The 109,726-nt window shown below is 73.4% G+C and carries 104 protein-coding genes, 2 tRNA genes and 1 pseudogene (1 of these 107 cut by a window edge); 58 read left to right on the plus strand and 49 right to left on the minus strand.

Features of this window, described 5'->3' with window-relative positions; translation table 11 throughout:
- A pseudogene (locus tag BLW78_RS23605) lies at positions 1-451 on the plus strand (ferredoxin--NADP reductase); the annotation flags it as partial.
- Between the two features lie 25 nt (positions 452-476).
- Here the strand turns inward: BLW78_RS23605 and BLW78_RS23610 are convergent.
- On the minus strand, positions 477-770 hold the full coding sequence (locus BLW78_RS23610) for a helix-turn-helix domain-containing protein (RefSeq protein ID WP_056524084.1): 294 nt from the start codon (positions 768-770) through the stop codon (positions 477-479).
- A gap of 603 nt (positions 771-1,373) precedes the next feature.
- Here BLW78_RS23610 and BLW78_RS31495 point away from each other — a divergent pair.
- The 3 genes from BLW78_RS31495 (at position 1,374) to BLW78_RS23615 (ending at position 3,401) form a co-directional block, all read left to right on the plus strand.
- Positions 1,374-1,440 (plus strand) — tRNA-OTHER (locus BLW78_RS31495).
- Positions 1,441-1,572 (plus strand) — tRNA-OTHER (locus tag BLW78_RS31500).
- Between the two features lie 224 nt (positions 1,573-1,796).
- Positions 1,797-3,401: a TROVE domain-containing protein gene (locus BLW78_RS23615; RefSeq protein WP_091682452.1), complete on the plus strand. Its 1,605-nt coding sequence runs from the start codon at positions 1,797-1,799 to the stop codon at positions 3,399-3,401.
- 34 nt (positions 3,402-3,435) lie between these two features.
- Here BLW78_RS23615 and BLW78_RS23620 read toward each other — a convergent pair whose 3' ends face one another.
- Entirely contained in the window at positions 3,436-6,816 is a 3,381-nt protein-coding gene (locus BLW78_RS23620) for a DUF3971 domain-containing protein (protein ID WP_091682454.1), read from the minus strand.
- Between the two features lie 252 nt (positions 6,817-7,068).
- Here BLW78_RS23620 and BLW78_RS23625 point away from each other — a divergent pair, with 252 nt between their 5' ends.
- From BLW78_RS23625 to BLW78_RS23650, 6 genes are all read left to right on the plus strand, one after another.
- Positions 7,069-7,536 (plus strand): peroxiredoxin, encoded by a 468-nt coding sequence (locus BLW78_RS23625; protein ID WP_091682455.1) that lies wholly within the window; start codon positions 7,069-7,071, stop codon positions 7,534-7,536.
- A gap of 90 nt (positions 7,537-7,626) precedes the next feature.
- On the plus strand, positions 7,627-8,856 hold the full coding sequence (locus BLW78_RS23630; protein ID WP_091682457.1) for a M23 family metallopeptidase: 1,230 nt from the start codon (positions 7,627-7,629) through the stop codon (positions 8,854-8,856).
- A gap of 172 nt (positions 8,857-9,028) precedes the next feature.
- Entirely contained in the window at positions 9,029-9,592 is a 564-nt protein-coding gene (locus BLW78_RS23635; RefSeq protein ID WP_091682459.1) for a Uma2 family endonuclease, read from the plus strand.
- 47 nt (positions 9,593-9,639) lie between these two features.
- Positions 9,640-9,981, plus strand: a complete 342-nt coding sequence (locus BLW78_RS23640; protein WP_020096438.1) for a hypothetical protein — start codon at positions 9,640-9,642, stop codon at positions 9,979-9,981.
- Between the two features lie 120 nt (positions 9,982-10,101).
- Positions 10,102-10,953 (plus strand): DUF1206 domain-containing protein, encoded by an 852-nt coding sequence (locus tag BLW78_RS23645; protein ID WP_091682461.1) that lies wholly within the window; start codon positions 10,102-10,104, stop codon positions 10,951-10,953.
- Positions 10,954-11,051: 98 nt separating this feature from the next.
- Positions 11,052-13,049, plus strand: a complete 1,998-nt coding sequence (locus BLW78_RS23650; protein ID WP_091682462.1) for an SDR family NAD(P)-dependent oxidoreductase — start codon at positions 11,052-11,054, stop codon at positions 13,047-13,049.
- A gap of 42 nt (positions 13,050-13,091) precedes the next feature.
- On the opposite strand, the gene BLW78_RS23655 is transcribed toward BLW78_RS23650, so the two are convergent.
- The gene (locus BLW78_RS23655; protein WP_091682464.1) at positions 13,092-14,117 is read right to left on the minus strand and encodes a cyclase family protein; all 1,026 of its coding nucleotides are present in this window, start codon (positions 14,115-14,117) and stop codon (positions 13,092-13,094) included.
- 325 nt (positions 14,118-14,442) lie between these two features.
- Here BLW78_RS23655 and BLW78_RS23660 point away from each other — a divergent pair, with 325 nt between their 5' ends.
- The 9 genes from BLW78_RS23660 to BLW78_RS23700 all read left to right on the plus strand — a co-directional run bounded on the left by BLW78_RS23660 (position 14,443) and on the right by BLW78_RS23700 (position 25,183).
- Complete coding sequence (locus BLW78_RS23660; RefSeq protein WP_091682466.1) at positions 14,443-15,702, plus strand: ABC transporter substrate-binding protein; 1,260 nt, start codon at positions 14,443-14,445, stop codon at positions 15,700-15,702.
- Between the two features lie 18 nt (positions 15,703-15,720).
- The gene (locus tag BLW78_RS23665; RefSeq protein ID WP_020095281.1) at positions 15,721-16,596 is read left to right on the plus strand and encodes a branched-chain amino acid ABC transporter permease; all 876 of its coding nucleotides are present in this window, start codon (positions 15,721-15,723) and stop codon (positions 16,594-16,596) included.
- A gap of 205 nt (positions 16,597-16,801) precedes the next feature.
- Positions 16,802-17,722, plus strand: coding sequence for a branched-chain amino acid ABC transporter permease (locus BLW78_RS23670; RefSeq protein ID WP_020095280.1), 921 nt, complete (start codon positions 16,802-16,804; stop codon positions 17,720-17,722).
- On the plus strand, positions 17,719-19,224 hold the full coding sequence (locus BLW78_RS23675; protein ID WP_056524052.1) for an ATP-binding cassette domain-containing protein: 1,506 nt from the start codon (positions 17,719-17,721) through the stop codon (positions 19,222-19,224). The genes BLW78_RS23670 and BLW78_RS23675 overlap by 4 nt, the downstream gene beginning before the upstream one ends.
- A 297-nt stretch (positions 19,225-19,521) precedes the next feature.
- A complete protein-coding gene (locus BLW78_RS23680) occupies positions 19,522-20,763 on the plus strand; it encodes an acyl-CoA dehydrogenase family protein (protein WP_091682468.1) in 1,242 nt (413 codons plus the stop codon).
- Positions 20,760-21,818: a phosphotransferase family protein gene (locus BLW78_RS23685; RefSeq protein ID WP_091682470.1), complete on the plus strand. Its 1,059-nt coding sequence runs from the start codon at positions 20,760-20,762 to the stop codon at positions 21,816-21,818. Before BLW78_RS23680 ends, BLW78_RS23685 begins: the two co-directional genes overlap by 4 nt.
- 2 nt (positions 21,819-21,820) lie before the next feature.
- Positions 21,821-22,603, plus strand: a complete 783-nt coding sequence (locus BLW78_RS23690) for an SDR family NAD(P)-dependent oxidoreductase (protein ID WP_091682471.1) — start codon at positions 21,821-21,823, stop codon at positions 22,601-22,603.
- Positions 22,604-22,643: 40 nt separating this feature from the next.
- Complete coding sequence (locus tag BLW78_RS23695; protein ID WP_091682473.1) at positions 22,644-23,414, plus strand: SDR family NAD(P)-dependent oxidoreductase; 771 nt, start codon at positions 22,644-22,646, stop codon at positions 23,412-23,414.
- Positions 23,411-25,183 carry a class I adenylate-forming enzyme family protein gene (locus BLW78_RS23700; RefSeq protein WP_091682474.1) on the plus strand — a complete coding sequence of 591 codons (1,773 nt, stop codon included), beginning with the start codon at positions 23,411-23,413 and terminating at the stop codon, positions 25,181-25,183. The genes BLW78_RS23695 and BLW78_RS23700 overlap by 4 nt, the downstream gene beginning before the upstream one ends.
- Here BLW78_RS23700 and BLW78_RS23705 read toward each other — a convergent pair.
- Positions 25,150-25,764 (minus strand): hypothetical protein, encoded by a 615-nt coding sequence (locus BLW78_RS23705; RefSeq protein WP_091682476.1) that lies wholly within the window; start codon positions 25,762-25,764, stop codon positions 25,150-25,152. The two genes, BLW78_RS23700 and BLW78_RS23705, sit on opposite strands and share 34 nt — an antisense overlap.
- A 294-nt stretch (positions 25,765-26,058) precedes the next feature.
- Here BLW78_RS23705 and BLW78_RS23710 point away from each other — a divergent pair, with 294 nt between their 5' ends.
- The 4 genes from BLW78_RS23710 to BLW78_RS23725 all read left to right on the plus strand — a co-directional run bounded on the left by BLW78_RS23710 (position 26,059) and on the right by BLW78_RS23725 (position 30,173).
- Positions 26,059-26,304, plus strand: coding sequence for a ferredoxin (locus BLW78_RS23710; protein ID WP_020095273.1), 246 nt, complete (start codon positions 26,059-26,061; stop codon positions 26,302-26,304).
- Positions 26,304-27,575 carry an NAD(P)/FAD-dependent oxidoreductase gene (locus BLW78_RS23715; RefSeq protein WP_091682477.1) on the plus strand — a complete coding sequence of 424 codons (1,272 nt, stop codon included), beginning with the start codon at positions 26,304-26,306 and terminating at the stop codon, positions 27,573-27,575. The genes BLW78_RS23710 and BLW78_RS23715 overlap by 1 nt, the downstream gene beginning before the upstream one ends.
- Positions 27,576-27,680: 105 nt before the next feature.
- Positions 27,681-28,934 carry a cytochrome P450 gene (locus BLW78_RS23720; RefSeq protein ID WP_091682479.1) on the plus strand — a complete coding sequence of 418 codons (1,254 nt, stop codon included), beginning with the start codon at positions 27,681-27,683 and terminating at the stop codon, positions 28,932-28,934.
- 150 nt (positions 28,935-29,084) lie between these two features.
- Complete coding sequence (locus BLW78_RS23725) at positions 29,085-30,173, plus strand: phytanoyl-CoA dioxygenase family protein (RefSeq protein ID WP_043713080.1); 1,089 nt, start codon at positions 29,085-29,087, stop codon at positions 30,171-30,173.
- 35 nt (positions 30,174-30,208) lie between these two features.
- On the opposite strand, the gene BLW78_RS23730 is transcribed toward BLW78_RS23725, so the two are convergent.
- The 5 genes from BLW78_RS23730 to bchO form a co-directional block, all read right to left on the minus strand.
- Positions 30,209-31,948 carry a methyl-accepting chemotaxis protein gene (locus BLW78_RS23730; protein ID WP_091682480.1) on the minus strand — a complete coding sequence of 580 codons (1,740 nt, stop codon included), beginning with the start codon at positions 31,946-31,948 and terminating at the stop codon, positions 30,209-30,211.
- A 218-nt stretch (positions 31,949-32,166) separates the two neighbouring features.
- Positions 32,167-32,778 carry a DUF1989 domain-containing protein gene (locus BLW78_RS23735; RefSeq protein WP_020095268.1) on the minus strand — a complete coding sequence of 204 codons (612 nt, stop codon included), beginning with the start codon at positions 32,776-32,778 and terminating at the stop codon, positions 32,167-32,169.
- A 41-nt stretch (positions 32,779-32,819) separates the two neighbouring features.
- The gene (gene gntA / locus BLW78_RS23740) at positions 32,820-33,572 is read right to left on the minus strand and encodes a guanitoxin biosynthesis heme-dependent pre-guanitoxin N-hydroxylase GntA (protein WP_020095267.1); all 753 of its coding nucleotides are present in this window, start codon (positions 33,570-33,572) and stop codon (positions 32,820-32,822) included.
- Between the two features lie 295 nt (positions 33,573-33,867).
- Complete coding sequence (locus tag BLW78_RS23745; RefSeq protein ID WP_091682482.1) at positions 33,868-34,653, minus strand: gamma-glutamyl-gamma-aminobutyrate hydrolase family protein; 786 nt, start codon at positions 34,651-34,653, stop codon at positions 33,868-33,870.
- Positions 34,654-34,736: 83 nt separating this feature from the next.
- The gene (bchO, locus tag BLW78_RS23750) at positions 34,737-35,645 is read right to left on the minus strand and encodes an alpha/beta fold hydrolase BchO (protein WP_091682484.1); all 909 of its coding nucleotides are present in this window, start codon (positions 35,643-35,645) and stop codon (positions 34,737-34,739) included.
- Positions 35,646-35,855: 210 nt separating this feature from the next.
- Between bchO and BLW78_RS31505 the strand changes: the two genes are divergently transcribed.
- On the plus strand, positions 35,856-36,002 hold the full coding sequence (locus tag BLW78_RS31505) for a hypothetical protein (protein WP_020095264.1): 147 nt from the start codon (positions 35,856-35,858) through the stop codon (positions 36,000-36,002).
- Positions 36,003-36,033: 31 nt separating this feature from the next.
- On the opposite strand, the gene BLW78_RS23755 is transcribed toward BLW78_RS31505, so the two are convergent.
- The 16 genes from BLW78_RS23755 to bchF all read right to left on the minus strand — a co-directional run bounded on the left by BLW78_RS23755 (position 36,034) and on the right by bchF (position 54,832).
- The gene (locus BLW78_RS23755; RefSeq protein ID WP_091682485.1) at positions 36,034-37,722 is read right to left on the minus strand and encodes a magnesium chelatase subunit D; all 1,689 of its coding nucleotides are present in this window, start codon (positions 37,720-37,722) and stop codon (positions 36,034-36,036) included.
- Positions 37,723-38,040: 318 nt separating this feature from the next.
- On the minus strand, positions 38,041-39,057 hold the full coding sequence (gene bchI / locus BLW78_RS23760; protein WP_042673186.1) for a magnesium chelatase ATPase subunit I: 1,017 nt from the start codon (positions 39,055-39,057) through the stop codon (positions 38,041-38,043).
- Positions 39,058-39,240: 183 nt separating this feature from the next.
- On the minus strand, positions 39,241-40,458 hold the full coding sequence (gene hemA, locus BLW78_RS23765; protein WP_020095261.1) for a 5-aminolevulinate synthase: 1,218 nt from the start codon (positions 40,456-40,458) through the stop codon (positions 39,241-39,243).
- Positions 40,459-40,570: 112 nt separating this feature from the next.
- Complete coding sequence (puhE, locus tag BLW78_RS23770; protein WP_091682487.1) at positions 40,571-41,365, minus strand: putative photosynthetic complex assembly protein PuhE; 795 nt, start codon at positions 41,363-41,365, stop codon at positions 40,571-40,573.
- 1 nt (position 41,366) lies between these two features.
- Positions 41,367-42,455, minus strand: a complete 1,089-nt coding sequence (gene acsF / locus BLW78_RS23775) for a magnesium-protoporphyrin IX monomethyl ester (oxidative) cyclase (RefSeq protein ID WP_091682489.1) — start codon at positions 42,453-42,455, stop codon at positions 41,367-41,369.
- Positions 42,452-42,748: a hypothetical protein gene (locus BLW78_RS23780; RefSeq protein ID WP_020095258.1), complete on the minus strand. Its 297-nt coding sequence runs from the start codon at positions 42,746-42,748 to the stop codon at positions 42,452-42,454. The genes acsF and BLW78_RS23780 overlap by 4 nt, the downstream gene beginning before the upstream one ends.
- Positions 42,748-43,242, minus strand: coding sequence for a photosynthetic complex assembly protein PuhC (gene puhC, locus BLW78_RS23785; protein ID WP_091682490.1), 495 nt, complete (start codon positions 43,240-43,242; stop codon positions 42,748-42,750). The genes BLW78_RS23780 and puhC overlap by 1 nt, the downstream gene beginning before the upstream one ends.
- 11 nt (positions 43,243-43,253) lie before the next feature.
- Positions 43,254-43,904 (minus strand): photosynthetic complex putative assembly protein PuhB, encoded by a 651-nt coding sequence (gene puhB, locus BLW78_RS23790; RefSeq protein WP_020095256.1) that lies wholly within the window; start codon positions 43,902-43,904, stop codon positions 43,254-43,256.
- Entirely contained in the window at positions 43,901-44,680 is a 780-nt protein-coding gene (puhA, locus tag BLW78_RS23795; RefSeq protein ID WP_020095255.1) for a photosynthetic reaction center subunit H, read from the minus strand. Before puhA ends, puhB begins: the two co-directional genes overlap by 4 nt.
- Positions 44,681-44,698: 18 nt before the next feature.
- Positions 44,699-46,126 carry a BCD family MFS transporter gene (locus BLW78_RS23800; protein ID WP_020095254.1) on the minus strand — a complete coding sequence of 476 codons (1,428 nt, stop codon included), beginning with the start codon at positions 46,124-46,126 and terminating at the stop codon, positions 44,699-44,701.
- Positions 46,123-46,872, minus strand: coding sequence for a magnesium protoporphyrin IX methyltransferase (gene bchM / locus BLW78_RS23805; RefSeq protein WP_020095253.1), 750 nt, complete (start codon positions 46,870-46,872; stop codon positions 46,123-46,125). Before bchM ends, BLW78_RS23800 begins: the two co-directional genes overlap by 4 nt.
- Positions 46,873-46,888: 16 nt before the next feature.
- Entirely contained in the window at positions 46,889-47,782 is an 894-nt protein-coding gene (bchL, locus tag BLW78_RS23810) for a ferredoxin:protochlorophyllide reductase (ATP-dependent) iron-sulfur ATP-binding protein (protein ID WP_020095252.1), read from the minus strand.
- On the minus strand, positions 47,779-51,483 hold the full coding sequence (locus tag BLW78_RS23815) for a magnesium chelatase subunit H (protein WP_091682492.1): 3,705 nt from the start codon (positions 51,481-51,483) through the stop codon (positions 47,779-47,781). Before BLW78_RS23815 ends, bchL begins: the two co-directional genes overlap by 4 nt.
- The gene (gene bchB, locus BLW78_RS23820; protein WP_091682493.1) at positions 51,458-53,050 is read right to left on the minus strand and encodes a ferredoxin:protochlorophyllide reductase (ATP-dependent) subunit B; all 1,593 of its coding nucleotides are present in this window, start codon (positions 53,048-53,050) and stop codon (positions 51,458-51,460) included. Before bchB ends, BLW78_RS23815 begins: the two co-directional genes overlap by 26 nt.
- A 4-nt stretch (positions 53,051-53,054) precedes the next feature.
- Positions 53,055-54,329 carry a ferredoxin:protochlorophyllide reductase (ATP-dependent) subunit N gene (locus BLW78_RS23825; protein WP_020095249.1) on the minus strand — a complete coding sequence of 425 codons (1,275 nt, stop codon included), beginning with the start codon at positions 54,327-54,329 and terminating at the stop codon, positions 53,055-53,057.
- Positions 54,326-54,832, minus strand: a complete 507-nt coding sequence (gene bchF / locus BLW78_RS23830) for a 2-vinyl bacteriochlorophyllide hydratase (protein ID WP_020095248.1) — start codon at positions 54,830-54,832, stop codon at positions 54,326-54,328. Before bchF ends, BLW78_RS23825 begins: the two co-directional genes overlap by 4 nt.
- 317 nt (positions 54,833-55,149) lie before the next feature.
- Between bchF and BLW78_RS23835 the strand changes: the two genes are divergently transcribed.
- The 9 genes from BLW78_RS23835 to BLW78_RS23875 all read left to right on the plus strand — a co-directional run bounded on the left by BLW78_RS23835 (position 55,150) and on the right by BLW78_RS23875 (position 64,117).
- Positions 55,150-56,040, plus strand: a complete 891-nt coding sequence (locus BLW78_RS23835) for a cobalamin B12-binding domain-containing protein (RefSeq protein WP_056523988.1) — start codon at positions 55,150-55,152, stop codon at positions 56,038-56,040.
- 29 nt (positions 56,041-56,069) lie between these two features.
- A complete protein-coding gene (gene ppsR / locus BLW78_RS23840; RefSeq protein ID WP_020095246.1) occupies positions 56,070-57,515 on the plus strand; it encodes a transcriptional regulator PpsR in 1,446 nt (481 codons plus the stop codon).
- A gap of 354 nt (positions 57,516-57,869) precedes the next feature.
- Entirely contained in the window at positions 57,870-58,754 is an 885-nt protein-coding gene (gene chlG / locus BLW78_RS23845; RefSeq protein WP_091682495.1) for a chlorophyll synthase ChlG, read from the plus strand.
- The gene (locus tag BLW78_RS23850) at positions 58,754-60,085 is read left to right on the plus strand and encodes a BCD family MFS transporter (RefSeq protein ID WP_091682497.1); all 1,332 of its coding nucleotides are present in this window, start codon (positions 58,754-58,756) and stop codon (positions 60,083-60,085) included. Before chlG ends, BLW78_RS23850 begins: the two co-directional genes overlap by 1 nt.
- 4 nt (positions 60,086-60,089) lie before the next feature.
- Positions 60,090-61,316, plus strand: a complete 1,227-nt coding sequence (locus BLW78_RS23855) for a geranylgeranyl diphosphate reductase (protein WP_020095243.1) — start codon at positions 60,090-60,092, stop codon at positions 61,314-61,316.
- Positions 61,313-61,810 carry a TspO/MBR family protein gene (locus BLW78_RS23860; RefSeq protein ID WP_020095242.1) on the plus strand — a complete coding sequence of 166 codons (498 nt, stop codon included), beginning with the start codon at positions 61,313-61,315 and terminating at the stop codon, positions 61,808-61,810. The genes BLW78_RS23855 and BLW78_RS23860 overlap by 4 nt, the downstream gene beginning before the upstream one ends.
- Positions 61,810-62,181 carry a hypothetical protein gene (locus tag BLW78_RS23865; protein ID WP_091682498.1) on the plus strand — a complete coding sequence of 124 codons (372 nt, stop codon included), beginning with the start codon at positions 61,810-61,812 and terminating at the stop codon, positions 62,179-62,181. The genes BLW78_RS23860 and BLW78_RS23865 overlap by 1 nt, the downstream gene beginning before the upstream one ends.
- A 78-nt stretch (positions 62,182-62,259) precedes the next feature.
- Entirely contained in the window at positions 62,260-63,819 is a 1,560-nt protein-coding gene (locus BLW78_RS23870) for a cytochrome c (protein ID WP_051123779.1), read from the plus strand.
- A 124-nt stretch (positions 63,820-63,943) separates the two neighbouring features.
- Positions 63,944-64,117: a YqaE/Pmp3 family membrane protein gene (locus BLW78_RS23875; protein ID WP_012318839.1), complete on the plus strand. Its 174-nt coding sequence runs from the start codon at positions 63,944-63,946 to the stop codon at positions 64,115-64,117.
- A 4-nt stretch (positions 64,118-64,121) separates the two neighbouring features.
- Here BLW78_RS23875 and BLW78_RS23880 read toward each other — a convergent pair whose 3' ends face one another.
- Positions 64,122-65,639, minus strand: a complete 1,518-nt coding sequence (locus tag BLW78_RS23880; RefSeq protein ID WP_091682501.1) for a L,D-transpeptidase family protein — start codon at positions 65,637-65,639, stop codon at positions 64,122-64,124.
- Positions 65,640-66,080: 441 nt separating this feature from the next.
- On the opposite strand from BLW78_RS23880, the gene BLW78_RS23885 reads away from it, so the two are divergent.
- The gene (locus tag BLW78_RS23885; protein ID WP_020095238.1) at positions 66,081-66,332 is read left to right on the plus strand and encodes a CCDC90 family protein; all 252 of its coding nucleotides are present in this window, start codon (positions 66,081-66,083) and stop codon (positions 66,330-66,332) included.
- Between the two features lie 57 nt (positions 66,333-66,389).
- Here the strand turns inward: BLW78_RS23885 and BLW78_RS23890 are convergent, their stop codons facing one another.
- The 5 genes from BLW78_RS23890 to BLW78_RS23910 all read right to left on the minus strand — a co-directional run bounded on the left by BLW78_RS23890 (position 66,390) and on the right by BLW78_RS23910 (position 71,486).
- Positions 66,390-67,121 carry a DUF1796 family putative cysteine peptidase gene (locus BLW78_RS23890; protein WP_091682503.1) on the minus strand — a complete coding sequence of 244 codons (732 nt, stop codon included), beginning with the start codon at positions 67,119-67,121 and terminating at the stop codon, positions 66,390-66,392.
- Complete coding sequence (locus BLW78_RS23895) at positions 67,118-68,080, minus strand: acetyl-CoA carboxylase carboxyltransferase subunit alpha (RefSeq protein ID WP_020095236.1); 963 nt, start codon at positions 68,078-68,080, stop codon at positions 67,118-67,120. Before BLW78_RS23895 ends, BLW78_RS23890 begins: the two co-directional genes overlap by 4 nt.
- Positions 68,081-68,207: 127 nt before the next feature.
- Positions 68,208-69,416, minus strand: coding sequence for a DUF2252 family protein (locus BLW78_RS23900; RefSeq protein WP_091682504.1), 1,209 nt, complete (start codon positions 69,414-69,416; stop codon positions 68,208-68,210).
- A gap of 154 nt (positions 69,417-69,570) precedes the next feature.
- A complete protein-coding gene (locus BLW78_RS23905; RefSeq protein ID WP_091682506.1) occupies positions 69,571-70,944 on the minus strand; it encodes a PleD family two-component system response regulator in 1,374 nt (457 codons plus the stop codon).
- Positions 70,945-71,114: 170 nt separating this feature from the next.
- Entirely contained in the window at positions 71,115-71,486 is a 372-nt protein-coding gene (locus tag BLW78_RS23910) for a response regulator (protein ID WP_007560977.1), read from the minus strand.
- A gap of 80 nt (positions 71,487-71,566) precedes the next feature.
- Here BLW78_RS23910 and BLW78_RS23915 point away from each other — a divergent pair, with 80 nt between their 5' ends.
- Positions 71,567-71,863, plus strand: coding sequence for a DUF3572 domain-containing protein (locus tag BLW78_RS23915; RefSeq protein ID WP_026605257.1), 297 nt, complete (start codon positions 71,567-71,569; stop codon positions 71,861-71,863).
- 9 nt (positions 71,864-71,872) lie between these two features.
- Here BLW78_RS23915 and BLW78_RS23920 read toward each other — a convergent pair whose 3' ends face one another.
- Complete coding sequence (locus tag BLW78_RS23920; RefSeq protein ID WP_091682508.1) at positions 71,873-72,772, minus strand: cell envelope integrity EipB family protein; 900 nt, start codon at positions 72,770-72,772, stop codon at positions 71,873-71,875.
- Between the two features lie 85 nt (positions 72,773-72,857).
- The gene (locus tag BLW78_RS23925; protein WP_091682510.1) at positions 72,858-74,762 is read right to left on the minus strand and encodes an ABC transporter ATP-binding protein; all 1,905 of its coding nucleotides are present in this window, start codon (positions 74,760-74,762) and stop codon (positions 72,858-72,860) included.
- A gap of 389 nt (positions 74,763-75,151) precedes the next feature.
- On the opposite strand from BLW78_RS23925, the gene BLW78_RS32175 reads away from it, so the two are divergent.
- From BLW78_RS32175 to BLW78_RS23940, 3 genes are all read left to right on the plus strand, one after another.
- Positions 75,152-75,463, plus strand: coding sequence for a helix-hairpin-helix domain-containing protein (locus BLW78_RS32175; RefSeq protein ID WP_348272464.1), 312 nt, complete (start codon positions 75,152-75,154; stop codon positions 75,461-75,463).
- A gap of 95 nt (positions 75,464-75,558) precedes the next feature.
- Positions 75,559-75,801, plus strand: coding sequence for a type II toxin-antitoxin system VapB family antitoxin (locus BLW78_RS23935; RefSeq protein ID WP_091682513.1), 243 nt, complete (start codon positions 75,559-75,561; stop codon positions 75,799-75,801).
- A gap of 11 nt (positions 75,802-75,812) precedes the next feature.
- Positions 75,813-76,208 carry a type II toxin-antitoxin system VapC family toxin gene (locus BLW78_RS23940; RefSeq protein ID WP_091682515.1) on the plus strand — a complete coding sequence of 132 codons (396 nt, stop codon included), beginning with the start codon at positions 75,813-75,815 and terminating at the stop codon, positions 76,206-76,208.
- A gap of 63 nt (positions 76,209-76,271) precedes the next feature.
- On the opposite strand, the gene trpB is transcribed toward BLW78_RS23940, so the two are convergent.
- Positions 76,272-77,513: a tryptophan synthase subunit beta gene (gene trpB / locus BLW78_RS23945; protein WP_020095227.1), complete on the minus strand. Its 1,242-nt coding sequence runs from the start codon at positions 77,511-77,513 to the stop codon at positions 76,272-76,274.
- Between the two features lie 142 nt (positions 77,514-77,655).
- Here trpB and msrA point away from each other — a divergent pair, with 142 nt between their 5' ends.
- A complete protein-coding gene (gene msrA, locus BLW78_RS23950) occupies positions 77,656-78,384 on the plus strand; it encodes a peptide-methionine (S)-S-oxide reductase MsrA (protein ID WP_091682517.1) in 729 nt (242 codons plus the stop codon).
- A gap of 147 nt (positions 78,385-78,531) precedes the next feature.
- On the opposite strand, the gene BLW78_RS23955 is transcribed toward msrA, so the two are convergent.
- Both BLW78_RS23955 and BLW78_RS23960 read right to left on the minus strand, forming a co-directional pair.
- Positions 78,532-79,476, minus strand: coding sequence for a prephenate/arogenate dehydrogenase family protein (locus BLW78_RS23955; protein WP_091682518.1), 945 nt, complete (start codon positions 79,474-79,476; stop codon positions 78,532-78,534).
- Positions 79,469-80,584, minus strand: coding sequence for a pyridoxal phosphate-dependent aminotransferase (locus BLW78_RS23960; RefSeq protein WP_091682520.1), 1,116 nt, complete (start codon positions 80,582-80,584; stop codon positions 79,469-79,471). The genes BLW78_RS23955 and BLW78_RS23960 overlap by 8 nt, the downstream gene beginning before the upstream one ends.
- Positions 80,585-80,775: 191 nt before the next feature.
- Here BLW78_RS23960 and BLW78_RS23965 point away from each other — a divergent pair, with 191 nt between their 5' ends.
- From BLW78_RS23965 to cysC, 7 genes are all read left to right on the plus strand, one after another.
- Positions 80,776-81,069 (plus strand): hypothetical protein, encoded by a 294-nt coding sequence (locus tag BLW78_RS23965; protein WP_056523934.1) that lies wholly within the window; start codon positions 80,776-80,778, stop codon positions 81,067-81,069.
- Between the two features lie 171 nt (positions 81,070-81,240).
- Entirely contained in the window at positions 81,241-81,408 is a 168-nt protein-coding gene (locus BLW78_RS31510) for a hypothetical protein (protein WP_170855227.1), read from the plus strand.
- Positions 81,409-81,529: 121 nt separating this feature from the next.
- Complete coding sequence (locus BLW78_RS23970) at positions 81,530-81,709, plus strand: hypothetical protein (RefSeq protein WP_091682522.1); 180 nt, start codon at positions 81,530-81,532, stop codon at positions 81,707-81,709.
- Positions 81,710-81,871: 162 nt separating this feature from the next.
- A complete protein-coding gene (locus BLW78_RS23975; RefSeq protein ID WP_091682523.1) occupies positions 81,872-83,077 on the plus strand; it encodes a homoserine O-acetyltransferase MetX in 1,206 nt (401 codons plus the stop codon).
- Positions 83,078-83,082: 5 nt separating this feature from the next.
- Positions 83,083-83,841 (plus strand): methionine biosynthesis protein MetW, encoded by a 759-nt coding sequence (gene metW / locus BLW78_RS23980; protein ID WP_244527037.1) that lies wholly within the window; start codon positions 83,083-83,085, stop codon positions 83,839-83,841.
- Between the two features lie 578 nt (positions 83,842-84,419).
- Positions 84,420-85,514 (plus strand): hypothetical protein, encoded by a 1,095-nt coding sequence (locus tag BLW78_RS23985; protein WP_091682568.1) that lies wholly within the window; start codon positions 84,420-84,422, stop codon positions 85,512-85,514.
- Positions 85,515-85,593: 79 nt separating this feature from the next.
- Positions 85,594-86,253, plus strand: coding sequence for an adenylyl-sulfate kinase (cysC, locus tag BLW78_RS23990; RefSeq protein ID WP_020095217.1), 660 nt, complete (start codon positions 85,594-85,596; stop codon positions 86,251-86,253).
- Positions 86,254-86,449: 196 nt separating this feature from the next.
- Here cysC and BLW78_RS23995 read toward each other — a convergent pair whose 3' ends face one another.
- Genes BLW78_RS23995 through BLW78_RS24005 form a run of 3 tightly spaced genes read right to left on the minus strand, consistent with a single transcriptional unit; the run spans position 86,450 to position 88,800 of the window.
- Positions 86,450-87,805 carry a sensor histidine kinase gene (locus BLW78_RS23995; protein ID WP_091682525.1) on the minus strand — a complete coding sequence of 452 codons (1,356 nt, stop codon included), beginning with the start codon at positions 87,803-87,805 and terminating at the stop codon, positions 86,450-86,452.
- Positions 87,802-88,470: a response regulator transcription factor gene (locus BLW78_RS24000; RefSeq protein WP_091682527.1), complete on the minus strand. Its 669-nt coding sequence runs from the start codon at positions 88,468-88,470 to the stop codon at positions 87,802-87,804. The genes BLW78_RS23995 and BLW78_RS24000 overlap by 4 nt, the downstream gene beginning before the upstream one ends.
- A gap of 12 nt (positions 88,471-88,482) precedes the next feature.
- Entirely contained in the window at positions 88,483-88,800 is a 318-nt protein-coding gene (locus BLW78_RS24005; protein ID WP_091682528.1) for a PepSY domain-containing protein, read from the minus strand.
- A 112-nt stretch (positions 88,801-88,912) separates the two neighbouring features.
- On the opposite strand from BLW78_RS24005, the gene BLW78_RS24010 reads away from it, so the two are divergent.
- On the plus strand, positions 88,913-89,491 hold the full coding sequence (locus BLW78_RS24010) for a thermonuclease family protein (RefSeq protein WP_091682530.1): 579 nt from the start codon (positions 88,913-88,915) through the stop codon (positions 89,489-89,491).
- An 85-nt stretch (positions 89,492-89,576) separates the two neighbouring features.
- Positions 89,577-89,831: a hypothetical protein gene (locus BLW78_RS24015; protein ID WP_091682539.1), complete on the plus strand. Its 255-nt coding sequence runs from the start codon at positions 89,577-89,579 to the stop codon at positions 89,829-89,831.
- Between the two features lie 59 nt (positions 89,832-89,890).
- On the opposite strand, the gene BLW78_RS24020 is transcribed toward BLW78_RS24015, so the two are convergent.
- Both BLW78_RS24020 and BLW78_RS24025 read right to left on the minus strand, forming a co-directional pair.
- Complete coding sequence (locus tag BLW78_RS24020) at positions 89,891-90,877, minus strand: catalase family peroxidase (protein ID WP_091682541.1); 987 nt, start codon at positions 90,875-90,877, stop codon at positions 89,891-89,893.
- A 197-nt stretch (positions 90,878-91,074) separates the two neighbouring features.
- Positions 91,075-93,423 (minus strand): transglycosylase SLT domain-containing protein, encoded by a 2,349-nt coding sequence (locus BLW78_RS24025; RefSeq protein WP_091682542.1) that lies wholly within the window; start codon positions 93,421-93,423, stop codon positions 91,075-91,077.
- Between the two features lie 200 nt (positions 93,424-93,623).
- On the opposite strand from BLW78_RS24025, the gene dapA reads away from it, so the two are divergent.
- The 3 genes from dapA (at position 93,624) to BLW78_RS24040 (ending at position 95,801) form a co-directional block, all read left to right on the plus strand.
- Positions 93,624-94,523 carry a 4-hydroxy-tetrahydrodipicolinate synthase gene (dapA, locus tag BLW78_RS24030; protein ID WP_091682544.1) on the plus strand — a complete coding sequence of 300 codons (900 nt, stop codon included), beginning with the start codon at positions 93,624-93,626 and terminating at the stop codon, positions 94,521-94,523.
- 15 nt (positions 94,524-94,538) lie between these two features.
- Complete coding sequence (gene smpB / locus BLW78_RS24035; RefSeq protein WP_020095208.1) at positions 94,539-95,012, plus strand: SsrA-binding protein SmpB; 474 nt, start codon at positions 94,539-94,541, stop codon at positions 95,010-95,012.
- 219 nt (positions 95,013-95,231) lie between these two features.
- Entirely contained in the window at positions 95,232-95,801 is a 570-nt protein-coding gene (locus BLW78_RS24040; protein ID WP_091682546.1) for a peroxiredoxin, read from the plus strand.
- 4 nt (positions 95,802-95,805) lie between these two features.
- Here the strand turns inward: BLW78_RS24040 and BLW78_RS24045 are convergent, their stop codons facing one another.
- From BLW78_RS24045 to rpoZ, 3 genes are all read right to left on the minus strand, one after another.
- Positions 95,806-96,447 carry a LabA-like NYN domain-containing protein gene (locus tag BLW78_RS24045; protein WP_020095206.1) on the minus strand — a complete coding sequence of 214 codons (642 nt, stop codon included), beginning with the start codon at positions 96,445-96,447 and terminating at the stop codon, positions 95,806-95,808.
- Positions 96,448-96,808: 361 nt separating this feature from the next.
- Positions 96,809-99,082 (minus strand): RelA/SpoT family protein, encoded by a 2,274-nt coding sequence (locus BLW78_RS24050; protein ID WP_091682570.1) that lies wholly within the window; start codon positions 99,080-99,082, stop codon positions 96,809-96,811.
- Between the two features lie 205 nt (positions 99,083-99,287).
- A complete protein-coding gene (gene rpoZ / locus BLW78_RS24055) occupies positions 99,288-99,698 on the minus strand; it encodes a DNA-directed RNA polymerase subunit omega (RefSeq protein ID WP_010685409.1) in 411 nt (136 codons plus the stop codon).
- Positions 99,699-100,027: 329 nt separating this feature from the next.
- Here rpoZ and fabD point away from each other — a divergent pair, with 329 nt between their 5' ends.
- The 4 genes from fabD to fabF all read left to right on the plus strand — a co-directional run bounded on the left by fabD (position 100,028) and on the right by fabF (position 103,758).
- A complete protein-coding gene (fabD, locus tag BLW78_RS24060; RefSeq protein WP_091682547.1) occupies positions 100,028-100,972 on the plus strand; it encodes an ACP S-malonyltransferase in 945 nt (314 codons plus the stop codon).
- Positions 100,973-101,002: 30 nt separating this feature from the next.
- Entirely contained in the window at positions 101,003-101,740 is a 738-nt protein-coding gene (gene fabG, locus BLW78_RS24065; RefSeq protein ID WP_056523896.1) for a 3-oxoacyl-[acyl-carrier-protein] reductase, read from the plus strand.
- Positions 101,741-102,072: 332 nt separating this feature from the next.
- Entirely contained in the window at positions 102,073-102,312 is a 240-nt protein-coding gene (locus BLW78_RS24070; protein ID WP_007559070.1) for an acyl carrier protein, read from the plus strand.
- Between the two features lie 183 nt (positions 102,313-102,495).
- A complete protein-coding gene (fabF, locus tag BLW78_RS24075; protein ID WP_091682549.1) occupies positions 102,496-103,758 on the plus strand; it encodes a beta-ketoacyl-ACP synthase II in 1,263 nt (420 codons plus the stop codon).
- 308 nt (positions 103,759-104,066) lie between these two features.
- On the opposite strand, the gene BLW78_RS24080 is transcribed toward fabF, so the two are convergent.
- From BLW78_RS24080 to BLW78_RS24095, 4 genes are all read right to left on the minus strand, one after another.
- Positions 104,067-104,780, minus strand: coding sequence for a YidB family protein (locus tag BLW78_RS24080; protein ID WP_091682551.1), 714 nt, complete (start codon positions 104,778-104,780; stop codon positions 104,067-104,069).
- Positions 104,781-104,855: 75 nt separating this feature from the next.
- Positions 104,856-105,056 carry a hypothetical protein gene (locus tag BLW78_RS24085; protein WP_020095200.1) on the minus strand — a complete coding sequence of 67 codons (201 nt, stop codon included), beginning with the start codon at positions 105,054-105,056 and terminating at the stop codon, positions 104,856-104,858.
- 84 nt (positions 105,057-105,140) lie between these two features.
- Positions 105,141-105,410: a hypothetical protein gene (locus BLW78_RS24090; RefSeq protein WP_091682552.1), complete on the minus strand. Its 270-nt coding sequence runs from the start codon at positions 105,408-105,410 to the stop codon at positions 105,141-105,143.
- Between the two features lie 97 nt (positions 105,411-105,507).
- On the minus strand, positions 105,508-107,523 hold the full coding sequence (locus BLW78_RS24095; protein ID WP_244527039.1) for an OmpA family protein: 2,016 nt from the start codon (positions 107,521-107,523) through the stop codon (positions 105,508-105,510).
- A 199-nt stretch (positions 107,524-107,722) separates the two neighbouring features.
- Between BLW78_RS24095 and BLW78_RS32090 the strand changes: the two genes are divergently transcribed.
- The 3 genes from BLW78_RS32090 to BLW78_RS24110 all read left to right on the plus strand — a co-directional run bounded on the left by BLW78_RS32090 (position 107,723) and on the right by BLW78_RS24110 (position 109,580).
- Positions 107,723-108,733, plus strand: a complete 1,011-nt coding sequence (locus BLW78_RS32090; protein WP_091682556.1) for a hypothetical protein — start codon at positions 107,723-107,725, stop codon at positions 108,731-108,733.
- A 79-nt stretch (positions 108,734-108,812) separates the two neighbouring features.
- On the plus strand, positions 108,813-109,061 hold the full coding sequence (locus BLW78_RS24105; protein ID WP_020095196.1) for a hypothetical protein: 249 nt from the start codon (positions 108,813-108,815) through the stop codon (positions 109,059-109,061).
- Between the two features lie 162 nt (positions 109,062-109,223).
- Positions 109,224-109,580 (plus strand): hypothetical protein, encoded by a 357-nt coding sequence (locus BLW78_RS24110; protein ID WP_091682558.1) that lies wholly within the window; start codon positions 109,224-109,226, stop codon positions 109,578-109,580.
- On the opposite strand, the gene BLW78_RS24115 is transcribed toward BLW78_RS24110, so the two are convergent.
- Positions 109,541-109,726, minus strand: partial view of a hypothetical protein gene (locus tag BLW78_RS24115; RefSeq protein WP_244527038.1) — the 3' portion only. The gene runs 108 nt beyond the window's last position; 186 of the gene's 294 nt are visible here — the last part of the coding sequence; its start codon lies beyond the right edge, outside the window; its stop codon occupies positions 109,541-109,543. The two genes, BLW78_RS24110 and BLW78_RS24115, sit on opposite strands and share 40 nt — an antisense overlap.

Consider the following 109,726-nt stretch of genomic DNA (forward strand, 5'->3'; position numbering starts at 1 on the left):
CAACCTGTACCTGCTGGGCACCGGCACCGGGCTGGCGCCGTTCCTGTCGATCATCAAGGATCCCGAGGCCTACGACCGGTTCGAGAAGGTCGTGCTGGTCCACGGCTGCCGGCAGGTGCAGGAACTCGCCTACGGCGAGACCATCACCGAGACGCTGCCGCGCCACGAGTTCCTGGGCGAGATGATCTCGAACCAGCTGGTCTACTACCCGACCGTGACCCGCGAGCCGTTCCGCAACCGCGGCCGGATCACCGACCTGATGGTCTCGGGCAAGCTGTTCGAGGATATCGGCCTGCCTCCGATGGCGATCGAGAACGACCGCTTCATGCTCTGCGGCAGCCCCGACATGATCCGCGACACCCGCGAGCTCCTGACGTCGCGCGGCTACGAGGAGGGCAACCACGGCGAGGCCGCCCACTACGTCATCGAGAAGGCCTTCGTCGAGAAATAGCGCACCCGCGCAGGCCGGTTCGGCTTCAGCCCGGTGCGGTCGTCCGCGCCGGGCTTTTCTGTGCCGGTGCGTCCCCGGACCCGGTCGCGGGGGCGGGGCGCAGGATCGCCCCGTATCCGTCCTGCGCGTCGCCGACGAAGCGGATGCCCGCCCCTTCGAGGACCGTGCGGATCGCCGCGAGGGTCCGGCTGCGGGGCTGGACCTGCTCGCTCTCGATCATGTTCAGGGTGACGACGGAGACCGCGGCGCGGCTCGCGAGAACCCCTTGCGTCCACTTGAGAAGTCCGCGGCCGGCGCGGATCTGGGCGGCAGTGATCATGGGCCGGAGATCGCCCGAACTGAAATAATTTTCAAGTTTCCGGTTGACGCAGGCCGAGCGCGACCGTATCCACCGCGCCATCGGCCTGCCGGGCCGGTGATCTGAAGTGACCGCACGCTCCTCGTATCCGCGGCCCGCGCGCCGCGGCGGACGAGTCCGGTTCCCTTCGCAACGGTCGCCGCTGGCATCCGATCGCAGTTCACCGGCGCGGGCCGGAGACGCTCGGTTATCCCTGTCACGGATCCCCCCGAGCCTCATCGACACGCCCGCGTCACCCGAAGCCCCGTTCGGACGGAGCATGGCATGAAACAGCACGACGGCATCGACGTCGCGGCGTTCGCCCGTCCCGGGCTGATGCGACCGTTACGGTCGTATCGCGGGGCTCTCGGCCCGAGAGGCTGAGCGCGTCTCGAGGACCCTGCGGGCCGGCAGGGGACGGTTATCATCGGTAGAGCGCCGCGGGCTTGTCCCGCGGAGGTTGCGGGTTCGATCCCCGCCGGGGGCCGCGAGGTCGCCGGAGCTCATGCCCGTCCCCGACACCACGACCGCAGGGCCCGGCCAGACGACCGGGGCGCCGACCGTGCGCGGATCCCGGCCGACGATGCGGGCCGGAGAGGAACGGTTATCTTCACCGAAGGGAGGTCGCGGGTTCGAATCCCGCCGGGCCGCGAGGCCCGTAGCTCAGCCCGGATAGAGCGCCCGGACACCGTTCCTCACGCCACGCCCGCATCGCCCGGACGCGGGCCGGAAGACGAAGGTTATCGGGATCCGAGGGGTGCGGGTGCGAGTCCCGCCGGGTCGTCAGGCCCGTAGCTCAAGCAGAGCATCGGATAGGCCCCTCGTCGCCGCCACGCCCGCGCCCGGCCGGACGGAACCCCGCCACCGACCACACGAGATACCGGCCGCGCGCGAGCGGCGGTGGACGACGCGCCGCGGCCGCGTCCCCGCCCGACCGCGCGCGCCGGGACGCGCCACCGGCCGGCGATCGGCCGCGATGGAGAGAGGAGAGACCGAGAGGAGCCCGCCATGACGAAGCTCGCACAGATGTTCCGGCTCCGCGCCACCCCGCAGACGGAGCCGATCCCCGGCACGGTGCCGAACGCCGCCGGAGGCCACGCCTTCGCGGTCGGCGATTGGGCGCGGCTCGACCGCTTCCTGGTGCTCGGCTCCGAGGGCGGCTCGTACTACGCGAGCCCGCGCGCCCTGACCGCCGAGAACGCGGCGGCGGTGCAGCGGTGCATCGCGCAGGACGGCGCCCGCGCGGTCGCCGCCATCGTGGCGGTGAGCGAGGGCGGCCGGGCTCCGAAGCCGGATCCGGCGATCTTCGCCCTGGCGCTGGCCGCCGCGTCGGCGGACCTCGCGACCCGGCGCGCGGCGCTCGCGGCCCTGCCGCGGGTCTGCCGCACCGGCACGCACCTGTTCCAGTTCGCCGCCTCCGTCGAGGCGATGCGCGGCTGGGGCCGGGGCCTGCGCCGGGCGGTCGGTGACTGGTACTGCGCCAAGCCCGTGGAGGCCCTGGCCTTCCAGGCGGTGAAGTACCGGACCCGGCAGGGCTGGTCGCACCGCGACCTGCTGCGGCTGGCCCATCCGGAGACGGAGGAGCCCGCCCGGAAGGCGCTGTTCGACTGGATCTGCCGCGGCACCGTGACCGAGGCCGTCCCCGGGATCGTCCACGCCTTCGCGCGGGTGCAGGCGGAGGGCCTCGACGGGGCGGTGGCCGCCGCGCTGGTGCGCTCGCACGGCCTGCCCTGGGAGGCGCTGCCGACCGGGCTGATGGGCAGCCGCGCGGTGAACGAGGCCCTGATCGAGCGGATGCCGGTCGGAGCCCTCGTGCGCCAGCTCGGCCGCCTGACGGCCGCGGGGGTGCTCGCGCCCTTCTCGGAGGGCACCGAGCACGTCCGGGCGGTCCTGTCGGACCGGGAGCGGATCCTCCGGGCGCGCCTGCACTCGATGGCGCTGCTGCTGGCCCTCAAGACCTACGCCTCCGGGCACGGTCAGCGGGGCAAGCTCGCCTGGGAGCCGGTGGCGGCGATCGTCGAGGCGCTGAACGCCGCGTTCTACACGGCGTTCGGCGCGGTCGAGCCCACGGGCCGGCGCCTCGTGCTGGCGCTGGACGTCTCGGGCTCGATGGGCGCCAGCACGGTCGCGGGCTCGACGCTCACGGCCCGGGAGGCGGCCGCCGCGATGGCGCTCGTCACCGCGGCGACCGAGGAGCACTGGCAGGTGCTGGGCTTCACCGCCGAGGCCGGCCGGGCCTGGAGCCAGGGGGCCGCGCTGACGCCGCTGCCGATCGGGCCGTCGACGCGGCTCGATCAGGCGGTGCGGGCGACCGCCGACCTGCCGTTCGGCGCCACCGACTGCGGCCTGCCGATGCGCTGGGCGCTGGAGCGGGGCGTGAAGGCCGACGCGTTCGTGGTCTACACGGACTCGGAGACCTGGGCGGGGCCGGTCCACCCGGTCCAGGCGCTGCGGGCGTACCGGGAGAAGACCGGGATCCCGGCGAAGCTGGTGGTCGTGGGGCTGGTCTCCAACGGCTTCAGCATCGCCGACCCGGAGGATCCCGGCATGCTCGACGTGGTCGGCTTCGACACCGCGGCTCCGGCCGTGATCGCGGATTTCATCCGCGCGTGAGACAGGGGCGGGCGGCTCTTCCGGGCTGCCCGCCCTATTGCTGCGGGACGCCCGGCATCCCGTCCGCGAAGGGGCCGCCGCCGGCGCTGAACAGCTTGCGCAGGAAGCCCGGGGCGATCGCCGAGAGCGGGTTCACGCTCACGTCCGGCGAGGCGAGCTTGCCGGAGACGCGGAAATTGACCGCGAACAGGCCCTCGTTGTGGCCGCCGCCCAGCAGCGGCCCGAGCAGCGGCAACTGCGAGGCCACGTTGTTCAGGCCGTAGAGCGGCACGAAGGTGCCAGTCATGTCGGTGCGCTCGCGGCCGGTATCGAGCCAGCCCGACAGGGTGAAGCCCATGGCGGCGTTCGAGATCGCCGCGTCGGTGAAGTCGACGCGGGTGCCGGTGCGCACGAAGTTGGCGCGCATGCGGTCGAAGGTGACGTCGCCCGCGCCCCGGCCCGGGGCGACCCGTCGGCCGCGGGCCGTCTCCGCGTCGGACGGCTCCGGGCCCTGCGCCATGATGCTCGACAGCGCGGGCTCGTTGCGCAGGATGAAGTCGCGGATCTGCACGACGCCGGATTGCGGGCCGTCGTTGAGGCCGATCCCGGCCGTGAGCCGGCCGCCATACATCCGCCGGTACACGTCGACGAACCGCAGCGTCGCGCCGGCATCGGCCGATTCCACCGACAGGGTCGGCACGCCGCGCTCGCCGCGGGTCACCGTGGCGGCGAAGGGAGCCGCGCGGAAGCGCCCGGTGATGTTGGCGGCCCGCAGGGTCTTCCCGTGCAGGGAGAGCTTCAGGTTGGCGCCGGTCAGCGCCTCCTCGTTGAAGCCGGTGACGATGGGCACCTGGATGTCGGCGTCGATATCCTTGGGATTCGCGTCCCGCGCCTCACGGCCGCCCTTGGGATCGGGGGCGCCCAGGGATTTCAGGAACGGCCGGGCGTCGGCCACCGCGCCCCGGACCACGACCTTGTAGCCGCCGCCGGTCCGGTCGAGGCTCACGCGCAGGTCGTCGCCGGGGGACAGCTTGACGCTGCTCAGGTCCGCCCGCTCCAGGCCGCCCTCCTGGGTGATCGAGACGGTGCCGCGGGCGCTCGCCGGGGCCGCGTCGAGGGCGAAGTCGCGCAGGTCGAAGGTCTGGCCGCTGTCGACCAGGGTGAAGGTGAGCCGTCCCGGCTTGCCCGGGGGCTTGGTCAGCCCCGGGACCAGCCCGTCGATCCCGGCCTTCGCCAGATCCGCCTCGACCCGGATCGGCGGCTTGCCGGATCCCGGCCGGCCGATCTGCACCACCGCGCGGACCGGGATGGTGCCGGTGAGCTGCGGCGCGGTCGGCAAGCCCTTGCGGCCGCGGACCGCCTCGTCGAGCGACACGTTGACCACCGCCTCGCCGGGCTGCCCGACCTTCGGCTGGCGCAGGTCGACCGACATGGGCGCGCCCGCGACCCGGCCATCGCCCTTCAGCGTGAAGGCGCCCCGGTCGTAGACGAGGTTGAACCGGCCCGACTCGAGCCGGTCCCGGCCCATCACCTTGTCGACCGCGAGGTCGGCCAGCGAGCCGGTCAGCGTCACCGGCAGGTCCGGCAGGTCGGGGATGTGCTTGAGGTCGAGGGGGAAGTCGACGCGCAGGTCGGCGCTGCCCTTGATCGTGGCGGGGTCGAGGTCGACGCTCATCACGCTCTTGAACAGCTTGGCCTGGAGCACGGAGGCCATGCCGTCGGCGCCGCCGGAGAGCCGCATCCCGATCTGGGCCACGACCCGGTCCGGGGTGATCTGCGGGATGACGAAGCTGCCGTCCGAGATGGCGAGCCCGCGCCCGTCCGGCCCGTGGACCTCGGCGGTCACGTTGCGCACCGTGGTCGAGCGCCCGGTGATCACGCCGACGACGTTGCCCTTGGTCACCGGCGGGGAATCGGCGGTGACGTCGATGGCCGCGTCCGAGACGTGGAAGTCGATGTGGACCGCGTCGTCCGGGGCGGGGTCGCCCCGGGTGGCGGCCGCCAGGACCGCCCCGGACATCTTCACCTTGATGTCGACGGAATCGACCCGGCCGCGCCGGAGCTGGTCCACCAGGTAGGTGCGGGCCGGCGGCGCGATGTGCTCCGGCCAGAGCCGCAGCCCGGTACGGACCTCGCCGTCGTGGCCGGCGAGGTGCAGGGTCAGGCCGCCGTCGTCGGCGCTCGTGCCGATCGTCCCGGTGATGGCGCCCTTCACGCCGGGCCCCGACAGGGTCAGCGCGTCGATGGAGATCCCGCCGTCGCGGCCGGAGAGCTGCGCGTCCAGGGCGTCGATCTTCACCGGCGCGTCCTGCGGGGTCGCCCCGCGTAAGGTGGCGTCGCGGCTCGCCAGCGTCGCGGTCCAGGTCGTGCTCGCGCCCGCGGGGCTGCCCGTCCACGTCCCCGCGAGGTGCACGGCGTTGCCGGCCCCGCGATAGTCCAGGCCAGTGAGCGACATCACGCGGTTGGCCTCGTCCCAGTCCAGGGAGGCGTCGAGGCTCTCGACCGTGACCGGGTTGAAGTCCTTCTCCTCGATCAGGAACGTGCCGTCGCCGGTGTGGAGCTTGGCGTTCATGGTCCGGATGCGGCCGGCCGTCAGGCTCACGTCGGCGCGGGCCGAGACCTTCAGGTCCGTGGTCAGCGGCAGGCCGGACTGGCCCGAGAGCAGCAGGAGATCCGTGACCGGCAGGTCGTCGAGGGTGATGACGCCCGAGCGCTCCTGCCCGTCCGCGCCGTCGCGCAGCGTGCCGCCGAAGCGCCACTCGCCGTGCGGCCCGTCGAGCCGCAATTCGAAGTTCCGGGTGCCGTTGACCGGGTCGCGCCCGAACAGGCCGTTGACCCGCGCGAAGACCGCGCGCTCGCGGCCGTCCTCGTCGATCAGCCGCAGCCGCGCGTCGGTGACGCGCGCGCGGTCGAGGGCGCCGACCACGCCGCCCGGATCGAGGACGACCCCGAAGATCGACGCGATCGCGGCCGAGAGCGGCGAGACGGTGCCGCGCACCCCGTCCACGCTCGGCGGCGTGTGCGGCGCGACGTCGACCGGGTGGTTGGCCTCCGAGGCCGCGAAGGCGATGGAGCCGTCCCGGTGCAGCAGCGCGGTGGTCTGCGTCTCGCGGAACTCGATCGAGCGCGGCTGCAGGTTGAGCCGCAGGAGCCCCCAGGGGTCGAGGCTGACGAGCGCCAGGGGCGCGCGCACCACGAGGTCGCCCTGCGGGTTGCGGATGTCGAGGCCGGAGAAGCGCAGGCTGAGCGCGTTCTCGCGGTCGAGCTCGAGGCTGCTGCCGCGCAGCCCGATGCTCCAGCCGGGCCCGATCCGCTCGGCCACGGCGGCGGCGACGCGGCGCGACAGGCCGTCGATCTGGAGCGGCCCGTTCGACAGGCGCAGGGCCACGAGGCCGACACCGGCGCCGACGAGCAGCACCAGCGCGAGGGCGCTCACGAGGCAGACGCCGCCGACGCGTCGCGCCTTCCCCCGAGGCCTGCATGCCGGCGTTGTCTCGTCCGCCATCGGGACCTTTGTTCCGGGGTCTCTGCGCGCGGCGCCCTCGGGCTCCGCGGCCGGTGGATCGAAGCGCGCCCGCGCTTTACAGCGGCCGCGACTCCGGGCTTGGCTCGGACGTGCGCGGTGCCATCGCTCGAGCCCGCGCACGAGATCGGTTGCACATCATCAATCGGCCGAAAGGAAGGCACGATGCCGCTGTCAGAGGGGGATCCCGCCCCCGATTTCGACCTTCCCGCCTCGGGCGGAGGGCGCGTCGGACTGTCCGCGCTCCGCGGTCACAAAGTCGTGCTCTACTTCTACCCGAAGGACGACACGAGCGGATGCACGCTGGAGGCGCAGGACTTCAACGGCCTGCTGCCGGCCTTCGCGGAGGCGGACGCCAAGGTCGTCGGCCTGTCGCCGGACCCGGTGAAGAGCCACGACAAGTTCTGCAGCAAGTACGGGCTGACCTTCCCGCTCGCCGCCGACGAGGACAAGACCGTGCTCGAGGCCTACGGCGTCTGGGTCGAGAAGAGCATGTACGGGCGCAAGTACATGGGCGTGGAGCGCACCACCGTCCTGATCGACCGGGAGGGGCGCGTCGCCAGGATCTGGCCGAAGGTGAAGGTGCCCGGCCACGCCGAGGCCGTCCTGGCGGCCGCGCGCGCCCTGCCCTGACGTCCCCTTGACGTCCCCCCTGACGCCCGGCGCGCGACGGATCCTTAACCCTACTAAGGCCTGAATGGCGGCTCCTCCGGTGCCGTTCCGATGCAGCTTCCGAAGTTCCCCGCGCGTCTCAGGCCGCACCGGCCAGCCCCCTGGCTCGCCGCCGGCCTCGCCCTGGCGGTGGCCTGGGCGCTCGGGGCCTCTTGCCTGATCGTGTTCCACGACGACGTGCTCGCCGGGTTCGTGGCCCGGCAGGCCGCCCTGCGCGACGCCTACGAGGCGCGCATCGGCGAGCTCCAGGACCGCCTCGACCGCGACCGGAGCGACCGGGCGGGGAGCGAGGCGGGTCTGGCCGACCGGGTCGCGGCCGCCCTGGAGCGCCAGGCCGAGCTGGAGCGGCGCACGGCCGCCCTCGCCGACCTGGAGCGGCAGGCCCTGCCCGACCCGTCCACGACCGGCGCCCTACCCGGGCAGCCCGGCGCTGCGCCCGGTGGGAGCTACGACGATCTCTTCCTGCGTCCGACTGAGGGTGCGGCTCCGGCGCCGCGCTCCGCCCGCGATCCCCTGCCCCGCCGCGGCGCGCGCGAGGCCGAGACCGGCCTGATCCGGCTGGAGGCCCGGCTCGACGGCCTGCAGGCGGCCCAGGGCGAGCGCCTCGCCGGGCTGGCCGCCCGGGCCGGGGACGCGGTGCGGCGGCTGCGCGGCCTGATCGGCCGCACCGGTCTCGACCCCGACCGCCTCGATCCCGACCGCACCGGCGCGGCCGCGCCGGCCGCCGGGCTGGGCGGACCGTTCGTGCCCCTCGACGGCCGCGCCCTGGACGGCACCGGCTTCGCGGAGGGCCTCGCCCTGGCCCGGCGCGCGCTCGACGACGGCGAGCGCCTGCGCCGGCTCGCCGCCACCCTGCCCCTGGCACGCCCGATCCGGGGAGGCGCGACCGTGTCGAGCCCGTTCGGCACGCGCCTCGACCCCTTCACCCGCGGCCTCGCCCTGCATACCGGGCTGGACCTGAAGGCGGAGTACGGCGAGCCCGCCCGCGCCACCGCGCCGGGCCGGGTGATCGCCGCCGAGGCCGCGGGCGGCTACGGCAACATGGTCGAGATCGACCACGGCCACGGCGTCACCACGCGGTTCGGCCACCTCGCCCGCATCGCGGTCCGCCCCGGGCAGCGCGTGGCCGCGGGCGATGCGGTCGGCGCCGTCGGCTCAACGGGGCGCTCTACCGGGGCGCATCTCCACTACGAGACCCGCATCGACGGCGAGCCGGTGGATCCGCAGCGCTTCCTGGAGGCCGGCGCCACCGTCGCGGCGGCCGGACCCGGCGCCGACTGAGTCCGTCGCTGCGCCGGTCGCCCTGTGCCGGTCGCCCTGTGCCGGCCTCCGAGTCCCCGAGGCAGGCCGGCCTGGCATCGGCCGTGACGCCCGCGCGGGGATGGCCTTCCGGGCCGGACCTGTTGCGGGCGGCCGGCCCGGTGCTACGATCCGGCCGAGGTGGGGATCGGCGATGGCTCTGGCCGCGAAGCGCGACGCGCGGATGGATGTGTCCGAGTTCAGGCTCTGGGTGGAGGGCCGGCCCGCGCACGAGCGCTGGGAGCTGCTCGATGGCGAGCCCGTGCTCATGGCGCCGCCGCGGGAGCGGCATCAGGCAATCGTCGCGAACCTGATCCGCCGAATTGGCGACTTCGCGGATGCCAAGGGCTGCCGCGCCATGCCGGGGCTGGCGATCCTCAGCGCCGCGATGGACGATTTCGCCCCGATCCCCGACGTGGTGGTGCGGTGCGGGCCGCCGCTGCCGGAGGGCTACGCCGCCGACCCGCTCCTCGTCGCCGAGGTGCTCTCGCCCTCGACCATGAGTCTCGACCGCGGTCGGAAGATCGACTTCTACCGGACCGTGCCGAGCCTCGCGGTCCTGCTGATCGTCTATTCCGACGAGGCGCGGGTCGAGGTCTGGCGACGCGCGGGCGACGACTGGAGCGTCGCGGCCCTCGGGCTCGACGGCACCGTGTCGCTGCCGGAGCTCGACGGCGCCGTGCCGGTGCGCGACCTCTACCGCGGTCTCGCCTTCTGAGCGGCCGCACCCCACCTGATCGAACGGCGAAGCATCAAGGCACCGACTTGCCCCATTTCGAAGATTTCTACGCGGCCAAGCTGCGCGGCTCCCTCGGCGTGACCGACGCCGAGTCGGTGCTCGACCTGCGCGGCACCAATCGGGCGACCGCCGAGGCCTCGCTCAAGGACATGCTGGAGCGCAGCCGCTTCGCCAAGGGCAAGACCGTGGCGATCCGGCTCGATCCGCCCCCGGAGGGCGGCGGCGAGACCCTGTTCCAGCCGGCCGGGCGCCTGCTCCTCGACGCGAAGCGCCGCGGCCTGATCGAGCGCCTGCAGACCCTGCCGGCCCAGGACGGGCTCGGCTTCTACGTGGCGCTCACCGGCCGCGCCGACCGGACGCCCATGTAGGGCGGCCACGGAGGTTGTGCCGGCAACGGATCGGGTGCGCGCCGCCGGGCGTTGAACGCTCCCGCTCCACAGGATGCCGCCCGTGCCCGACACCCGATTCCCCGAAGCCGGGTCCCGCCGATGAGGACCCTTCCCGGCGGCCGCAACGCGATCGAGCGCATCGCCCGCTTCGGCTACGGCGCCCGCGGCGTGGTCTACATCGTGGTCGGCGCCCTGGCCCTGCTGGCGGCCCTGGGGCATGGCGGCCGGGCCGGCGACAGCAAGGACGCGCTCCGCGCCGTCATGGCCGGGCCGTTCGGCGCGGCCGTCGTCGGCCTGATCGCCCTCGGCCTCGCCGGCTTCGCCCTCTGGCGCCTCGTCGAGGGCATCACCGATGCCGACCGGCGGGGCACCTCCGCCAAGGGCCTCGCGGTGCGCGGTGCCCACCTGATCAGCGCCGGGCTCTACCTCGGTCTCGCCGCCAGCGCGGCCTCGCTCAGCCTCGGCCTGGGCATGAGCGGCGGCGACGGCGTGCATGACGGTACCGCGTGGCTCCTGAGCAAGCCCTTCGGCCGCTGGCTCGTGGCCCTCGTCGGCCTCGCGGTCGTCGGCGGCGGGTTCGGCTTCCTCGGCAAGGCGTGGCGCGGGGACGTCACCGACCGGCTCGCCCTCGACGCCCGGGCCCGGGACCGCTGGGCCGGCCCGATCGGCCGGTTCGGCTACGCGGCGCGGGGCCTCGCCTTCCTGATCATCGGCGGGTTCCTCGTGGCCGCCGCGTGGCACCAGCGCTCCTCGGATGCCAAGGGTCTGGCCGAGGCCTTCGCGCTGCTGCGCGCACAACCCTACGGCTGGATCCTGCTCGGGCTCGTGGCGGCCGGCCACGCCGCCTTCGGGGCCTTCGGGCTGATCCAGGCCCGCTACCGGCACATCGACGCCCCCGACATCGACCGGGTGGACGACGCGGCCGGTGCGGCGGCCCGGGCGCTGGGCTGAGGCCGGCGCCGCCTCCGGCCCCGGCTCCGGCCCTGGGCGGGCCGCGTTGACAGGGCCGGTGCCGCGGCGGATACCCCCGGCATCCCATCCGGCTCCCGATGCAGCAGCGCCTCTACAAGACCGCGGTGATGGTGACCCACGACCTCGCGGCGACCGCTGCCGCCGTGGTGCTCACCTTCCTGTTCCGCTTCCAGGGCGGCATGCTGGCCGAGCGTCTGCACGCCCTGCCCCTGCTGCTGCCGCCGTTCCTCGTCCTCGCCGGCCTCGTCTACGGCCGCTTCCGGCTCTACCGGACCAAGTGGCGCTTCGCCTCGTTGCAGGACCTCGCCGGCATCGTCCGGGCGGCCAGCGTCCTGGCCCTCGCGCTCCTGGTGATCGACTGGGTGCTGGTCTCGTCCGACCTCTACGGCTTCTACTTCTTCGGCAAGATCGCGATCCTGCTCTACTGGGTGCTGCAGATCTTCTTCCTGGGCGGTACGCGCCTGGCGTTCCGCTACCTGAAAGACACCCGCTCCCGGCAGTCGAGCGCGCGGGCCGCCACCGTCCCGACCCTGCTCCTCGGGCGCGGCGCCGACATGGACGTGCTGATCCGCGCCATCGAGGCGGGCTCGGTGCGGAAGCTCGCGCCGCGGGGCATCCTGTCGCCCCGGGCGGACGAGCGCGGCCAGTTCATGCGCGGCGTGCCGGTGCTCGGCGGCTTCCCGGATCTCGAGCGGGTGGTCGCCGACCTCGCCGCGCGCGGCGAGCCGGTGCGGCGGCTCGTGGCCGCCCCGAGCGCCCTGGTGCCGGAGGCGGCGCCCGACGACCTGATCGCCCGCGCCCGGCGCCTCGGCCTGCCCCTCGCCCGGGTCGTCGGCCTCGGCGAGGGCGTGCAGGGTCCGGAACTGGCGCCGCTGGAGATCGAGGACCTGCTGCTGCGGCCGACCGTCGCCATCGACCGGCCGCGCCTGGAGGCGTTCCTCGCCGGCCGCCGGGTCGTGGTGACCGGCGGCGGCGGGTCGATCGGCTCGGAGATCTGCCTGCGGGCCGTGGCCTTCGGGTCCGCCGCCGTGCTGGTGCTCGAATCCTCCGAGCCGGCGCTCCACGGCATCCTCAGCCACCCCGCGATCCTGGCCGCCGAGACCGCCGTGACGGGGGTGCTGGCCGATATCCGCGACCGTGAGCGGACCCACGCGGTGATCGCGGCGTTCCGGCCCGACTACGTGCTCCACGCCGCCGCGCTGAAGCAGGTGCCCTACCTGGAGCGGGACTGGCAGGAGGGCATCAAGACCAACGTGTTCGGCTCGATCAACGTCGCCGAGGCGGCGGTGGCGGCGGGCGCGCGGGCGCTCGTGATGATCTCCACCGACAAGGCGATCGAGCCGGTCTCGCAGCTCGGCGTCACCAAGCGCTTCGCCGAGATGGTCGCCCAGGCCCTCGACGCCGCGCAGTCGGCGCGGCCGGACCAGCCGACCCGGCTGATCGCCGTGCGGTTCGGCAACGTGCTGGGCTCCGTGGGCTCGGTCGTGCCGGTCTTCAAGGCGCAGATCGCCCGGGGCGGCCCGGTCACCGTCACCCACCCGGACATGGTCCGCTACTTCATGACGGTGCGCGAGGCCTGCGACCTCGTGCTGACGGCCGCCTCGCACGCCGACGGCGAGGCCCGGACGGGCGCGGAGCGCGCCGCGGTCTACGTGCTCAAGATGGGGCAGCCGGTGCGGATCGCCGACCTCGCCGAGCGGATGATCCGGCTGGCCGGCTTCGAGCCTGGCACCGAGATCGAGATCGCCTATACCGGCGCCCGGCCCGGCGAGCGGCTCAACGAGATCCTGTTCGCCCGCGAGGAGCCCCGGATCGCCCTGCCGGGCATCGACGGGGTGATGGCGGCGCGGCCGGTCTTCGCCGATCGGGACCGGCTCGACGCCTGGGTGGCGCGGCTGCGCGACGCCGTGGCGGCCGGCGACCGGGCGGCCGCCGAGGCCGTGTTCGAGGCGGCCATCCCGCATTTCCGCGAGCGCGCCGTCCTCCGCCCCGGGCCGCCCCAGGAAGCCGCGGAGCCGGCCGCGGAGCCGGTCGGCGACCCGCCGCGCGCCGCCGCACCCGCCGCCCTCGGCTGATCCGGGCGACCTCGGAAACGCGTCCCGGGACCGCTCCGATCCTCACACCGTGGCGATCGGCGTCGTCGGCGAGCCGACGGCGCCGGGCAGACGCAGCGGCGGGGCGGTGAGCAGGAAGCGGCTGCGGCCGCGGGCCCGCAGCCAGTCGGCCAGCGGCGTCAGGTGCCACAGCTCGCCGAGATTGACCCCGAGCTTGAACAGGCAGTGCTCGTGGAGCGGCAGCGTCGCGCAGCAGGCGGGGCCGGGGCCGGCCGGGTAGGCCTCCACCGCGTAGTTGTCGGCGATCAGCGCGCAGAGCCCGGTGCGGGTGATCCAGTCGAGGAGGCGCGGGTCGCGCCCGTCGAGGCCGGCGCAGAGGGTGTGGACGAGCTTCGGGTCCGGCGCGCCGCCCATGGCGATCAGCCGCTCGGCGAAGCCCGTGTGCAGGCAGACCATGTCGCCCGGCTCCACCACGACGCCGTCGGCCTCCAGGATCCGGGCGAGCTCGTCGTAGCCGACGCGTGTCCTGGCGTCGCCGAGATGGGCGCGCAGGTCGATCATCACGGCGCGGCCCTGCATGCCGGTCTCGGCGAGGCGCTCGATCCCGAGGCGCTTCGCCCGGGACGGCTCATCCGCCGCCTCCGGCGCGCTCGGCCCGACGATGTCGCGGCCGCCGCGGAACCCGTTGTAGAAGGTCGGTGCGGCGCCCGCCCCGTCCGCGTCGAACAGCGAGCCGACATGGGCGAGCGAGTCCCATTGCGTCGAGTATTGCAGGTGGATCAGCGCGCGGTCGTCGCAGATCACGTCGGTGGCGCCGTCGACCTCCTCGCAGACCGGGAAGTTCATGTTCGGCCGGCCGTTGGCGCGGCGCGTCGGGGTGATCTGCGGCGGGTGGCGGCGCGGGTTCAGGACGTTGCCGCCCGGCAGGTCCAGCGGCAGGCTGAGGCAGAAGGTGACCCCTTCGCGCACCTCGGCAACGCCCTGCAGCACCTTCTCGGGGGTGAGCAGGTTCAGGCGCCCCAGCTCGTCGTCGGGGCCGAAATCCCCCCAGGTCGAGCACTCGGGCCGCCGCGTCCAGCGCAGGGTCATGCCTGTGGTTCCCCTGCCCGTGCCGGCCGCGGAGCGGGCCGCTTCCCGAGGCTCCGGGGCCGCGGTCCGGGGCGAACCCCGGCCGCGGCCGAGCGTGCGTTCCTCACCGGACCGTGCCCTTCTTCGAGGCCGCCGGGCCCGCGCTTCGCAGGGCCGCGGCGAGCCTAGGATGCGGCGGCGCGCGGCGATACCCCGGGCGGAAAACGACTCGGTGCAAACGTCACCGGCCGGTCCCGACCGGCCCCTTGTGATCCGTCGGAGCGCGGGTACAGTCCGGGCCAAGCCCGCGAATATAAAATTCGGGCACTGGGATGAGGGAACGCCGATGTCCGAGACCGTGCGCGCCGCCGCCCGGGTTGCCCCGATTCGGCGCACGCTGCCCGCGCTGATCGCCGCGGGGCTGGTCGCCGCCGGGCCCGTCCGGGCCGCGGACCCGATCAAGATCGGGGTGATCGCCGAGGCGCAGTCGGTGGCCGGGGCCTCGATCCCGCAGGCGGTCCAGCTCGCCGCCGACGAGATCAACGCCAAGGGCGGCATCGACGGGCGCCAGATCCAGGTCGTCACCTACGACGACAAGTCCTCCGCCTCCGACGCGGTCCGCGCCTTCCAGCGGGCGGTCTCCGAGGACAAGGTCAACCTCGTCATCGCCAGCTACATCTCCGAGGTCGTGCTGGCGCTGATGCCCTGGGCGGCCCGGCTCAAGACGCCGATGATCACGCCCGGCGCGGCCTCGAACGAGATCAGCGTCGCGGTCCACAAGGACTACGCGCGCAACAAGTACACCTTCCACGGCTACCTGACCTCGCACGCCCTGGCGCAGGCGGTCTGCGATTCCGCCAAGGAGGTGCTGGTCGAGAAGCTCAAGGCCAAGACCGCCGCGATCATGAGCGAGGACGCGGCCTGGACCCGGCCGCTGGACGCCGCCTACCAGGAATGCCTGCCGAAATCCGGGCTCAAGGTGGTCGAGCACGTCCGCTTCTCGCCGGACACGGGCGACTTCACGCCGATCTACAACAAGATCGAGGCGGCCAAGCCCGACCTGATCGTCACCGGCATCGCCCATGTCGGCGTGCAGCCGACCGTGCAGTGGCAGAACCAGCAGGTGCCGATCGCCATGACGGGGATCAGCGGCCAGGCGACCTCCTCGACCTTCTGGGCCAACACCAACGGCGGCACGCAGGGCGTGCTGTTCGACAGCGTGGCGGTGCCGGGCGTGGCGCTCACCGAGAAGACGATCCCGTTCGCCGAGGCCTTCACCAAGCGCTTCGGCGGCGCGCCGTCCTACGCGGGCTACATGGCGTACGACGCCACGCACTACGCGGCGGAGGCGGTCAAGCGGGCGGGCTCCACGGAGGCCGACAAGCTCGTCGACGCCCTGGAGAAGACCGACTACGTCGGCACCGTCGGGCGCCTGAAATTCTACGGCAAGGACGAGCCGTTCACGCACTCGATCCAGTACGGGCCCGGCCTCATGACCAGCGTCCTCGGGCAGTGGCAGAACGGCAAGCAGGTGGCGATCTGGCCGGCCACCACCGCCAACGGGACCATGATCCTGCCCCCTGCGGTGAAGGCGGCGGGACGGTAACCGGGCGGGGAGAGCGCGATGATCGGCCTCCAGATCCTCGTCGACGGTTTCGCGATCTCGTCCCTCTACGCGCTCGGCGCGATGGGCTTCACTCTGATCTTCGGGGTCTCGGGCGTCCTCAACCTGACCCACGGCGCCCTGATGGTCATGGCCGCGGTGGCGGCCTGGGCGGCCTCGGCGCTGTTCGGGCTCGGCTCCTACGCGGGCGCGGTGATCGGCATCCTGTGCGGGCTCGCGGGCGCGCTGGTCACCTACTTCGCGGTGGTCGCGCCGATCGAGCGCAGCCGCGCCATCCCGCGAGAGGAGAAGGAGATCTTCGTGCTCACGGGGACGCTGCTCTGGGGGATCATGATCCAGGAGCTGGTAGCCTACTTCTTCACCGATAACCCGAAGACCGTGCTGCCGATCGTCGAGGGCGTCTTCGAGATCGCCGGGGTGCGGACGCCGAGGAACCAGGTCTTCACCGCGGTGATCTGCTGGGTGGTGATCGGCCTGCTCTGGCTGTTCGTGAATCGGGCGCGGGCCGGCAAGGTCCTGCTCGCCGCCTCCATGAATCCGCGGGGCGTCACGCTGCTCGGCCACGACATGGGCAAGATCTACGTGGCGGTCTGGGCGATCTACGGCCTGCTCGCCGGCACCGCCGGGGTGCTGCTCGGGATGTTCCTCGGGGTATCGTCGTACTCGGTGGGGCCGCTCACCGCGAGCGCCTTCTCGATCGTGGTGCTGGGGGGCCTCGGGAGCGTCACCGGCTCGCTGATCGCCGCCTACGTGGTGGGCTACCTCGAGACCGCCACCGCCTACCTGATCTCGCCGGCCTACCGGGTGATCCCGGCGCTGCTCCTGCTGGTCGCCGTCATGTACCTGCGCCCGCAAGGTCTGCTGGGGCGGCGGTGATGGTTCTTTTTGCACCCCGGGTGTCCAGCCCGCGCACTCATCCTGAGGTGCGGCGAAGCCGCCTCGAAGGAGCCCTCCAGCCGGCCGCGCGATCCCTGGAGGCCTCCTTCGAGGCCGCTGGCGCGGCACCTCAGGATGAGGGGCGTGGGTGGGAAAGGCCTCTGCGCCGAACGAGCCGGATCGCTGCCGTGTGCGAGGCCACCCCATGAAGCTCCTCACCACCCCCGGCTTCTGGATCGCGATCCTCGCCGTCCTGGCCGCCGCCACCCTGCCCTGGTGGGTCTCCGGCTACATCCTCGGCCTCCTGACCATCGCCTACTATTTCGGCGTGTTCTCCATGGCCTGGGACCTGCTCTTCGGCTTCGCCGGCGAGGTGAATTTCGGACCGACCTTCCTGATCGGCCTCGGGGCCTACGGCGCCGGCATCCTCAACAACCGCTACGAACTGCCGATCCCCTACTGCCTCGCGGCCGGGACCGTGCTCGCCGTGGTCGGCGGCCTCGCCCTGGCGCTGCCGGCGCTGAAGGTCCGCGGTCCCTATTTCGGGCTGATCACCCTGGTGGCGGTCCTGCTCCTGCAGAACATGATCGTGGTCTTCTCCGGCCTCACCGGCGGCGAGATCGGCCTGACCGTGCCGGATGTCATCTCGATCGACGCCGACACCAATTACTGGTTGGCGCTGGGCTTCATGGCGGTCTCGGGCCTGATCCTCACCGCCATCGCCCGCTCGCCCGCCGGGCTGATCCTTCAGGCCGCCGGCCAGGACCCGGTGGTGACCGGGGCGCTCGGCTTCAACGTCGCCAAGCACAAGCTCGCGGCCTTCGCGGTCAGCGCCGCCTTCTCGGGCCTCGCGGGCGGGCTGGTGGTCTTCTACATGGGCACCGCCTCGGTCGGCACGCTGATCAACACGTCGGTGGGCGTGCAGGTGATCATCGCGGCGGTGCTCGGCGGCCGGCGCACCATCGTGGGCGCGGCGCTCGGCGCCGTGTTCCTGATCGCGGCGGGCGAGCTGCTGCGGCCGCTCGGCGGCCTCTCGACCTTCGTGGTCTCGGCGGTGGCGCTCCTCGTGATCCTGTTCGTGCCCTCGGGGCTGCTCGGCCTCGGATCGCTCCGGAGAGCCCGATGACCGTCGCCGTCGCGCCCCCGCCGGCCGTGTCGCCCGTCATGGCCGAGCCCTGCCTCACCGTGCGCGGCCTGACCAAGCGCTACGGCGGCCTCGTCGCCGTCAAGAACATCGACCTCGACCTGCGCCCGGGCGAGATCCTCGGGCTGATCGGCCCCAACGGCTCGGGCAAGTCCACCGTGATGAAGCTGATCATGGGGCTGGAGCGGCCGAGCGCCGGCTCGATCCGCCTCGACGGCACGGAGATCGGCGGCATGCCGGCCCACCGGGTGGCGCGCTCCGGGATCGGCCTCGTGTTCCAGCACGCGCGGCCGCTCCAGCGGCAGACCGTGCTGGAGAACATCAGCCTCGCGCTCCTGCCCGACAGCCTGATCCGGCTGGCGGCCGACCCCCACGTGGCGCGGCGCGCGAGGGAGATCGCCGAGCGCGTCGGCCTCGGCGCGGTCGTCGACCGGCGCCCCGGCACCCTGCCCTTCGCGGATCTCCGCCGGCTGGAGCTCGCCAAGGCCATCGCCCGCGACCCCCGGGTGGTGCTGGTCGACGAGCCCTTCGCGGGCCTGACCGGCGGCGAGGTCGCGGCCTTCTCCGAGCTGATCCGCGGCTTCCGCGACGAGGGCAAGGCCGTGCTCCTCGTCGACCACAACGTGAAGAGCGTCGCGGCCATCGTCGACCGGGTCTTCGCGATGTATCTCGGCGAGCGCATCGCCGAGGGCTCGGCCGAGTCGGTGATGGCCGACCCGACCGTGCGCCGGGTCTATCTCGGCGGCAGCATCGAGACGGCGGCCCGGCCCGAGGCGGCGTTCAAGCCCGACTCGCTGCTCACCGTCGAGGGCGTCGACGTGCTCTACGGCAAGGCGCAGGCCCTGCGCGCCGCCTCGATCCACGTCCACGAGGGTGAGTTCGTCTCGGTGGTCGGCCTGAACGGCGCCGGCAAGACCACGCTGTTCAACGCCATCTCGGGCCTCGTGCCGCACACGGGCACGATCCGGTTCGACGGCCGGGACCTCTCCCGGATGAAGCCCGCCGCCATCGCCCGGGCCGGCATCGTCCAGGTGCCCGAGACCCGGGAGCTGTTCGGCGACCTCAGCGTGCGCGAGAATCTCGACCTCGGCGGCCAGCATTTCCCGAAGGCCGAGAGCGCCAGGCAGCGCGACTGGCTCTACGAGCTGTTCCCGATCCTCAAGGACCGCGAGTCGCAGAGCGCCCGCACCCTGTCGGGCGGCGAGCAGCAGATGCTGACCATCGCCCGGGCGCTGATGATGCGCCCCCGCCTCCTGATCCTCGACGAGCCGACGCTCGGCCTCGCCCCGGTGATCCTGGAGCTGCTGTCGAAGGCGCTGGAGAAGCTGCGGCAGACCACGCCGATCACGGTCCTGCTCGGCGAGCAGAACGTCACCTTCGCGCTCCCGCACGCCGACCGGGTCTACGTGCTAGAGCAGGCGCGGATCGTCTGGGAGGGACCGCCGCAGCGTTTCGCCAGCGAGATGGGATCGGCCTATCTGTGAGCGGCGGCGTGATGTGGGTCGATCGAGCGCCACGTTCGATTCGGGTCGGAGCGCGGGTCCCCTCTCCCGTGCGGGAGAGGGACAGGGTGAGGGATCAGGTCTGTCCAGAGAGGGCTCGACCTGACTGCGCGACAAGGGCGGGCTCGATCCTGTGGCTTCTCGTCCCTCACCCCAACCCTCTCCCGCACGGGAGAGGGGGCGCGTCGCGCCGTGGGTGAAGGCAATGGGAAGGCGGGCAGCCCGCGCACGCAAGCTCGGTGCGCTCGCCCGGCAGAGAAACCCTAGGGAGCGGACACCGTGGACTTCACCCTCTCCCAGTCCCAGACGCACTGGCTGACCCGCGTCCGCGCCTTCATCGCCGACGCGATCCTTCCGGCCGCCGCCGCGGTGTCGGCCGAGCGCGCGCAGAGCCGCGAACCCTCCCCCACGATGGAGCGGCTGAAGGAGAAGGCCCGTGCCGAGGGCCTGTGGAACCTGTTCCTGCCGCCCTCCCCCGAGCACGACACCGACGACTATCGCGGCGCCGGCCTGACCAACCTCGACTACGCGCTGTGCGCCGAAGAGATGGGCCGGGTCGGGATCGCCTCGGAGGTGTTCAACTGCGCGGCGCCCGACACCGGCAACATGGAGGTGCTGCACCGCTACGGCACCGCGGCCCAGAAGGACCGGTGGCTGAAGCCCCTGATGGCGGGTGAGATCCGCTCGGCCTTCCTGATGACCGAGCCGGAGGTCGCCTCCTCGGACGCCACCAACATCAGCACGGCGATCCGCCGCGACGGCGACCACTACGTCGTCGACGGCCGCAAATGGTGGTCGACCGGCGTCGGCGACCCGCGCTGCAAGATCGCGATCCTGATGGGCAAGACCGACCCGGAGGCCCCCCGCCACCGGCAGCAATCGCAGATCCTCGTGCCCATGGACACGCCCGGGGTTCGCGTCGAGCGCCTGCTCCCGGTCTTCGGCTACGAGGACGCCCCCAAGGGCCACGGCGAGGTGGTGCTGGAGGATGTCCGGGTCCCGGCCGGGAACCTGATCCTCGGCGAGGGGCGCGGCTTCGAGATCGCGCAGGGGCGCCTGGGTCCGGGCCGCATCCACCACTGCATGCGCACCATCGGGGCCGCCGAGGTCGCGCTGGAGGCCATGGCGCGCCGTCTCGTCTCCCGGGTCGCCTTCGGCAAGCGGATCAGCGAGCAGTCGGTCTGGGAGCAGCGGGTCGCGGAGGCGCGGATCGACATCGAGATGACCCGCCTCCTCTGTCTGAAGGCGGCCGACATGATGGACAAGGTCGGCAACAAGGGCGCCAAGCTCGAGATCGCCATGATCAAGGTGGCGGCGCCCCGGGTGGCGCTGAAGGTGATCGACGACGCCATCCAGGCCCATGGCGGGGCCGGCGTCTCGGAGGATTTCGGGCTCGCCAGGATGTACGCCCATATCCGCACCCTGCGGCTCGCCGACGGGCCGGACGAGGTCCACAATCGCTCGATCGCCCGGCTCGAATTCGGGCGCTACACCAACAGAAGCGAGGCGGAGCGCGCATGAGCGACGCCGACATCTTCTCCGGCGTGAAGCCGATCGAGCCGCGCCACCGGATCGACGAGGCGCGGCTCGCCGCCTGGATGGACGGGCACGTCCGCGGCTACGCCGGGCCGCTCACCGTGCAGCAGTTCCGCGGTGGCCAGTCGAACCCGACCTACCGGCTCGACACGCCGGGCCAGGCCTACGTGCTGCGGCGCAAGCCCTTCGGCCCGCTCCTGCCCTCGGCCCACGCGGTGGAGCGCGAGTTCCGGGTGATCGGCGCCCTCTACGGCGAGGGGTTCCCGGTGCCGCGCCCCTTCGCCCTTTGCGAGGATCCCAACATCATCGGCGCGGCCTTCTACGTGATGGAGGCGGTGGACGGCGCCGTGCACTGGGACGGGGCGTTGCCCGGCCTCGATCCCCACGCCCGCCACCGGCACTATGCCGGCATGATCGCGACGCTCGCCCGGCTCCACGCCATCGACCCGGAGGCTGCGGGGCTCTCCGATTACGGCCGGCCCGGCAACTACTTCGCCCGGCAGGTCGACCGCTGGACCCGCCAGTACCGCGCCGCCGAGGACGGGCGCCTGGAGGATGTCGAGCGACTGATCGCGTGGCTGCCCCGGACGGTGCCGGAGCAGCAGGGCGCCTGCGTGGTCCACGGCGATTACCGTCTCGACAACCTGATTTTTTCCCGCGACGGCGGCGTCAGCGCGGTGCTCGACTGGGAACTGTCGACCCTCGGCGATCCGCTGGCGGATTTCAGCTACCTGCTGATGCAGTGGGAATTGCCCGCCGACGGGCGCAGCGGGCTCGGCGGTCTCGACTTGACGGCTCTGGGCATCCCCACCCGTGACGAGGCGGTGGCGCTCTACTGCCGGGCTGCGAACCGGAAAAACCTGCCCGACCTCGACTGGTACTTCGCCTACAACCTGTTCCGGCTGGTCGGCATCCTCCAGGGCGTGGCGGCCCGCGCCAAGGCCGGCAACGCCGCGAGCGAGCACGCCTCGGCCATGGCGGCCCGCGTGCCGAAGCTCGCCGCCGCGGCCTGGGGCTTCGCCGAGCGGGCGGGGGCCTGAGCATGGACCTCTCCGGCCGCGTCGTCGCCGTCACGGGGGCCGCCCGGGGCATCGGCCGGGCGCTCGCGGTCGCCGCCGAGGCCCGGGGCGCGATGGTCGTGGCCCTCGACCGGGACGGGGCCGGCGCGGAAGCCGTGGCGGCGGAACTCGGCGGACGGGCCTTCGCGCTCGACGTCGGCGATGCCGAGGCGGTCACTGCGATCCTGACGCGCGTCGAAGCCGAGTTTGGCCCGATCGCGCTCTACTGTTCCAATGCCGGCATTCTTGAGCGCGATCCCGACCCGGATCTCGCCACTTCCGCCGGCCCGGAGAGCTGGGCGCGGTCCTTCGCGGTGAACGTGATGGGCCATGTCCACGCGGCGCGAGTTCTGGTCCCGCTCTGGCGCGCCCGGGGCGGGGGCGCGTTCCTTGGCACCGTCTCGGCGGCGGGGCTGCTCAGTCAGATCGGCAGCGCCACCTACGGGGCGACCAAGCACGCGGCGCTCGCCTTCCTGGAGCATCTCGCCATCGCCCATGCCGAGGAGGGGATCCGGGTCGCGGCCCTGTGTCCGCAGGGCGTCGACACCGCCATGCTGGGGGAAGCCAGCGCCGCGTCACGCGACGGCGTGCTGGCGCCGGAGGCGGTGGCCGAAGCCGCGTTCGACGGGCTGGCTTCGGAGCGTTTCCTGATCCTGCCGCATCCGCAGGTGGCGGAATACGCCCGCCGCCGGGCCGAGGATCCCGAGCGCTGGCTCGCCGGCATGGCGCGCCTGCGCCGGTCGATGCGGGCGGGGTCGAAGGCATGAGGAGGGGCGCGTGTCATCGCAACCTGAGCAGCATAACGCCATGTCCCTGTTCGACCTGACCGGTAAAATCGCCCTCATCACCGGCTCGTCCCGGGGCATCGGCCGGGCGATCGCCCTGCGGATGGCCGAGCACGGCGCCCGGGTGGTGATCTCGTCGCGCAAGCGCGAGGCCTGCGAGGCGGTCGTGGCCGAGATCGAGGCCGCCCATGGGGCCGGCCGCGCCGTGGCGATTCCGGCCAGCATCTCGGTGAAGGAGGAGCTGGAAACCCTGGTCGCCGAGACCGAGAGCCGGCTCGGCCCGGTCGACGTGCTGGTCTGCAACGCCGCCAGCAATCCCTATTACGGGCCACTCGCCGGCATCTCCGACGCGCAGTTCCGAAAAATCCTCGAGAACAACGTCCTGTCGAACCACTGGCTGATCCAGATGGTCGCCCCCGGCATGGTGGCGCGGCGGGACGGCGCGATCGTGATCGTCTCCTCGATCGGGGCGCTCAAGGGCTCGCCGGTGATCGGCGCCTACAACGTCTCGAAAGCCGCCGACCTCCAGCTCGCCCGCAACTACGCGGTGGAGTACGGGCCCGCCAACGTGCGGGTGAACTGCCTGTGCCCGGGGCTGATCCGCACCGACTTCGCCCGGGCGCTGTGGGAGGATCCCGAGATGCTGGCCGCCACCACGGACGCCGCCCCCTTGCGCCGAATCGGCGAGCCCGACGAGATCGCCGGCGCGGCCGTGTTCCTGGCCTCGGCGGCCGGCCGGTTCGTGACCGGCCAGGCGCTCGTGATCGACGGCGGCGTGACGATCGCGCGATGAGCCCCGATCCCCGCATCCCTGCCGGCTGGCCGGCCCTGACGTTCCGCGAGGCCGAGGCGCGGCTCACCGCCTCAGGTGGGCCCTTCGCCATCGCCACGGTGCCGATCCGGGGCGTGCCGACCCGGATCTGGGAGAAGGCACCGCCGACGCTGGGCGATCTGTTCCGGATCGCGCGCGGCCACGGGGACAAGACCTTCGTGGTCTACCAGGACGAGCGCGTGACCTTCACGGGCTTCGCCCGCGCCGCCTCCGCCCTGGCGCGGGCTCTGGTCGAGGTCGGCGTGCGCAAGGGCGACCGGGTCGCCATCGCGCAGCGCAACCTGCCCGAATGGCCGGTGAGCTATTTCGGCGCGCTGCTCGCCGGCGCCATCGCCACGCCGCTCAACGCGTGGTGGACCGGGCCCGAACTCGCCTACGGCCTGCAGCATTCGGGCGCGCGGGTGCTGATCGCCGACGGCGAGCGCTTCGACCGGATCGCCCCGCACCTGCCCGAATGCCCGGCCCTGGAGCGGGTCCTCACCACCCGGACCGCGCCGGACCCCCGGGCGACGCCGCTCACCGACATCGTCGGCCGGGTCCACGACTGGGGCGCCCTGCCCGACCTGCCTCCGCCGGACATCGCCCTCGACCCGGAGGACGACGCGACCCTGTTCTACACCTCCGGCACCACCGGCAAGCCGAAGGGCGCGGTCGGCACCCACCGGGCGGCCGCCACCACGGTGATGGCCTACCCCTACTCGGCGGCGCGCAGCGCCCTGCGCCGGGGCGAGGCGCCGCCGAAGCCCGACCCGGCCGCGCCGCAGCGGGCGGCGCTGCTGGTGATCCCGCTGTTCCACGTCACCGGCTGCCACGCGAGCCTTGGGGCGGCCCTCTACGGCGGCCACCGGCTGGTGATGATGCACCGCTGGGACGCCGCCGCGGCCCTCGACCTGATCGAGCGGGAGGGCTGCACCAGCGCGGGCGGCGTGCCGACCATCGCGTGGCAGCTCGCCAACGCGGCCCGGGAGGCCGGCCGGCCGCTGCCGACCCTCGAGGGCGTCACCTACGGCGGCGCCCCGGCCGCCGGCGACCTCGTGCGGGCGCTGGGCGAGGCCCTGCCGCGGGTCGTCCCGGGCACCGGCTGGGGCATGACCGAGACCTCGGCGACCTTCACCCACCACCAGGGCGAGGATTACCTCGCCCACCCGGAATCCTGCGGACCGCCCCTGCCGGTCTGCGAGGTGCGGATCCTCGATCCCCTCGGGCAGGATCTGCCGCCGGGCAGCGTCGGCGAGCTGTGCGTGAAGGGCCCGAACGTGGTCCGCGGCTACTGGGACGACCCGGCCGCCACCGCGGAGGTCCTCTCCGAGGGCTGGCTGCGCACCGGCGACCTCGCCCGCGCCGACGAGGAGGGCTTCCTGACCATCGTCGACCGGATCAAGGACATGCTGATCCGCGGCGGCGAGAACATCTACTGCTGCGAGGTCGAGAACGCCCTCTACGCGCACCCGGACGTGATCGACGCCGTGGTGCTGCCGGTGCCCCACCCGACGCTGGGCGAGGAGCCGGGCGCCATCGTGGTGCTGGCCGAGGGCGCCGAGACCGACCCGGAGGCGATCCGCGCCTTCGCCGCCGAGCGGCTCGCGGCGTTCAAGGTGCCGGTGCGGATCGAGATCTGGGACGGGCTCCTGCCCCGCAATCCCGCCGGGAAGATCCTGCGGGCGCCCCTGCGGGCGGTGTTCGCGGCGGGCTCAGCTCAGAACGGCTCGCCCTCGTCGTCCGGGCGATAGACCCGCAGGGTTCGGCCATCGGGGAACTGCACCGTCCGGCGGTGGACCACGACGTAGCCGGCGGCCTGGGCGCTGCTCAGGCGGTCGAGGCGGTCGTCGGTGTAGCCCTGGGTGTAGCCCTGGGCGTAACCCGGCTCGTAGGCGTAGCCCGGCCCGTAATTGTAGGCCCGGTAGCGGGCGTAGCCCTCCGGGGGCGGCGGCGCGGCGGCGAAGGCCTGCGGGGCGGCCCGGACGGACCGGACCGGTGTCGCGGCGACGCGGGCCCGGCGCGGCGCGGCGGCGATCCGCTTGGGCGCCACCGCCGCGCGGGCGGCCTTCCGCTCCGGCGCGCGCCGCACCGCCACGGCCTTCCGCCGGGCGGGGGCCGGCCGAGTCTCGGTCGCGGCGGCGGGGGTCGCGGTGGGGGCCGACGCGGACGGCGCCGGTGCGGCGGCCTTCGTGTCCGTGGCCGGCGCCTTCGGGGACCCGGCCTTGTGGGCCGGCGGATCCGTCCATGTCGTGGCGACGGATTCGGCGGAGGCGCCGCCGATCCCGAGGACCAGCATGAGGGCGGCGAGGCTCGTTCGCGCACCGTGCGGCATGGCGCCCTCCTGTCATCGCGGGGTTTCGGACAGATCCGCGGAGCAGCGCGACAATAGATCGAACCGCTGCGCAGGGGAATCGCGTCGCTGCATTTCCACCAGGATCGCCGAAACACGTTTAATACGGATGACGCTCGGCGCCGGACGCGGCCGAGCCGTCCGACGACCGGTCGCGGGGTACGGCGCGCGACGTGCCCCGCGCCGTCCCCCGCGCCGTCCCCCGCGACGTCCCCCGCGACGTCCCCCGCGACGAGAGCCCGCGGAACCCGCGGCGCCGCGCGCGGTTGCCCCGCCATGTCCGCCCCTGCCGATGCGTCCTCCGGCCCCCCGCCCGGCCTGCGGGTGAGCGTCGATCTCAACCTGTGCCAGGCCTATGCCCAGTGCTGCTACGCGGCGCCGCGGCACTTCCGCATCGAGGGGCACGAGGCCCTGTTCTACGATCCCGCCCCCGCCGCGCGGGACCGGGACGACATCGAGCGGGCGCGCGTCGCCTGCCCGGTCCAGGCGATCCGGGTCGAGGATCCGGAGCGGGGCGCCTGATGGCGCGCGATTCCGAGCGCGTCCTGATCGTCGGCGCCGGCCTCGCGGCCCTGCGCGGGGCCGAGGCCCTGCGCGAAGCGGGCTTCTCCGGCCCGCTGACGATCGTCGGCGACGAGCCGCACCGGCCCTACGACCGGCCGCCGCTCTCGAAGCACGTCCTCACCGGCGCGATCCCCGCGGAGGCCACGACCCTGCCGGGGGTCGGCGCCCTCGCGGCGGAGTGGCAGCTCGGCAGCGCGGCGCGGCGCCTCGACCGGCAGGCGCGCACGGTCGGCCTCGCGGACGGGCGGATCCTCCCCTACGACCGCCTGCTCATCGCCACCGGCACCCGCGCCCGGCCCTGGGCGAACCCGCACGAGGGCCGCCTCGCCGGCGTCTTCACCCTGCGCGGGCGGGACGACGCCGCCGCCCTGCGGCGGGCGCTGGCCGCCGGCCCCAACCACGTGCTGGTGATCGGCGCCGGCTTCATCGGCTGCGAGGTCGCGAGCCTGTGCCGGCAGCTCGACTTGCCGGTCACCCTGGTCGAGCCCGGCCCGACGCCGCTGGCCCGCATCCTCGGCAGCACCGTCGGGGCGTTCATCGGCGCGATCCACGAGGGCCACGGGGTCGCGCTGCGCTGCGGCCGCGAGGTCGAGTGGCTGGAGGGTCGGGACGGCCGGCTGGTGCGCGCCCACTTGGTCGACGGCAGCAGCCTCGCGGCCGACGTCGCCGTCATCGCCCTGGGGGCCGTGCGCAACACCGAGTGGCTCGACGGGTCCGGCCTGTCGGCGGATCCGGGCGGGGTCGATTGCGACGCGCGCGGCCACGTCCTCGATACCGAGGGCCGGCCCGACCCGCACATCGCCGCCGCCGGCGACGTGGCGCGCTTTCCCCACCCCCTCTACGACGGCCGGCGCGTCGCCCTGGAGCACTGGAGCCACGCGGTGGCGCAGGGCGTCCATGCCGGCCGTCTGCTCGCCGGCGCGGAGCCTGAAGTCCCTTACGGCGCCCTGCCGACCTTCTGGTCGACGCAGGGCGACCTCGTGGTGAAATCCGTCGGCCTGACCGAGGGCGCCGACGCGGTGGCGATCACACAGGGCGATCCGGCGGCCGGCCGCTTCGTCGCCACCTACGGCCGCGACGGGCGCTGCATCGCGGCGGTCGCGGTGGATTCCGCCCGCTGGCTGCCGGCCCATGCCGAGCTCGTGGAGGCTCGCGCGCCGTTCCCGCCCGAGGACGCCGCGACCGACCGGCCGAAGCGCGTCACGGTCCACGAGCCGGGCTTTCCGTAACGCGTCGGGAAACGGAACCGGCCCATCGGGCGAAGCCTTTGTCGTTGCAGCATCTTTCCCGAGGGCCGGTGGCCGCCATCCGGGTCGATGCGTGAAGGAGACCGCATGCCCGACGCCACCCTCCTCGACCAAGTCAAGGACTTCGCCAACCGGCCGAACCCCTACCCGGTCTACGCGAAGCTGCGGGAGAATCCCGTCTCGCGCCAGGACGACGGCACCGAGGCGGGCACCTGGGTGGCGGCGACCCACGGCACCATCGCGCGCCTGCTGCAGGACCCGCGGGTCAGCTCCGAGACCCTGCCCCCGGCCGACCGGCCGCGCACCGGCAACCCCCTCACCGACCTGATCGTCAAGCCGCTCAAGGACTGGATGATGGACCGGCACCGGGTCTTCATCTTCCGCGATCCGCCGGACCACGACGCCCTGCGCTCGGCGGTGATGCACCAGTTCTCCCGCGAGCGCGTCCAGGCGATGCGCGCCCGCTCCGACCGGCTGGTGGCCGACCTGCTCAACGAGAAGTGCGGTGCCCGGGAGATCGACGCGGTCGACGACCTCGCCTACCCGCTGCCCGTGACGGTGATCTGCGAGCTGTTCGGCGTGCCCCGGGAGGACGAGCCGAAATTCCACGGCTGGGCGACGCAGCTCGCCACCGCGCTGGAGCCCGACAGCCTGTCCGACCCCGAGATCCGCGCCGCGAACAGCCGGACCTTCGACGCGATCGGCGGCTACATGGGCGACCTGATCAGGGAGAAGCGCAGGCACCCGCAGGACGACATGCTGTCGGGCCTCGCCAACCACGCCACCCCGGCCGGCGTGAAGATGGGCGATTACGACCTGATCGCCACCTCGATCCTGATGCTGGTCGCCGGGCACGAGACCACCGTGAACCTGATCACCAACGGCCTGCTGACCCTGCTGCGGCATCCGGACGAGCTGGAGCGCCTGCGTCAGGACCCGCTCCGGGCCCCGCGGCTGATCGAGGAACTGCTCCGCTACGAGCCGCCGGTGCAGTTCCGGACGCGGCGGACGCTGTCGCCCATCGACATCGCCGGTGTCACGATCCCCGAGGGGGCCGATCTCGTGCTGCTGCTGGCCTCCGGCAACCGCGACGCGGCCGTCTTCCCCGATCCCGACCGGTTCGACCCGGACCGCAGCGGGACCCGCCATCTCGGCTTCGGCGGCGGCCTGCACTACTGCGTGGGCGCGCCGCTGGCCCGGTTCGAGGCCGAGGCGGCGCTCACCGCCCTCGCCCGCCGGCTGAAGGCGCCGCGCCTGGTCGAGGACCCGCCACCCTACCGGCCGGGCGCCGCCCTGCGCGGCCCGGAGCACCTGCGGGTGGCGATCGACGGGATCGCCTGAGCCGCGGGCGGACCGGACGGCCAACCCGAGCATCGATGAGACCGCCGACGCGACGAAGACGAAAGTCCGTCGCCGTAAAGTTGTTTGCCTCGCTAAAGTCGCGATCGTCCGGCCTGGTTACGCTGGAGACGGAACCGGCGGGTTGAGACGATGGCTCAGGGGTTTGCGCGCGCTGCATCGCTGGCGCGCACGGTGGGGACCACGGTGCGCAACCTCGCCCTCGGGCGCGACGACGTCCCGCCCCTCGCGCCCCACCTGCCGCCCGCGCCGTCCCACACGGTCGACGCCGACATCCCGGTCGATATCGGCTGCATCAAGGTGTTCCGGGCCGAGAGCTTCCCGGAATCCGGGCCGAGCCCCTGGCTCGACCAGCCCGACGCCCTCGACATCGTCGCGCGCCGCGTCGCGCGCCGGGAGATCACGCCCCGGCAGGCCGAGATCTGCCGGTCCTGGGTGGAGCACGGCTACTACGTCCTGCGCGGCGCGATCGATCCCGACACGATCGACGAGGTCTGGGCCGCCTACGAGGCCGCGATCGCCGGCGGCGACCTGACCCTCGCCCCCGAGAAGGCGGCGCCGGACGATCCCCATCCGGGCCGCTACCTCAACCCGCACCTGAAGGTCGAGGCGATCGACCGGCTGCTGAAGCACCCCGTGCTGATGAACTTCAGCAGCATGGTGCTGGGCCGCCCCGCGATCCCGTTCCAGACCATCGCGTCCCACAAGGGCAGCCAGCAATCCGAGCACTCGGACTCGATCCACATGACGACCTACCCGCTCGGCTACCTGGCCGCCTGCTGGGTCGCCATGGAGGACATCCACGCGGATGCGGGGCCGCTGGTCTACTATCCCGGCACCCACCGCCTGCCGTACCTGTTCAGCCACGACGTCGGCATCACCACGGACGAGTTCCGCGAGCGCGGCTACGGTGCCTATTCCGAGCGCTACGAACCGGCGATCAAGCAGGAGATCCGGGAGCACGGGGCGACGCCGGCCTACTTCACGGCGCGCAAGGGCGACGTGCTGTTCTGGCACGCGAACCTGCTGCACGGCGGTTCCGCGCGGGCCGACATGCAGCGCTCCCGCAAGGCCCTGGTGCACCACTACTTCGCGGAAGGCTGCATCTGCTACCACGACCTCTCGGCGACGACGTCGGCGGTGCACGGCCCCGTCGAGAGCCTGCCGACCTGCGGCGCGTCGAGCCCCGACATCGCGGTGCGCGAGCGGATCAGCCTGTAAGGGCGGGGTCGCCGGGCGGTCCGGCGACCCCGCCCTCAGGCGGCCTTCACGGCGGCCAGGAAGGTCGTGACCTCCTGGCCGAGGCTCGTCGAGTAGCGGGCCAGCTCCTGCGCGGCGCTGAGCACCTGGTCGGAGGCCGCGCCGGTCTCGCGGGCCGCCTGCCGGACGTCGGCGATGTCGGTGCTCACCGCCTGGGTGCCCTGCGCCGCCTGTGTGACGTTGCGGACGATCTCGCTCGTCGCCGCGCCCTGCTCCTCCATGGCGGCGGCCACGCTGAGCGCCACCGTGCGCATCTCGTCGATCGTGCCGCCGATCGTCCGCATCGACTCGACCGCCTGGCGGGTCTCGTTCTGGATGGCGGCGATCTGCGTCGCGATGGTCTCGGTCGCCCGGGCCGTCTGCGAGGCCAGCGCCTTCACCTCGCCCGCCACCACGGCGAAGCCCTTGCCGGCCTCGCCGGCGCGCGCGGCCTCGATGGTGGCGTTGAGGGCCAGCAGGTTGGTCTGCCCGGCGATCCCGGCGATCAGGCCCATCACCTCGCTGATCTGGTCCGTGCCGCGGGCGAGCACCTGCATCAGGGCGTTGGTCTGGGCCACGTCCGTGCCGGCCCGGTCGGCCATCGCGGAAGACTGGGCGACGCGGGACGCGATCTCGTTGATCGAGGCCGCCATCTCCTCGCTCGCCGCCGCCACGGTCTGCACGTTGCTGGAGGTCTGCTCGGAGGTCGCGGCGACGCGCACCGACTGGTCGGTGGTCCGCGCGGCGGTGCGCGTCATCTCCCGGGCCGTGGCCTCCATCTCCACCGCGGCCGCCGACAGGCCCTGCGTCAGCGCGCTGACCTGCGCGTCGAACCGGGCGGTGACCGTGTCGAGCATCTGGGCGCGGCGCATCTTCGCGTCGTTCTCCGCGACGGCGGCCGCGTCGGCGTCGCGCTTGGCGATCAGGGCGTCCTTGAACACCTGGACGGCGCGCGCCATGGCGCCGACCTCGTCGCCGCGGCGCTGGTCGGCGACCGTCACCGCGAGGTCGCCGTCCGCGAGGCCGCGCATCGCCGCGGTCAGCCGGGTGATCGGGCGGGACAGGCCGTTGCCCACGAGCAGGAGCAGCGCCAGGATCGGCAGGGCGAGGCCGGCGGACCAGAGGCCGATGGTGATCGCGCGGTCGCGCACGGCCGCGTGGACGTCGTCCCGGTACAGGCCGGTGGCGACGATCCAGCCCCACGGCTTGAACATCTGCACGCTCGCGACCTTCTCCACCGGCACGGACCCGCCGGGGCGCGGCTTCATGTAGTCGACGAAGCCGGAGCCGTCGCGCTTGGCGGTCTCGACCATCTCGGCGAAGTAGCGCTTGCCACCGGGGACGTCGGTCTGGTCCACCACCTGTTTGCCGACGTTCTTGGCGTTGAAGGCGTTGGCGATCAGGTGGCCCCGGTCGTCGAGGACGAAGAAGTAGTCCTCGCTGCCGAAGCGCAGGGCGGTGATCGCCGCGAGCGCGGCCTTCTGCGCGTCGGCGACGGGCATCTGGCCTGTCCGGGCCTGCGCCTCGTAGTGGACGAGCAGGCTCTGCGCGACCTCGGTCAGGCGCTTGGTCATCAGCGCGCGGTCCTCGAGCGCCGAGCCGCGCATGTCGAGGAAGCTCAGGGCGCTGAGGGCGCCGATGGCCAGGAGCACCAGGGCCATCACGGCCGCGAGCTTGTGGCGAAGCCGGAGATCGGCGAGGCGCTGCCACGGCGCGGCACGGTCGGCGGGCGGGCGGCTGGTCTGCGTGGGGGTCATCCGAGCACCGGAAGAGGGGGCCTGCGGCCGGCGGGGACTCGCCGTGGGCGCCGTACGGCCTCAACCTCGTGCATTCGGGTTAGTAAATCGCAAAGACCTGCGGCCGTTCGCCGGCAGTCAGTGGGCGAATATCGATGTCAAGTCATCGAATGCGATACAGTCTACAGCTTTACATGGATCAATATCCGGATCGGGCCGGGGCCTTTGAGGGCCCGCAGCTAGGCGCTCACGCTGTAGTGGATCGGCTTGAAGCTGCCGTTGTTCGACTGCAGGGCCGAGCAGGCGGTGAGCCCGATGATCAGGTCGGTCTCGGCCACGAACACGATCCGGTCCCCCGCCCGGCTGAGGGGCGGCGCCACGGTGAGCGCCCCGGTCGCGCCGTCGATCGGCACGTTCATGAAGCAGTTGAACGCCACCGGGATCGCGTCCGGCGCGATACCGTAGGGGGCGAGCGCCGCCGCGAGGTTGCCGAAGCAGCCGCGATGCGGGTTCGCGTCGCCGTAGATGATGCGGAACGTGTCGGCCGAGCACGGCGTCAGCAGGAAATCGTGCCGGCCGACCGTATCCTCGAGGATCCGCAGCAGGATCTTCGAGCGGTTCGAGTAGAGCGGGTCGCCGGTGGTGAGGTAGATCCGGCTGGCGTAGTCGAGGGTCCGGCCCGACGAGATCACCTCTCCCGTATCGTGGCGGTTGAAGGCGAGGAGGTCGGCCACCTGCTCCCCGCACGGGTCGATCACCGTGAGGCGCTGGCCCCGGTCGAGCGTGAAGGCGACGCCGGAGCGCGGCGCGATCGTCTGCACGTCGGCCTGGCACAGGGTGGGTTGGCACATGGGGGTGGCTCGCTCCGTACTGGGGACCGGATCCGACCGGCTCAGGCGCCGCTGCCCGGCAGCCCGCAATCGAAGGGCAGGGCCGGCGGGTTCCAGTCCCGGGCCTCCGGGGCCGGCGCCGGTCGGCCCTTCATCGGGCAGCGCCAGTCCGCGTCGACCGCGCGGCCGCTGTACTGGCGCGCCTCCGAGGCCTCGCCGTGGCGCGCCAGCATCGGGTTCACGCTGCCGGCGAGGGCCTCGTCGCGCTCCAGGATCGCGGCGCGCAGCTTCTCGTAGCGTCCCTCCGCCCGCAACCGCTCGAACTGCGCGTGCAGGTTGAAGACCAGGACCGGCGACGAGAAGCGCCGCGCCGGCCGGCTCGCCTGCGGGTGCAGCCCGACGACGAAGAACGCCTCGCCGCCGAAGCTCAGGGAGAAGTGGGGGTTGTCGGGATCCTCGGCCACGCGGGCATCGTGGGGCTGGCCGAGCCAGGCGTCCTTGTCGGTCAGGGATTGCGCGCGCGCCCAGAGGTTGTGCTCGAACGCCTCCTCCGAGAGGTCGCCCGGCCCCTCGAACACGACCGCGAAGCTCTGGAACAGGTCGGGCTGCGCCCGGTACTGCGCCACGAAGGCGAGCAGCGCCGGGTAGATCCGCATGTCGTCCCAGCCCGAGGTGATGTCCCGGGCCACCACGATCCGCATCCGCCCGCGGGACAGGGCCGACTTGGCGCCCACGCAGGGGAAGGGCGGGTTCCGGATGAAGTCGCGGAAGGCCTCGGCACGGGGGTGCTCTCGGTCGTCGCGGGGGAGATGCATGCAGGGCCTGCCCGGTCTCTGCGCGGTCGGCCTCCACGCGAGGCGGCCGCTGTTCGGGACTCCGGGAACACCACCGGGAGGCCACTGTTCCGTCCTGCGACAGGTCGTCCGGGGGATAAGGTGAATCCGGTCGCGTGTGGCCAAGATCTGTGCGGGTGGACGGCCAATATTCCGTGGATCAGCGCCAGCGAATAAACATAGGTTAAGGCTGAAAAGACTCCCTGTGCCGGCGGTGTGCCGGCGCTGTGCTGCCGCGCGCGGCCTCTGCACTGGGCCGTCCCAGCGCGCGAGCGGCTCATCCCCGGCCGGCCCGCCGCGCCCGGTGCCGCGCCGCCGCCGCGGCCCCGAAGGCCTCGAACAGGGTGCGGTTGATCGGGTTGGTCGCCGGATCGTGCTCGGCGTGCCACTGGACGCCCAGGGCGAAGCCCGCCGCGTCGCGGACGCGGATCGCCTCGACCGTGTCATCCTCGGCGAGGCCCTCGATCACGATCCGCCCGCCCGGCTCCAGGATGCCCTGGCCGTGCAGGGAGTTCACCCGGATCGTCTCGCGCTCCAGGAGGCGGGCGAAGGCGCCCCCGGGCGTCAGCCGGACCTCGTGACGGTCGGCGAAGATCAATTCCAGGTCCGGGTGGATCTCGCCGTTCGCGAGGCGCGGCATGCGGTGGTTGAGCCGGCCCGGCAGATCGCGGATCTCCGGGTGCAGGCTGCCCCCGAAGGCGACGTTCATCTCCTGGAAGCCGCGGCAGATGCCGAACAGCGGCACGCCCCCCGCCACGCAGGCCTCGATCAGGGGCAGCGCCACGGCGTCGCGATCCTCGTCGTAGGGCTCGTGCGCCGCGCAGGGCTCGGTGTTGAAGCGCGCCGGATGGACGTTGGCGCGGCCCCCCGTGAGCAGGACGCCGTCCACGGTGTCGAGGAGGTCCCCGAGGTCGGTGATCGTCGGGACGGCGGCGAACATCAGCGGCAGGGCGCCGGCCACCGCGGCGACCGCCCGCATGTTGTTCTCGCCGACGATCTGCGCCGGGAAGCGGCTGTCGATCAGGCGCGCGTTGCCGATGACGCCGATCACGGGTCTCGCCATCGTTCCGGCCGCTCCTCGATCCTGCCCTGCCCGCCGCGGCAGGCTCTACGACCCACGCAAGGCCGGCGCCAGTCCCGTCCGGCTCACGGCGGCGACAGAACGCCCGCGTCCGAAGCCTCGGCGCGGAGCACCTCGGCCACGCGCTCCGGCGCCTCCTCGTGGGCGAGGTGGCCCAGCCCCCGGATCAGGCGGACGCGGGCGTCGGGCATGCGGTCGCGCAGGGCGAAGGCGGTGTCCGGCAGGATGGCCTTGTCGTCGCCGCCGACGATCAGCAGGGTCCGGGTGGCGAGGCCGGGCAGCGCCCGGTGCAGCCCGGCGAGATCCCAGTTCGCCATCATGCCCAGCGCCCCGCGGACATGGCCGGCCCGGGCGAAGAGCCGCCGGTAGAGGTCGACCCCCTCCGGGTCGAGGCGCGAGCCGGTCCCCTCGATCAGGCGCTTGGCCGCGGACCGGTCCGCCGTCCAGGCGAAGATCCGGGGGGTGAAGGGGTTGAGGAACAGGAGGCGCGCCATGCTGGGGAACAGCAGGTTCGCCGCCCCCGGCAGCGGCGCGAGAGCGCCGTTGAAGGCCGCCAGCAGCCGGGGCGCGATGGTGCCGTCGAGGCACATCCGCGCGAGGACGGCGGCGCCGGCCGAGTGGCCCGCCGCCAGGACCGGCGGCCGGCCGAGCGCCGCAACGAGGCCCGCCACGGCCCGGGCCATGCCGGGCAGCGACAGGTCGGCGTCGGGCAGCGGGTCCGTGAAGCCGTGGCCCGGCAGGTCCGGGGCGATCACGGAGAAGTCGCGCGCGAGGAGCGGCGCCAGCCCGCGCCACGAATGCGTGGCCGCCCCGGTCCCGTGCAGGAGCAGCAGCGTCGGGGCGTCCGGAGACCCGTATTCCTGGACGTGCCAGCGGAGGCCGGCCGCCTCCACGAAGCGGCTGGCCTCCCGATGGGGCCAGTCCCGGCCCTCCACGGCCCAGTCGGGCCGGTCCGCGTCGAAGCCGGTCAGCATGCGCGCGTATCCTGCACTGCGGCATAGCCGGACGATCCGGGGGCGACGGCGGCGCTATCGTTCATGGCCGGAAGTATTTCGTAACACTGAACAATCCTATGCGGCGGCCGCATGCCACCGGTGAGCGGAGACCGATTGCTGCGCTGCAACAGCAACGGCATATCTCGGGCGAGCAAGAACAAGACGCGTCCACCAACTCCGGAGAAGGTCATGATCCTCTTCACCTCCTCGACCCAGAACATCGCCGCTCCGGTCTCCGGCGGCTGGAGCCTCAAGGCCATCGTCCGCGAGATGCTGAGCTCCTGGCTCGCCCACCACCAGCGCCTCGCCGACAGCGGCATCGGCGGCGACCTCTGACACCCTGTCGCGGGGGTGACGGGTGCGGCGCTCAGAGCGCCGCCCGCACCGCCGCGCTGAGCTGACCGGCCTCGGCCCGGGGCAGCTTCAGGTAGCGGGCGCCCATCGCGTCCGCCACAGAACGGGCCTCGTCGCCCCGCGTGCCGGTATCGACCACGAGGGCCGGCAGCCCGGCCGCACGCAGGGCTCGGGCCGCCTGCAGCGCCTCCGCGCCCGCCCGGGCCCGTCCCCCCTCCCCCGACCGCGCGACGTTGGCGCGCCCGTCGGTCAGCAGCACGATCGCCGGCCGGCTGCCGCCGCGGCGCACGCCCAGAGCCACCGCGACCGCGGCGTCGATCCCCGCCGCGAGCGGCGTCCCGCCCCCGCCCGGCAGTCCCGAGAGCCCGCGCTTGGCGCGGGTGAGCGACCGGGTCGGCGGCAGAACGAGATCCGCGCCGGTGCCGCGGAACGCCACCAGCGCCACCCGGTCCCGCCGGACATAGGCCTCCGCCAGCAGCAGCTCGACCGCGCCCTTGGCCTCCGCCAGCCGCTCCAGGGCGGCCGAGCCCGAGGCGTCCACGCAGAACACCGTGGTGGTCTCGGTCCGCTGCTTGAGGATCCGGATCCGCAGATCGTCCCGCCGCACCACGATGCGGCGCGTCTCCCCCTCTACTCTGCGGATGGCCTGCCAGGGCGCCGCCGCCCGCAGGGTGGCGAGCAGGTCGAGCCGTCCCCGCCGCGGGTCGCCCCGCCGGCTGCCCACGGGGCGGCCGGTGCGGGCCGAGGCCGCCTGCCCGACCCGGCCGGCCTTCGCGGCCGGGAGACGCTGCGCGCCCGCCAGAAGCTGGTCGAGGAGGTTCGGCGGGATCGCGGCGCGCACCGCCTCCAGCACGACGTCGTCGGGCGCCTCTGCGGCCGGACCCGACGCCTCCTCCGCGTCGTTCGGCTCGGGCGGCTCCGCCGGCGCCTCCGCGGTCTCGGGGGCGGGCTGCTCCGGTGCGGGCAGGCGCGTCGCCCGCGGTGCCAGGACGAGGCGCCCGGCCGCCACGATCGCCCCCTGGCCGATCGGCCCGTCTCCCGCGAGGGCGCGCGCCACGCGCGCCGCCAGGATCGGACCGCGCAGCGACGCGATCCCGAAGGCCTCGGCCAGGGCGCAGAGGCGCCCGACCGGGTCGGGCTCCGGCGCGCCCGGGGCGGGCTCCGGCTCGGCCGCCGCGGCGTCCGCGAGGCCGAGCCCGCTCAGGTCCAGCCGGAAGGCGAGGCGATCGGCCAGCGCCTCGGCGACCGTCTCGTCCGCCACGCCCTCGTCGAGGAGGATCAGGCCGAACCGGGCGCCGCGGTCCGAGACCGTGCCGGTGTCGAGGGCGGCGGCGAGCCGCGACGCGGTGCCCGGAGGCAGACGCTCGGCCATGGGGACGACGACGATCCCGCCATCGGCCTCCGCCAGCAGGCCGGCCCGCGCGACGGGGCGGCCCGCCGCCAGGGTCGCGGCGAGATCCAGGCCGCCGAGCAGGCCGTCGTCGCCGATGCCGGGCGGCAGGCGCCGCCAGGGCGTTCCCGGGGGCAGCGCCGCCCGCACGCTGTCGAGCCAGCGCTCGCGCACGGGCCCGGCGGGGGCCCGCAGCACCGCGCCGCCGAGCCCGTGCGGGTCCGCGGCGAGAAGCCGGGCGGCCAGGCGGGCATCGGCCCAGGCGCAGGTCGGTGTCCCTCCCTGCTCTGCGGGACGGCGATGTTCAGGCATCGGCTCGAGCGGGGCGCGACAGGGCCCCGCTTCCGAGCGGGTGCCGAGGGTCAGACACGTCCATCGGACCGCGACGCGGGCGACGGAGCGCGACCGGCCCCCTCTCCCGGGCGGGAGAGGGTCGGGGTGCGGGATGCGGAGTTCCAGGACTGAGCAGACGCGCGCGACGCGTTCGGGCCGCGCCTCGTCCGGCCGGTCCCCGTCCTCCACCCTGTCCCGCGCCCGCACGGGAGAGGGGCCCCGCGCTCCGTTCCGCGCCGACTCGGCCGGAGCCGCGCGATGAACGCCCTCGCGCTCGGGGCGCGCGCAGCGGCGCCGTCACGCGAAGACCTCCGCCAGCGCCCGCTCCACCCGGGCGGTGGATCCGGATTCGTCGAGCGGGTTGCGCCGCAGCCGGTGGCGCAGGGCGGCCGGGGCGATGCGCCGGAGGTGATCGTCGGTGACCATCGCGGCGCCGTCGAGCGCCGCGAGCGCCCGGGCCGTGCGCATCAGGGTCAGTTCCCCGCGCAAGCCATCCGTCCCGAGGGCGAGGCAGAGCCGCGCCGCGCGCTCCAGGGCGGCATCCGGCACGGTGACCGATGGCAGGCGCTCCCGTGCCAGCAGGATTCTTTTTTGAATCTTTCGCTCTTCGCCTTCACGGGCAGCACAGAACCCCTCCGGGTCGCGCTCGTAGGCGTCGCGGGCCCGCACCACCGCGATGCGGGTGGGGATGTCCCTCGGCGTCGCGACCTCGCAGGCCAGCCCGAACCGGTCGAGGAGCTGCGGCCGCAGCTCCCCCTCCTCCGGGTTGCCGGACCCGACGAGGACGAACCGCGCCGGGTGGCGGAGCGACAGGCCCTCGCGCTCGACCGTGTTGACGCCGGAGGCCGCCACGTCGAGCAGGAGGTCCACGAGGTGGTCCTCGAGGAGGTTGACCTCGTCGATGTAGAGGAAGCCGCGGTTGGCCCGGGCCAGCAGCCCCGGCTCGAAGGCCTTCACGCCGGCGCCGAGCGCCCGCTCCAGGTCGAGGGTGCCGACCACCCGGTCCTCGGTGGCGCCCAGCGGCAGGTCCACCACCGGCACCGGTTTTTTCTCGGACTTTCTCCGCGCGCCCGGCAGGCTCGCGCAGTGCGGACAGGATTCTGCGGGACTTTCGGGATCGCAATTGTACGGGCAGCCGACCACCGCCCGCATCGGCGGCAGCAGGGCGGCCAGCGCCCGGATCGCCGTGGACTTGCCGGTGCCGCGGTCGCCGAAGACCAGCACGCCGCCGACCGCCGGGTCCACCGCCGCGATCAGCAGCGCCTGGCGCATCTCGTCCTGGCCGACGATGGCCGAGAAGGGGAAGGTGGGCACGCGATGACTCGATGCTGCGGGGGCATCCAACCCACCCCCTCATCCTGAGGTGCCGCAGCGTAGCGGAGGCCTCGAAGGAGGTCTCCAGAAGACGTGCGATGGCTGGAGGCCTCCTTCGAGGCCCGCTGACGCGGGCACCTCAGGATGAGGGCGAAGGTGGGAGAAGGGAACCCCCGCCCGCGCTTACTCCGCCGCCTTCTGCCGGAGCCCGATCCGGCCCCAGATCGTGGTGAGCGCCTCGACCAGATGGGCGATGTCGGCGTCGGTGTGCAGCGGCGACGGGGTGATCCGCAGGCGCTCGGTGCCGCGGGCGACCGTCGGGTAGTTGATCGGCTGCACGTAGATGCCGAACTCATCGAGCAGGGTGTCGGAGATCCCCTTGCAGAGCACCGGATCGCAGACCATCACCGGCACGATGTGGCTGTCGTTCGGCATGGTCGGGATGTCGGCGGCCTCCAGCGCCTGCCGGACCTTCGCCACCCGCTCCTGATGCCGAGCCCGCTCGACGCCGCTCTCCTTGAGATGGCGGATCGACGCCGCCGCGCCCGCCGCGACGGCCGGGGGCAGCGAGGTCGTGAAGATGAAGCCCGACGCGAAGCTGCGCACGAAGTCGCAGAGTTTTTCCGACGCCGTGATGTAGCCGCCGTGCACCGCGAAGGCCTTGCCGAGCGTGCCCTCGATCACGTCCAGCCGGTGGGCGACGCCGTCCCGCTCCGAGATGCCGCCGCCGCGGGCGCCGTAGAGGCCGACCGCGTGGACCTCGTCCAGGTAGGTCAGCGCCCCGTGGGCCTCGGCCACGTCGCAGATCTCGGCGATCGGCGCGATGTCGCCGTCCATCGAGTAGACCGACTCGAAGGCCACCAGCTTCGGCCGGGCGGGATCGACCAGCGCGAGCTTGCGGTTCAGGTCCTCCGGGTCGTTGTGGCGGAAGATGTGGCGCTCGGCCCGCGAGAACCGGATCCCCTCGATCATCGAGGCGTGGTTCTCGGAATCGGAGAAGACCGCGCAGTTCGGCAGGCGCGACGCGAGGGTTCCCAGCGCCGCCCAGTTCGACACGTAGCCGGAGGTGAACAGCAGGGCCGCCTCCTTGCCGTGGAGGTCGGCGAGCTCGCGCTCCAGCAGCACGTGGTAGTGGTTGGTGCCCGAGATGTTGCGGGTGCCGCCGGCGCCCGCGCCGCAGCGGTCGATCGCCTCGTGCATCGCCCCCGTGACGGTCGGGTGCTGGCCCATGCCGAGATAGTCGTTGGAGCACCAGACCGTCACGGGCCGGGTGCCCGCCGCGTGGTGGTGGGTGGCGTGCGGGAAGTTGCCCGCGTGGCGCTCGAGGTCGGTGAAGACCCGGTAGCGGCCCTCGCGGTGGAGCCCGGCGATCTCAGCCCCGAAGAAGGTCTCGTAATCCATGTCGCCTCTCCCCGAACAAATCCTGCGGGTTGATCCCGCCTGTGACACCGGACTTCGCACAAGACCAGTTCCAGATTGGTGGACGTGCGTCGCCCGCTCGTGATCCCTCGGCCTACACGTGGTCCGGCGGCCCGGCCGCTTCCCCGGGCGCCCGGGCCGGCAGGCTCCAGCGCCACAGCTCCGCCGAGGGCAGCGGCAGCATCAGGAACCAGTGCTCCAGGGTGGCGAGCGCGGTCAGCGTCGCCAGGACCGTGAAGCCGATCAGCTCGTGCTCCAGCAGGTCGGCGCCGAGCGCCGCGCGCCCGAGCAGGGCCGCCGCGATGGTCCCGAGGCTCACCGAGACCGGGAACAGCAGGTTCATCGGCTTCCGGGACAGGTAGCAGGCGAGGTAGCCGAGATGGTCCGGCAGGAACTCGGCGTGGAGGTTGCGCACCCCCAGGAACAGGTTGAGCCGCGCCGACAGGTTCATCACCACCAGCGTGCCGTAGGTCCACAGGGCGAAGCGGTTGGGGCTGCCCCAGACCAGCGCCAGGATCGCGAGGCCGCCGACCACGATGGCGAATTCGTGCCACAGGCTGGTGGCGAGCGCGGCGAAGAACCGGTCGAGCCCGCGCACACCCGGCGCGCAGGCGACGGGCCGCGGGCCCGACAGGAAGCCCATGTAGTAGCTCATCTCCTGCCAGCCCCAGACGACGAGCGCCGCCGTGAAGGCCGTGTAGGCCCCCGTGGCGCTCGTGTCGGCGGCGCTGGACCGGATCGCCACCAGGGCGCCGGCGAGCAGAAGGGTCGCCCCGGCCATGCTCCACGGATGCGTCCGCCGCGGGGCGTGGTCGAGCAGCAGGATCAGCCCGGTGGAGAACCACCAGAGCAGGACCGCGTACAGGACCGGGGCGGCATAGGTCCCCATGCTACCAGACCGGCTGGAGGCGGATGTCGGCCGGCAGGGCGTTGGCCTTGACGGGCAGGAGATAGAGCCGCGCGAAGGTCACGGCCGCGCGCGCGGCGTGGAATCCCTGCAGGGCCTTGCCGACGAGGCCGCCCCGCGCCTTGGCGTCGGCGATCGCCCGGGAGCAGGCGAGCAGCCGGTCGAGCCCCGCCTTGAACTTCGGGTTGTCGATATCGAGTTCCAGCGGGAAGGTCTGGCGGGAGATCTCCGAGGTGATCCGGAAGACCTTGAAGTCGTAGTCGCTGGGATCGACGCCGAGCGCCGCGTGGAAGGCCGGGCGGTGATGGTCGCGCACGTACATCGTGGCGAAGACGGCGAGCAGGAAGAACCGGATCCAGTAGCGGTTCACGCCGCTCGTCAGCTTCGGGTTGGCGCGCATCAGCAGCGCGAAGGCCTCGCCGTGGCGGAACTCGTCGTTGCACCACAGCTCGAACCACTTGAAGATCGGGTGGATGCGCCGCTCCGGGTGCCGCTCCAGCTCGCGGAAGATCGTGATGTAGCGGGCGTAGCCGATCTTCTCGGACAGGTAGGTGGCGTAGAAGATGAACTTCGGCCGGAAGAACGTGTACTTCTTGGACTTGGTGAGGAAGCCCAGGTCCACGCCGATGCCGAAATCCTTGAGCGTGTCGTTGATGAAGCCGGCGTGGCGGGCTTCATCCCGGCTCATGAAGCCGAACAGCTCCTTGATGTCCTTGTTCTTCGCCCGCTTGCGCATCTCGGCGTAGAGGACGCAGCCGGAGAACTCCGCCGTGATGGACGACACGAGGAAGTCCAAAAACTCCTTCCGCAGCTCCGGCTCCATCTTCGACAGGTCGCAGTCGAATTCCTCGTTGCGGGTGAAGTGGCGCTTGTTCGGGTCGGAGCGCAGCTCGGCGATCAGGATGTCCCAGTCGCGCCGCACCGGCTCGACGTTCGTGCGGTCGAGCTCGTCGAAATCGGTCGTGTAGAAACGCGGGCTGAGGAAGGTCGTCTCCTGCGCCGAACGGGTCGATTCATTGATCGGCGTCTTCGGGACGGGCTGGCCGGAGGGCGGCGGGACGGGTGCGTTCACAGCTTCCTCCTCTCGGAAAAGCTGACCTCGTAGAGTTCGGTCAGCTCGAGATGCGCGATGAGCTTGGTCCAGGCCCGCTCCAGCGCGCCGGCCCGCGTCACGGTGGCGGTGCGCCGCACGGTGAGGCGCTCGCCGTAGGGCACCGAGGTCGGCGCGTCGTGGACCTGGACCTCGTCGCCGGGCTCGATCTCGAAGCCGGCATCGAGGGTGACGTGCGCGTGCAGACTCTCGGGCGTCTGCTCGATCTCCACCGTGCAGGGCACGGTGACGGTGCGGCTGCCGAACAGGCCCATCACCGCGTCTCCGCGGCGGGGGCGCCCGGCGCGGGCATCAGCCGCGCGAAGGCCCCGGCATTGGTCGGCCCGAAGGCCTCCAGGGGCACCCGGCGACCGGTGGCCTCGTCGGCCAGCGCGAGGCGGCCGTCGTCGTAGCGGGTCAGGCTGAAGGGCTTCTCGGGGCCGAGGCCCTCCCGCTGGCGGGCCTGGGCGAGGCCCCGCAGGGTCCCGCGCAGGAACCCGTCCTCGCCGGGACGGATCCAGGCGACGATGTGCCGGTCGGCGACGTCCCGCAGGGCGATCGAGCCGTCGACCTGATCCTCGGCGCGGAACTCGAGGCGCTCCACCACCTTGGCGGGCGGCAGGGCGACGAGGCCGACCTTCTCGCTCCGGCCGATCAGGACCGCCAGCATGGTGAAGCCCATCAGCGCGCCGGCGCCGATCATCAGCAGCGCCGGTGCCGGTCCCGCGACCGCCATGGCCCGGCCGGCGCCCTCCGCCCGCTCGCCCATCGTGCCCCTCCCTATTCGGCCGCGACGAGGCGGCCGGGATTCTCGTCCGCTCGGCCGAGACGCGCCACCCGAACCGGCGGCGCGGTGCCGTCGGCATGGGCCTCGAGGGCGCGTGCCAGCAGCGCCGCCGCGGCGTCCGCGTCCGGCACCGAGCGCAGCATGGGCTCGGTCCGGGCGAGATGCCAGGGCCGGACATGCGGCCAGATGTGAAGGTAGGCGATCCGGAGGCCCGGCCGCAACCGCAGCGGCAGGTCGCCGCTGCCATCCGTGAAAGCCCGCAGGGCCGCCGTCTCGATCTGCGCGAAGGGCAGGTTGTGGGTCACCGGCAGGGCGATGCCGGCCTGCAGCACGACGCGGCGGTTGGTCACCGTGTAGAGCGTCGTCCGGTGGGTGAGCCAGGCGAGCAGCCAGAGCAGCGCGACGGCGCCGGCGCCGATCACCAGGGTCGGCGCCACCACCTTGATCGCCGCCGCGGGCGAGCCCGCCGCGAGGCCGAAGGCCACGGCGCAGACCGAGAACCACGCGATCACCAAGCGGGCGTGGAACACCCGAACCAGCAGGCCCGCGGTCGTCGGCGCACCCTGCCAGAGGATGCGCTCGCCCGCCGGCAGCGGGCCGGGCAGACCCCGCAGGGTGCCCTCGGGGAGGAAGTCGCCGCTCATATCAGGGGCTCCGCCCGGGCCGGCGTCGCGTAGAGCGTGCCGGCGCCGAAATACGAGATGATCCGCTCCTCCTCGAGGAAGGTCACGCTGTCGGGATCGCGGGTGCTGGGGATGTCGGCGAACTGGCTCGCGAGCAGAGCCTCGGTCGTCACCGTCTTGGTGAAGCCGCCGGCCCGGCAGAACGTTGTCGGCATCAGCCGGCGCCCGCCCGTCGGGAGCTCGACCTCGTAGTAGCGGATCAGCGACTCGCCGCGGTCGACCCAGACGTCGCTGATCACGCCCGCGACCGCGTTGTCGGTGCCGAACACCGTCATGCCGATCGGGTTCGGGCCGTCCTCGTGGATGACGAAGTTCTTCGCCACCCGCAGGGGCACGATGCGGATCTCGTCGTCCCAGGTCCGGTCGTGCACGTCGTGCCGCAGCACCCAGGAGCCCGGGCCGACGCCGGCCTGGAGCGACGTCTCCGTGCGCTCGTAGGGGGCGCCCGGCCAGGGTTCGACCTTGCGGGCCGGGATCCCGGTCTCGATGTCGTCCCGGCCATGAACCGCCTGCGGCGCGTAGGTCGTCTCGCCGCCCGGCAGATGGAACGCCTTGGACCGGGGGATCAGGATCGGGTCGTCCGCCTTGCGGCGGCCGACCGTCTCGTTCTCCAGCGGGTAGCCCTCGCGCCGGTCCTCCCGGCGCAGCCAGAAGACCAGCCCCGCGAAGAAGAGGAAGAACGCGTAGAGTACGACCTGGGCGACGTCGACGTAACCCGTAAGTGCGCCGGTTGGCATGGCTGTCCTCCCCAAGTCTCAGGCTGTGCGGCCGGCGAGGCCGTCGGTGATGCTGTCTCGAACTCGTATCCGGGCGTCCTCACGCACCAGCGGTCCGAGCGCGAGCAGCGCCGCGAACAGCAGGGCGATCTCGATGTGGTAGACGATGAGGTAGCCGATGGCGGGCTCGTTCATGCCCTCGCCGAGCACCCCCGACTGGGCGATGGCGCCGCCGACGTCGCGCACGAGGCCGCTCGCCGCGATCGAGAGGCCGGCCGCGGTCGCCTGCACGGCGCCCCAGGCACCGAGGGCGAGCCCGGTATCCTCGGGGCCGGCGCGGTTCATCGAGGCGGTGAGCGTGCCGTGGGCGAACAGGCCGCCGCCGAGGCCGATCAGGCTCACGCCCGCGGCGAACAGGTCGGCCGAGGCGAGCGGGGCGGCGAAGACCACTGCCGAGAAGGCCAGGATCCCGATCCCGACGCCCACCGCGGAGACGCGGAACGGGTCGCCCCCGCGCCCGAGCCAGCGCGCCGCGACCAGCAGGCCGAGCCCGCCTCCGGCAGCCAGCAGCGCGGTCAGCGCCGTGGTGGCCGCCACCGAGAGGTGCAGGATCTGACCGCCGTAGGGTTCGAGCAGGATGTCCTGCATGGAGAAGCCCGCCGTGCCGAGGCCGATCGCCACGAGGCGTCGCCGGGCGGTGCCCTGCCCCGCATAGGCCTGCCAGGAGGACCGGAAGTCGCGCTGCGGTGCCGTCCGCGTCCGGTTCGGATCGCGGGGTTCCTGCTTCCAGAGGGCGAACCCGTTGAGGATGATCGTGACCAGCGCCGCGCCCTGGATCACCTGGATCAGCCGGACGGGTGAGAAATGGGCGAGGAACAGGCCGAACAGCACCGCGCTCGCCATCATGCCGAACAGGAGCGCCGCGCAGAGCAGCGCCACCACCTTCGGGCGCGCGTGCGCCGGGGCGAGGTCGGTGGCGAGCGCCAGCCCGACGGTCTGGGTCGTGTGCAGGCCCGCGCCGACCAGCAGGAAGGCGAGCGCCGCCGCGAGGTTGCCGACCCAGAGAGGCCCGGTCGTGTCGCCCGACAGGATCAGCAGGGCGAACGGCATGATCGCGAGGCCGCCGAACTGGAGCAGCGTGCCGAACCAGATGTAGGGGACGCGCCGCCAGCCCAGCACCGAGCGGTGGGTGTCCGAGCGGAAGCCGACCAGCGCCCGCAGGGGCGCGAAGACCAGCGGCAGCGCCAGCATCATCGCGACGATCCAGGCCGGAACGCCGAGCTCGACGATCATCACCCGGTTGAGGGTGCCGATCAGCAGCACCGCAGCCATGCCGACGGTGACCTGGAACAGGGCGAGGCGGAGCAGCCGTCCCAGCGGCAGCTCGGCGGTGGCGGCGTCCGCGAAGGGAAGCAGCGCCGGGCCGAGGCGCATCAGGGCCTCGGTGAGCTTGCGGGCGGGGGTCATGGTCGCGCCCCGGGTGTCATTGGCCGACCATCCGCGCGGTGAGGCAGGGCGCGCGTCAGCGCCACCGCGTTCGACAGGTAGAATCCGCTGTTGATCCGGTGCGACCGCGCCCAGGCGAAGCCGTCGAGGGCCCTTTCCGAGGCGATCCGCCGCCGCAGCCCGCCCTCGGTCACCGGCACGATGGCGGGCGAGCGATCGCCGCGCGGGAAGAACTTTCCGGCCGCGTGCATCACCGTCAGGAGCGCCGTGCGCGGCGCTACGGTGAACAGCACCGAGCCGTCCGTGCGCGCGCCCAGCACCGCCAGCGCCCGAGCGATGTCGGCGGCGCGGTAGTGGATCAGCGAATCCATCGCCACGACGTGGTCGAACCGGCCGAGGGCCGGATCGAGCATGTCGCCCACCCGGAAGTCGATGCGCCCCGCGCCCGCGATCGCCGGCAGCCGCTCCTGCGCCAGCCCGATCAGCGTCGGCGAGACGTCGATCGCCACCACCTCGGCGCCCCGCCGCGCCGCCTCGACGCTGAGCGCCCCGGTGCCGCAGCCGGCATCGAGCAGGCGTGAGCCCGTCATGTCGGCCGGGAGCCAGGACAGCAGCGTCGCCCGCATGGCGTCGCGCCCGGCCCGCACGGTGGCGCGGATCCGGCTCACCGGGGCGTCCGAGGTCAGGCGCGACCACGCCTCGACCGCGGTGCGGTCGAAGTAGGTGGTCAGCTCGCCCCGGCGGGCGTCGTAGCTGGCGCTGGCCATCGGTCGAACTCCAGACTCAATCGAAACCGAGGAACTCGAACAGGTCGCGGTCCTTCATGGGGATTGCCTCGCAGGGCTCGCCCCCGGCCCAGAGCGTCTCGGCGAGCCGCATGTACTCGGCGGTCACGGCGTCGAGCTCGGGCGACGAATCCATCTCGAACAGGGTCGACTTCTTGAGCCGCGAGCGCCGGACCACGTCGAGGTCGGGGAAGTGGGCGAGGCGCTTCAGGCCGACCGCGTCGTTGAACCGGTCGATCTCGTCGGTCTTGGCCGAGCGGTTGGCGATGACGCCGCCGAGCCGCACGCCGTAGTTCTTGGACTTGGCGTGGATCGCCGCGACGATCCGGTTCATCGCGAAGATCGAGTCGAAGTCGTTGGCGGTGACGATCAGCGCCCGGTCGGCGTGCTGGAGCGGCGAGGCGAAGCCGCCGCAGACCACGTCGCCGAGCACGTCGAAGACGACGACGTCGGTGTCCTCCAGGAGGTGGTGCTCCTTGAGGAGCTTCACGGTCTGGCCGACCACGTAGCCGCCGCAGCCGGTGCCGGCGGGCGGGCCGCCGGCCTCGACGCACATCACGCCGTTGTAGCCCTCGACCACGAAATCCTCGACGCGCAGCTCCTCCGAGTGGAAGTTCACGGCCTCCAGGGCGTCGATCACCGTGGGGGCGAGGCGCTTGGTCAGCGTGAAGGTCGAGTCGTGCTTCGGGTCGCAGCCGATCTGCAGCACCCGCTTGCCGAGCTTCGAGAAGGCCACCGACAGGTTCGACGAGGTGGTCGACTTGCCGATCCCGCCCTTGCCGTAGACCGCGAAGACCTTGGCGGTCTCGATCTTCAGGTCGGGGTCGAGGGCGACCTGAAGGCTCCCCTCCTCCTTCCGGGCGACGACGGGATTGCGGATCGCGATGTTCATGCGGCCACTCCTGCGGTGACGCCTTCCAGGCGGTCCTCCAGCTCCTCCTCGGCCCGGTCGAGGGCGTCGCGCATCTCTGCGTCGGGGGTCCAGAAGCCGCGGCGGTGCGCCTCGATCAGCCTTTGGGCGACCTTGGCGGAGGCGGTGGGGTTCAAGGCGGCCATGCGCTCGCGCATGTCCTTGTCGAGGACGTAGGTCTCGGTGATCCGCTCGTAGATCCAGGGCTGGACCGCGTTGGCGGTGGCCGACCAGCCGACCGTGTTGGTGAGATGCGTCTCGATCTGGCGGACGCCCTCGTAGCCGTGGCCGAGCAGGCCCTCGTACCATTTCGGGTTGAGCATCCGGGTGCGCGTCTCCAGCGCCACCTGCTCCTCCAGGGAGCGGACGCGCCCCTCCCCGCGGGTCTGGTCGCTGATGTAGATCGGCACCGACTCGCCCTTGGCCCGGGCCACCGCCCGGCCCATGCCGCCGAGCCCGTCGAAGTAGTGATCGACGGAGGTGACGCCGACCTCGACCGAGTCGAGGTTCTGGTAGGCCATGTCGACGGAGGCCAGCACCGCCTGCATCAGGGCGCGCTGCGGCGCCGGGCGGCCGGTGCGGCCATACGCAAAACTCTTGCGGCGCGAGAAGGTCTCGCACAGTTCCGCGTCGTCGTCCCAGTTCCCCGAATCGACGAGGTGGTTGACGTTGGCCCCGTAGGCGCCCTCGGCGTTGGAGAAGACCCGGAGCGCCGCCGTCTCCAGGTCGCAGCCCTGCTCGGCCTGGATGGCGAGGGCGTGCTTGCGGACGTAGTTCTGCTCCAGGGGCTCGTCGGCGGTGGCGGCGAGGTACGAGGCTTCTGCCAGGAGCTTCGTCTGCAGGGGCAGGAGATCGCGGAAGATGCCGGAGAGGGTGACCACCGCGTCGATGCGCGGGCGGCCGAGGGTCTCCAGCGGGATCAACTCGGCGCCGCTCAGGCGGCCGTAGCCGTCGAAGCGGGGCGCGGCGCCGATCAGCGCGAGCGCCTGGGCGATCGGGCCGCCCTCGCTCTTGAGGTTGTCGGTGCCCCACAGGACCAGGGCGACGCTCTCCGGGCAGGGCTTTCCGTCGGCGGCGAAGCGCTCGAGGATCCGGGCGACCTGCCGGGCGCCGTCCGCCACCGCGAAGGCCGAGGGCAGGCGGTAGGGGTCGAAGCCGTGGAGGTTGCGGCCGGTCGGCAGCACGGCCGGGTTGCGCAGGATGTCGCCGCCCGCCACCGGCGGCACGAAGCGGCCGTCGAGCGCCCGCAGCAGCGCCGGCACTTCATGGTCGCGGGACAGCAGCCGGTCGGTCTCGGCGAGGTTTTTGAGTATCTCGCGGTTGGTCTCGTCGGCGGAGAGGCCGGAGGCCTTCAGCACCGCCTCGATGCCCCGGCCGGCCACCAGGGCCTCGATCCCGGCCCGCTCCGGCTTCACGCCATGCGCCGACTCGGCGAGCGCCAGGAGCAGATCGACCCGCTCCTCTTCCGGCGTCCCCTGCCCGACCACGTGCAGCCCGTGCGGGATCAGGGTCTGCTCCAGCTCCTGCAGCGCGGTCCAGAGGCCGGAGACCCGCGCCTCCAGATCGCCGCTCCAGCCCGGATCGGCCGCCACGAGGTCGACCGCCGCGCCCTGGTCCTGGATCAGGCGGGCCAGGGTCTCGCGCTCGCCCGCCGCCTCGGGGCCGAGGCCGCGCCAGCGCTCGATCGAGCTCTTCAGGTCGATCAGCCCACGGTAGAGCCCGGCAGCCGCGAGGCTCGGGGTGAGGTAACTCACCAGCGTCGCGGCCGACCGGCGCTTGGCGAGCGTCCCTTCCGAGGGGTTGTTGGCCGCGTAGAGGTAGACGTTGGGCAGCGCCCCGATCAGCCGCTCCGGCCAGCAGGATTCGGACAGGCCGGTCTGCTTGCCGGGCATGAATTCGAGCGCGCCGTGGGTGCCGAAATGCAGCACGGCGTCGGCGGAAAAATCCTCGCGCAGGTAGCGGTAGAAGGCCGAGAACGCGTGGGTCGGCGCGAAGCCGCGCTCGAACAGCAGCCGCATCGGATCGCCCTCGTAGCCGAAGGCCGGCTGGACCCCGACGAAGACGTTGCCGAACTGCGCGCCGAGGACAAAGATCTCGGCGCCGTTGGTCTGGTGGCGGCCGGGCGCCGGGCCCCACTGGGCCTCGATCTCGGCGAGGTAGGGCTCGCGGCGCAGATGATCCTCGGCCGGGATGCGGGCGTGGACGTTGGCCTGGGTGCCGTAGCGTTTGGTATTGCCCTCCAAGATCGCCGCGCGCAGGGCATCGACGTCTTCCGGGATCTCGACCGTGTAGCCGTCCGCCGCCAAGCCCTTCAGGGTGTTGAGCAGCGAGGCGTAGACCGACAGGAACGCGGCCGTGCCGGTGGCGCCGGCATTGGGCGGGAAGTTGAACAGCACCACGGCGAGCTTCCGCTCGGCCTTCGCCGTCCGGCGGAGCGACACGAGCTGCGCGACCCGCTCGGCGAGGCGGGCCGCCCGCTCGGGATGGACCCGCATGTCCCGAGCGTTGTCGCTGCCGGAAGCGGAGGACCGTCCGCCGAACACCATCGGGGCGGTGGCGCCGTCGAGTTCGGGGATCGCGACCATCATGGTCGCCTCGACCGGCGACAGGCCGCGGTCGCCCGCCTCCCACTGCTCCAGGGTCTGGAATTCCAGCGCCTGGGCGGCGAGGTAGGGCACGTCGAGCCTGGCCAGCATCGACTCGGCGGCGGCGGCGTCGTTGTAGGCGGGGCCGCCGACCAGCGAGAAGCCGGTGAGCGAGACCAGCGCGTCGATGCAGGCGCGACCGTCCTTCATGAAGAAGGAATCCACCGCCGGGCGGTTGTCGAGGCCGCTGGCGAAGGCCGGCACGACGTCGAGGCCCTGCGCCTCCAGGGCGGCGATCACCCCGTCGTAATGGGCGGTGTTGCCGGCGAGCACGTAGCTGCGCATCACCAAGAGGCCGACGCGGCCCTTCGCGCCCGTGAGGCGGGGCAGCCGCGACGGGTCGGCGCCGATCCGGCCGGGCAGGCGCGGGTGGTAGAGGCCGGTCTCGGGGTAGTCGAGGGGTGCGGGCGCCGCCGGGCCGTCACGCCAGGCGGCCCGCTCGCCGGCCGCGTAGCGGTGCACGAGGAAGCGCACCAGCGCGGCGACGTTCTCGTCCGAGCCCGCGAGCCAGTATTGCAGGGTGAGGAAATAGGCGCGCACGTCCTGGGCCGAGCCCGGGATGAAGCGCAGGATCTTCGGCAGCTTGCGCACCAGGGCCATCTGCCGTCCGGCATTGCCCTGCTGGCCCGGCTTGCCGCGCAGCTTCTTGAGGAAGTCGAGGGCGCTGCGCTTGGTGCCGCTCATGTCGAAGCGGCCGAGCTTCGTGGTCTTCACCACCTCGCCGGCCGAGAGGCAGCCGACCATCGCGTCGCAGGCGTCGCGCCGCGCCGCCAGCGCCGGCAGGATCGCCCGAACGTGCTCGTCCATGAACAGCATGGCCGAGAGCACGATGTCGGCCTGCGCGATGTCGGCCCGGCAGGCCTCCAGGGTCGCGGGGTCGTTGTCCCATTCGGCCGCCGCGTGGAAGCCCAGAACCAGCCCGGGCATCTCGGTCCGGAGGCGCAGGCGCGCCCGTTCCACCGCGCTCGCCAAGTGATTGTCGAGCGTGACGATGACGATGCGGATCGGCGGCCTATCGGCCGAAATGCGCTTTGGCATCGTAGAGGGTCTCGACGGTGATGAGCGGCAGATGCCGCTCCCGGGCGAAGGTCTCGGTGTTGGTGCGCGCCTTGCCCCGCACGAAGAACGGGATCTTCTTGAGTTCCTTCTCGGCCTCGGGCGACCACGCTGCGGCCCGGTCCAGAAGAATCGGAACGGGCGCCGGCGTCGGAGGGGTGTCGGCCGGCGCCCGTTCCGCGGCCTCGAACGCCCCGTCCGCCGGAGTCCCGTAGGACTTGCCGCCGAGATGCGAGGGGCCGACGCCGTCGTGGAATTCGGGATCCTCCCGGAACATGCCGAGGAGGTGCTCTTCGAGGCCCATCATCAGCGGATGGACCAGGGTGTCGAACAGGACGTTGGCGCCCTCGAACCCCATCTGCGGGGCGTAGCGGGCCGGGAAGTCCTGGACGTGCACCGGCGCGGAGATCACCGCGCAGGGGATCCCGAGCCGCTTCGCGACGTGGCGCTCCATCTGGGTACCGAGCACCAGTTCCGGCGCGGCCGCGCGGATCGCCGCCTCGACGTCGAGGTAATCGTCGGTGATCAGCGCCTCGATGCCGTGCTCGGCCGCCTCGGCGCGAACCTCGCGGGCGAGTTCGCGGCCGTAGGTGCCCAGTCCCACGACGGTGAAGCCGAGTTCCTTGGCGGCGACCCGGGCGATACCGATGGCGTGGGTCGCGTCGCCGAACACGAAGACGCGCTTGGCCGTGAGATACGTCGAATCGACCGAGCGGGAGTACCAGGGCAGCCGCGAGCCGGGGCCGTCGAGCACCGGTGCCGGGTCGATCCCGGCGAGGCTCGCAACCTCCTCGACGAACCGGCGGGTGCCGCCGACGCCGATCGGGACGGTCTGCGTGAACGGCTGCCCGAAACTCTTCTTCAGGTAGTCCGCGGCCGACCGGGCGGTCTCGGGGTAGAGCACGACGTTGAAATCGGCCTCCCGGAGCCGGCCGAGATCGGCGGGCGTGGCCCCCAGCGGCGCCACGACATTCACGGCGATGCCGAGCGAATCGAGCAGCCGGCGGATCTCGATCAGGTCGTCCCGGTGGCGGAAGCCCAGCGCCGTCGGTCCCAGGATGTTGCAGAGCGGACGCTGCCCGGGTTCGCGCGCCGGATGCGGGGCGGGCGGACCGGCGAGCGCCCGGACGAGGCGGTAGAAGGTCTCCGACGCGCCCCAGTTCTCCTTCTTCTGGTAGGCGGGCAATTCCAGCGGGATCACCGGGATCGGCAGGTCGAGCGCCTTGGCGAGGCCGCCCGGATCGTCCTGGATCAGCTCGGCGGTGCAGGAGGCGCCGACGATCATCGCCTGGGGCTGAAACCGCGCGTGGGCGGCCGAGACCGCCTGCTTGAACAGCTCGGCGGTGTCGCGGCCGAGATCCTGGGCGCGGAAGGTCGTGTAGGTGACGGGCGGGCGGGCGTCCCGCCGCTCGATCATCGTGAACAGCAGGTCGGCGTAGGTGTCGCCCTGCGGCGCGTGCAGCACGTAGTGCAGCCCGGACATCGCCGTGGCGACGCGCATCGCGCCGATATGCGGGGGACCCTCGTAGGTCCAGAGGGTGAGCTGCATGGCGCTACACCTCCAGCAGGGCGCGGCGCCGGAGCGGGCGCACGAACAACTCGGCGAGGTCGCCGGCCTGCTCGTAGCCCTGCACGGGCGTGAACAGCAGCTCGATCGACCACTTGGTCGACAGCCCCTCCGCCTCCAGCGGATTGGCGAGGCCGAGGCCGCAGACCGTGAGATCCGGCCGTTCCGCCCGGCAGCGGTCCATCTGGTCGTCTAGGCTCTGGCCCTCCGTCACCCGCGTGCCCGCGGGCAGCAGCTCGATCTCGGCGGCGAGATGCCCCCGGTGCAGGTACGGCGTCCCGACCTCAACGAGGTCCGCGCCGAGCTCCCGGGCGAGGAAGCGGGCGAGCGGAACCTCCAGCTGCGAATCGGGGAAGAAGAACACGCGCTTGCCGCCGAGCCTCTCGCGGTGGGGGGCGAGCGCGGTCTCGGCGCGGGCGCGGCCCGCTTCCGTGGCCTGTTCGAAGGCGGCCTCGGAGACGCCGAACGCCTCGGCGGCTGCCCGAAGCCAGCCGGTGGTGCCTTCGGCGCCCAGAGGGAACGGCGCGGGCAGCCGGCGGGCGCCGCGCTCGTCGAGGGCCCGGGCCGTGTCGGTCAGGAAGGGCTGAGCCAGCAGATAGCGGGTGTTGCGCCCAACAGCCGGCATCGCGTTCGCCCGGCGGGCGGGCAGGAACCGGACATCCGCGATCCCCATCGCGGCGAAGAGCCGGAGAAACTGATCCTCCACCACGTCGGCCAGCGCCCCGACCACGAGGAGCGAAGGGACCGCCGTCTCGGCCTCGCGGGGCAGGTCGGGCACGAGGGCGGCGAGGCAGGCATCCTCCCCTTGCGTGAAGGTCGTCTCGATGCCGGAACCCGAGTAGTTCAGCACCCGTACGGGGGCGAGCCGTCCCGACAGGCGCTGGGCCGCCCGGGACAGGTCGAGCTTGATCACCTCCGACGGGCATGAGCCCACGAGGAACAGGAGCTTGATGTCCGGCCGGCGCTCGATCAGCCGGGTCACCACCCGGTCGAGCTCCTCGTTGGCGTCGGCGAGGCCGGCGAGGTCGCGCTCGTCGATGATCGCCGTGGCGAAGCGCGGCTCGGCGAAGATCATCACGCCGGCGGCGGACTGGATCAGGTGCGCGCAGGTGCGCGAGCCGACCACGAGGAAGAACGCGTCCTGGATCTTCCGGTGCAGCCAGACGATGCCGGTCAGCCCGCAGAACACGGCCCGCTGACCCTGCTCCTGGCGGAGCTCGATGCCGCCGCAGGGTGGCTGATGGACCAGGGGAGCGTTCACGGCAGCGCCTCCGCGAGACGCGGCGCGCGACTTCCGGCACTCTCCATGCGCGCGGCCCGGAGCTTCAGGAGGAACTGGGCCGCGTTGATCACGTAGGTCGCGTAGGCCGCCAGCGCGAGGAGCAGCAGCGCCTGACCCCTGAGCGCGCCCGTGGCGAGGGCCGCGAGGTAGGCGGTGTGGAGAGCCAGCACCAGCATGCTGACAACGTCCTCCCAGAAGAAGGCAGGCGCGAAGAGCCACCGCCCGAACACGACCTTCTCCCAGATCGAGCCGGTGACCATGATTGCGTAGAGGGCCAGGGTCTTCACGACGACCGAGATCTCGGCCGCGCGCAGGCCGTCGTCGGTGGCCAGGGCGCGCAGCACCAGGACGAGGCTCACCAGGAAGATCGCGAACTGGAGGGGCGCCAGCACTCCCTGGACCACGGTCCAGAGCGACGAATCGCGCCGGCGCCGTTCGGCGGGCGTGTAGAGCGGTCGTGCCGGCCGGTCCTCGGGACCCATGCATCCGCTCCCTGGTCGTCGGCGGCGCCTCAGGCTCCGTCGTTGACAGAGGCTAGGGCGGGGGTCCGGGAAGTGTCAAGTGCGCTTGACGCTTTCACGACATGACAGTGGCAGGGATATTTTTTCTTCGAATAAGATCATTGCCAAGATCGTCAGGAAGCGTATCGTCGGCCGTGGCGGCAGAGATTGCTGCCGTTCGGCTTGTCAGACTCAGGAACTGACGGACACGAAGAATAGACGGGCGAGCAACGCCACACCGAGCGCGCGAGCGGATCCGCCGGCCCTTCCGGGACCGGGCCGTCTCAGGGAGGATGCCGATGGGAAACTGGAGGCATTTCGGTGGCCGTCTGGATCACGGTCCGTCCGCGGCCGGCTGCAGCCCCGTGAGCGACGGGCTCCCCGTGTTCCGCGAGGCGGCCCTCGGCTGGCCCGACCTGCACAGGCCCGTGCCCGACGCGCTCGCCAAGGTCGTCGAGGCGGAGATCCTGCCCCGCCTGATGCTCGCCCACCGGCCCGCCGGCCGCGCCGTCCCGGCGGACCGGGCGCCGAGCGCGCGGGAGATCGCCGACTTCAGCGCCCTGCTCCTGGCCTCCGGCCCGGTCGACCTCGACGCCCGCGTGGACGCCCTGCGCGACGGCGGCCTGCCGCTCCCGCGCCTGCTCCTCGACCTGCTCGCCCCGGCCGCCCGGCATCTCGGCGCCCTCTGGGAGGAGGATGCCTGCGACTTCCTGGCGGTGACCGAGGCCCTCGGGCGGCTCCACACCGTGAGCCGCCGCCTCTGCGCCGAGCTGGAGAGCGAATCGGTCCCGGCCAACGGGCGCAGCGTCCTGCTGCTGCCCTGCCCGGGCGAGACCCACGTCTTCGGCCTGTCGCTGGTCGCGAGCTTCTTCCGGGAGGCCGGCTGGGACGTGACCACCGCGGTGCCCGGGCCGGGGGTCGACCCCCTGGACCTGCTCCGGTCCGACTGGTTCGACGTGGTCGGCCTGTCGCTCTCCTGCGACGTCCTGCTGCCGGTCCTGACGGCGACGGTGGCGGAGGTGCGCCGGGTCTCGCGCAACCGGGACGTCCGGGTGCTGGTCGGCGGCCCCTTCTTCGCGCGCCACGGCGGCGAGGCGGGGATCGTCGGGGCGGATGCCTGCGCGTCGGACGCGTGCCTCGCGCCCGCCGCAGCCGAAGCTTTGCTGGACAGACAGGCACTGGCCTGCTGAAAGGGCCTCAAACCGACTTTCACATTGCGGTGACCGTGACCCCTCAGCCCCGCCCCTCCCCGCAGTCGCCGCCCGCGGCCCTGCAGCAGGTGGCCGGCCTCCTCCAGGGTGAGGCGGTCGGGCGCATCGTCGCGGCGTCCGCGGACCTCTCCCTGGTGATCGACGCGGACGGGGTGATTCGGGACGCCACGGTCGGCGCCGACCTCGCGGCCGAGACCGTGGCGGGCTGGCTGGGCCGGCGCTGGATCGACACCGTCACGGTGGAGAGCCGCCCGAAGGTCGACGCCCTGCTGCGGGACGCCGGGGCCGACGGCATCACCCGCTGGCGCCAGGTGAACCACCCCTCGCCCGACGGCGCCGACCTGCCGATCCGCTACGCGTCGATCCGGCCCTCGGAGGGCGGCCCGATCCTCGTGCTCGGGCGCGACATGCGGGCGGTGGCCGCCCTGCAGCGCCGGCTGGTGGAGACCCAGCAGGCCCTGGAGCGGGACTACGACCGACTCCGCGCCGCCGAGACCCGCTACCGGCTCCTGTTCCAGATCTCCGGCGAGCCGGTGCTGGTGGTCGATGCCGGCACGCGCCGGGTGGCCGAGGCCAACCCGGCCGCGGCGCGCCTCCTCGGGCGCCCGGCCAAGCGCATCGCCGGGCAGGACGCCGTCGAGCTGTTCGACCCCGCCAGCACCCGGGCCCTGGAGGCGCAGTTCGCCGCCCTGCGGGCGACCGGGCAGGCGGGCGAGATCCGGGCGGCGCTGCAGCACGGGCGCGGGGAGGTCACGGTCTCGGCCTCGCTGTTCCGGGGCGAGGGCGGCGCGAGCGCGCTGCTGCAGCTGGTCGCCGACCCGGCGACGGCGGCGCCCGGGCCCGACCAGGAGGCGCCCACCGCCGCGGTGATCGAGGCGATGCCGGAGGGCTTCGTGGTCACCGATTCGGCGCGGCGGATCCTCATGGCCAACGCCGCCTTCCTGGAACTGGCGCAGCTCGCCACGGTGGGCCAGGCCCGCGGGCGCACCCTCGACCACTGGCTCGGCCGCGACGAGACCGAGGCGCAGGCGCTGTTCGCGACCCTCGTCGACCACGGCGCCGTGCGCCGCTTCGCCACCGTCGTCCGCGGCGCCTACGGCGGCATGGAGGACGTGGAGGTCGCCGCCGTGTCGGTGGCTGGCGCCCGCCCCTGCCTGGGCTTCGCCATCCGGTCGGGCCCGCGGCGGATCGCCGAAGGGCGCCCCGGGGTCGGGCGGGAGGTGCCCCGCTCGGTGGAGCAGATGACCGAGCTGGTCGGCCGGGTCTCGATGAAGACCCTGGTGCGCGAGACGACCGACCTGATCGAGAAGCTCTGCATCGAGGCGGCGCTGCGGATCACCCGGGACAACCGGGCCTCGGCGGCCGAGATGCTCGGCCTGAGCCGGCAGGGCCTCTACGCCAAGATGCGGCGCTACGGCGTCGGCGACCTGGACGGCCCGGTCGAGGACATCTGAGGATCCGGGCGCGGCCTCCGGGCGCGGCGGGACCCGTCCCATCCCATCCCATCCCATCCTTTCCCATCCCCCGAAGGTGCGCGCGGCGGGGCGCCGGACCCCCTCGGATCCCGGCACCGAAGGCCTCGAAGATCCTGGAATCGTCCTCGCGGACGGGGGGCGCCGGGAGCGCCCGGGGCGCCGCCGGAGCGCCGGAAAGCGCCCGCGCGGGCGGTCCCGCCGGCACGGTTTTTCGGTGTTCCGGATAATGTATTTCTGGTCCGCCGCTGTATTTATTCGACAAACGTCGCGCACATGCTGGCGCGCGGTGTAAATCTGGCTTGACACCCCGCCGGGCGCCGGTAGCCTCCCGTCATGACCGCTACGCCCGCCCCGAGCGCAGTCATCGAGCTGCTGAAGCCGCTCACGTGGTTCGCGCCGATGTGGGCCTTCGCCTGCGGGGTGATCTCCTCGGGCCAGCCGGCCAGCGGCCAGTGGCCGGTGATCGCCGCCGGCATCCTGCTGGCCGGCCCGCTGGTCTGCGCCACCAGCCAGGCCGCCAACGACTGGTTCGACCGCCACGTCGACGCGATCAACGAGCCGAACCGGCCGATCCCCTCCGGGCGGATCCCGGGCCGCTGGGGGCTCTACCTCGCGCTCGCCTGGACGGCGCTGTCGCTGGCGGTGGCCGCCGCGCTCGGGCCCTGGATCCTCGGGGCTGCGCTGTTCGGGCTGGTCCTGGCCTGGATCTACTCGGCGCCGCCGGTGCGGCTGAAGCGGAACGGCTGGTGGGGCAACGCCGCGGTGGCGCTCTGCTACGAGGGGCTGCCCTGGTTCACCGGCGCCGCCGTCATGGCCGCCGCCCTGCCCGACCGGCGGGTGCTCCTGGTGGCGCTGCTCTACGCGGCCGGGGCCCACGGCATCATGACCCTCAACGACTTCAAGTCCGTGGAGGGCGACCGCCGGATGGGGCTGCTGTCGCTGCCGGTGCAGATGGGCTCCGAGCGCGCCGCGCGCTTCGCCTGCCTGGTCATGGCCCTGCCGCAGGTGGCGGTGATCGCGCTCCTCGTCGGCTGGGAGCGCTACTGGCACGCCGGCCTCGTCGCCGCGCTGCTCGCCGGGCAGTTCGCCCTGATGGCCCGGTTCCTGGAGAATCCCCGGGAGCGGGCGATCTGGTACAACGGCACCGGCACCACCCTCTACGTCCTCGGCATGCTGGTCTCGGCCTTCGCGCTGCGCCCGCTGGTGGGAGGGGCGTGATGGCACCGGACCCCGGCACGGGCCTCGGCTGGCCCCAGATCGTCCGCCTCGGCCTCGTCCAGACCGCGCTGGGCAGCGTCGTCGTGCTGATGACCGCCACCCTCAACCGGGTCATGGTGGTGGAATTGGCGCTGCCCGCCCTCGTGCCGGGCCTGCTGGTCGCCCTGCACTACGCCGTGCAGGTCCTGCGCCCGCGCTGGGGCTACGGCTCCGACCGCAGCGGCCGGCGCACCCCCTGGATCGTCGGCGGCATGGCGGCCCTCTGCCTCGGCGGGTTCGGCGCCGCCTGCGGCACCGCGCTGGCGGCCGAGAGCCTCGCCCTGGGGCTGGCGCTCGCCGCCCTCTCGTTCCTGTGCGTCGGCATGGGCGTCGGCGCGGCCGGGACCTCCCTCCTCGTCCTGCTCTCGGGCGGCGTCGCGCCGGCCCGGCGGGGCGCGGCCGCCACCGTTGTCTGGGTGATGATGATCGTCGGCTTCGCCGTCACGGCGCCGCTCGCCGGGCACTTCCTCGACCCGTTCTCCGGCCCGCGCCTCGTGGCGGTGTCGGGCACGGTCTCGCTCGTCGCCTTCTGCGTGGCGGCGCTCGCGGTCGCCGGCGTCGAGCGCCGCCTGCCGGTCCGGGCGCCCGAGCCCGCGGAGGCGCGCCGCCCGTTCTTCACCGTGCTGGCCCACGTGCTGGCCGACCCCGTGAGCCGGACCTTCACGATCTTCGTCTTCGTGTCGATGCTGGCCTACAGCGCCCAGGAGCTGATCCTGGAGCCCTATGCCGGCCTCGTCTTCGCGATGAGCCCCGGCGCCACCACCAAGCTCGCCGGCCTCCAGCACGGCGGCGTGCTCGCCGGCATGCTGCTGGTGGCGGCGGTGACGCTCCTCGCCCGCGGCACCGTCCTCGCCTCCCTGCGGCTCTGGATCGGGATCGGCTGCGCCGGCTCGGCCGCCGCCCTCTTCGCCCTGGCGAGCGGCGCGGCGGCGGGATCGGACTTCCCCCTGCGCGCGACGGTCTTCGCCCTCGGGGTGGCCAACGGCGCCTACGCGGTCGCCGCCATCGGCTCGATGATGGCGCTCGCCGGCCGCGGCGACGCGCGGGAGCGCGGAACCCGCATGGGCGTCTGGGGCGCCGCGCAGGGCGTCGCCTTCGGGGCCGGCGGCTTCCTCGGGGCCGTGGCGGTCGACGCCGTCCGGCTGGTCACCGCCGAACCCGTCCAGGCCTACGCGGCGGTCTTCGCCGCGGAAGGGCTGCTGTTCCTCGTCGCGGTCGTCCTGGCGGCGCGGCTCGAACCCGCTCCGGCACCGGACACGGTGCCGCTCGATCCTGCCTTCAGCGCGAGGTGAGGCCATGGCCCGGTTGGATGATGGCGGCCCCGGCCGCGACAGCTACGACGTCGTCGTGGTCGGCGGCGGGCCGGCGGGCGCCACGGCGGCGACCGACCTCGCCCGGGCCGGCCACGCGGTGCTGCTCCTCGACAAGCCCGGCCGGATCAAGCCCTGCGGCGGCGCGATCCCGCCCCGGCTGATCCGGGACTTCGCGATCCCGGACGCGCTCCTGGTGGCGAAGATCCGGTCCGCCCGGATGGTGGCGCCGAGCGGCAAGGCCGTCGACATGCCGGTGGGCGAGGGCTTCGTCGGCATGGTCGACCGCGAGCACTTCGACCCGTGGCTGCGCGAGCGGGCCGCGGCGGCCGGCGCCGACCTGCGCGCGGCGGCCTACGACCGGATCACCCGGCCCGACGACGGGCCGCCGCTGGTCCACTTCACCACCGGCGCGGGGGCCGGCCTCGCCCGCCACGCCGTCCGGGCCCGCCTCGTCCTCGGCGCCGACGGCGCCTGCTCGCCGGTCGGCCGCGCGGAGGTGCCGGGCCACGCCAGGATGCGGCAGGTCTTCGCCTATCACGAGATCCTGCGGGTCCCGGAGGCCGGCGCCCCCGGGGCCGGGTCGGTCGACGCCACCCGCTGCGACGTCTACTACCAGGGTCGCCACTCGCCGGACTTCTACAGCTGGATCTTCCCCCACGGGGACACGCTGAGCATCGGCACCGGCAGCGCGCGGAAGGGGTTCTCGCTGCGCTCCTCGATCCGGGCCCTGCGCGCCGCCACCGGCCTCGACCACGCCGAGACCGTCCGCCGCGAGGGGGCGCCGCTGCCGCTGAAGCCCCTGAAGCGCTGGGACAACGGCCGGGACGTGCTGCTCGCGGGCGACGCCGCGGGCGTCGTCGCGCCGGCCTCCGGCGAGGGGATCTACTACGCGATGCTCGGCGGCCGGCTGTCGGCCGAGGCCGCCGCCGCCTTCCTGCGGACCGGGGACGCGCGCGCCCTCGCGGGCGCGCGGAAGCAGTTCATGAAGCTGCACGGGCGCGTGTTCTGGATCCTCGGGATGATGCAGTGGGTCTGGTACCGCAGCGACGGCCTGCGCGAGCGCTTCGTCTCGATCTGCCGGGACAAGGACGTCCAGCAGCTTACCTGGGACAGCTACATGAACAAGGAGCTGGTCCGCGCGAAGCCCGCCGCCCACGCGCGGATCTTCTTCAAGGACCTCGCGCACCTGTTCCGCTGGGTCTCGCCGTGAGCCTCGCCGCCGCCGATCTGGGGCCGCCCGCGGTGGCGGCGGTCGCGGCCGTGCTGGTGGCCGTGGCCGGCGGCCTCGCGACCACGACGGACACGTGGTACCGGCGCCTGCGGGTCCCGGCCTGGAAGCCGCCGGACTGGGCCTTCGGCCCGGTCTGGGCGGTGATCTTCGCGCTCACCACCACGGCCGGCGTGCTGGCCTGGAACGGCGACGCCGACCCCGTCGCCCGGGGCGTCCTGCTGGCCGCCTACGCGGTGAACGGGGTGCTCAACATCGCCTGGAGCGTGCTGTTCTTCCGGTTCCGCCGGCCCGACTGGGCGCTGGCCGAGGTCGCGGTCCTGTGGCTGTCCATCGCCGTGCTGGTGCTGGTGACCGGCCGGGTCTCGGGCGCGGCGGGGCTCATGAACCTGCCCTACCTCGCCTGGGTCAGCGTCGCCGCCTGCCTGAACCTGCGGATCGTCCGCCTCAACGGGCCGTTCGCGGAGCCCGCCTGATGGGGGCGCTCCTCGACCCGGTCCTCGGCCCCGCCTTCGCGTCGGGCCGGATCGTCGACGGGATCCTGCTGCTCGTCGCCCTGGAGGCGCTCGCCCTCGCGTGGCTCGCCCGCCGGGGCGGCCCGCCGCTGCCGTCCCTGCTGGCCAACCTCGCCTCCGGCGCCGCGCTGATGCTGGCCCTGCGGGCGGCGCTCGTGGGGGCCGGCTGGGTCGCGGTCGCCGGGTGGATGCTCGCCGGGCTCCTCGCCCATCTTGCCGACCTCGGCCTGCGGGTCCGGGCGGCCACGGCACAACGCCGCAGCGCGGCGCCGGCCGGAACAACGCCCGCAACGGCCGCGTTCACGCGCGTCACAAGTTTCAAACAGCTCTAAAATCGGGATGGGAGACGCGGCATGCAGCGCACGAGAGCCCTCTCCTCCGGCCGCGCGGCCCCGACGCGGCTGGCCCCGATGCGGGCCGCCCCCTTCCTCGCGGGCCTGCTCCTGGCCGCGCCGGCGCTGGCGCAGGATGGCTCGGCCGACCAGATCGAGCGCGGCAAGTACCTCGTGACGATGGGCGACTGCGCGGCCTGCCACACGGCGCCGGGCGGCAAGTACCTCGCCGGCAACTACGCGCTGAACATGCCCTTCGGCGTGATCATGACCCCCAACCTCACCCCCGACAAGGAGACGGGCCTCGGCAACTGGAGCTACGCCGACTTCGATCAGGCGTTCCGGCACGGCTACAGCAAGAACGTCGGCTACCTGTACCCGGCCTTCCCGTTCGCGTGGTTCACCAAGGTCACCGACGAGGACACCAAGGCGATCTGGGCCTATCTCCAGTCGGTCCCGGCCGTGAACGAGAAGCGGAAGGAGAGCCAGATCCCGTTCCCGTTCAGCGTCCGCACGGCGCTGGTGACGTGGCGGACGGCCTTCTTCACCGAGGAGCGCTTCAAGCCCGACCCGAAGGCCAGCGCCGAGGTGAACCGCGGCGGCTACCTCGTGGAGGGGCTCGGCCACTGCGCCATGTGCCACAACGAGAACAAGCTCGTCGGCAACTCGAGCTTCGCGGGCCGGTTCGGCGGCGGCGTGATCGACGGCTGGTACGCCCCCAACATCACCCCGGACGGCCACCAGGGCATCGGCGCCTGGACCGACGAGCAGGTGGTGACCTACCTCAAGACCGGCACCGCCCCGGGCGACCGGCCGGGCGTCGCCGCCGGGCCGATGCGCCAGACCATCATGGAATCCCTCTCCAAGGTGAAGGAGGAGGACCTGAAGGCCATGGTGGCGTACCTGCGCACCGTGCCGGCCAAGCAGACCTACAAGCCGAAGGACCTCACGGCCTTCGACACGCCCGACGCGCCCGGCGCCTCCACCTACCTGACCTACTGCTCCTCCTGCCACCAGCCCGACGGCAAGGGCATCGAGGGCGCGGTCCCGGCGCTCGCCGGCAACACCTCGGTCCAGTCCGAGGGCCCCGAGACGGTGCTGCGGGTGATCTACGGCGGGCTCGGCGCCCAGAGCGGGCTCGCCCCGATGGTGGCGATCGGCCAGCAGATGACCGACGTCGAGGTGAAGAACGTCACCGACTACATCCGCAATTCCTGGGGCAACAAGGCGCCGGTCGTGACCGGCGAGAAGGCCTCGGAGGCGCGCGCCGCCACCAAGACCATGCTGGCCGGCACGGCGCCCTGCGCGGAGATCGAGCAGGACAAGCTCAAGGCCGCCTTCGACAAGATCGGGCTGCAGGCGAGCCTGAAGGGCCTGAAGCAGCAGGACTTCGTCCCGACCCTCGCCCGGCTGGTGCAGCAGGTGAAGGCGGAGCCGACCGGGGTCACCGACGACGACATCGTCAACGGCCTGACCACGGCCTTCTGCAAGGTCGGCCGCGACGACCCGCAATACGGCAACCCGAGCTGGCCCGCGGTGATCGGCACCTTCGCGAACGTCGCCTACAGCCAGGTGAAGCACCCGGAGAAGCAGGCCGCCAACGTCCCCTCGGCCACCACGCCGCCGGCGAAGAACTGAGGCGCCGCCCCGCGGCCCCGGACGGCCGGGGTCTTCGGGGCCGGTTCGGGGTCAGATCGGGCGGAACGGATAAAACCGTGTTTCGTTGGAGCCGGGACGTGCCGACCTCACGCCCGGAGTCCCCGTGTCCAGCCTCGTCCGCATCCTGCTCGCGATCTTCTTCCCGCCGATCGCCGTGCTCGTCACCACGGGCTTCGGCCTTCAGTTCCTGCTGAACATCCTGCTGTGGATCCTCGGCTGGCTGCCCGGCACGGTCCACGCCCTGTGGCTGATGAACCGCGACCGGCCGCTGGTCTGAGCCGTCAGGGCTTCCGGCCCTCGGGCTCGCCCTTCCGGAGGGCGGGCTTCTCCGCCTTCGCGTCGGCCTTCGACTCACCCTTGCCCTCGACCTTCGCGGTCTTCACCGCGTGGGCCCTGGCGGCCTTCGGCGCGACCGTCTCGGCGGCGTGGGCGACCTTCGCCGGCTCCGGCGCCGCCGCGGGCACGACCGCGGCGGCGACCGCCGGGGCCGCGGGCGCCGCCGGGGCCGGCTTGTCCTTGGCGAAGAGCTGGCCGAATAGCTTCTGGTAGCTGCTCGCATCGCCGTCCGCGTCCGCCACCGCGATGCGGGCGGGCTTGTCGGGCAGGGCCGCCGTGGTCTCGACCTGCGCGCCGGGATCGGCGCGGTTCGCCATGAGCGTCGTGGGCGTCGTGGGCGCCGCCGGCTCCCGCCCGTGCCCCTTGCCGCCGGCCTTCGCGGCGCGGGTCGCGGCCGCCGGCTCGGCGCCGGCCAGCATCGTGGGCTGGCCCTTCGGCGCGAGCTCGATCTCCTGCGGGCCGGCCGCCAGGGTCTCGGGCCGGCTCACGTCGCCGAGATTGTGCCGGCCGTACTCCTTGGCGTCGTAAGGCAGGACCGTCTCGGTGCCGCCGAGGCTCGCGAAGGCGCTGGCGTTCTGCGGGCGGAAGACCGGGTTCTGGCCGCCGTCCTGGTACACGACCCGCACCGCCGGGGTGCCCTTGGCGACGAGGTCGGCGACCGCGTGCGTGTCGCGCGCGCTCTTCTCGGCCACCAGCGGGTCGACCCGCGGCTTGCACGAGCCGGCGGCCGCGTCGGCCCCGCCGAACACGTACTTGGTCCCGCACTGGCCGACCTTCGGCTCCTCGTGGAGGGCCTCGAAATAGTCGGACCCCTCCTTGAGGTTCTGCCAGAAGGCGATGTTCGGGTCGTTGCGGAACTTGGCCATGTTCTCGGCCGTCATCCGGAACGGGTAGGACTGGAACTGGAAGCTGCGCTGGCCGCCGATGAACGCGTCGCGGGCGACGGCGTAGATCTCCGCGATGGTGGCGTCGGTCATGGCGAAGCAGCCCGCCGACGAGCAGGTGCCGTGCACCATCAGGTACTTGCCGGTGCGCCCGTTGGCCCGGTCGACGGCGTTCGGGAAGCCCGTGTCGAACGAGAGGTAGTACGACGAGTTCGGGTTCATCAGGCCCGGGGTGATCGTGTAGAAGCCCTCGGGCGCCTGCCGGTCGCCCTCGCGGGTCTTCGGCCCGAGCTGGCCGGACCAGCGGCAGATCGGGTAGGTCTTCATGAGGGCGTAGCGGCCGTCGCTCCCCCGCTTCCAGATCTCCATCTCCGCCTCCTTCTTGAAGGTGCGGATCAGGATCGGGTCGGAGGGCTGCATCCCCTTGGACTGCATCAACGCGACGGTCTGGGGGGCGATCGGCGCGAGGCTGCGCGCGCTCGGGCCGTTGATCCCGGAACCGTCCTGGCAGGCGGCGAGCGACAGGGCCAGCAGGGACGCCGCCGCCAGCAGTCGCGCGGTCGCGAGACGCGCCGTCATGGGGAACCTCGATCGTCTTACGCGCGCCCGCGGGCCTTGCTGGCCGCGTCGGGTGCCACTCCCCAACCCAATAGGCTCGTTAAGCTTGCGCCTTCCTTACCGCAAGGACCCGGCTGCAACACTGGATTGTTCTCGGGTGTGGAGAGCCCGCGCATGCGCGCTATCCACAGCGCGCCGCGGCGGGGTCGCGGGACGGCGCCGTTCGAGCCGCAGGGCCGCGCGGCGATCCATGCTGTGCTCGTGCGCGGTCCCGCCCGCGGTCCGGCCTGCCGGCCCGGTGCGCGGACCGGTGGACTCCCTGGCGGAGCGGACGCGTGCGACCGCGCCGGGCGCCCAACTTTGAGCTGCTTGCCTCGGCGGGATGAAGGCGCCACGTTCGCAGAGGCTGCCATCCGGATCCGGCCGATCGACCCGGACGGCCCGAACACGCGAACGTCGCCCATGACGGCCCTCTCGCTCGACACGCACGCCCTCGTCCGTCGCCTGCGGGCGACCGGACTGTCCGAGGATCAGGCCGAGGCGATCACCGCGGCGATCCGCGAGAGTCGGGATTCCGATCTGACGAACCTCGTCACCAAGACCGATCTGGCCGAAGCGAAGTTCGACATCATGAAATGGGTGATCGGCTCGATCGGCTTCCAGACGATCGTCATCGTCGGCGCGATCGTTGCCCTGTCGCGCGCCGCGCATTGACGGCCGCCCCGGGAGCCGACCGGCCGCCGCCCCGCAACGTCGCCCCCGGGCGCCCGCTCAGGCGAACAGGTCCGGCCGCCGCGCCGCCTCGGCGCGGATGATCGCCACCAGCGCCGCGTCGTCGGCCGGGTCGGCGAGCCGCAGGCCGACCGGCTCCGAGGGCGTCTGCACGGTGAGCCAGCGCAGGGTGGGCCGGAGGTCGAGCGCCTCGACCACCGCCATGCGCGGGTGCCCGGTCTCGAGCTGCACGAAGGTCAGGTGGTTGCGGCTGGCGCGCTGCCCGAGCAGGTCGTCGATCGCCTCGACCACGTCGCGGGGCGTGTGCAGATGGGTCATCATCCAGAGGCGGTTGTCGGTGCCCGGCGTGTCGAGGGCCCGGCGCAGCCGGCGCACGCCCTCGGTGAGGAAGGCGTAGTCCGCCTCGCTCGTCGCCGGGTCGTGGTGGTTGAACACGCACTCGAGGCCGTGCCGCTCCCGGTAGAGGCGGTGGCGCCCCCGCCAGATGCCGGGGCCGCGCCGCTCGGCCTCCGGGATGCTCTCCAGCTGGCCCCGGTCGACGAGCGCCGCGAAGTCGTCGGCGAGGCAGTCCCGGGCCATGCCGGGCATGGAGAAGATCCAGTCGAGGGGCCCCGACCACTGGCGCAGGTCGAGCGTCTTGAGGACGTGCGCCATCTGGCAATTGCAGCCCAGGGAGACGTGGTTGTGCCGGCCCGGCTCCCGCGCGTCGCGCCGGCCGAGCAGCCGGCCGAGCGCGCCGAACAGCCCCCCCGTCGCCCCGGGCTCGCTCACAGGGTCCGGCCGATCGCCAGGAACTTCTCGGCGCGCCGGTCGCGGACCTCGACGGGCGAGAGGCCGTCGAACTGCGCGAGGGCGTCGGCGATGGCGTCGCCCGCGGCCCGGATCGCCGCCTCGCGGTCGCGGTGCGCCCCGCCGGTGGCCTCCGGGATGATCGCGTCGATGACGCCGAGCCGCAGCAGGTCCTGGGCGGTGATCTTCATGGCGGTCGCGGCGTCCGACGCGCGGCCCTGGTCGCGCCACAGGATCGAGGCGGCGCCCTCCGGCGAGATCACCCCGTAGATCGCGTGCTCCAGCATCAGCACCCGGTTGGCGGTGGCGAGCGCGATCGCGCCGCCCGAGCCGCCCTCCCCGATCACCACGGCGACGTTGGGCACGCCGAGCGCGAGGCAGGCCTCAGTCGAGCGGGCGATGGCCTCGGCCTGGCCGCGCTCCTCCGCCTCGATGCCCGGATAGGCGCCGGCGGTGTCCACGAAGGCGAGGACCGGCAGACCGAACCGGTCGGCGGTCTCCATGAGCCGGACCGCCTTGCGGTAGCCCTCGGGCCGGGCCATCCCGAAATTGTGGCGCAGCCGCGCCTCGGTCGTCGCGCCCTTCTCCTGGCCGAGCACCAGGACCGGCCGGCCGCGGAACCGGCCGAACCCGCCCAGGATCGCCTCGTCCTCGCCGAAGCTGCGGTCGCCGGCCAGCGGCGTGAACTCGGTGATGAGCCCGTCGCGATAGTCCACGAAGTGCGGCCGCTGCGGGTGGCGGGCCACCTGGGTCTTCTGCCAGGGGGTCAGATTCGCGTAGATCTCGGCGAGCGCCTGGCCGGCCTTGGCCTCGAGCCGGCCGACCTCCTCGGCGATGGAGACCGCGCCGTCGCGCGCGCTCACGGCGCGCAGCTCCTCGAGCTTGGCCTCCAGCTCGGCCACCGGCTTCTCGAAGTCGAGGTAGGTGCGCGTCACCGCCATCGTATCACAGGTCTTCCCGGGGTCCGCCGCGCGAGAGGCGGCGGGCGCGAGGTGTTGGCGATGGCGGGGATGGTGTCAACCGGCGGCGTGGCGGAAGCGCCCCGGGTCCGGGCCGGTGAGGGCCGCGTCAGGCCGCGTCCAGCGCCTCCCGGGCGATCCGGCGGCAATGCTCCAGGTAGCCGCGCTGGTGCGCGCCCATCAGGTCGGTGACCACCGACCAGAGCCAGCCGGGGGCGTCGGGGCCCGGGCCCGGCGCCCGCACGGCGTCGATCCAGGCCCGGCGGTCGGCCGCGCCCATCTGGCGGCCGTGGGCCCGGCCCAGGATGGCGGCGAGGTGCCGGGAGACGCGGACCGCCTCGCCGCGGGAGAACTGCTCGGCGTCGATCTTGAGATCCTGCGGCAGCAGCTCGCGGACCGTGACGGGCGTGCCGCCGATGTGGCCGGCGACCATCCGGTCGCCGAGGTTGGGCGACAGCGCCCGCGCGCCCGCGACGACGCGTTCGGCGTGGTCCGACGGCACCGCGATCCCGGCGGCGGCCGGCGCGAGGTGCGGCACCGCCTCCTTGACGTCGAGCAGGGCGAGGTTCGGGCGGTCGCCGCCCAGCACCTCCACCAGGGCGGCGTAGCGCAGGCGCCCGAGGGAGCTGCAGCCCTTGATCCAGTAGGCGGCGTCGAGCAGCCGGATCTCGGCGTCGTCGGCCGCGCTGCCGAGCGCCAGGACGAGGCGGCGGATCTCCGGGTCGCGGATCAGCGCCGTCAGCGCGTCCTGCTCGTCGGCGTCGAGGTCGAAGAACCGGCTGCCCCGCGGGAGCCGGGCGGCCTTGCCCTTCAGGCGCTCGCGCGAGAGGTGGCGCCAGCGCCGGCCGAGCGCCCGCCGCTTCGTCGTGACGACGATCTCGGACGGGTCGACGCCCCGCTCGGCCCCCTCGGGATCGGCGATCCCGTCGGCGTAGCCGTCCGCCATGGCGTCCATCATCCGGGCGGTGACGATGCCCGGCAGGGTCGCGTTGAGCGCCGCGGTGACCAGGGAGAGCGCGAGCCGGACGAGGTCGAAGGCCGGGTTCGCCACCACGGTCTGGTCGAGGTCGCGGATCTGGATGTCGATCCCGCCGTCCGGGCCGGCGAGCGCGCCGAGATTGCCGAGATGCGCGTCGCCGCAGATCCAGACGGGCGGCCCCTCGGGCAGGGTGCCGGCCGGCATCCCGGCGAGCAGCTCGTAGAACCGCGCCGTGCTGCCGCGGACGTAGGCGTGCGGCGAGGACGCGATCTTGCACAGGCGGCGGTGGTTCAGCACGCTCGCGTCGCGGCCGGATCGTGCCGGTACCTGCATGTCCATGGGTTCGGTCCCGCGCGCCGCTGCGCCGGCCTCGACGGGCCGGCCGAATCCGATAACACGGCGAGGCCGGCCTTTTCATCCGCGCGCGCGGGCGCGCGTATTGACGCGGGGACGCCTGTCAGGCCGCCTGTCAGGCCGCCTGTCAGGCCGCCTGTCAGGCCGCCTGCGACTCGACCCGGTTCCGGCCCGCCGCCTTGGCCCGGTAGAGGGCGAGGTCGGCCCGGCGGAGCATGTCGGCGGGGCCGAGATCCTCGCCGCGGCGCACGGCGACGCCGATCGAGACCGTCACCGACACGGTCCGGGTCGCCCCCTGCACGGTGAACGGCACCGCCTCGACGCGCTCGCGGATGCGCTCGGCGATGCCCTGCGCCTCGACGAGGCCCGCCTCCGGCAGGATCACCACCACCTCCTCGCCGCCGTAGCGCGCCACGATGTCGATCGGCCGCGTGTGCTGGCGGACCCGCTCGGCGAAGCCGCGCAGCACCTCGTCGCCGGCCTCGTGGCCGAAGCTGTCGTTGATCCCCTTGAAGTGATCGATGTCGAGGATCAGCGCGGCGAGGCTCGCCCGGCGGGCGGCCTCGTCGCCGAACAGGGTACCGAGGTGGCTGTCGAGGTAGCGCCGGTTGTGCAGGCCGGTGAGCGCGTCGGTCACGGCCATCTGCAGGGAGGCCTGCATCGCCCCCCGGAGCGCGTCGGTGAAGCGCTTGCGCTTCACCTGGGTGCGGACCCGGGCCATCAGCTCGTTGCGGTCGACCGGCCGCATCAGGAAGTCGTGCACGCCGAAATCGAGCCCGCGGACCACCCGGGCGCGGTCGTACTCCTCGGCGAGCATGATCAGCGGCATCGCCCGGGTCCGGTCGAGGGACCGGAGCTGGCTGCACAGGCGCAGGCCGTCGAAGCCGGTGAGGTCGAGGCTCACGAGGGCGAGGTCGAAGGACTCCTCGGCGGCGAGGCGCAGGGCCTCCTGCGGGTCGGGCTCGACCGTGACCACGTGGTGCTGGCGCAGGGCCCCGGCGAGGCGCTCGGCCGAGCCGGGCCGGTCCTCGATCAGCAGGATCCGGGCGTCGAGGCCGGTCTCGGCGGTGGCGAGCGCCAGGGGATCGCCGATCCCGAACTCCCGGGAGGCGAGCGCGCGCTGGCGCAGCTCGTCCGTCACGGCCTTGAGCCGCACGAGGCTGCGCACCCGGGTGAACAGGGCGGTGTCGTCCACCGGCTTGGTCAGGAAGTCGTCGGCCCCGGCGTCGAGGCCGCGCAGGCGGTCCGCGGGCTGGTCGAGGGCCGTGACCATCACCACCGGGATGTGGGCCGTGAGCGGGTTGTTCTTGAGGTGCCGGCAGACCTCGAACCCGTCCATGCCGGGCATCATCACGTCGAGCAGGACGAGGTCGCAGAGGCCCTTCTCGCAGATCGCGATCGCGTCCCGGCCGTTCATGGCCGCGAGCGTGTCGAAATATTCCAGGCCGAGCTTCGTCTCCAGAAGCCTGACGTTCGGGAACAGATCGTCGACGATCAGGACACGGGCCGACATGGTTCCTCGTGCGGGCGCGGGTGAGCGGCCCGGACCGGGCGCCGTGTGCCGTGGGGGCGCGCCGCCGGTCGGCCGCCGGGGCCGGGGCGGACACGACGGGACGGACGGTTGAACCGGTCACCCGGCCCGGCGCGGCCGGGGGTCCGGTTCAACGGCACGCCTCGCCGGCGTCAACGCGGTTCAAGATAGGCCCGAACCGTTGCCAAAAACTTCGCGACCGAGATCGGCTTCGACAGGTAGGCCTCGCAGCCGCCCTCGCGGATCCGCTCCTCGTCGCCCTTCATGGCGAAGGCCGTGATGGCGATCACCGGGATGCTCTTGAGGTCGTCGTCCTCCTTGAGCCACTTCGTCACCTCGAGGCCGGAGACCTCGGGGAGCTGGATGTCCATGAGGATCAGGTCGGGGTGATGGGCGCGCGCCAGCTCGATCGCCTCGATGCCGTGGGCGGTCTTGAGCGTCGCGTAGCCGTTCGCCTCCAGGAGATCGTTGAACAGCTTCATGTTCAACTCGTTGTCCTCGACGATCAGCACCGTCTTCTTCATGATCCGTTGTCCCGGTGCGCGCCGATCATGATTAGCGGGCCGTGAAGCCCCTCCGTCACCTTTGTAGCGTTCACATGTTGATGAATGGCAAACCTCTTCAAGGGCATGAGTCGGCCGAACGGCTCGCCCTGGACGTTCTGTTGTGGATCGCTGGGGACGACGACCGTCTCCTGCCCTTCCTGGCGGCGAGCGGCCTGAGCCCCGACACGCTCCGCGCGAGCGCCCGGGAGCCGGCCTTCCTGGTCGGCGTCCTCGACCATGTCATGGGCGACGAGAACGTGCTGGTCGCCTGCGCGAACGGCCTCGGGATCAAGCCGGAGCGGATCGCCGCGGCCTGGCAGGCGCTCTCGCCGCGGCCGGACGACGCATGGGCGTGAGGCGGGGCCTCAGGGCGTGCAGCCCTTGCCCGCCTCCCTGTCGGCCCGCCCCGCCTTGGCGTCGATGTCGAGGGCGGTCATGTCGCCCAGGATGGCGAAGTCGCCGTAATCGAGCTTGAGCGCGCCGCTGACGCCGTTCTCGTAGAGGTCGAAGCCGAGGGTGTAGATCGGCGTCCGCTCCCCGGCGCCCTCGGTGTAGTAGCTGAGGCGGACCGGCCAGCGCGGCATGGTGGCCAGCGACCCGTCGCGCAGGGGCTTGTCGCGGGTCGAGCCGGAGGCCGGGGCCGGGCCGGTCGCGGCGTGGCCGATCACCGCGAAGGTGTCGTAGACCTTCCGGCCGTCGTCCGAGCCGTCGAAGACCTTGACCGCGAGGGTCGACTGGCCGGCCCGCGCCGCCTCGATCAGGCGGCGCATGTGCTCGCTCGGGAACAGGACCGGCCCCTCCACGGTGAACGGCTTGGGGCCGCCCTTCAGCTTCACCGTCAGGGCGTCGCCCTGCTCGGAGGCGGTCCCGTCCACGGGGGCGGCGGGCTTGTTGTTGGTGAGCGTCGTCGTCTTGAACCGGAACTCGCGCCCCTGCCCGCCCTCGAAGGTGGTGCTGCGCATGTCGGACAGGCGCGCGCCGGTCTCGCCGGAGGACAGCTCCGTCACCTGGCGGGTCTGCATCGTGTAGCCGCGGCAGGCGTCGCCCCGGAAGTCGATGACGATGCGCCCGCGGGCGCTCTCCACCGAGCGGGTGCCGCCGCCCTCGGCCAGCGACAGGTCGTAGACCGCGCGGTGGTTGGCGAGCACGATCTCGGGCGCCGGCGGCTTGGCCTCCGGTTCGGGCGCGGCGGGCGGGGCCGCGCGGGCGGGCCCGGCGCAGACGAGAAGGCCGGCCGTCAGCAGTGGGAAGAGGCGCAGGCGCATGGACAACCCCGGTTCGGTCCGCCGCAGATAGCAGGCTCAGGGAATCGGGCAATGCTTGGGCCGCCCCGGCGACGCGCCGGCCGGCCTACCGGTAGCCCTCGGCCTGGAGAGCGAACAGCTCGGCGTAGCGGCCGCCCCGCGCCATGAGGGCGGCGTGGCTGCCCTCCTCCAGGACCCGGCCGCCCTCCAGGACGAGGATGCGGTCGGCCATGCGCACGGTGGAGAAGCGGTGCGAGATCAGCACCGTCGTCCGCCCGGCCGACAGTTCCCGGAACCGGGCGAAGACGTCGTGCTCGGCCCGGGCGTCGAGGGCGGCGGTCGGCTCGTCCAGGATCAGGATCTCGGCCTCGCGCATGTAGGCCCGGGACAGCGCGACCTTCTGCCACTCGCCCCCGGAGAGGTCGAGGCCGCCGGCGAAGCGCTTGCCCAGCGGCTGGGCGTAGCCCGCGGGCAGGCGCTCGATCACCGGGGCCGCGAGCCCCCTTGCCGCCGCGGCCGCGATGCGGTCCGCGTCGTCGGCGGCCGCGATCCGGCCGACCGCGACGTTCTCCCCGGCGGTGAGGTCGAAGCGGACGAAGTCCTGGAAGATCGCCCCGATCCGCGCCCGCAGGTCGTCGAGGTCGTAGGCGGCCAGCGGCACGCCGTCGAGGAGCACGCGGCCCTCGTGCGGGTCGTACAGCCGGGTCATCAGCTTGACGATCGTGGTCTTGCCGGCGCCGTTGCCGCCGACCAGCGCCACCGTCTCCCCGGCCCGGACGGCGAAGGAGAGGTCGCGCAGCGCCCAGACCTGCGTGCCCGGGTAGCGGTAGCCGACCCCCTCGAAGACCAGCCCCGCGCGGATCGGGCTCGGCACTGGCGCGGGCCGCGCGGGCGAGCGGATCTGCGGCCGGATCGCGAAGAAGGCGTAGAAATCCTCGAGGTACTGCGCCTGGCCGGTGATCTGGGTCAGCCCGAGGAGCAGCCCCTCCAGGCCGCCGCGCAGCCGCTGGAACGCGCCGGCCAGGAAGGCGAGGTCGCCCACCGAGAAGGCGCCCGCCACCGTGCGCCAGACGATCACCGCGTAGGCGGCGTAGTAGGCGAGCGTCCCGAGGCTCGCGAAGGCGAAGCCCCAGCCGGCCCGGGCGACCGCGAGGCCGCGGTTCTCGGCGAGCAGCCGCCCCGCCACCGCGGCGTAGAGCCCGGTGAGGTAGCCCGCGAGGCCGAAGAGCTTGATCTCCTTGGCGGTCTCGACGCTGGCGCCGAGGTAGCGCAGGTAGTCGATCCGCCGCCGCTCGGGGCTGCGGATCCAGGCGAGGCGGTAGCCGGCCTTGGTGAAGTGCCACTCGTTGAGCACCGCCGGGACCAGGGCGGCGGCGATCAGCACGACGAGCCAGGGCGTGAAGGCCGCGACCCCGACCGCCAGGGTCGCGAGGGTGAGCAGGCCCTGGAGCTGGCCGAACACCGTGCCGATGAGGCCGGTGCGGCCGCTGACCTGCCGGCGGGCCCGCTCCAGCCGGTCCTGCTGGGCGCTGTCCTCGAACTGCGCGAGGTCGAGCTCGGCGGCGTGCGCCATCAGCCGCAGGGAGGCCGCGTTGGCGTAGAGGTCGCCGATCAGGGTCTCGACGAGGCTCGAGAGCCGGCCGGTCAGGTCCGAGAGCAGGGCGAGGCCGAACTCGGCGGCGACGAGGCCGGCGAGCCGCGCCCGGCCGGGATCGGCGAGCCACGAAGCGAGCCCCGCCTCCGGCGCCGGCCGGGCGTGCTCGGCCACGATCCCGTCGAGGATCAGCTTGGCGAGGTAGAGGGTCAGGACCGGCAGACAGGCCGCCACGAGGCGCAGCGACAGGCTCGCCGCCAGCAGGCGCGGGCTCGCGGCGGCGATCTCCCGGAACAGGGTCGGCAGGTAGCGCAGAGCGCCGACACGCGCGCCCAGGTGCGCGCCCAGGCGCTTGCCGAGTCGCTCACCCAGCCGCCGACGCAGTCCCGCCCTCGGCCGCGGTGCGGGCCCGCTCATACCCTGGGGATGACCAGCCGGGTTTCGGGCGTGGATTGGACGACGTGCAAGGATATCATTAACTGTAGATGCACATAGTTTTAATCCTCGTCGAGTGGTGCGTGCTCAGCGGTCCTGCAATCCTCAGAGTTTCGGTTCTCCTCATCATTGCCGGCATCCTCGCGGCGGTGGTGCAGGCCCTGCTGCCGAGCCCCGCACCCGGACCGGCGATTCCGCCCGCGTCCGCTCCGGAAACACCGGCGGCCCCCCAGCCCTCGGCGACGGTCCGGCGCGTCGAGCCGCCTCCTGCGGCTCCCGCGGCGCCGCCCGCCCCGGCCGCTCCGTCCGCCCCGCCCGCGGCGGTCGAGCCCGCCCCCGCCCCGTCCGGCGGCGCTCCGGCGCCGACGCAGATGCCCTCCGACGCGACGGCCTTCCCCGCCGAGCCGCTCCCGCGGGAGGCGCAGCCCGAGCCGTCGGCGCAGGAGGCGGCCGGTCAGGCCGAGGTCGACCGGGCGGAGGACAGCGCCGGTCCCCGGGCCCTGGCCATCCTCGATCTCAACACCGCCTCGGTGGCGGATCTCAATCACCTGCGCGGCGGCGGCGCCATCGGCCGGGCGATCGTCGCCAAGCGGCCCTACACGTCGGTGGAGCAGCTGCTGTCGAAGCGCGTGCTCAGCCGGCCGGTCTACGAGAAGATCAAGGATCAGGTGACCGTGCGGTGAGCGGCCGCGGCCCCGCGACCCGCTCCGGCCCGCTCCGCCTTGCGGCGTCCGAGGATATAAACTAGCGCTGTGCGGGATATCCCAGGGGTCCGCGCATGCCGCTCTACGTCAAGGATCCGCAGGTCGACGCCCTCGCGGCCGAGCTCATGACGCTGCTGGGCACGAGCAAGACCGACGCGGTGCGCCGCGCGCTTCAGAACGAGATCGCCCGCCAGACGAACCGGCCTGATCTCGTCGAGCGGACGGCCGACTTCGTCCGTGCCCTGCACGAGCGTGCCGGTCCGGACCGGAAGCCCGCCGACGCGGCGTTCATCGACGGTCTGTACGAGCGCACCTGAGGCGGGACCCGATGTTCGTGGATGCGTCGGCCCTCACGGCGATCCTCACCGACGAGACGGATGCGGCCGCCCTGGCGGCCCGGCTTCAGCGGGCGCTGCGCCGCGTGACGTCGCCCCTGGCGGTCTGGGAAACCGGCGTGGCCGTGGCGCGCCACCTCGATCTCCCGGTCCCGGCCGCCCGCGAGGCGGTGCACGCCTATCTCGACCTCGCCGGCATCGAGATCCTGGCCGTCCCGCCGGAGGCCGAAGCGGGCGCGCTGGACGCCTACGACCGCTTCGGCAAGGGCCGGCACCCGGCCGGCCTGAACTTCGGCGACTGCTTCGCCTACGCCTGTGCCCGCGCCCACGGCGTCCCGCTGCTCCACAAGGGCAACGACTTCCCGCTCACGGACATCGAGACCGCCTGAGGCCGACGGTCCGCGCGCGGGACAGGCGGGGCGCGGCGGGCGGAGGACCGCTGCCGCGCGCCCTCAGATCTTCGTGCCGAAGATCTCGGCCACCTGCGGGATGTCCTTGTCGCCGCGGCCCGACATGTTGAGCACCATGAGGTGCTCGGCCGGGCGCTGCGGCGCGAGCTCCAGGATCTTGGACAGGGCGTGGGCCGGCTCCAGGGCGGGGATGATCCCCTCCAGCATCGAGCAGAGCTTGAACGCCTCCAGGGTCTCGGAATCGGTCGCCGACAGGTAGGTGACCCGGCCCATCTCGTGCAGCCACGCGTGCTCGGGGCCGATGCCCGGATAGTCGAGGCCCGCCGAGATCGAGTGCGCGTCGGCGATCTGGCCGTCCCCGTCCATCAGCAGGTAGGTGCGGTTGCCGTGCAGCACGCCCGGCTTGCCGCCGGTGAGTGAGGCCGCGTGCAGGCCCGACTGGACGCCGTGGCCCGCGGCCTCGACGCCGAAGATCTCGACCTCGCGGTCGTCCAGGAACGGGTGGAACAGCCCCATGGCGTTCGAGCCGCCGCCGATGCAGGCGACGAGGGAATCCGGGATCCGGCCCTCCTGGGCGATCATCTGCTCGCGGGTCTCGCGGCCGATCACCGACTGGAAGTCGCGGACCATGGCCGGGTACGGGTGCGGGCCCGCCACCGTGCCGATGCAGTAGAACGTGTCGGCGACGTTGGTGACCCAGTCGCGCAGCGCCTCGTTCATGGCGTCCTTGAGGGTCTTGGTGCCGGATTCCACCGGGATCACCTCGGCGCCGAGCATCTTCATGCGGAAGACGTTGGGCGCCTGCCGGGCGACGTCGACCGCGCCCATGTAGACGACGCACTTGAGGCCGAAGCGCGCGCAGAGCGTGGCGGTGGCGACGCCGTGCTGGCCGGCGCCGGTCTCGGCGATGATCCGCGGCTTGCCCATGCGGCGGGCCAGCAGGATCTGGCCCAGCACGTTGTTCACCTTGTGGGAGCCGGTATGGTTCAGCTCCTCGCGCTTGAAATAGACCTTGGCGCCCTGCCCCGCCGGCGCCTTGGCGCGCAGGTGCTCGGTGAGGCGCTCGGCGTAGTAGAGCGGGCTCGGCCGGCCGATATAGTGGGTGCCGTAGCTCTCCATCTCGGCCTGGAAGGTCGGGTCCTGCTTGGCCGCGTCGTAGGCTGCCTCCAGCTCGAGGATCAGCGGCATCAGCGTCTCGGCGACGAAGCGGCCGCCGAAGATGCCGAAGCGGCCGCGCTCGTCGGGGCCGGTGCGGAAGGAGTTGGGCTCGGGGGCGATGGTCACGGGACGGATCCTGCGCGCGCGTGTCGATCTGTTGCCGGGTGCCTAGACCCATGTCGCCGTCACCGCAATGCGGCCAGCCGCGCGCGTAACCGGATCGGGCGCCGGCGCGAACGGGCTGTCAGCATCCGGCAGGAGGTTGACCATGGCTCTTCGCGACACGTTCCGCACCCTCTCCCGCCCGGTCCTCGGGGCGAGTCTCGGGCTCGGCCTCGCGGCTGCCGTCCTGCTCCCCCGGCTTCCGGCCTTCGCCGAGGAGGCGCCCCGGCGCCTGCCGGAGGCCGTGACCCGCTCCGCCGAGCCGCCGGGGCCGCGCGTGGCCGTCTTCGCCGGCGGCTGCTTCTGGGGCGTGCAGGGGGTGTTCCAGCACGTGCGCGGGGTGAGCGGCGCGGTGTCGGGCTACGCCGGCGGCACCCGCGCGGAGGCCGATTACCGCACCGTGAGCGGCGGCGGGACCGGCCACGCCGAGGCCGTGTCGGTCACCTACGACCCGTCGGTCATCCGCTACGACGAGCTGCTGCGGATCTTCTTCTCGGTGGCCCTCGACCCGACCCAGGTGGATCGCCAGGGACCCGATGCCGGGCGCCAGTACCGCTCGGCCCTGTTCCCGCAGGACGCCGACCAGGCGCGGGTGGCCGGGGCCTACATCGCCCAGCTCGACGCGGCCCAGGCCTACGCGCGGCCGGTCGCCACCCGGATCGAGCCGGGCGCCGCGTTCTACCCGGCGGAAGGCTACCACCAGGACTTCATGGCCCTGCACCCCGGCCACCCGTACATCGCCGCCAACGACGCGCCGAAGCTCGAGGCGCTGCGGACCCTGTTCCCGGAGCGGACGGCCGCGCAGCCGGTGCTGGTCAACCGCCCGCCGGCTTGAGCGCTCCCCGTCATCGCGAGCGCAGCGAAGCGACCCAGGGCAGCGCGACATCCCCCACAGCTTAGAGCCCCCCTGGATTGCTTCGCTGCGCTCGCAAAGACGGCGCTGAGGGACCTAGTCCGTGTGAGGGTCGGTCCGCCGCCTTCCCTATTCCTCCGGCGGGCGCGGCCGGCCGAAATCCGGGGCCGCGGTCTCCTGGCCCTGCGCCACGATGCTGCGCCGGATCGCCCGGGTGCGGGTGAACATCGCGTGGAGCGCGTCGCCGTCGCCCCAGCGCACCGCCTTGGCGAGCGCCGACAGGTCCTCGTTGAACCGGCCGAGCATCTCCAGCACCGCCTCGCGGTTGTTGAGGAAGATGTCCCGCCACATGGTCGGGTCCGACGCCGCGATGCGGGTGAAGTCGCGGAACCCGCTCGCCGAGAACTTGATCACCTCGGACTGCGTCGCCGCCTCGAGGTCGGCCGCGGTGCCGACGATGTTGTAGGCGATCAGGTGCGGCAGGTGGCTGGTGATGGCGAGCACGTGGTCGTGGTGCTCGGCGCTCATCGTCTCGACGTCGGCGCCCATCCCCGCCCACAGGGCGCGGACGGTCTCGATCGCCGCCGGATCGGTGCCCTCGGGCGGGGTCAGGATGCACCAGCGGCCCTGGAACAGGGTCGCGAAGCCCGCGTCCGGCCCCGAGAACTCGGTCCCGGCGATCGGGTGCCCGGGGACCAGCGCGACGCCCTCGGGCAGGTGCGGCCGGACCGCCGCCACCACGGCGCCCTTCACCGAGCCGACATCCGACACGATCGCGCCGGGCTTGAGATGCGGCGCCATCTCGGCCGCCGCCGCCCCGATCGCGCCCACCGGCACGCACAGGATGACGAGGTCGGTGCCGGCGGCGCCCTCCGCCGGGTCGCCCGTGACGACGTCGGCGATGCCGAGCTCGCGCACCCGGGCGCGCACGGCCGCGTCGCGGTCCACCGCCACGATGGTCCGGGCGAGGCCGTAGCGGCGCGCCGCCCGGGCGATCGAGGAGCCGATCAGCCCGAGGCCGACGATGGCGAGGCGGCCGACGGCGGGCGCCTCGGCCTTGAGCGGCTCAGCCATGCCGGCCCCGCACGAAGTCGCCGAGCGCGGCCAGGAAGGCTTCGTTCGCCTCGGCGCCCGCCACCGTCACCCGCAGGGCGTTGGGCAGGCCGTAGGCGGTGACCCGCCGGGTGATGAGGCCGCGCTCGGTCAGGAACGCGTCCGCGTCCTCCGCCGAGCGGCCCGGCGCGTCGGGGAAGTGGATCAGCAGGAAGTTCGCGACGCTCGGCGTGACCTCCAGGCCGAGCGCGCGGGCCCCCTCGGTGAGCTTCGGCAGCCACTCGGCATTGTGGGCGGCGGCGGCGGCCATGTGCGCCTCGTCGGCGATGGCGGCCGAGCCCGCGGCGATCGCCGGGCCCGAGACGTTGAACGGGCCCCGGATCCGGTTGACCGCGTCCGCCACGTGCGCCGGCGCGACCATCCAGCCGATCCGCACGGAGGCGAGGCCGTGGATCTTCGAGAAGGTGCGGGTCATCACGACGTTCTCGGCCTCGAGGGCCAGCTCGAGCCCGGCCGAGTAGTCGTTCGCGCGGACGTACTCGGCGTAGGCGCCGTCGATCACCAGCAGCACGTGCGGCGGCAGGCCGGCGTGGAGGCGGCGGATCTCGTCGAAGGGCAGGTAGGTGCCGGTCGGGTTGTTGGGGTTCGTGACGTAGACGATCCGGGTCCGGTCGGTGACCCGGGCCAGGATCGCGTCGACGTCGACGGTGAGGTCGCGCTCGGGCGCGACCACCGGCTCGCCGCCCGAGGCCAGGATGGCGATCCGGTAGACCAGGAATCCGTGCTCCGAGTAGATCCCCTCGGTGCCTGGCCCGCCATACGCGTAGGCCAGCAGCGACAGGAGCTCGTCCGAGCCCGCGCCGCAGACGATCCGCTCGGGATCGAGCCCGTAGCGCCGGGCGATGGCGGTGCGCAGCACCGTGGCGCGCCCGTCCGGGTAGGTCTCGAGCTTGGCGGTCGCCGCGTGGAGGGCGGCCAGCGCCGCCGGGCTCGGGCCGAGGGGCGTCTCGTTGGAGGACAGCTTGTAGACCTTGCCGCCCCCGGGCCGCCCGCTCTTGCCGGGTACGTAGGTGTCGATCGCCAGGACGCCGGGACGCGGTTCCGGACGGGCGGGTCGGGGGGCGGACATTGCGGTGCGACTCGGGATGCGCGGGGTTCGGTCGGTTCCGCGCCCGTCTACAGCATTTCCTCGGCCGGTGAACCCGGGGCCGACTCCGGAGGTGCCGGCCCGACCGTGCCGGGGCGACTTGTCCGGCCCCACGGAGTCGTGCCTGTATGCCGGCGCTCCGCCGACAGGCGCCCACCACGAAGGATCCCCGCATGCCCCTCGAACGCTACCTGGACGGCGGCGCCCACATCCTCCCCGCCGACGACTCGCTGATCCGCTTCGCCATGACGAACGGCCAGCGGGTGATCGCGGTCGAGGTCCCGGTTCCCGTGCTGCGCCAGCAGTTCGGCGGCGCCGACCTCGCCCCCCTGGAGCTGTTCGCCCGCAATCAGGCGGTGATCGAGGCCGCGGCGAGCCAGGCCTACGACCGGACCGAGACCCCCAACGACCTCCTCGATCTGGGCCCGGAGGATTTCGACACCCGGCCGGCCTCGGCCAGGACCTGATCGGCGGGACTTCATCGGCGGGACTTCAACCAGCGCGATCCATCCGGGGCGCCGCGGCAAATCGGCGACGCGCAAATGCCGCGGGGCACTCGCCACGTTTCGGCCTGTTGAACCGGGAGAACAGGGGCGCGTCGGGCGTGCCCCGACCCGCAACCCCTGGATGGATCGACGATGCCCGGTGACCTGATCCCCTGCAGCCTCTTCCTGATCGGGATCCTCGTTTCGGTCGCCGCGGATTGCCGCCTGCGGCGCGCCGAGGCGGCGCCCTGGGCCAACGGCTGCATCACGGCCGCCGGCGCCGCCCTGGTCTTCGCGGCCTGCGCGACCGCCATGCGCTGAGGCGCCGGCTGAGGCGTCGGCGAGGAACCGTCAGACACCGGACGGACTTTCCCAGCGGCAACCGGGGGCGCGCCGAGACGCGCGGCGCCCCCGGTCGCGCGGCTGTCCGGGCGAGGTTCCCATGGTTTCGATGCAGGCCCTGATCGGCTGCGGTCTCGTGCTCACCGGCATGCTGATCGAGAGCGCGGCGAGCCGGCACTGGCGGGCGGGCGTCCGTGCGGACCGTCTGGATGCCCGGGCCGCCCTCGCGCTCGGCCTGCCCGCCCTGGGGCTCGCCGTGATGGCCGCCCCGATCGCGTGAGCGACCCGGCCGGGCCTGACCGTCCGGCCCGCCCGCGTTGACGCTCGGCCCCCCGCGCATTACCTCGGCGGGGCTGGCCGCGTCGGGCGAGTGCGGCGCGTCAGGCGATCCCGTGCTCTCCCGGTTCGGATCCGAACCGATACACGGTCGTCAAGACCCGCCATGGACACCCAAACGGACACGGCCCTGAGGCCGGACCCGATCGACGAGCCGGCGCGGCGCGCGTCCGAGCGCTCGCAGGCGCTCGACCCGCGGAGCCCGGTGGCGCGCTTCGACGCCGACACGCCCCTGCTCACCGACGCGGGCGTCGAGCTCGCGCCCTTCCAGATCGCCTACCAGACCGCCGGCACGCTCAACGCCGCGCGCTCGAACGCGGTCCTGATCTGCCACGCGCTCACCGGCGACCAGTACTTCGCCCACACCCACCCGGTGACCGGCAAGCCCGGCTGGTGGGAGACGCTGGTCGGCCCCGGCAAGCCGATCGACACGGACCGCTACTTCGTCGTCTGCTCGAACGTCATCGGCTCGTGCATGGGCTCCACCGGCCCGGCCTCGATCGACCCGGCGACGGGGCGGCCCTACGGGCTGAACTTCCCGCTGGTGACGATCCGCGACATGGTCCGGGCCCAGGCAATGCTGCTGGAGCATCTCGGCATCCGGGACCTGTTCCTGTGCATCGGCGGCTCGATGGGCGGGATGCAGGTGCTGCAATGGGCGGCGCTCTATCCCGAGCGCGTCTTCGCCGCGATGCCGATCGCCACCGGCGCCCGCCACTCGGCGCAGAACATCGCCTTCCACGAGGTCGGCCGGCAGGCGATCATGGCCGACCCCGCCTGGGCGGACGGGCGCTACCTCGAGGCGGGCACCCGGCCCGCCAAGGGGCTCGGCGTCGCCCGGATGGGCGCGCACATCACCTACCTGTCCGAGCCGGCGCTGCACCGGAAGTTCGGCCGGCGCTTCCAGGGCGGCACGGCGCCGACCTTCTCGTTCAACGCCGATTTCCAGATCGAGAGCTACCTGCGCCACCAAGGCCTGAGCTTCGTCGAGCGCTTCGACGCCAACGCCTACCTCTACCTGACCCGGGCGATGGACTATTTCGACCTCGCCGAGGACCACGACGGCGTGCTCGCCAACGCCTTCCGGGGCACCAAGACCCGCTTCTGCGTGATCTCGTTCACCTCGGACTGGCTGTTCCCGACCCGCGACTCCCGGGCGATCGTCCACGCGCTCAACGCCGCCGCGGCGCCGGTGGCCTTCGTGGAGGTCGAGAGCGACAAGGGCCACGACGCCTTCCTGCTCGACGAGCCGGCGATGTTCTCCGCGGCCCGCGGCTTCATCGACGCCGCCGCCCGGGCGCGCGGGCTGTGACGCGGATGGCGAGCGGCGGGCCCGGCAAGATGACCTTCGGCAAGCTGCCCCTGGGCAAGATCTCTTTGGGTAAGATCGCCTCGGGCAAGGTCCGCCACGGCGCCCCCTGGGAGGGCGCGGACGCCCTGCCCCACGCGGCCGAGGGCGGCGGCGCCCGCGTCGACCACCTCGTCGTGCTCGGCCTCGTCCCGGCCGGCGCCCGGGTGCTCGACATCGGCTGCGGCGACGGCTCGCTGCTGGCGCTGCTGCGCGACCGCCGCGGCATCGACGGGCGCGGGATCGAGCTGTCCCGCGAGGGCGTGAACGCCTGCCTCGCCCGGGGCCTGTCGGTGATCCAGGGCGACGCCGACACCGACCTCGCCAACTACCCGGACGGCGCCTTCGACGTCGTGGTCCTGTCCCAGACCATCCAGGCGACCCGCAATCCCCGGGTGGTGCTGGAGCACCTGCTGCGCATCGGCCGGCAGGTGATCATCTCGTTCCCGAATTTCGGGCACTGGCGGGTGCGCTCCGAGCTGGCCTTCCGCGGGCGGATGCCGGTCACCGAGATCATGCCGGACGCGTGGTGGGAGACGCCCAACATCCACCACTGCACGATCCGCGACTTCGTCGGTCTCTGCCGCCTGATCGGCGCGCGGATCGAGCACGCCACGGCGCTGGACGCCCGCGGCCGGCCGATGCGGTTCTCCATGCCCTGGTGGGTCTGGAACCTGTTCGGCGCGCAGGGCGTGTTCCTGCTCCGGCGCGAGGATGCCGGGCCCTAGCGCCGCTCCCGAGCAAGGCGAGGCGGTGGCGCGTCGAGCCCGTGCCGGACGAGGCGCGGGTCCCCTCTCCCGTGCGGGAGAGGGACAGGGTGAGGGATCAGCTCCGTCCGGACGAGGCACACCCCCGTCGCGCCGTGATGGCTCGCTCGACCTCGAAGCGTCTTGTCCCTCACCCCAACCCTCTCCCGCACGGGAGAGGGGGCGGGGCGCGGATGTCTCGACCGGGGTCGTCGTCCTTCCCAACCGTTGCAACACGATCGGAAGCGGCCCCGGCATCGCGCCGCTGTTGTCCGGCGCTCGAGGGTCGCCGCGCGGCGCTGTCTCTCCCGGGCGCACCCGCGGCGCCCCGGCCCGGCGATTCCGCAATCCGTCTGAAATAGAGCAGAAACGGAGCTTGGCTATTTCTGGTCGCGTTCCCGTGATCGGACCGTGATTACGGATTCGTCCGGCGTTCATCCCGAGACGTGCGGGTCCACGAGGGGTCGTGGACTGTGCCCGGCTGCGCGGAAGACTTGCCGCAACCGCGAATTCCAGCAGGGTCGACAGGACACGTGCGCCGCGCGATCGTTCACATCGGGATGCCCCGAACCGGCTCCACCGCGTTCCAGGAGGTGCTGGCCCGCCTGCGCCCCCGCCTCGCCGCGGCCGGGATCTGCTACCCGAACCTCGCCCCGCCGGGCGCCCCCGGCAGCGACGACGTCAACCACTACCGGCTCGGCCAGGCGCTGGACCGGCGCCGCGGCGCCGCGGAGCGCCGGGAGGCCCTCGCGCGGCTCGACGCGATCCTGGCCGCCACGCCGGCCGACACGGTCCTGCTCTCCTACGAGGATTTCTCCGTCCAGCGCCCGTTCTGGCGCGTTCCCGAGATCCTGTCCGACCTGTTCGCGCGCCGCGGCTTCGCCCTGGAGGCGGCGCTCGTGGTCAAGCCGCAGGCCGAGCAGCTGGCCTCGGCCTACGCCCTGCGGGCGCAGGTCGTCGCCGAGGGCCGCACGTTCCGCGGCTTCCTGCGTTCCGAGGGCGGGTCCCGGCGCTACGACTACGCGGACCGGCTCGAGCCCTGGCGCCGCGCCGCCGCGGGGCGCGTCACCGCCCTGCCGTACCGCGACCGGCGGTCCGACGCGCCGCTGCTGGCGCGGCTGGTCGACGGGCTCGGGCTGGGCGAGCGCCTCGCGCCGCTCCTCGGCCCGGCCGACCTCGCCTACCGTACCAACCGGAGTTCCGGGCCGGTCGCGGTCGAGGCGTCGCGCCGCCTGTACCGGCTCGGCGTGCACCGTCAGGTGACCGGGCATCGCCGGCTGCTCGGCCACGTCCTCGACGACTGGGCCTGGGCGCGGGGGCTCGACGCGGAGCGGTTCCGCGGCGGCGCCCCGGAGGGGCTGGCCCGCGTCGCGGCGCGCTACGCGGCCGGGAACGCGCGCTTCGCCGCCGCCTGCTGGGGGCAGAGCTGGGACGCGGTGATCGCGGCCGCGCCCGCCGCCCCGCCGAACGAGCTCGCCGCCGGGCCGGTCGCGCCCGAGACGGAGGCCGCGGTCGAGGCGCTGGTGCGGGCGGCGGCGGCGCGGGCCGCCTTCCGGTCCCCGCCCGCGTGGCGGCGGCGGACGGCCCACATCCTAGAGGAGTGCCGGGAGCGCCTCGGCGAGGCCGTCGGCTACCCGGTCTGGCGCGTGCCGTAGGGGCCCGCGCGTGTCGATGTCCGAGAACCGGCGGCCGCCCGCGCGGACGCCGCCCCAGGCGTGTGACTAGGCGGTGGATATGTGCGTCGTGCAGAAGATCCCGCAGACGGTTCCGGCCGGCCTCCCTCCGGGCCCCGTGACCTGGCACCCCCTCCAGGCGCGGGAGGCGCGCTGGGCGCGCCTCGGCCAGGTGCCGGTGATCGCGTGGCTGACCGGCCTGTCGGGGGCCGGGAAGTCGACGCTGGCGGCGGAGGCCGACCGGACCCTGGTGGCGGGCGGCCGGCACAGCGCCGTCCTCGACGGCGACAACCTGCGCCACGGGCTCAACGCCGACCTCGCCTTCTCGCCGGAGGACCGCGCCGAGAACGTCCGGCGCACCGCCGAGGTGGCGCGGCTGATGGCCGAGGCGGGGACGGTGGTGATCGTCTCGCTGATCTCGCCCTACCGGGCCGACCGGGCGCTGGCGCGCCGGATCGCCGGCGACATCCCGTTCCTGGAGGTGTTCGTCGACACGCCGCTGGGCCTGTGCGAGGCCCGGGACCCGAAGGGCCTCTACCGGCTGGCCCGCGCCGGCCGCATCCCGGGCTTCACCGGCATCTCGGCGCCCTACGAGGCGCCGGAGCGGCCGGACCTGACGATCGCCACCGAGGGCCGCGGCACCGCGGCCTGCGCCCGCGCCCTGAGCGCGCGGCTGATGCGGCTGAGCCGGGCGGGCGCGGGTGCGGAGCGGGGGCGGTGAGCGTGTGGTTCCCGACGCGCACACCGGGTCCTCCCAGCCATCCCCTCATCCTGAGGTGACCGCGAAGCGGGGCTCGAAGGAGGGGTCCAGCCGGCCGCGCGATCCCTGGAGCCCGCCTTCGAGGCCTGCGCTTCGCTCCGGCACCTCAGCCGGCATCTCAGGATGAGGGCGCGAATTGGGAGGCGCCTGGCTCGCCCTACCCGCCCGGCCAGCGCAGCTCCGCTCGCAGGCCGCCCAGCGCCGAGCGGCCGAAATCGAGCCGGGCGCCGGCGGCCTCGGCGACGTCGCGGGCGATGGCGATGCCGAACCCGGTGCCCGGCCGGCTCTCGTCCCAGCGCTGGCCGCGCCCGATCCCCGCGATGGCCGCGGCGCTCATGCCGGGGCCGTCATCCTCGACGGCGAGGCCCGGCTGGCCGGCGTCCGTCCCGGCTTCCGTCCCGGTGATCCGGACCCGCCGGTGCGCCCACTTCCGGGCATTGTCGAGGAGGTTGCCCAGCACCTCCATCAGCTCGCCCTCCTCGCCCGGATAGGCGAGGGTCCCGGGCACCGCCACGGCCCAGTCGAGGGACCCGCCCTCCGGCAGCCGCCGCAGGGTCGCGACGAGGCGTTCCGCCACCGGGGCGACCGGGCAGGACCGCCGCCGCAGGTCGCCCCCGGCCGCGACCCGCGCCCGGGCCAGCGCCCGCTCCACCTGCCCGCCCATGGCCCGCGCCTGCTCGGCGATCTCGGCCGCCAGCGCCGGGTCGGTCGGCCCGGTCCGGCGCGCCAGCGCGTCCAGCACCGCCAGCGGCGTCTTGAGGCCGTGGGCCATGTCGGCGGCTGCGTCGCGGGCGCGGACCAGGGCGCGCTCCTGCGCGTCGAGCAGCCGGTTGAGGTCGGTGACCAGTGGCCGGACCTCGTCGGGGAACTGCTCCGGCAGCCGCGCCCGCCGCCCGGCATGGACCGCCAGGAGCTCCGCCTGCAGCACCCGGAACGGGCCGAGCGCCCGGTGCACGAACAGGCCCATCGCCAGGGTCAGGACGACGAACAGGGCGACGAGCGCCGGGACGAGCAGGCGCAGGAAGGTGGTCCGGCTCGCCGCGAGGCCGCGCCGGTCCTCCGCCACCGCGACCCGCAGCGCGGTCTCGGCGCCCGGCGCGCCGATCTGCAGCGGCCGCACCACCGCGATGAGCCGGCCGCCGTCGGGCCCGGTCGTGTCGAGGGTCGCGGGGGCCTGCGCGCCCGCCCCGGCCGGTCCCAGGTCGAGGCTCCTGTCCCAGAGGGAGCGCGAGCGCAGCGCGCGCGATCCCGCCTCGACCTGCCAGTACAGGCCGCCGTAGGGCGTGGCGAAGCGCGGGTCCGGCAGGTCCCGGGACAGGGTCGGCGTCCCGTCCGGCGCGAGGCCCACCCGGCCGGCGATGAGCTTGGCGGTCCGGTCCAGATCGGCGACGGTGCGGGCGTCGAGCACCCGGTCGAGGATCACCGTGAGGCCGATCCCGGCGAGCACCAGCGCCAGCGCGATCAGCGCGGCCGCCGCGAGGCCGAGCCGCAGGCGGAGGGAGTCGCGCCTCACGGCCCGTCCGGTCCGGTGATCAGGTAGCCCTGGCCGCGGCGGGTCTCGATCACCCCCGGCCCGATCTTGCGGCGCAGGCGCGTCAGGAGCGCCTCCAGGGCGTTGGCCTCGCGCTCGGTCCCGACGCCGTGAAGGTGGTCGAGCAACTCGCCCGCGGGCACGACCTGCCCCGGCCGGTGCAGCAGGAAGGCCAGCAGCCGGTATTCCAGGGCGGTCAGCTCCGTGGGCCTGCCGTCGACGCTGACCGCGCGGGTGCGGGTATCGAGCTCGACCGTGCCGGCGCGCAGCACCGGCGCGGCGTGGCCGGCGGTGCGCCGCAGGATCGCCCGCAGCCGCGCGACCAGCTCCTCCATGCGGAACGGTTTGGCGAGGTAGTCGTCGGCGCCGGCGTCGATGCCCTCGACGCGCTCGCGCCAGCCGTCGCGGGCGGTGAGGATCAGGACCGGCAGGGCGATGTCGGCCGCGCGCAGGCGGCGCAGCACGCCGAGCCCGTCGAGGCGCGGCAGGCCGAGATCCAGCACCATGGCGTCGTAAGGCTCGGTCTCGGCGCGGAACCACGCCGCCTCGCCGTCCGCCACCACGTCGGCGACGTAGCCGGCCCTCTCCAGCCCCTGCCGGATGTCCGCCGCGATGCGCGGTTCGTCCTCGACGATCAGGACGCGCACGGGCCGGCCTCCTCAATCATCGTCGTCCTCGTCCAGGATCTTCAGAGTGCCGGCATCGACCTTCACGGTCCGGCGCTTCCCGTCGGGCCCGAGGATGCGCAGCTTGTACAGCCAGTGCCCGTCGTCGTGCTTGAGATCGACCGACACGACGTCGCCCGGCACCGCCGCCCGGGCCGCCGCCAGCACCGCGTCGAGGGGGCGGATCTCGCCGCTCTCCAGGGCCCGGCGGGCCCGGTCGGCATCCTCGGAGGCGTGCAGGGGCCCGCCCGCGAGGGTGGCCAGCAGGCCGAGGGCGAGAACGAGGGCGCGGCGGGGCGGGAACGGGCTCATGCGGGCGCAGGCTAGGCCGCGCCGCCTGACGGGACGCTGACAGCCGGCGTCAGGGTCGCGGGGCGGGGCTTCGGCACAAGGGCCGCCATAGCCCTTCCGGAGACCTGAGACCATGTCGCTCTACGTCGGTATCCTCCTCGCCTGCGCGGCCGGCCTGGCCGGCACCCTCCTCTGCCCGGACGACAGGAGCGGCCGCTCGCGCCTGCCGCTCCTCGCCGCGCTCCTGATCGGCGGCCTGTCCTGGCACGCCCCCGCCCGGGCCGGCGAGATCCTGCGCGGCCCCGCCCAGGTGATCGACGGCGGGACGCTGCGCGTCGGCGGAAGGCCGGTGAGCCTGTTCGGGATCGCCGCGCCGGAGGCGGACGCGACCTGCGCGGATGCCCAGGACCGGCCCTACCCGTGCGGCCGCGACGCCGCCCGGGCGCTCGCCGACCGGATCGGCGGGGCCAGCGTCGCCTGCGAGACGCGGGGCGAGGCCGGCGCGGCGCTCTGCCGGGTCGGCGAGGCGGATCTCGGGGCCTGGATGGTGGCGCAGGGCCTCGCCCTGCCCGACCGGGACCTCGCGCCGGACTACGCGCCTGCGGCGGACCGGGCCTGGGGGCGCCGCCTCGGCCTGTGGTCGGGGGTGTTCCAGGATCCCGCCGAGCGGCGGGGCCGCCGCGCCGCCGCGGGCCTGCTCGCCGCCGGGTGACGCCCCGTCCTCACGGGAACGCTCCCGGGCGCGCCCGGTTGGACCGGAGAGCCCGCCCGGGCGGCGGTGGACCCGCGGAGGCCCCATGAGGATCCTGACCCGTACCACGCTGCTCGCCGTCCTCCTCGCCGGCGCGACGGGGACCGTTCACGCCGCCGAGGGCCGGGGCAAGGCCGAGGGACGCAAGGATGCCGGCGCGCCCACGACCAGCATGGGCGCGGGCGGCCTCAGCGGCACCGGCTCCACCCGGGACGGCGCCCGCACGGGCCCGGTCGAGAGCAAGGGGCAGCCGGGCGGCGCGAAGCCGCCCTCCGCCCCGAAGGCCGGGACGGGCCGCTGATCCGCTCCGGCACCTCGGGATGAGGCGACGGGTCGGGGATTCCGCCCGGCTGGGCCGCGCTACTGCGAGCGGCGGCTGAACGAGACCGCGTAGGCCTGGACGCGGGCGTCGATCAGCGGGTCGTCCGAGACCTCGATCCCGTCGGTCAGGTTGTTCGGCATGAACAGCAGCGCCTTCTCGGCCTCGGCGCTGTCGGGCACGACCTTGCTCACCGTCACGGTGCCGAGATCGACCGTCTTCCGGTCGTCCGGCCAAGGCTTGGTGGCGTCGTTGGTCGGGTCACCCGGCTCGGCGAGCTGGGCCAGCATCCGGAACCTCGCCGGAGTCTTGGCGACCCGCGGGCCGATCTCGGCCATCAGGAAGTTCGGATCGCGCTTGGCAGCCTCTTCGGGCGGGAGGATCTCCTCGCCCTCCACCGGCACGAAGCGGAACCGGAACGGCTGCCGCTTGCCGGCGGCGTCCACCAGGATGAAGGCGTTGACGCCGTTGTAGGTCTGCCGGGCGAGGCTCGACGGGGTCCTGGCGGTCCCGCCCGCGGTGGCGGCGGCCGGGTGGGCGGCGGCGAAGCGCTCCAGCGCGGTCGGATGGGCGGCCTTCGGGCCGCTCTCGGCGGCGGCCTGCAGGAGGTCGCGGAACTCCTCGCCCGTGGCGACCGGGAAGTACTTCAGCGAGTTCGTGACGACGTCCATCTCGGAGCCGTCGCTCAGCTTGAACTTGAGAGCGAGGCCGTGCGGGTTGGCGTCGGCCGCGCCGTCCGGGATGGTCGGGACGCCGGTGGCGTCCGAGAACCGGACCGTCACCGGCACCGCCGGCCCCTGGAACAGGGAGGCCTTGCTGATCTTCGCCGCCTCGGGCGACGGGGTGAAGCTGCCCTCGGCGACCACGCCCTTGGCGTGGTTGGCCCGCGCCCCCGGATGCTTGCCGAACAGCGTGTTCATCACGTCGATCGTCTGCTCGGCGGTGGAGGCCTCCTGGGCCAGGGCCGGGGCGGCGGCCGCGAGCGCGGTGCTCAGCAGGAGGGCGAAACCCGATCTCGAACGCAGCATGGAAACCTCTCGGCAGCGCGGGCTCTCGGGAGCCGGTCAATGCGGACCGGCCCATCTTCTAGGGAGCGAGGCAGCGAGGGCACAACCAAAAGCTATGCCGCGGCGGAGCTGGGGTGTGGGTTACGTCGCGGCGGCAGGCCGCAGATCGAGAACTTCGTCTCTGCTTCGCTCCGCTCGCAAAGACGGTGAGGAGCCCGCTACCGCGCGCCGCGGTGGAGGTCGCCCTCGATCAGCAGGGCGCTGCGGCTGTCGAGCCGCGAGCGGTAGACCTGCAGGTTCTCCATGACCCGCTGCACGTAGTTGCGCGTCTCCGTGAAGGGGATGCGCTCCACCCAGTCGATCACGTCGACGTCGCCCTTGCGTGGGTCGCCGTAGGCGTCGATCCACTTCTTCACGTTGCCGCCGCCCGCGTTGTAGGAGGCGAAGGCGAGCACGTAGGAGCCGCGCCAATCCTCCATCAGCTCGCCGAGATGGGCCTGGCCGAGCCTCGCGCAGTAGGCGGGGTCGCTGGTCAGGCGGTCGACGTCGAAGGCGGTCGAGACCCGGCGGGCGGTGCGCTGGGCGGTGGCCGGCATCATCTGCATCAGCCCCCTGGCGCCGACGCCCGACTGGGCGCGCGGGTCGAACTGGCTCTCCTGGCGGGCGATGGCGTAGACCATGGCCCGCTCGACCTGCGGGACCGCCGTGAAGGTCTCGTAGGTGGGAATGCCGATCGTCGGGTAGGCGTGGGCGTCGAGCGGCAGGCCGCGCTGGACCGCGAGCTTGCCGATCGCCACCAGGGCGCGGGCGTCCTTCATGTCGGTGGCGAGGTCGCCGAGCGCCTGGAGCTCGCGCGGGTCCGAGAGGTCCCGGGCGGCGTCGATGTAGAGCGGCAGGGCCAGCTCCTTGATCCCGGCCTCGCCGAGCAGGCGCAGGGCGCGGATGGAGAGCCGCCCGTCGAAGGCCTGGCGCTCCGCGCCCTCGAGGTCGGCCGGCGCCCGCAGGGGCAGGCTGGTCTGGCCGAGCCGGGCCCGGGCCACCTGGCCGTAATAGGCGATCGGCTGCAGGGCGGCGCGCTCGTAGAAGCGCTTCGCCTCCTCCGACTGGCCGAGCGCCTCGGCCGCCCGTCCCTGCCAGTAGGCGGCCCGCGCCACCGAGATCGGGCTCTCGGCGATCGCCGCCACCCGGGCGAAATGCTGCGCGGCGGCGGCGGGATCGCCGGCGAAGCGGAGCGCGATCCAGCCGGCGTGGAACTCGGCCTCGATGCGCTTCTCGGGCGAGCGCGCTGCCGGCTGGCTCGCCACCGCGTAGGCGGTCTTGGCATCACCGAGGTCGAGGAGCTTGCGCGCCACGATCCGGCGCTCGATCCACCACTCGTCGCCGTCGACCAGCACGTCCGGGTTGCTCGGCGCCGTTGCGAGCACGGCGGCGGCGGCTTCGGCCTTGTCGGCCCGGCGGAGATACTGCGCCCGGGAGAAGATGTAGGACGCGTCGCTGCGCAGCGACGGCGGCACCGCGGCGAGCGCGGCCGCGGCGCCCGAGGACTTGTCCTCCACGGCCCGGCGGGCGCGCACGAGGCTGGCATAGGCGCCGCCCGCGTAGCCGGCGGCCCGGCCGGCGCTCTCCCAGTCGTCCTTCAGGAGCGCCCGCTCCATCCGGTAGCGGTGGTCGACCCGGGTCAGCGCGTCCGGGAAGGCGTCGAGCACCTTCGCTTCCAGGCTCCGCCCGAAGCTCTCGGTGCGCCAGAGGTCTCGGACCATCTCGGCGGCGTCGGCGTCGCAGCCGTCGGCGCGCAGGGCCAGCGCCAGGGCGAACTTGCCCGGCGCGCTCACCGGCTTCGCCGTGGCGAAGTAGGCCCGGACCGTCGCGGGCGCCTTCTTCTCGGAGAGCAGCGCCTCCTCGGCCCGGCGGCGCAGCAGCGGGCCGGCCGGCCAGTCCGGATTGGCCCGGACGAAGGCCACGGTGCGGTTGAAGCCGATCCCGGCGCCCGCGCGGATCGCCACCCACTCGAGCAGCGCCTTCGCGGCCGGGTCGGTGAAGCCGTCGCGCATCCGGTCGCCGTCGGCGACCCGGCCCTTGCGGTAGAGATCGATGGCGCCGCGCAGCAGCGTCGGGTCGGTGTCGCCGGAGATCTTCGGGCGCGCGGGATCCGGCACCTCGGGCACCGGGGCCGCCGGAGTGACCGCGGCGTCCGGCAGCGGGAAGGCCACCGGGGCGTCGGGGTCGGCGGAGGCGTAGGCCGAGGCCGCGGCCGGCAGCGTCCGGGCGGGCTCCTCGCCCTTGTCGTCGCCGCTCGAGGCGTGGACCGGGTCGAGCTTCAGGGCGTCGGCCGCGACAGGGTCGCTCGCCTTCACGGCCTGCGCGCCCCGGACCTGGGCGGTCGAGAGGGCAGCGTCGCTCGCCGGCGGCGCGGGCTGCGTGGCCGGCGGCGTCGTGGGCGCGTCGATGCCGGCTTGGCCGGCTTGGCCGGCCGGGCCGGCGAGCGCCACGCCGACGGTGGCGACGAGCGCGGCGGCGGTGAGGGACGTGCGCTTCGGGGCCGGATGCGAGGGCGCGGGTCGGATCACGATTCCCCCCTACTGATCACCGGAGCGGGAAAGGTCGAGGATCGGGCCGTGACCATTAAGATCGCGTTAACCGTCCCCACGATCTGTTTGCGCGCCGTGACGCGACCGCCTATGTCTGCCGGTCCGTGCCCGTACGATGCGGACCACGCGCGGCGCCGAGACCGCCGAAATCCCAGCTGGGACCCTTTGGGACGCCTGAGATGACCGAGATGACCGGGAGCCGCCTGCGGGGCTCGCTCACCGCGCTTGTGACGCCCTTCCGCGACGGGGCCTTCGACGAGGCCGCCTTCCGGAAGTTCGTGCGCTGGCAGATCGAGCAGGGCAGCCACGGCCTCGTGCCAACCGGCACCACCGGCGAGAGCCCGACCCTGACTCATTCCGAGCACGACCGGGTGGTCGAGGCCTGCATCGACGAGGCGGGCGGGCGCGTGCCGGTCGTGGCGGGCGCGGGCTCCAACTCCACCGCCGAGGCGGTCGAGCGGGCGCAGCACGCCGAGCGCGCGGGCGCCGACGCCGTCCTCGTGGTGACGCCGTACTACAACAAGCCGACGCAGGCGGGCCTCTACGCCCACTTCAAGGCCGTCAACGACGCGGTCGGCATTCCGATCATCATCTACAACATCCCGCCGCGCTCCGTCGTCGACATGAGCGTCGAGACGATGGCCCGGCTCTTCGAGCTGAAGAACATCGCCGGCGTGAAGGATGCGACCGCCAAGATCGATCGCGTCAGCCAGCAGCGTCAGGCCATGGGCGCGAGCTTCATCCAGCTTTCGGGCGAAGATGCGACGGCGCTCGGCTACAACGCCCACGGCGGCCACGGCTGCATCTCGGTGGTGGCGAACGTCGCCCCGCGCCTCTGCGCCGACCTGCAGGAGGCGACGCTCGCCGGCGACTACGCCAGGGCGCTGACCCTCCAGGACAGGCTGTTCCCCCTGCAGACAGGCCTGTTCGCCGAGGCCAACCCGGCGCCGGTGAAGTACGCCCTGTCGCGGCTCGGCCACATGACCGACGAGCTGCGCCTGCCGCTGGTGCCGGTGACCGAGCCCACCAAGCGCATCGTCGACGACGCCCTGCGCCACGCCGGCCTGCTGGTCGACTGAGGGAAGTCACGCATCATGGCCCCGAAACCGGAGCCCAGTCGGCGCATCGTCGCCGACAACCGCGCCGCGCGCTATCACTACACGATCGAGGACACGCTCGAGGCCGGCATCGCGCTGACCGGCACCGAGGTGAAATCCCTGCGCGGCGGCAAGGCGACGATCGGCGAGGCCTATGCCGGACCCTCCGGCAACGACCTGATGCTGTTCAACGCCTACATCCCGGAATACCTGGAGGCGAACCGCTTCAACCACGACACCAAGCGCCCGCGCCGCCTGCTGCTGCACCGCCGCCAGATCAACAAGCTGATCGGCGCGACCCAGCGCCAGGGCTACACGGTGGTGCCGCTGAAGATCTACTTCAACGACAAGGGGCGGGCGAAGGTCGAGCTCGGCCTCGGCAAGGGCAAGCAGGCCCACGACAAGCGCGAGGCGGTCAAGGAGCGCGACTGGCAGCGCGACCGGGCGCGGCTGCTGCGCGACCGGGGCTGAGGCCGGGCCGTCATCGCGAGCGCAGCGAAGCGACCCAGGGCAGCGCGACGGCGGCGAGCAGTGCGCTCCTGGATTGCTTCGCTCCGCTTGCAAAGACGATCGTTCCGACAGGGGGGGGCGCAGGCCGTGATGCGCTCGCCTTGCGCTGACCGCGCGATGTCACAAGATCCCGGATTAGCCGGTGCGGCGTCCCGAGCCTGCGATCCTGCGGAGCGACCCATGCCCTCCACCCACGATACCCTGCCCGACGACCTGCCGGTCCCCGTCGACGACGGCGCGGCCGAGCACCTGCGCGGGATGCGCCTGCCCGACGTGGCGCTCACCGCCACCGACGGCCGCACGGTCTCGCTGGCGCGGCTGCCGGGCCGCACCGTGGCCTACGCCTACCCGCGCACCGGCGAGCCGGGCCAGCCGGGCCTGACGCCCGACTGGGACGCGATCCCCGGCGCCCGGGGCTGCACGCCGCAGGCCTGCGATTTCCGCGATCACCACGCCGCGCTGACGGCCCGGGGCGTCGCCCAGGTCTTCGGCCTCTCGACCCAGACGAGCGCCTACCAGCGGGAGGTGGCCGAGCGCCTGCGCCTGCCCTTCCCGCTGCTGGCCGATCCGCACCGGGCCTTCGGGATGGCGGCGCGCCTGCCGACTTTCGAGGCCGGCGGGCAGGTGCTGCTGCGCCGCCTCACCCTGGTGATCGACGGCGGCGTCGTGAGCGAGCTGTTCTATCCGGTCTTCCCGCCGGACCGGAGCGCCCGGCAGGTCCTCGACTGGCTCGACGGGGGCAGCGCCTGAGGCGCTACTCCTCCTCGGCCTCCGGCTGGCGGATGCCGTAGCGGTTCTCCAGGCCCGGATTGGCCCTTCCCTCCCCGCGGTAGCGGGTCGGCGCCTCGCCGGAGGCCCGCGCCGGGCGCTCGCCGGGCTCGCGCCCGATCCGGCCCGCGAGGCTCGCGAGGTCGACGAACTCGTCGGCCTGCCGCCGCAACTCGTCGGAGATCATCGCCGGCTGGGTCTGGATCGTGGAGATCACCGTCACCTTCACGCCGCGCCGCTGCATCGCCTCGACGAGGGAGCGGAAATCGCCGTCGCCGGAGAACAGGATCATGTGGTCGATGTGCGGGCTGAGCTCGAGGGCGTCGATCGCCAGCTCGATGTCCATGTTGCCCTTGTACTTCCGGCGCCCCATCGAGTCCGTGAACTCCTTCACGGGCTTGGTCACGACGCGGTAGCCGTTGTAGTCGAGCCAGTCGATCAGCGGCCGGATCGAGGAGTATTCCTGATCCTCGATCATGGCTGTGTAGTAGAATGCCCGCAGGAGGTTCTCCCGCGACTGAAATTCCTTGAGCAGCTTCTTGTAGTCGATGTCGAAACCGAGGGCCTTGGTGGTGGCGTAGAGGTTGGCGCCGTCGATGAAGATGGCGCTGCGCTGGGTGACTGGCATGAACAGGTCAGGTCCCGAAAAATCGTGGGTGACAGGAAATCGTCTGAACAATCGGTCAGGGTTCGCCCGGGGCGAAAGGCCGGGGCGCGTGGCCGGGACGGTGCGCCGCGATCGCGGCCGCCGCGCTCTGCAAACCGGGGTGGACCGGCGCGGTCGATGACCCGCGCCACCGACGCCCCGTCCGCCGGACCATTCGTTTCAAACGGGTCCGTGTCAAGCAGAGCACGGGATTGTGCGGTCGTGAAAAACTGAACTCTCGGGGCGGATTAATTGACCACGACAGGGCTTCGTCGTGAAAACGGTGGTTTACGTAAGTTGATCCTGTAAACCTCAGATGCGCCGCGCGCCCCGCCCCTCGACCTCAGCCGTTCACGCGCTCGACGCTGTTGACCGGGCGCTTGCCGCGCAGTTCGGCGATGATCGCGTTGAGATGCTGGAGATCCCAGACCGACAGGTCGATGGTGATGTCGGTGAAGTCCTGGGTTCGCCGCTTCATCGAGATGTTGTCGATGTTGCCGTCGTGGTCGGCGATCACCTGGGCGATCTGGGCGAACACCCCGGGCTCGTTGATCGACTTGAGCGCCAGCCGGGCGGGGAAGCGCTCGCCGCCGAGCGCCTCCGTGTCCCAGCGGACGTCGAGCCAGCGCTCCGGCTCGTTGTCGAAGGCCGCGAGTGCCGCCGACTGGATCGGGTAGACCGTCACGCCGACGCCGGGGGTCAGGATGCCGACGATCCGGTCACCCGGGACCGCGCCGCCGTTCGGCGCGAAGGTGACCGGCAGGTCGCCCGCGAGGCCGCGGATCGGGATGGCGTCGCTGCGATCCGCGTCCTCCCCCTCCTTGCCGCCTTCCTTGCCGCCCTCGGCGCCCGGGAAGGTCAGCCGCATGGTCTGGTCGGAGGAGCGCACGAGCCGGCCGGCGCCGCTGGCGGCGCCCTGCGCGGCGGAGGGCCGGCGCTCGTCGCGGTGGTCGGGATAGACGGCGCGGACGACGTCGCCCGAGAACATCTCGCCCCGCCCCACGGCGGCGAACACGTCCTCGGTCGTCGCGCGGGCGAGCCGCGGCAGGGCGCCCCGGAGCTTGTCCTCCGAGAAGGTCTTGGCGGCGCGCTCGAAGGCCCGGTCCAGGATCTGCCGTCCGAGGCCGGCATATTGCCGCCGCACGGCGGTGCGGGTCGCCCGCCGGATCGCCGCGCGGGCCTTGCCGGTCACCACGAGGGATTCCCAGGCCGCCGGGGGCGAGGCCCCGTCGGAGCGGCTGATCTCGACCTCGTCGCCGTTGGCGAGTTCGTGCAGCAGCGGCGCCATCCGGCCGTTGATCTTGGCGCCCACCGCGGTGTTGCCCACGTCGGTGTGGACCGCGTAGGCGAAGTCGATCGGCGTCGCGCCGCGCGGCAGGGCGATCAGCCGGCCCTTCGGGGTGAAGCAGAACACTTGGTCCTGGAACAGCTCCAGCTTGGTGTGCTCCAGGAACTCCTCGGGGCTGTCGCCCTCGGCGAGGAGCTCGATGGTCCGGCGCAGCCACTGGTAGGCGCCGCTCTCCGCGGCGAGCCGCGGATGCACGCTGCCCTCGGCGCGGGCCGGGTCCTTGACCAGCTCGGTGCCGATCTCCTTGTAGTGGGCATGCGCGGCGATGCCGTACTCGGCGATGTCGTCCATGGCGCGGGTGCGGATCTGCAGCTCGACGCGCTGGCTCTTCGGCCCGATCACCGTGGTGTGGATCGAGCGGTAATCGTTCTGCTTCGGGGTCGAGACGTAGTCCTTGTACCGGCCCGGAACCATCGGCCAGCTGGTGTGGACGATGCCGAGCGCCGCGTAGCAATCCTGCACGGTGTCGACGACCACGCGGAAGCCGAAGATGTCGGAGAGCTGCTCGAAGGCGACGGACTTGCGCTCCATCTTCGACCAGATCGAGAACGGGCGCTTCTGCCGGCCGCTGACCTCGGCGGTGATCCCCTGCGCGCCGAGCTTCTCGGTCAGCACCTGCGCGATGGTCTCGACGACGGTCTCGGACTTGGCGGAGAGCCGCGTCAGGCGCTGGGTGATGGTGGCGTAGACCTCCGGCTCCAGGTTGCGGAAGGCCAGGTCCTCCAGCTCCTCGCGCAGCTCCTGCATGCCCATGCGGCCGGCGAGCGGCGCGTAGATGTCCAGGGTCTCCTGCGCGATGCGGCGACGCTTGTCGTCGCGCATGTGCTGGAGGGTCCGCATGTTGTGCAGGCGGTCGGCGAGCTTGACCAGCAGCACGCGGACATCCGCCGCGACCGCGAGCAGCAGCTTGCGGAAGTTCTCGCCCTGCGCGGCCTGCTTGGAGACGAGGTCGAGGCGCTTGAGCTTGGTCAGGCCGTCGACCAGGGCGCCGATCTCCGGCCCGAACAGCCGGCGGATCTCCTCGAGCGTCGCCTCGGTGTCCTCGACGGTGTCGTGCAGCACCGCGGCCACGATGGTGGCGTCGTCGAGGTGGAGGTCCGTGAGGATCGCCGCCACCTCGAGGGGGTGGGCGAAGAACGGATCGCCCGAGGCGCGCTTCTGCGTGCCGTGCGCCTGCATGGCGTACACGTAGGCGCGGTTGAGCAGCGCCTCGTCGGCGGCCGGGTTGTAGCGCTTGACCCGCTCGACGAGCTCGTACTGGCGCATCATCCGCCGGGACGGGGCCGGCGCGTCCGGGGTCGTGCGCGGGGTCTGGATCACGCGCGATTGTTCCGCAACCGCCGGGACGGCGCCAGCCCCCGGCGGCGGGGCCGCGCCGGACGCCGGCGGGCCGGCCACGGAACGAGAGAACCCGGCGTCTCCGCCGGGTCCGGTCTCTGTCAGGTCGCGCCCATCCAGGCCCACGTGTCCAGGCTCACTCGCCCTCGTCGTCGGTCTCGACCGGCGGGGCGAGGTTCTCGAGGCCGCGCAGCAGGTCCTCCTCGCTCATGCGGTCGAACTGAACCGCCGCGTCGTCGCTGGAGGATTGCGGCGCCACCGCGGCGGCGGCCGGCGAGCTCGACAGCAGCGGCACGGTCTCGGCCTCGGGCTCGTCCACCTCGACGTACTTCTGCATCGAGTGGATCAGCTGCTCCTTGAGGTCGTCGGCCGTGATCGTCTCGTCGCCGATCTCGCGCAACGCCACGACCGGGTTCTTGTCGCGGTCGCGGTCGATGGTCAGCGGGGCGCCGGCGGCCAGGAGGCGGGCCCGGTGGCTCGCCAGCAGCACCAGCTCGAAGCGGTTCTCGACCTTCTCGATGCAGTCTTCGACGGTGACGCGCGCCATGCGGGGCGGCTCCTTGGGCTTGAGCGACGGGTGATGTCGGGTATGGCGCCACTCTACACCGGATGCCGTTGTGCAACAAGCACAGCGGGTTGCGCGGGGCGCGCGTCCGGCGCGAACCCGGCGCGCGTCCGGCGCGCGTGCCGGTCCGGTCGGGCCGGACGCCGAGGGGCCGAACGCCGAGGGGCCGGAGGACCGCGTCGCTGCGGCATCATGGTGCGGCGCATTGTTGACACCCAGCGCCGCGGGTGCGAGTGCGCGCGCCATTCCAGAGTTTCGGCCGACACGGGCGGCGTTCGCGCGCCGCGCGGCGTCGGCGACCAGGACGCAACATGCGCGCACTCATCTTTCCGGGCCAGGGCAGCCAGGCGGTCGGCATGGCGCGGGACCTCGCCGAGGCCTTCCCGCAGGCCCGGGCCGTGCTCGACGAGGTCGACGCCGCCCTGGGCGAGAACCTGTCGCGGCTGATGTTCGAAGGGCCGGTCGAGGCGCTGACCCTCACGACCAACGCCCAGCCGGCCCTGATGGCGGCGAGCCTCGCGGTGCTGCGCGTGCTGGAGGCCGAGCGCGGCCTCGACCTCGGGCGCGACGTCGCCTGCGTGGCCGGCCACTCGCTCGGCGAGTACGCCGCGCTCGCGGCCGCGGGCAGCCTCACCGTCGCGGACGCCGCCAGGCTGCTGCGCCTGCGCGGCGAGGCCATGCAGGCGGCCGTCGCGCCGGGCGCCGGCGCCATGGCGGCGCTGATCGGCACCGATCTCGAGGCCGCCCGGTCCGTCGCCGAGGCGGCGGCCGACGAGGCCGGCGACGGCGCGGTCTGCGACGTCGCCAACGACAACGGCGGCGGCCAGGTGGTGCTCTCCGGCGACCGCGCGGCCGTGGAGCGCGCCGTCGGCATCGCCACCGGCCGCGGGATCAAGCGCGCCGTGATGCTCAACGTCTCGGCGCCGTTCCACTGCCGCCTGATGGCCCCGGCCGCCGAGGCCATGGCCCGGGCGCTCGCCGAGGTCGCGCTGGCGGCCCCGCGCGTCACCCTCTACGCCAACGTCGCGGCCGCCCCGGTCACCGATCCGGAGGCGATCCGCGCGGCCCTGGTCGAGCAGGTCACCGGCACCGTGCGCTGGCGCGAGAGCGTCGCCGCCATGGCGGCCTCCGGCGTCGACCGGTTCTACGAGCTCGGCGCCGGGAAGGTGCTGACCGGCCTCGTCAAGCGCGTCGCCCCCCAGGCGAGCGCCGCCGCAATCGGCACCCCCGCCGACGTCGCCGCCTTCGCGCTCTGACCCGCGCGCTCTGATCCGACGGAGTCCCGCATGTTCGATCTCACCGGCCGCAAGGCCCTCGTCACCGGCGCGACCGGCGGCCTCGGCCAGGCGATCGCCCGGGCCCTGCACGCGCAGGGCGCCGCCGTGGCGCTCTCGGGCACGCGGCCCGCGGCCCTGGAGGCGCTCGCGGCCGAACTCGGCGAGCGCGCCAGCCCGGTCGCGGCCGACCTGTCCGACAAGGACTCGGTCGAGGGCCTCGTCCCGGCCGCCGAGGCCGCGATCGGCCCGCTCGACATCCTCGTGAACAATGCCGGCATCACCCGCGACAACCTCTTCATGCGGATGAAGGACGAGGAGTGGGAGCAGGTGATCGCCGTCAACCTCACCGCCGCCTTCCGCCTGTCGCGGGCCGCCGTGAAGGGCATGATGCGCCGCCGCTCCGGGCGGATCGTCAACATCGGCTCGGTGGTCGGCAGCACCGGCAATCCCGGCCAGGGCAACTACGCCGCCGCCAAGGCCGGCCTCGTGGGCATGACCAAGGCGCTCGCCGCCGAGGTCGCCTCGCGGGGAATCACCGTCAACTGTATCGCCCCGGGCTTCATCAGCTCGCCCATGACCGACGCCCTCAACGAGAAGCAGCGCGAGGGCATCCTCGCCCGCGTGCCCGCCGGGCGGCTCGGCGAGGGGTCGGAGGTCGCGGCGGCCTGCCTCTACCTCGCCTCCGCGGAGGCGGGCTACGTCACCGGCCACACGCTGCACGTGAATGGCGGGATGGCCATGTACTAGGGCGCGTATACCGGTTCCCGGCCGGCGGGAACGGCGCGCGAATCACCCCCGCCGACACGCAAGTGCCACACCCATGAAGGCTTTCTGAACGGGCCCTCGCCAGGGCTGGAACCCTGTGCTACCACGCCCCGCAGCCGTACAGGGGGTTGACGGTTCAGCGGGTTTTCAGTCCAAGGCCCTCCGGCGGGGGCGTCCCGGCTCACGCGCCGGTTCACCTCAGAAGCACGCGCGATCGGACACCGGCCCGTCACAACAAGCCCGCAGGGGCGCGACGCGGCCACGGCACCACCCCGAGAAGACTGACAGACCAGAAGGACGAGGACGGAAGACCGATGAGCGATATCGCTGAGCGCGTGAAGAAGATCGTCGTCGAGCACCTGGGCGTGGAGCCCGAGAAGGTGGTCGAGAGCGCCAACTTCATCGACGACCTCGGTGCCGACAGCCTCGACACCGTCGAGCTAGTCATGGCCTTCGAGGAGGAATTCAACGTCGAGATCCCGGACGACGCTGCCGAGACCATCCAGACGGTCGGCGACGCCGTGAAGTTCCTGGAGAAGAACTCCGCCGCCTAAAGGCGCCGGGGACCGGGTTTGACGCGGCGCGGGTGAGGCGAAACAGCCCCCGCGCCGTTATGCGTTTCAAGGCTCGGAGTCGTGACGGGGCCCGCGGGGACCGATTCTGCCTCCGAGCGAGTTAGGACGATGCGCGACCGCGGCGGTGCCGGCGGGGCGGCGCCTCAAGACGGGACAGGGCACATGCGGCGGGTGGTGGTCACGGGTCTGGGGATGGTCACGCCGCTGGGCAGCGGGGTGGAGCACACCTGGAGCCGGCTGATCGCGGGCGACAGCGGCGCCGGCCCGATCCGCGGCTTCGAATCCGCCGATCTGCCCTGCCGGATCGCCGCGCAGGTCCCGTTCGGCGACGGCACCGACGGCACCTTCAACCCCGACCTCGTGATGGAGGTGAAGGAGCAGCGCAAGGTCGACCCGTTCATCGTCTACGCGATGGCGGCGGCCGACGAGGCCCTGAAGGATGCCGGCTGGCTCCCTAAGAGCCACGAGGACCAGTGCGCCACCGGCGTGCTGATCGGCTCCGGCATCGGCGGCATCGGCGGCATCTACGACGCCTCCGTGACCCTGCACGAGAAGGGCCCGCGCCGGATCTCGCCGTTCTTCATCCCGGGCCGGATCATCAACCTCGCCTCCGGCCAGGTCTCGATCGCCCACGGCCTCAAGGGCCCGAACAACGCCGTGGTGACGGCCTGCTCCACGGGCGCCCACGCGATCGGCGACGCGAGCCGCCTGATCGCCCTCGGCGACGCCGACGTGATGGTGGCGGGCGGCGCCGAGTCGCCGGTGAACCGCCTGTCGATCGCGGGCTTCTCCGCCTGCCGGGCGCTCACCACGGGCTTCAACGACACGCCCGAGAAGGCCTCCCGCCCCTACGACCGCGACCGCGACGGCTTCCTCATGGGCGAGGGCGCCGGCATCGTGGTGCTGGAGGAGTACGAGCACGCCAAGGCCCGCGGCGCGAAGATCTACGCCGAGGTGGTGGGCTACGGCCTCTCGGGCGACGCCTACCACATCACCTCCCCCTCCCCGGACGGCGACGGCGCCTTCCGCTGCATGACCGCCGCGGTGAAGCGCGCCGGAATCGCGCCGTCGGAGATCGGCTACATCAACGCCCACGGCACCTCGACGCCCATGGGCGACGAGCTGGAGCTGAAGGCCGTGGAGCGCCTCCTGGGCGACGCCGCCGCGAACGCGACCATGTCGTCCACCAAGAGCTCGGTCGGCCACCTGCTGGGCGCCGCCGGCTCGGTCGAGGCGATCTTCTCCATCCTCGTCCTGCGCGACAACGTCATCCCGCCGACGCTCAACCTCGACAACCCCTCCGTCCAGACCAAGATCGATCTGGTGCCATTCGAGGCGAAGCGGAAGCAGGTCGACGTGGTGCTGTCGAACTCCTTCGGGTTCGGCGGGACGAACGCGTCGCTGGTGATGCGGCGGGTCGCGTAGGCGCGTCGCCGTCCGACCGCGACACCGGCCGCACCTCGTCCCGACGCTCCGACTTCCGTCCGACATGCGGAATGCGGCCTCCGAACGGGCGATCGTGCCCGCCGAGGCTGCTCCCGAAACCCGCGTCGCTGGGTCCGGATCCGTGCGCGCTGCGGGCGAGAGCCCGCGCGCACCGAGATCCTGACCTCCCGCGCGGCATCCGCGACGGCGGGCGTCTTCGAGCGCGCGCAGCGCCCGGGCCCTTCAGGATGCCGTCGTGATCGGGATCCGCGGCGGGCGCGCCGCGCGGCCCCTGACCCCGTGCCCGGCTACCATCCCCGCCGCTCCGCCTCGCCCGGCACCCGCCCCTGCGGCGTGAGCGTGTGCACCACCTCCGGCAGCGCCTGGGCGAGCTGCGACAGCAGGGTCTCGCGGTCCATCCCGGTCTGCTGCTGGAGGGTGTCCACCGTGTCGGGGCCGAGCGCCCGGGCGAGCTGGTCCGGGGCCACCGGGCGGTTGGTGCCGTGGCCGATCCAGGACTCGATCACGTCGCCGAGGCCGCCCTGGCGGAACCGGTCGACCAGCCCGTCGAGGCCACCGAGATCCCCCTGCCCGTCCGGGGCGGCGCGGCTCGGCGGCGGGGCGTCGCCGGGGCCGTCGAGCATGCCGGAAAGGTCCGAGAAGTCGCCGGGCGGCAGGGACGGGTCCGACGGCCCGCCCGGGCCGCCGTCGCGGCGGCCGCCGTACTGATCCCAGCCGCCCATATCGCCGCCCTCTTCCGGAGGACGGCGCCCGCCGGCATCGGCGGGGTGCTGGCCGGGATCGCGCCCGTAGGGTCCGGCGCCGCCGGAGCGGTCGGCCTCGGGGCCGGGCTCGCCCTGGCGCCCGCGGCCGAAGATGTCGCCGAAGCCGCCGCTGGCGCCCTTGGCCAGCAGGAGCATCAGGAGTGCCTTGACCAGGGGCGACATGCCCCCGGACCCCTGCTTCTGCCCGCCGAACACCTGACCGAGCACGCCGCCGATCGCCGATTCGAGCAGTCCCATGCGCGTCTCCCCCCTAGGCCCGGGCCGGACGGGCCCGGGCGAACAACATTCCGGGGCGGGCGCGGGTTGCCTCGCTCAGCGGGCCGGTGTCGCGAGCGCCGCCTGCGCGGTGCCGCCACCGGTCGTGGCGTCGGCGGGCTCGACCAGCGGCACCGTCGCGGCCGAGAGGATCAGTCCGGCCAGGAACAGGCCGGTGGCGGCGGCGCCGGCGCGGGGGCGCGGCAGGCGAACGGCGCGGCGTCGCGCGGGATGGGGACGGTCGACGGTCCTGGGCATCGCGGCCTCTCCGGGTTCGGGGCGGGCCCTCGGGGCCCTGTTGCCGGAAAAACGCCGTCGGGGGGCGGAGAGGTTCCCGCGCCGTCAGGTCCGGCCGGCGAGGCGGCGTCCCAGCGCCCCGAGCAGGCAGGCCGCGCAGTAGGCCGGGAGCATCAGGGCCGCGCCGTCGAGCCACAGGCCGGGCAGGCCCGGCACGAACCCGGCGATCGCCGCCGCGGCCACGAGCCCCGCGACCACGCAGAGCCCCAGCGAGGCGGCGAGGCGGTCCGGCCAGCCGACCAGCGCGCCGACCACGAGGCCGAGCGCGGCCGCCCCGGCGAGCCCGGGCCAGAATCCGGCGAGCAGCAGCGTCACGGCCGTCCGGCCTCCCTGCGGGCGCGATGGTGGCGCGCGGCTGGGCGCGCGGATGGGCGCGGCCCGGCCGGCGGGCGCGCGGCGGAGCGGATCTCCCTCACGGCAGCAGCGCGAAGACGACGGGGCCGGCCGGCCCGTCCGGCCCGGCCGTGACCTGCTCCGGCCGGGCTCCGGCCTGGAGGAGATAGTCCACCACCGCCTGGGCACGCAGGCGCGGCAGGTCGACCGGCGGCTCGTCGGGGGCCTCGGCGGGCTTCTTCGCCGCCGCCTTGCCGGGCGCGGCCGGCTCCTTCCTGGCCGCGCCCGCCTTGCTCCGATCCTTCGTCGCGTCCTTGGCCGCGTCCTTGGCCGCGATTTTGGCCGCGTGCGTCGCGGCTTCCTTGGGCGCCGGGGCCGGCGGCGCGGGTGTGGCCGGCTTGGCGGCGTCGGCGACCCGGGTCGGCTCGGCGGTCGCGCCCTCCCCCGGTGCCGGTCCGGCGGCCGGGGTCGCGGGCGGCTTCGCCGGGTCGGCGGGGCCGGAGACCGCGACGCGCAGCGACGGGCAGATCTTCGCCAGGGCGGCCAGCGCGTCGAGGGTCGGGTAGAAGGCGGGCGTGAGCACGGCGCCGCCCGCGGGGAAGTGCAGGTCCGCCCCCGCCAGGGCGGCGGTGAAGTCGGCGCGGCAGGTGGCGGGGTCGCGCCGCTCCGCCGCGTCCCGGGCCGTGACGCTGGCCTGCCCGGTCCAGCCCGGGGGCAGCGCCTCGGCGAGCCGGTCGGGGGTGCGCGCGGCGCCCTCCCGGTAGAGGCTCTCGCCGGTGAGCGTCACGGCGCGGTCCGAGACCGCGACGGTCCCGTCCGCGAGGTTCGTCACCAGCGGGGCGGCGGCGGCCAGCGCGTCCCCGAGATCCGGCGGGGCGCCGTCGGCGAGGCGGGTACGGTCGATGACCGGCTCCCGGAACAGGCGCGGGCGCAGGGCGGCCAGTACCCGCTCCCGGGTCGCGGCGTCCGGCAGGTGGCCGGTGAGGGTCACGGCGTCGGCAGTCCGGCGGATCGCCACCCGGTAGGGCGAGAGCGGCCGCGACGTGAGCGCCACCCGCCCGGCCGCCACGCCGGCGGGCCGGCCCTCGCGCATCAGCGCCTCGGCGTCGGGGAGCGCCTGCCCGTCGATGGCGTCGCCGGTCACCGAGACCGCCCCGTCCCGGAACACGACCTGCCCGGACTGGATCAGCTCGGCGAGCTTGAACGCGAAGGCGATGAGGCTCTTCGGGTCGATCGCCGGGTCGAGCCCCCGGGCGGCCAGGAGCCGGTCCTCCACGGTGCCGCCCGCGGCGGCCTCGGTGGCGGCGCGCAGGGCGGCCTCGCGGTCGGCCGCCGAGGGGGCGAAGCCGTCGAGGACGATGCCCCGGCCCGATTTCTCCACGGCGAACCGGTACGCGGCCACCTTCGGGGGCAGGATCTCGACCCGCCCGACGCTGAACCCCTCCGGCGGGTCCGACAGGGCGGCCCGCAGGGCCTCGTAGGCCGGCACGTCGAGGGCCTCGCCCGACAGGCTGAGCACGGTGTCGCTGAGCGCCGCCCGCCCGCCTTTGGCGAGGCCGGAGAGCCGGGCCGCCAGGAACGCGGCCGCGCCGGCGAAATCCGGCGGCGCGCCCCGGGCGGCCCGGGCGGTGTCGTCGAGGGCGGTGCCGGGATCGAGGGCGCCGGCGATCCGCGCCTCCAGGGCCCGCCGGCCGATCTCCACCGGGCGGCTGCCTTCGAGGGCGATCCGGTTCTGACCCGTGCGGATCGCCGCCCACTGGAAGGGCGCGGCGGTCTCCACGATGCCGAGTTCGGAGACGATGCGGCGCGGGCCGTCGAGGGCCGCGAGGCGGGACAGCACGGTGGCGCGCTCGGCGACGTCCGGCGCCTCGCCGGCGGCCACGAGGTCGCGCCCGACGGCCTCCAGGCGCAGCCACGGCTCGCCGGTGGCGGTGGCCGTGCCGGCGGCGATCGCCGCGCCCTCCGCCGCGAGGCCGTCGGCGATCCGCGGGGCGGCGTAGAGGGTCGCGCTCGCCCAGATCAGCGCGAGGGCCGGGAGGCCGGCGAGCCAGCCGGCGCCGCGCAGGCCTTGGGCGAGAGTTTCGGGCAACGGCACGGTCGCAGGTTCGGGCGCGGGTCGGGACGTGGGGGCAGGCGGATCCGGTGCCGAGAGCACACCGTCTTTCCGGCAGCATGAAGGCCGGCGGCCTCCTTTCTCCCACGGGTCAGCGCCGCGCCGCGTACCCGCGCCGCCGGAACCGGCCGGACGCCCTCCGGTTTCCGAGCCAGACCCCGTCCCCGCTGAGGAGCGTGCCATGCGATCCATCCTCGCCGCCGCCCTGCTCCCGGCGATCGCCGTCCCGGCCGGGGCCCAGAGTCTGTCGGCATCGCTGGAGCCGATCGCCCCCGTCGCCAATCCGGGCCAGCTGAGCCTCGGCGGCAGTTCCACCACCGGGCCGTTCCCGACCGTCTCGGCGCAGACCGGCGGCCTCGTGAATGCCGGCCAGCTGAGCTTCGGCGGGGGCGGCGGCGGTGGCGGCGGCCGCATCGGCGCGTCGGGCGGCCTCTCGGCCGGGACGACGCTCGGCGCCACGACCGCCGGTTCGGGCGCGACGGGCCAGCTCGGCGGCCTGGGATCCACCGCGACCGGCGGTGCCGGCGTCACCGGCACGACCCTCGGGACCGGCGGGACGATCGGCGCCACCGGTGCCCGCAGCGGCCTCAGCGGCGCGTCCCGCACGGGCCTGGGCTCGACCGCGGGGAGCCTCCTGACACCGACCCTCGGAACGGGCGGTCTCGGGGGCGGGTCGGGCCTGTCCCCCGGCCTGGGCACCGGGCTCTCGGGAGCCGGCCTCGGCGCAGGTGTCGGCGCAGGTGTCGGCGCAGGCGTTGGAGTAGGTGTCGGCACGGGCCTCAACGCTGCCGGAAGCCTCGGCTCCTCGCTCGCGACCGGCTCGTCCGGCGTCGCGTCGGCCGGTCTCGGCAGCGGCGTGGCCGCGTCGGGCATCGGCGCGACGGGCGCCACCCTGTCCCCCGGCGGTCTGTTCGGGCTGTTCGGACTGTTCGGGCTCGGGACCGGAACGGCCGCGAGCGGGGCCACGGCCGCGACGGTTTCCGGGACGGGCGGCGCCGGCACGGGCGGCGCCGGGATCGCCGGGACGCCCGGGCTGCCCGCGGACGATCCCGCCCAGGCGGCCCGCACCCTGCCGACCGGCGGCGGGGCGATCGGCGGTGCCGGGATCGGCGGCGCGGCGGCCGCGCCGGTCCGGACCGGCGACCTCTGCGGCGGGCCCTTCGCCGAAGCCTGCCTCGGCCAGGGGTTCTGAGCGGCCTCCGGGGCCGGAACCGCGCCGAACCGCTGCCGTTCCTTCTGTGCCGGCACCTCGGCCGGGACAGGAGACAGAGATGAACGTCATGCTGGGCCGCGTCTCGCTCGCGGCCGCTCTCGTGATCGGCGTCTCGGGCGCTGCCCTGGCGCGCGATGCCGGGCCGAAGGCCCACGGCGCCAAGGGCACGGCCGGCCTGCACGGGATCGGCTTCAACGAGCCGAAATTCCGCTCGGACCTGCGCACCGGCAAGGAGCAGCCCTATACGTGGCCGGTGAGCGACCGCTATCGCCCGGTCTCGCAGCCCTTCTACGGTCGGGCCTACTGAGCCGCCCGGCGCACGCTCCGCCGAATGGATGAGTGGCGGCGCCCCGCTCCGCCGCGCACAACCGAGGCCGGCCCCGTTCCGTCATCGGAGCGGGCGCCGATCCGGCGATGGCCCAGAGGCACGGGGTCCGTGGCGTGCCGGCTCCCGAGGCAGGAGAGTGTGATGCATCCGCTGAACCGGCGCGTCGTCGCGGTCCCGGCCGTCGCGCTTCTGGTCGTCGCGCCCCTGCCGGGGCGCGCGGGCGAGTTCGCGCAGGTCCCGCCGGTGCCGGGCATGGCCCTGACCCTGCCCGATCCCGGCATGGCCAACGGGGCGCCCGCGCCCGCTCCGACGGCGGCACCGACCCCCGCCGCGGCCGCGGAGCCGCCCGCTCCGGTCAGGGCGGCCTCCGTTCCGGCGGTCGAGCGCCGGTTCCGGGGCCTGGGCAGCGGGCTCTCGTCGATCGACGGGCAGCTCCCGAACCAGCGCACCGGCCAGCGTCACCAGCACGTGGTCCGCGACATCTGCATCGGCTGCTGATCCGATCCGCCTCCGGCGCGGCGCCGGTTAGTGCGGCGCCGCGCTCGGGAATTCGCCTGGATCCAGCGCGGCGAGAGGATGTCGCCGGCCTCGGTGATGATCCAGGGTTGGGCCTCGCCGGATTCCATCGCTGCGATCGCGACGGC

Source organism: Methylobacterium sp. 275MFSha3.1, assembly GCF_900108435.1.
GTDB lineage: Bacteria > Pseudomonadota > Alphaproteobacteria > Rhizobiales > Beijerinckiaceae > Methylobacterium.

What these genes read in the sequence shown, in the direction of transcription:
- BLW78_RS23610 (WP_056524084.1), bottom strand. Translation starts at nt 770, where the DNA reads ATGATCACTGCCGCCCAGATCCGCGCCGGCCGCGGACTTCTCAAGTGG.
- BLW78_RS23615 (WP_091682452.1), top strand. Translation starts at nt 1,797, where the DNA reads ATGACGAAGCTCGCACAGATGTTCCGGCTCCGCGCCACCCCGCAGACG.
- BLW78_RS23625 (WP_091682455.1), top strand. Translation starts at nt 7,069, where the DNA reads ATGCCGCTGTCAGAGGGGGATCCCGCCCCCGATTTCGACCTTCCCGCC.
- BLW78_RS23630 (WP_091682457.1), top strand. Translation starts at nt 7,627, where the DNA reads ATGCAGCTTCCGAAGTTCCCCGCGCGTCTCAGGCCGCACCGGCCAGCC.
- BLW78_RS23635 (WP_091682459.1), top strand. Translation starts at nt 9,029, where the DNA reads ATGGCTCTGGCCGCGAAGCGCGACGCGCGGATGGATGTGTCCGAGTTC.
- BLW78_RS23645 (WP_091682461.1), top strand. Translation starts at nt 10,102, where the DNA reads ATGAGGACCCTTCCCGGCGGCCGCAACGCGATCGAGCGCATCGCCCGC.
- BLW78_RS23650 (WP_091682462.1), top strand. Translation starts at nt 11,052, where the DNA reads ATGCAGCAGCGCCTCTACAAGACCGCGGTGATGGTGACCCACGACCTC.
- BLW78_RS23655 (WP_091682464.1), bottom strand. Translation starts at nt 14,117, where the DNA reads ATGACCCTGCGCTGGACGCGGCGGCCCGAGTGCTCGACCTGGGGGGAT.
- BLW78_RS23660 (WP_091682466.1), top strand. Translation starts at nt 14,443, where the DNA reads ATGTCCGAGACCGTGCGCGCCGCCGCCCGGGTTGCCCCGATTCGGCGC.
- BLW78_RS23665 (WP_020095281.1), top strand. Translation starts at nt 15,721, where the DNA reads ATGATCGGCCTCCAGATCCTCGTCGACGGTTTCGCGATCTCGTCCCTC.
- BLW78_RS23670 (WP_020095280.1), top strand. Translation starts at nt 16,802, where the DNA reads ATGAAGCTCCTCACCACCCCCGGCTTCTGGATCGCGATCCTCGCCGTC.
- BLW78_RS23675 (WP_056524052.1), top strand. Translation starts at nt 17,719, where the DNA reads ATGACCGTCGCCGTCGCGCCCCCGCCGGCCGTGTCGCCCGTCATGGCC.
- BLW78_RS23685 (WP_091682470.1), top strand. Translation starts at nt 20,760, where the DNA reads ATGAGCGACGCCGACATCTTCTCCGGCGTGAAGCCGATCGAGCCGCGC.
- BLW78_RS23690 (WP_091682471.1), top strand. Translation starts at nt 21,821, where the DNA reads ATGGACCTCTCCGGCCGCGTCGTCGCCGTCACGGGGGCCGCCCGGGGC.
- BLW78_RS23695 (WP_091682473.1), top strand. Translation starts at nt 22,644, where the DNA reads ATGTCCCTGTTCGACCTGACCGGTAAAATCGCCCTCATCACCGGCTCG.
- BLW78_RS23700 (WP_091682474.1), top strand. Translation starts at nt 23,411, where the DNA reads ATGAGCCCCGATCCCCGCATCCCTGCCGGCTGGCCGGCCCTGACGTTC.
- BLW78_RS23705 (WP_091682476.1), bottom strand. Translation starts at nt 25,764, where the DNA reads ATGCCGCACGGTGCGCGAACGAGCCTCGCCGCCCTCATGCTGGTCCTC.
- BLW78_RS23710 (WP_020095273.1), top strand. Translation starts at nt 26,059, where the DNA reads ATGTCCGCCCCTGCCGATGCGTCCTCCGGCCCCCCGCCCGGCCTGCGG.
- BLW78_RS23715 (WP_091682477.1), top strand. Translation starts at nt 26,304, where the DNA reads ATGGCGCGCGATTCCGAGCGCGTCCTGATCGTCGGCGCCGGCCTCGCG.
- BLW78_RS23720 (WP_091682479.1), top strand. Translation starts at nt 27,681, where the DNA reads ATGCCCGACGCCACCCTCCTCGACCAAGTCAAGGACTTCGCCAACCGG.
- BLW78_RS23725 (WP_043713080.1), top strand. Translation starts at nt 29,085, where the DNA reads ATGGCTCAGGGGTTTGCGCGCGCTGCATCGCTGGCGCGCACGGTGGGG.
- BLW78_RS23730 (WP_091682480.1), bottom strand. Translation starts at nt 31,948, where the DNA reads ATGACCCCCACGCAGACCAGCCGCCCGCCCGCCGACCGTGCCGCGCCG.
- BLW78_RS23735 (WP_020095268.1), bottom strand. Translation starts at nt 32,778, where the DNA reads ATGTGCCAACCCACCCTGTGCCAGGCCGACGTGCAGACGATCGCGCCG.
- gntA (WP_020095267.1), bottom strand. Translation starts at nt 33,572, where the DNA reads ATGCATCTCCCCCGCGACGACCGAGAGCACCCCCGTGCCGAGGCCTTC.
- BLW78_RS23745 (WP_091682482.1), bottom strand. Translation starts at nt 34,653, where the DNA reads ATGGCGAGACCCGTGATCGGCGTCATCGGCAACGCGCGCCTGATCGAC.
- bchO (WP_091682484.1), bottom strand. Translation starts at nt 35,645, where the DNA reads ATGCTGACCGGCTTCGACGCGGACCGGCCCGACTGGGCCGTGGAGGGC.
- BLW78_RS31505 (WP_020095264.1), top strand. Translation starts at nt 35,856, where the DNA reads ATGATCCTCTTCACCTCCTCGACCCAGAACATCGCCGCTCCGGTCTCC.
- BLW78_RS23755 (WP_091682485.1), bottom strand. Translation starts at nt 37,722, where the DNA reads ATGCCTGAACATCGCCGTCCCGCAGAGCAGGGAGGGACACCGACCTGC.
- hemA (WP_020095261.1), bottom strand. Translation starts at nt 40,458, where the DNA reads ATGGATTACGAGACCTTCTTCGGGGCTGAGATCGCCGGGCTCCACCGC.
- puhE (WP_091682487.1), bottom strand. Translation starts at nt 41,365, where the DNA reads ATGGGGACCTATGCCGCCCCGGTCCTGTACGCGGTCCTGCTCTGGTGG.
- BLW78_RS23780 (WP_020095258.1), bottom strand. Translation starts at nt 42,748, where the DNA reads ATGGGCCTGTTCGGCAGCCGCACCGTCACCGTGCCCTGCACGGTGGAG.
- puhC (WP_091682490.1), bottom strand. Translation starts at nt 43,242, where the DNA reads ATGGGCGAGCGGGCGGAGGGCGCCGGCCGGGCCATGGCGGTCGCGGGA.
- puhB (WP_020095256.1), bottom strand. Translation starts at nt 43,904, where the DNA reads ATGAGCGGCGACTTCCTCCCCGAGGGCACCCTGCGGGGTCTGCCCGGC.
- puhA (WP_020095255.1), bottom strand. Translation starts at nt 44,680, where the DNA reads ATGCCAACCGGCGCACTTACGGGTTACGTCGACGTCGCCCAGGTCGTA.
- BLW78_RS23800 (WP_020095254.1), bottom strand. Translation starts at nt 46,126, where the DNA reads ATGACCCCCGCCCGCAAGCTCACCGAGGCCCTGATGCGCCTCGGCCCG.
- bchM (WP_020095253.1), bottom strand. Translation starts at nt 46,872, where the DNA reads ATGGCCAGCGCCAGCTACGACGCCCGCCGGGGCGAGCTGACCACCTAC.
- bchL (WP_020095252.1), bottom strand. Translation starts at nt 47,782, where the DNA reads ATGAACATCGCGATCCGCAATCCCGTCGTCGCCCGGAAGGAGGAGGGG.
- BLW78_RS23815 (WP_091682492.1), bottom strand. Translation starts at nt 51,483, where the DNA reads ATGCCAAAGCGCATTTCGGCCGATAGGCCGCCGATCCGCATCGTCATC.
- bchB (WP_091682493.1), bottom strand. Translation starts at nt 53,050, where the DNA reads ATGCAGCTCACCCTCTGGACCTACGAGGGTCCCCCGCATATCGGCGCG.
- bchF (WP_020095248.1), bottom strand. Translation starts at nt 54,832, where the DNA reads ATGGGTCCCGAGGACCGGCCGGCACGACCGCTCTACACGCCCGCCGAA.
- BLW78_RS23835 (WP_056523988.1), top strand. Translation starts at nt 55,150, where the DNA reads ATGGGAAACTGGAGGCATTTCGGTGGCCGTCTGGATCACGGTCCGTCC.
- chlG (WP_091682495.1), top strand. Translation starts at nt 57,870, where the DNA reads ATGACCGCTACGCCCGCCCCGAGCGCAGTCATCGAGCTGCTGAAGCCG.
- BLW78_RS23850 (WP_091682497.1), top strand. Translation starts at nt 58,754, where the DNA reads ATGGCACCGGACCCCGGCACGGGCCTCGGCTGGCCCCAGATCGTCCGC.
- BLW78_RS23855 (WP_020095243.1), top strand. Translation starts at nt 60,090, where the DNA reads ATGGCCCGGTTGGATGATGGCGGCCCCGGCCGCGACAGCTACGACGTC.
- BLW78_RS23865 (WP_091682498.1), top strand. Translation starts at nt 61,810, where the DNA reads ATGGGGGCGCTCCTCGACCCGGTCCTCGGCCCCGCCTTCGCGTCGGGC.
- BLW78_RS23870 (WP_051123779.1), top strand. Translation starts at nt 62,260, where the DNA reads ATGCGGGCCGCCCCCTTCCTCGCGGGCCTGCTCCTGGCCGCGCCGGCG.
- BLW78_RS23880 (WP_091682501.1), bottom strand. Translation starts at nt 65,639, where the DNA reads ATGACGGCGCGTCTCGCGACCGCGCGACTGCTGGCGGCGGCGTCCCTG.
- BLW78_RS23885 (WP_020095238.1), top strand. Translation starts at nt 66,081, where the DNA reads ATGACGGCCCTCTCGCTCGACACGCACGCCCTCGTCCGTCGCCTGCGG.
- BLW78_RS23895 (WP_020095236.1), bottom strand. Translation starts at nt 68,080, where the DNA reads ATGGCGGTGACGCGCACCTACCTCGACTTCGAGAAGCCGGTGGCCGAG.
- BLW78_RS23900 (WP_091682504.1), bottom strand. Translation starts at nt 69,416, where the DNA reads ATGGACATGCAGGTACCGGCACGATCCGGCCGCGACGCGAGCGTGCTG.
- BLW78_RS23905 (WP_091682506.1), bottom strand. Translation starts at nt 70,944, where the DNA reads ATGTCGGCCCGTGTCCTGATCGTCGACGATCTGTTCCCGAACGTCAGG.
- BLW78_RS23910 (WP_007560977.1), bottom strand. Translation starts at nt 71,486, where the DNA reads ATGAAGAAGACGGTGCTGATCGTCGAGGACAACGAGTTGAACATGAAG.
- BLW78_RS23915 (WP_026605257.1), top strand. Translation starts at nt 71,567, where the DNA reads ATGAATGGCAAACCTCTTCAAGGGCATGAGTCGGCCGAACGGCTCGCC.
- BLW78_RS23920 (WP_091682508.1), bottom strand. Translation starts at nt 72,772, where the DNA reads ATGCGCCTGCGCCTCTTCCCACTGCTGACGGCCGGCCTTCTCGTCTGC.
- BLW78_RS23925 (WP_091682510.1), bottom strand. Translation starts at nt 74,762, where the DNA reads ATGAGCGGGCCCGCACCGCGGCCGAGGGCGGGACTGCGTCGGCGGCTG.
- BLW78_RS32175 (WP_348272464.1), top strand. Translation starts at nt 75,152, where the DNA reads ATGCCCTCCGACGCGACGGCCTTCCCCGCCGAGCCGCTCCCGCGGGAG.
- BLW78_RS23935 (WP_091682513.1), top strand. Translation starts at nt 75,559, where the DNA reads ATGCCGCTCTACGTCAAGGATCCGCAGGTCGACGCCCTCGCGGCCGAG.
- BLW78_RS23940 (WP_091682515.1), top strand. Translation starts at nt 75,813, where the DNA reads ATGTTCGTGGATGCGTCGGCCCTCACGGCGATCCTCACCGACGAGACG.
- msrA (WP_091682517.1), top strand. Translation starts at nt 77,656, where the DNA reads ATGGCTCTTCGCGACACGTTCCGCACCCTCTCCCGCCCGGTCCTCGGG.
- BLW78_RS23955 (WP_091682518.1), bottom strand. Translation starts at nt 79,476, where the DNA reads ATGGCTGAGCCGCTCAAGGCCGAGGCGCCCGCCGTCGGCCGCCTCGCC.
- BLW78_RS23960 (WP_091682520.1), bottom strand. Translation starts at nt 80,584, where the DNA reads ATGTCCGCCCCCCGACCCGCCCGTCCGGAACCGCGTCCCGGCGTCCTG.
- BLW78_RS23965 (WP_056523934.1), top strand. Translation starts at nt 80,776, where the DNA reads ATGCCCCTCGAACGCTACCTGGACGGCGGCGCCCACATCCTCCCCGCC.
- BLW78_RS31510 (WP_170855227.1), top strand. Translation starts at nt 81,241, where the DNA reads ATGCCCGGTGACCTGATCCCCTGCAGCCTCTTCCTGATCGGGATCCTC.
- BLW78_RS23970 (WP_091682522.1), top strand. Translation starts at nt 81,530, where the DNA reads ATGGTTTCGATGCAGGCCCTGATCGGCTGCGGTCTCGTGCTCACCGGC.
- BLW78_RS23975 (WP_091682523.1), top strand. Translation starts at nt 81,872, where the DNA reads ATGGACACCCAAACGGACACGGCCCTGAGGCCGGACCCGATCGACGAG.
- metW (WP_244527037.1), top strand. Translation starts at nt 83,083, where the DNA reads ATGGCGAGCGGCGGGCCCGGCAAGATGACCTTCGGCAAGCTGCCCCTG.
- BLW78_RS23985 (WP_091682568.1), top strand. Translation starts at nt 84,420, where the DNA reads ATGCCCCGAACCGGCTCCACCGCGTTCCAGGAGGTGCTGGCCCGCCTG.
- cysC (WP_020095217.1), top strand. Translation starts at nt 85,594, where the DNA reads ATGTGCGTCGTGCAGAAGATCCCGCAGACGGTTCCGGCCGGCCTCCCT.
- BLW78_RS24005 (WP_091682528.1), bottom strand. Translation starts at nt 88,800, where the DNA reads ATGAGCCCGTTCCCGCCCCGCCGCGCCCTCGTTCTCGCCCTCGGCCTG.
- BLW78_RS24010 (WP_091682530.1), top strand. Translation starts at nt 88,913, where the DNA reads ATGTCGCTCTACGTCGGTATCCTCCTCGCCTGCGCGGCCGGCCTGGCC.
- BLW78_RS24015 (WP_091682539.1), top strand. Translation starts at nt 89,577, where the DNA reads ATGAGGATCCTGACCCGTACCACGCTGCTCGCCGTCCTCCTCGCCGGC.
- BLW78_RS24020 (WP_091682541.1), bottom strand. Translation starts at nt 90,877, where the DNA reads ATGCTGCGTTCGAGATCGGGTTTCGCCCTCCTGCTGAGCACCGCGCTC.
- dapA (WP_091682544.1), top strand. Translation starts at nt 93,624, where the DNA reads ATGACCGAGATGACCGGGAGCCGCCTGCGGGGCTCGCTCACCGCGCTT.
- smpB (WP_020095208.1), top strand. Translation starts at nt 94,539, where the DNA reads ATGGCCCCGAAACCGGAGCCCAGTCGGCGCATCGTCGCCGACAACCGC.
- BLW78_RS24040 (WP_091682546.1), top strand. Translation starts at nt 95,232, where the DNA reads ATGCCCTCCACCCACGATACCCTGCCCGACGACCTGCCGGTCCCCGTC.
- BLW78_RS24045 (WP_020095206.1), bottom strand. Translation starts at nt 96,447, where the DNA reads ATGCCAGTCACCCAGCGCAGCGCCATCTTCATCGACGGCGCCAACCTC.
- BLW78_RS24050 (WP_091682570.1), bottom strand. Translation starts at nt 99,082, where the DNA reads ATGATGCGCCAGTACGAGCTCGTCGAGCGGGTCAAGCGCTACAACCCG.
- rpoZ (WP_010685409.1), bottom strand. Translation starts at nt 99,698, where the DNA reads ATGGCGCGCGTCACCGTCGAAGACTGCATCGAGAAGGTCGAGAACCGC.
- fabD (WP_091682547.1), top strand. Translation starts at nt 100,028, where the DNA reads ATGCGCGCACTCATCTTTCCGGGCCAGGGCAGCCAGGCGGTCGGCATG.
- fabG (WP_056523896.1), top strand. Translation starts at nt 101,003, where the DNA reads ATGTTCGATCTCACCGGCCGCAAGGCCCTCGTCACCGGCGCGACCGGC.
- BLW78_RS24070 (WP_007559070.1), top strand. Translation starts at nt 102,073, where the DNA reads ATGAGCGATATCGCTGAGCGCGTGAAGAAGATCGTCGTCGAGCACCTG.
- fabF (WP_091682549.1), top strand. Translation starts at nt 102,496, where the DNA reads ATGCGGCGGGTGGTGGTCACGGGTCTGGGGATGGTCACGCCGCTGGGC.
- BLW78_RS24080 (WP_091682551.1), bottom strand. Translation starts at nt 104,780, where the DNA reads ATGGGACTGCTCGAATCGGCGATCGGCGGCGTGCTCGGTCAGGTGTTC.
- BLW78_RS24085 (WP_020095200.1), bottom strand. Translation starts at nt 105,056, where the DNA reads ATGCCCAGGACCGTCGACCGTCCCCATCCCGCGCGACGCCGCGCCGTT.
- BLW78_RS32090 (WP_091682556.1), top strand. Translation starts at nt 107,723, where the DNA reads ATGCGATCCATCCTCGCCGCCGCCCTGCTCCCGGCGATCGCCGTCCCG.
- BLW78_RS24105 (WP_020095196.1), top strand. Translation starts at nt 108,813, where the DNA reads ATGAACGTCATGCTGGGCCGCGTCTCGCTCGCGGCCGCTCTCGTGATC.
- BLW78_RS24110 (WP_091682558.1), top strand. Translation starts at nt 109,224, where the DNA reads ATGCATCCGCTGAACCGGCGCGTCGTCGCGGTCCCGGCCGTCGCGCTT.